Source organism: Flavobacterium sp. GSP27 (assembly GCF_003970395.1).
In the GTDB taxonomy this organism is placed as follows: domain Bacteria; phylum Bacteroidota; class Bacteroidia; order Flavobacteriales; family Flavobacteriaceae; genus Flavobacterium.
The window spans coordinates 57,672-145,220 of record NZ_RYDP01000008.1; the positions used below are offsets into that span (position 1 = coordinate 57,672).

Below are 87,549 nucleotides of genomic sequence, written 5' to 3' on the forward strand. Positions count from 1 at the left end.
TTACCGCGTTTATTGGTGGAATAGTCGAAAATTATAATTCAAATTTAATAGGAAGCGGTTCAACCGTGACTGTAGTTGAAGCGGATGAATTTGACCGTTCCTTTTTGCATTTGCATCCTAATATTGCATGTATTACCTCAATGGATGCGGATCATTTAGATATTTATGGAACCAGTGAAGCAATAGAAGCTTCTTTCATTGAATTTGCTTCTAAAATAGAAGATAAAAACAATCTTTTCATAACAAAAGAATTGCCATTAGAAGGCATCACTTGTGCAGTAAACGAAGCGGCTGTTTACAAGGCATTTAATGTTAGAGTAGGAAACGGCAGTTACGTTTTTGATGTGCAAACGCCTACCGAAATAATTAGAGATTTACATTTTGGTTTACCGGGAAGACATAATTTAATGAATGCATTAATGGCTATTGCAATGGCTAACTTATTCGGCACCCCAACCGATGTCATTGCAAAAGGCATTGCATCATTCAAAGGAATAAAAAGAAGGTTTTCGTATCAAATAAAAACGGATAGAAAAGTATATATAGATGATTATGCGCATCATCCTACAGAGATAAATGCCGTGCATCAGGCAGTCAGCGAATTGTATCCAAATCAAAAAGTATTGGCTGTTTTTCAACCTCATTTGTTTAGTAGAACCAGAGATTTTGTGGATGATTTTGCTAAAAGTTTATCCGCCTTTGATGAGGTTGTTTTATTAGATATTTATCCGGCTCGTGAATTGCCAATGGAGGGTGTTAACGCACAATGGTTGATGAGTAAAATGACTAATAACCATAAAAAAATAGTTTCTAAAGAGGATTTAATTCCAACAATTTTAGCAAGCAATGCTACTGTAATAGTAACAATTGGAGCAGGAGATATTGGAGAATTAGTACCAATCATAAAAAAAGCGATACATGAAAGTATTTAATTGGACCAATATTAGATTATTGCTCATGGTTGTGGTAGTGATTTTTCTTTTTTCGTTTACATCAGATCGAAATAAAAATAGAAAACTGTCTAAATCTGTCGTTGTTTTTGTAGGGGATAACGCTCCTTTTGTGCGGCAAGAAACGGTTGATAAATTGTTAATAGAAAATAAAAAAGAGGCATCAAGCATTCAAAAAGTTAATTTAGATTTGAATAAGTTGGAATCCACTCTCGATGCACATGCGATGATTGAAAAATCACACGTATTTGTAACCATTGACGGGGTGTTAAAAGCAGTAGTCAAACAAAAAAATCCTATTGCCAGGGTTTTTGGTGAGAAAGGTTCTTTTTACATTGATTACGAAGGGAATAGAATGCCGTTATCAACTAATTTTACAGCAAGAGTTCCGCTTGTTTCAGGGAGAATAAATAAAAACAACAACGAAGATTTAACTAGTTTACTTCGCATGATTTATGAAGATGATTTTTTGAAAAAAAACATCATTGGAGTTCAAATTATGCCAAATGGAAGCTTAAAAATGTTAAACAGAAATTTTGACTATCAAATAGATTTTGGTAAATTGATACATGTAGCGCATAAATTTAAAAATTATAAAGCTTTTTTTCAAAAAGCGGTTTTAGACAGTTCGTTGTATAAATATAAGAAAATTGACCTCCGATTTACGGAACAAGTAGTTTGCACTAAATAATAGATAATGGAAAAAGAGAATATTGCAGTAGGTCTAGATATTGGGACAACTAAAATAGTTGCCATGATAGGCAAGAAGAATGAATATGGCAAACTAGAAATTTTAGGTGTAGGAAAATCTAAAAGTTTAGGTGTAGCAAGAGGCGTGGTAAATAATATTACTCAAACCATACAGTCAATACAGCAAGCGATTCAAGAAGCCGAAAATAATTCAGGTTATAAAATAAAAGATGTAGTGGTAGGAATCGCGGGACAACACATCCGCAGTATTCAGCATACTGATTATATCAGCAGAAGCAATCCCGAAGAAGTAATTGGAGGGAATGACATTCAGCTTTTGATTGATCAAGTAAATAAATTGGCCATGTTGCCAGGGGAAGAAATCATACATGTTTTGCCGCAAGAATTTAAAATTGACGGACAATCCGAAATCAAAGAGCCTATAGGAATGTATGGCGGACGATTAGAGTCTAGTTTTCATGTTGTAGTGGGGCAAGCTTCATCGATACGTAATGTAGGCAGATGCATTCAAAGTTCCGGAATCGAATTATCAGGTTTAACATTAGAACCATTGGCTTCAGCAGATGCCGTTTTGAGTCAGGAAGAAAAAGAAGCTGGAGTTGCATTGATCGATATTGGTGGAGGAACAACAGATTTGGCTATTTTTAAAGATGGTATTATTCGTCACACAGCGGTAATTCCTTTTGGTGGTAATGTCATTACGGAAGATATCAAAGAAGGATGCTCGATTATTGAAAAACAAGCTGAATTGTTGAAAGTTAAATTTGGTTCTGCTTGGCCAGGAGAAAACAGAGACAACGAAATTGTTTCCATTCCGGGATTAAGAGGCAGAGAACCAAAAGAAATTTCGTTAAAGAATCTTTCCAAAATAATTCATGCGCGTGTTGTTGAGATCGTAGATCAAGTATTTACAGAGGTAAAAGCATACGGTCATGAAGATCCTCGCAAAAAGCTAATTGCAGGGATAGTGCTTACTGGCGGAGGTGCCCAATTGAAACACATCAAGCAATTAGTAGAATACATTACTGGGATGGATACCAGAATTGGATATCCAAATGAACATCTAGCAGGGAATTCTGACGAGGAGATTTCAAGTCCTTTGTACGCAACAGCTGTTGGGTTAGTAATGAAAAGTATTGAGAATAAATCACAGAGTGCAGTTAGAAAAGATGCTGTAGAGCAACCAAGAACATTGGCTTACAGGGCAGCCGCGGCTGAAAATCTAGTGTATGAAATTCCTGAAAAAGAGGAAGAGGAAGAGGAAGAAGGTCAGAATTCAAAAGAAAAACAGAATTCTACCGTAAACAGAATACAGAAAAATTTCTTTGATCGTTATGTTGATAAGATTAAAGACTTTCTGGATAATGCAGAATAGACAGTAAAAACATTCACAAGAATTAATAATAAATATCAAAAACCAAATAAAATGATGAGCAACTCAGAATTTGGAAGTATTTCATTTGATTTACCAAAAAACCAATCAAATGTAATCAAAGTTATTGGTGTAGGTGGAGGCGGAAGTAACGCTATCAATCACATGTTTAAACAAGGGATCAAAGGCGTAGATTTTATCGTATGTAATACGGATTCTCAAGCTTTACAGAGTAGTTCTGTGCCTAATAAAATTCAGCTAGGAGTACACTTAACCGAAGGACTTGGTGCAGGAGCAAACCCGGATGTTGGACAGCAATCAGCTATTGAAAGCATTTCCGAGATTGAAAAAATGTTGGATCGTAATACTAAAATGGTATTTATCACAGCCGGAATGGGTGGTGGTACTGGTACGGGTGCTGCACCAGTAATTGCACAATTGGCTAAAGAAAGAGACATTCTTACGGTGGGTATTGTGACTTTGCCTTTCTTGTTTGAAGGGAAAGTGCGTCAGGAACAAGCCTTAATTGGTATCGAAAAATTACGCAAACAAGTCGATTCTTTAATTGTTATCAATAATAATAAATTAAGAGAAGTATATGGAAATCTTGGTTTCAAAGCAGGGTTTTCAAAAGCAGATGAAGTTTTGGCGACAGCCTCAAGAGGTATTGCCGAAGTAATTACGCATCACTACACCCAGAATATCGATTTAAGAGATGCGAAAACAGTATTGTTTAATAGCGGAACGGCTATTATGGGATCTTCTGTTTCTTCAGGTGAAAACAGAGCGAAGGAAGCGATTATCGCCGCTTTAGATTCTCCTTTGTTGAATGACAATAAAATTACAGGTGCCAAAAACGTATTGTTGCTTATCGTTTCTGGAACTAATGAAATTACAATTGACGAAATAGGAGAGATTAATGATCACATACAAGTGGAAGCAGGCCATAACGCTAACATTATCATGGGAGTTGGTGAAGATGAATCTCTGGGAGACGCTATTGCTGTGACCATTATTGCCACAGGATTTGATATCGAACAACAAAACGAAATTGTAAATACAGAACCAAAAAAAATAATACATACACTAGGGGACGAACAGCGAAGTGTTCATAATCTAACCAACAAGACAGTTGCTGCATTTGATTTGAATATGGAATCACCATCGACTAATTCAAATGAGAGAGTTATTTTTGATTTATTAGAAGATACAGTAGCTGCTCCTGAGCCAGTGGTAACGGTGCCAGTCATTAATAACGAAGAACTAATCGTTATGTCTGAATTTATCAAAAACTTAGATGTGACTTTTGAAATTGTTTCTCCAATAACAGATATTGATTTTACAATCACATCACCTGTCGCCGAGGTTAAAGAGCTAAAGACTATTCAGCCAAAAGCAGTAGAAAGACAGGAACAAACTACATTCTCCTTTGATCTGCCACTTTTTAAAACAGCGCCTGTAGTTCCGGTAGAGGCCAGTAAAATTTTATTTGAATTGACTCCAGAAACGAGTGATATAAGAGTAAATGAAGCCGTTCAATTTGTTCCGGTAACGGAATTGACAGATAACGGAATCATTAAATATTCTCTTGAAGAATATATGGAGCCAGAAAATGATTTCATGGCAAAACCAGTAGCGAAAACTCCAGAGGTTGTAATTCCGGAGGAATTAAACATTACCATGAAACAAGTTGACAGCGCAGCGCTGGTTCCAGTTGACTTTCAAGCAATTTCGCCTACTGAAATGACTATCGAAGAATCATTGCGAATGAGAGCGGATGAAAGAAGGAAAAAATTAAAAGAATTCAATTATAAGTTTCATAACAATGTCTCTAAAATTGAAGAATATGAAAAAGAACCGGCTTACAAAAGATTAGGAATAGACATTTCAAACCATCAAGCTAATAATACGAATTCTAGAATTTCTGTAGGAACGGATAGTAATAATGATTTGCAGCTGCGTTCAAATAATTCATACTTACACGATAACGTGGATTAATGAACTCAAAATAAACTAAGTAACCCGAAAATTTAATTTGATTTTCGGGTTACTTTTTTTGTGTAATCTGAACAAGGCAATTTGTTGTTAATTCCAGTAAATTTTTTTAAATTTGTCGGGCATTAAAAAAGCGGTTGTTTCAAGTCCCGCAAAAAAAGCAGGAGCCTTTACTACCCTTTCGAACATTCAGAAAAGTAGTGGTTTTATAATGAGCATTTCAATAATCGATTTGATAAATAATCGATTAATAAATAAACACTAAATATTATGAGTTTATCAATACACATCATGGACGAAATTAAAACAGCCATGAGAGCCAAAGACACAGTTGCTCTAGAAGCCTTAAGAGCTATTAAATCTGAAATTTTACTAGCGCAAACCGCTACAGGATCAAAAGAAGAAATCTCAGAGGATGATGAAATAAAATTGCTTCAAAAATTAGTAAAAACCCGTAAGGATAGCGCTAAAATTTTTACAGAACAAAATCGTTTGGATTTGGCTGAACCAGAATTAGCACAAATAGCAGTAATAGAAAAATTCTTGCCAGCACAATTAAGCGAAGCAGAAGTAGAAGCTGTAGTAGCAAAAATCATTGCCGAAACTGGTGCCGCAGGCATTGCAGCAATGGGAAAAGTAATGGGATTGGCCGCAGCACAATTAGGTGGAACTGCTGAGGGGAAAACGATCTCTACTATAGTTAAAAAATTATTGACATAGATTTATGATTTAAGAGCAACAGTTTTATATATAGGATATAAAACTGTTGCTGAATAATCTGAAATAATATTGACTGCGTAGTTCAACTGGATAGAATATCAGATTTCGACTCTGAGGGTTGCAGGTTCGAACCCTGCCGTGGTCACTTTAATACCCTGTTTACAGTACTTAACAAACATTTTAGTTAACATTTAGTTATCCATTTTAAAAAACACTCATTTTCTGGGTGTTTTTTAAGTTTATATAAGTAACTGAAATAAATTAAAATTCCCCTCTAATATTAAAAAAAATCTAATTAATCAACTATTAATAGAATTTAATTAAATAATGTTTACACGCACGTAACAGATAATGCAATATTCAATATAATTCAATTGATTGATTTTATACACGCGTAACAGATAGGTGCAAACCTTTATTTTTACGCTTGTTTAATTTGAATTTAATTAGGTAATGCAAAAAAATCGCTCATCTCTGAACGGTTGTTTTTACATCATAAGTAAATTTTCAATTATGCCCAACGGGTAACGATATCAAATAATTTCATTTTGTCCGATTTAAGTATTTGAAAGTTCGAATGAAATTAATGAAAATTGGAACAAATCAAGGCGAATATTTCTTTGTATATTTGCAACCTCAAAAATAATTTAAATAATGATCGAAGATAAAAACCCACAACGCACAAGTATTGCTCAGTTAGGCGAATTTGGATTGATTGCCCATTTGACAAAAAACTTCAAAATCAATCAGCCTTCAACTTTAAAAGGAATTGGAGATGACGCCGCTGTTTTGGATTTCAAAGATAAAAGAGTAGTAGTTTCGACGGATTTATTGATAGAAGGTGTGCATTTTGATTTGGCATACATGCCCTTAAAACATTTGGGCTACAAAGCGGTAGTGGTCAATGTTTCTGATATTTGCGCCATGAATGCTAAACCCACGCAAATCACGGTTTCAGTAGCAGTCTCTAATCGTTTTCCTTTAGAAGCTTTGGATGAATTGTTTGCAGGAATTACGCATGCTGCAAATGAATACAATGTAGATGTTATCGGTGGAGATACGACTTCCTCCCAGAAAGGGTTAATCATCAGTATAACTGCCATTGGCGAAGCAGATGAAAATGAAATCGTGTATAGAAATGGTGCCAAACAAACAGATTTATTAGTCGTAACTGGCGATATTGGGGCTGCTTATATGGGGTTGCAAGTTTTGGAACGCGAAAAGCAAGTGTTTCAGGTGAATCCAAATTCACAACCGGATTTAGATGCGTACACATATTTAATTGAACGACAATTGAAACCGGAAGCACGCAAAGATGTTCGTACTCTATTGCACGCTTTAGAAATAAGACCAACTTCAATGATTGATATTTCAGATGGATTATCGTCTGAGATTATGCATTTGTGCAAACAATCTAAGGTAGGGTGTAATTTATACGAAGACAAACTACCAATTGATCCAACATTTATTAATGTTTGTGAAGAATTCGATATCGACAGTACCACTGTTGCCATAAACGGAGGCGAAGATTATGAATTGCTTTTCACTATTGCCATGGACGATTTTGAAAAAATCAAAGGGAATCCAAACTTTACAATCATTGGGCACATGACACAAGAAAGCGAAGGCATTCATTTAGTGACTCGTGCCAACACGAAAATAGCATTGAAAGCTCGTGGTTGGGATGCTTTGAGTGAATAGAAATCTCTTTAAAACAAATAAAAAACGACACCTATTAAGTGTCGTTTTTTATTTGATAAAATTAAAATAGCAATCCTTTGTTTTTAGCTTCCTGGACTAAATCAATATCGCTTCCATGTTCTATTTTTAATAATTCTTTTAAATTCAGTTTGCGTTGCTCAATTGCGCCAAGTGAAATTGGAATATATTGTGGAATGTCATTCAGCTTGGTTCCTTTTGATATATGAAACAAAATATCTTTATCAAATTGATCAATTTCTATTGTATTTTCCTCTGCCTGATTCAACATTTTTAAAACGGACTGGCTGTAATATTTTTCGTTTTTTATAACCTTATCGAAAGCAAAAATTAATTCATCAAAAGTTAAATCGTTTTTTATAACCAGTCCACTTGGATTTATTGTTTTGATAATGGTTTTTATCTTCAACAATTCGGTATACATGGTTAGTAATATAATTTTGCAGTTTGGCATGTATTCTAATATTAATTTTGCCAAATCCTCGCCGGAATAAATATTTTTTTCTTCATAAGGCGACATACTAATATCTAAAAAAGCAATGTCAAATGGCACAACAGCTGGATTGGTAATAATATGGTAGGCTGATTCGCAATCTTTTGCTTTAGTTATAAAAAACTCGAATTCCTCCGGATTATACCTCGTAATTGCATTTTTATATCCTTCTATTATAAAAGGATGGTCGTCAACTATTAATATTTCATTCTTTGTTTTTACTGTATCAACGGAATCATTAGCCATTTTGTATAAGTTGTAAGATTGTTTTTATTCTATTGGGGTGGTAACCGTTATAATTGTTCCTCCTTTTTTTGAGGATTGTATGTCAAAGATACCATCGCATTCTTTGGTCCGAAAAAGTATGTTTTGCAGACCAATGCCTTTTTTAGCTGTTTTTATATTAAAACCAACACCATTGTCACTAATTTTTAAAATCAAATGATCTTCTTCTTTTCTTAGTTCTATTTTAATGGTATTAGCATTAGCATATTTATTACTGTTTTGGAGTGCTTCCTGCAGAATACGGTATAAATTGATTTTTAGTGAGTTACTTACTAGTTCCCATTTTATAGCTGGATCAATACTTGAAATTAATTTTGATTTATGAGTCTTTTTTTGGTCTTCAAATAAATTATCAACTATGGCGACGAAGTTATTAATTAATTCTGATTTTTCTCTATTCAAGTCATGTGAAATTTCTCGAATATCCTGCTCAATATTTTTTAATTCTATTAAATAATTATTTCTCTTTTCCACAGCAGTCCCGTCAACAATCTTATTCAAGCTGTCCAAGTTAATTCGCACTCCAAATAGTCTGCCTAAAACGCCGTCGTGTAATTCGCGTGCTACTCTTTTCTTTTCCTTAATTCTATTTATTTCAATCGTGTTTTGTTGTGTGATCATTAAATTATAGATCTCTTCATTGGCCATTTGCTGTTGTTGCTTGAATAACAATTCTCTATTTTTTGCTTTTTGGGTTCTAATGACAAAGGAAAATAAACCAAGCATTGCTAAACCACTAAAAATATAAACTAAATTCCTGTTTTGTTGTACTAAGTCCTTATTCTCGTTTTTTATTTCCTCTGTTTCGTATTCGATACGGGTAAATTTATTACCCATTTTACGTTCTGATTTTTGTAATTTCTCGCTGACTTGAATGTATTCGTTTCCATAAACTGCAGCGTTTTGTGGCTCTATAATTGATAATTGCTTCAGCGAATTTAAAACATTACGATAATTGTTTGTTTTTTTGGATAATTCAAGGGCTTGTTTGGCAAACTGACTTGCTCGTAAAGTTTCATTCTTTGAAATGAAATATTCGGATAAATTTATTTTACTGGCTATGACACCCGCACTAAGTTGTAAACTATCTCTGGTTTTTAATGACCGAAAGAATAAATCTGGCAACCCTTCCTTTTCATTAAGCTTGAATTTAGAATACGCTAAATTATTCAATAACATGGCGTGCAATGAGGGTTTATCTTTAAACACATTTTTTTGATCTAGTCCTTTTTGAAAATATCTTTTCGCCTGCTTGTAGTCTTGCGTCTTAAGGTGGAGGTAACCAATGTTATTGTAGGAAGTCGCTTGTGGCTGATAAAAAGAGGCCATTAACTCGTCATCAATACTGGCTAAAGCTCTATTGTGATACCGCATTGCATTTTTATAATCCTCTAGTTCATTATAAATTAATCCTAATAAATTGTAAGCATCATACAAGATGTCGCTTTGGTTTGTGTTTTTTATGATTTTTAAAGCTTTAGAAGCCGCTTTTTCAGCCCCTAAAAAATCACTTTGATTAAATTGTATGTTTGCCTTTCTTATAATCGTTTTTGCCAGATTATAGTTGTCATTTAGCTCAATATATATTTTTTCTGCCTTGTCATAGTACAAAAAAGAACTATCCGGAATACCTTGAGAGTCATAATAATCTCCTAAATAATTATTCCCTTTTGCCATACTAAAAGCATCCTGCTGCATTGCAGATTTTTCAAGTACCAATCGTACCGTTCTTTTATACTCCTTCCAATTTTCTAAGTTATAATAGCGATTAGCAATTTTGAACAGGTTTACACGATATAAAGAATCATTTTCTTGGGGAGTTATGACTTGAAGTGCTTTTTTTACGTATTTTTCTCGTTGCTCAGACGGCAAATCAAAATCGTTGGACAATAAAAAATATGTAGAAAGGCTGTCTTTAGAATCTAAAGTAATTTTATTTGGAGTATTTTTTTGAGTACATCCACAAAATAAAAAAATAAAAAAAAGTGTTGTATATATAGGATGTTTCAATAGCAAAAAGTTTTACCATCAAAAATAAGAAAATAAACGTATTAGCATAAAAAAAGCTGCCAAAAATTTGACAGCTTTCTTAAATCAATATATTTACTAATATTTTGTTAGTCCATTTTCTTATTCCCCTGACTTGTTGATCCATTTCCAGCAAGATTTAGTTGTACGTTTTCAATTTTGAAAACTTCTGCTTTGTTATCATTTTTTGTTGTTGAAGTAATTTCTTCATTTGAAGTAAATGAAGTTAATACCATTACTAAAGAAAATAATCCGATTGTTAAAATTGCTTTTTTCATAATTTGGGAATTTTATATTGTTGTTTGATTTTACTTTTCTAGAACCACATTAGCGTGAAATTCTTTTGTAAATCTACACAGACAACTTAATTTTTTCCTACAAAAAAAAGGGTATATGGTAGAACCTGCCCGAATGATAGTGAATGGGTATTAAATCCGGGTGAACGGACAATTTTAGATTTCTAAATAATTTCCGTTAGCAAATTCAGAGATAATAAGGTCGATGTTTGTTTTGTAAGACTTAGAAAAAGGAAGTTTTACGGTACTGTTTTTTATGTAACACACAGAATTTCCGCTGTGAATTCTGGAAATATAGTTCCTATTTACAATATAACTGTTGTGAATCCTAATAAAGGGATATGACAATACCCCTTCAAAATGTTTCAATGTTTTAAAAGCCGTAATCATTTCCCCGTTATTTAAATGAATGTCCGTTGAATTATTATCGGCTCTAAGGTAACAGATGTCTTTTGCATCAATATAGCGATAATCCCCATATGATTTAATGCACAAAGTGAGTGACTGGCCCTGATGTACTGTTTCAGGTTGTGGCAGGAACGTTGGCTTTTCTTCAAGGATGATCGATTCATTTAAAGCAACCTCGCTTTCGACTTCCGATTTATTTAATTTTAAAATCAATTTTATTACATCGATTGGTACCAGTGGCTTTAATAAATAATCCATCACTTCATATTGTATTGCTTCAAAAGCCAACTCTTTTTTACGGGTGGTAATAATAATTTTAGGAATTATTTTTAGGTAACGGTGCAATTCATTGATCAATGCCAAAGACAAATTGCTAGTTGTATCAACAGGATCGATTTCAAGAAAAACTAATTGTGGCGTATGTTCTAAAATTAGATGTAGTCCATCAGTATAATTATTTGCGGAGGCCACAAAAGTTAGTTCTGAAAAACCATCAGCAATGCCTTTTGTTTTCAAAACACTTTCTTGATTGTCGTCAATAATAATGTACGAATAATTCATCAATTGCTTTTCCTGGAATTGTTAAGCATTACATCCGATTTCCAAAGTAAAATATACTTTGGTTTATTAAATTAGGTGGGGTGTTTTAGCAATTTAATGAAACAATAACATCAAAAAATGACTAAAATACTTGTGTTTAATATTCTAAAAATAAGCATTTAACTATTTTTTTATAGGTCTTGTTAATATGTTTTTAACAAATGTTGATACATTAAGATGAAATGCAGATTTATCCGATTAAGAACATGATTACTGTTTTAATAGACGTTTGAATTTAAATTCATTTCGTAAACACCTCTAGTTGTCAGCATAAAAACTTTCCTAAAGCGAAGCTGTTACTTGTTGTGCTGATGATTCAAAGAGTATGAATGTCGATTGATAATAACTTTGTCCGAATTAACCACCAAAAAGTAACTGTTAAAAATATTTTTTTTAAAAATTTATCTTACTTTTATTCCAAAAAACAAAAACTATGAAAAAATTATTTGTCTTAATTTGCTTAACTTCTTCTTTATTTGGTTTTAGCCAAGAAAAAGAAACAATCGATTTTCAAAGAAATGAATTAAAAGGGAATGCGCTATTTTTAGTTCTAGGAGCGGTAGAATTAACTTATGAACGACTAATTAATGAGGATACTGGATTAGGAATTTCACTCTTTTTTGTGGCTGAAGATGAATTTGACACTAACTTTAGTCTTACTCCATACTACCGCGCTTATTTTGGAAAAAAACCAGCTGCTGGATTTTTTGTAGAAGGTTTTGCAATGTTAAATTCATATATAGATCACGGCTACACAACATACTATTACGATAATGGAACGACAATAACTAATTTTGTAGCAGATGAAGTAGGAGCTGATTTCGCACTTGGTTTTGGTCTTGGATCCAAATGGATTCATAGAAAAGGATTCGTCTTTGAATTTAATGCTGGAATAGGACGCAATTTATTTAGTGATAATAGTCCAGAGATAGTAGGACGTGGCGGAATAACGTTAGGATACCGATTTTAAACAAAAAAGCTTCTCAATCGAGAAGCTTTTTTTGAATATAGACTACAAATAATTATATTTTCATCAGCCAGTTTTTCATTGAAACTTCATTTTCAATAATTGATTTCAAATCTGCAATAGCCACACGGTCTTGTTTCATCGTGTCTCTGTGACGAATAGTAACCGTTTGATCTTCGATAGTTTGATGATCTACTGTGATACAAAACGGCGTTCCAAGCGCATCTTGTCTTCTGTAGCGTCTTCCTACGGCATCTTTTTCATCATACGTCACATTAAAATCCCAACGCAAATCGTCAATGATTTTATGTGCGATTTCTGGCAATCCGTCTTTTTTTACCAATGGCAAAATTGCTGCTTTAGTTGGAGCCAGAACCGAAGGTAATTTCAAAACAGTTCTTGTGGAGCCATCTTCTAATGTTTCTTCTTTTAATGAAGTGGCAAAAACAGCCAAAAACATTCTGTCTAATCCAACTGAAGTTTCCACTACATAAGGAACGTAATTCTGATTTAATTCAGCATCAAAATATTGTAATTTTCTGCCGGAAAACTGCTCGTGTGCTTTCAAATCAAAATCAGTTCTGGAGTGAATTCCTTCTAACTCTTTGAATCCAAACGGGAAATTAAACTCAATATCAGCCGCTGCATTGGCATAATGGGCTAATTTTTCATGATCGTGAAAACGATAATTTTCTCTTCCTAAACCAAGTGATAAATGCCATTTCAAGCGGGCTTCTTTCCAGAATTCATAATGCTTCATTTCATCGCCTGGACGCACAAAAAATTGCATTTCCATTTGTTCAAACTCCCGCATACGAAAAATAAACTGTCGGGCTACGATTTCATTTCTAAACGCTTTTCCAGTTTGTGCAATTCCAAAAGGAATTTTCATTCGTCCTGATTTTTGAACATTTAGGAAATTGACAAAAATACCTTGTGCCGTTTCCGGACGCAAATATAAATCCATTGCTGTATCTGCGGATGCGCCTAATTTGGTGCCAAACATTAAGTTAAACTGACGCACTTCGGTCCAGTTTCTGGAACCCGTTTCCGGACAAGCAATCTCCAGTTCTTCGATTAATGCTTTTACATCTTCCAAATCTTCATTTCCTAAAGAACGTCCCAATCGTTCCAGAATTTCTCTCTCTTTGGATTTATACTCTATAACGCGAGGATTTGTAGTCACAAATTCCTGTTCATTGAAGGTGTCACCAAAACGCACTCTTGCCTTTTCGATTTCCTTGATTGCTTTTATGTTGAGTTTTTCAGCATAATCTTCAATCAAAACATCGGCTCTATATCTTTTTTTTGAATCTTTGTTGTCTATCAATGGATCGTTGAACGCGTCTACGTGACCCGATGCTTTCCAGGTAGTTGGGTGCATCAATATAGAGGCATCAAGACCTACAATGTTATCGTTCATTTGAACCATGGCGCGCCACCAATATTCGCGTATGTTCTTTTTTAATTCTACTCCGTTTTGTGCATAATCATAGACTGCACTTAAACCATCGTAAATTTCGCTTGACGGAAAAATAAATCCGTATTCTTTTGCATGCGAAATTACATTCTTAAATAAATCTTCTTGTTTTGCCATAATACTGCAAAAATATAAAAAGTGAACTTAAAAAAAAGGAAATTGTTAAAGATTGAAGCATTGTTTTGTCTATTTTTATAAATAAATCCCTGATTACATGTTTGAAAGCATTATTAATCTTTTTTTTCCAAAGGTCTGTTCCGGTTGCAACGCCTTTTTAATTGCGAACGAAAATGTGATTTGTACGGTTTGCAGACACGATATTCCGTTGACCAATCATCATTTGAATCCAGAGAATGATGCTTTCAAAAAATTTTACGGACGAATTCCTGTCGTGCATACTTCTGCTTTGTTTTATTTTCATAAAAAGGGAATTGTCCAAGTGCTTATTCATAATTTGAAATACAAAGGACACGAAGAAATAGGAACAATTCTTGGGGAATGGTACGCCGAAGATCTAAAGAACATTGACTCACTACAATCTGTTGATGAAATTATTCCTGTTCCATTACACCGAAAAAAGTTAAAAGAAAGAGGATACAACCAAGTTACTGCTTTTGGAAAAGCACTTTCCACTCGTTTAAATGTAGCTTACAATGACTCACTTTTGATTCGGAATGTGTATTCAAAAACGCAATCCAAGAAAAATTTACTAGGCAGAACGGAAGGAATCGAATCTATTTTTGATGTTTCCTTTACTGAAAAAAATCACAACAAACATTTCCTTTTAATTGATGATGTTATTACAACCGGAGCCACCTTAGAAGCTTGTTCCCGGGCTATACTTAAAATACCGGGTGCAAAAATCAGTATTGTTTGTATGGCGATGGCGCAGTCGTAATTTGGATATTTCGGTTCCAAAAACATGTATTTAAAACAGAATGATACCTTAAAGCACAGTCGTTTTTTAGCCCTGATTACTTCACCTAACTTTTACTCTTATAGGAGTTCAGTGAACTTTGTTTGACGTAAAAATCTTTTTTATGCGCCTTTTCGGTGGATAAAAGATTGGAACAGACGAAGTAAATAGCTTCTGAAAACAAGTATGTTACAACTCTAAAGAGCACACTATTGATTAATTTAATGAAATTATAACGAAATAGAATTTCTATTTCCAAAGTTAAATGATTAAATTTGGATAAAATATTTATAAATCATTAAACAATCATATTATGGCTTTTGAATTACCACAATTACCTTATGCGTATGACGCATTAGAACCTTATATTGATGCCCGCACGATGGAAATTCATCACTCGAAACATCACAATGCGTATACTACCAATCTTAATGCTGCTATCGCAGGAACGGATATGGAAGGAAAGACGATCGAAAATATTTTGATTAATCTTGACATGAAAAACATGCCTGCTCGTAATAACGGTGGTGGTTTTTACAATCATAATTTGTTTTGGACGGTAATGACGCCAAATGGAGGCGGACTTCCAACTGGCGATTTGTTGGCTGCAATTGAAGCTGCTTTTGGAACTTTTGAAGAATTTAAAGCATCGTTCAGCAAAGCTGGAGCAACTCAATTTGGTTCTGGATGGGCGTGGCTTTGTGTTCATAAAGGAGGTAAAGTTGAGGTTTGCGGAACTCCTAACCAAGACAATCCATTAATGCCAGGCATAGGTTGTGGCGGAACTCCAATTTTAGGAATGGATGTTTGGGAACATGCTTATTATTTGCATTATCAAAACAGAAGACCAGATTATATCGAAGCCTTTTTCAATGTAATTAACTGGACGGAAGTGGCGAGAAGATTTGCTTTAGAGAAATAAGCTCCCTAACACCCGAAGGGGGGAATTAACAAAAGAGGCTAGAAAAAAATTTTTTTTCTAGCCTCTTTTGTTTCCTGCGAAAATATTTTTTATCTCTGCTTTGATTTCCCTTTAGGGGTTAGAGGCTTTGACTTCATTCCAATAAAAAAGGTGGAATCTCTTCCACCTTTTTTGCCCCAAATTTACCATAACCTTAACCTACTAATGTTATGGTGATTCAAATTTATACTAGTTGTTACTACCCTTACAAATAAATTAGATGAATAACATGGAAAACCGATTAAAACCTTATCAGCACCAATTATTAGTATGCTCTAGCATCTTTCCCCTCATAAAAATTCATAAAAGCCCTATTAACGACTCTATTCCCTCCTGGCGTTGGATAATCACCCGTAAAATACCAATCCCCTAAATTTTTAGGACAGGCAATATGCAAATCTTCTACCGTTTGGAAAATGATTTTTACCTCGGCCTTTATCTCCGGTGAGCTTAACATTTGTGCAATTTTATCCGAAACCTCTTGCGGTTGAAAAGGCGCATATATTGCTGTTACATAATTGATAACTTCGGTGTCATTGAAGTTTTCCTGTGCTTTACATTTCACATATACCTCATCAACAATATGATACATGTTTCTTTCTTTTAGCAATTCTAAAGCGGCTTTAAAAGCTACTAATCCTTCTAGTTTTGCCATATCAATACCGTAACAATCCGGATACCGTATTTGCGGTGCAGAGGATACGACGACAATTCTTTTTGGATTCAAACGATCCATCATTTTGATGATACTCATTTTCAGGGTTGTACCTCGAACAATACTATCATCGATAATTACTAAATTATCCGTTGGCTTTATGACGCCGTACGTAACATCATACACATGGGCAACCAAATCATCACGGCTGCTGTCCTCTGTAATAAACGTTCTAAGTTTTGCGTCTTTAATCGCTACTTTCTCCGTACGAATTTTGACAGAAAGGAGTTCTTGTAATGATTCCTTAGTTAAGGTATTTCTATTTTGAAAAATATAATTGTTCTTTCTTTGATTCAGAAAATCTTGAGCTGCTTCCACCAATCCGTAGAAAGACGTCTCGGCAGTATTTGGAATATAAGAGAAAACCGTATTGTCTGTGTCTTGATCAATTGATTTTAACACCGCCGGAAGTATCAATCTTCCTAATGTTTTTCTTTCCTGATATATTTCAGCATCACTTCCTCTTGAGAAATAAATTCGTTCAAAAGAACAGGCTTTTTTTACTGTTGGAGGAAGAATCTCTTCCATGGAAACCGTACCGTTTTTCTTAATTATTAATGCAGTTCCAGGTTCTATTTCTTGAACTTTTTCGAAAGGCACATTGAAAACGGTTTGTATAACCGGTCTTTCAGAAGCAACAACAACTACTTCGTCATCTTGATAAAAATAAGCTGGACGTATCCCGGCAGGATCTCTAAAGACAAATGAATCACCGTGACCTAAAAGTCCAGCCATAGCATATCCTCCATCTAAATTTTTAGAAGAACGTCTCAAAATTTTAGCAATATCCAAGCGTTCGGCAATTACAGGAGAAGCTTCTCTTTTAGACAAACCTTCTTCTTTACAATCCTGATACAACTGCATCACTTCTTTGTCCAGAAAATGTCCGATTTTTTCCATAACCGTAACCGTATCTGCCATTTCTTTTGGATGCTGACCCAATTCTACCAAATTTTGAAAAAGTTCTTTCACATTGGTCATATTGAAATTCCCGGCCAATATCAGATTTCGATGCATCCAATTGCTTTGACGCAGAAATGGATGAACGCTTTCGATACTATTTTTTCCAAAAGTTCCATAACGCACATGACCCAAAAACAATTCGCCTAGGTAAGGAATATTCTCTTTTTGAAGCGCTACATCATCCGCATATTCAGGATGAGCTGCCATCTCTTCATTTATTCTTTCATTTATTTGTTTAAATACATCTTGAATAGGCTGCGAATGGTTTGATCGCACGCGACTTATGTATCGCTCACCAGGTTCAACATCCATTTTAATACTTGCAAAACCTGCTCCGTCTTGCCCGCGATTGTGCTGCTTTTCCATAAGGAGATACATTTTTTGTATTCCGTAAAAAGCCGTTCCGTATTTCTCTTTGTAAAATTCAAGCGGTTTGAGTAGTCTAACTAGTGCTATTCCACATTCGTGTTGTAAAGCGTCGCTCATTGTGTTGTTGTTTGTTGTTGTGTTATTCTAAAAAATGAATTGGACTGATTTATATGTGGGCAATAATCAAACCAGTTTGGTATCTCTTATATTTTTTTAACAAAAAAACCCCGTTTCCGAGGTTTCCATGTATTATAATTCTATGTCAAACTGTGTCAATGATTTAAATTGTTTTAATCTGGACACAACTTCCTCTTTATCTAAATTAACCATCCGTTCCGTTCCAAATTTCTCCACACTAAATGAGGCTAAATTAGAACCGTATATAACCGCATTTTTCATATTCTCAAAAGAGATGTTTTCACTCTGTGTTAAATATCCTGCAAAACCTCCTGCAAAAGTATCTCCTGCTCCTGTTGGATCAAAAACTTCTTCTAATGGCAGTGCTGGCGCAAAGAAAACTTCTTTATTGTGAAACAAAAGTGCTCCGTGTTCACCTTTTTTAATTACTACATATTTAGGCCCCATATTATGGATCTTAGCGGCCGCTTTCACTAAAGAATATTCTCCCGAAAGTTGTCTTGCTTCTTCGTCATTGATTGTAATCACATCAACACGTTTCATCACATCCAATAATTCAGGCAAAGCACAATCCATCCAAAAATTCATAGTGTCGAGCACCACTAATTTTGGTTTAGTTTCCATTTGGTCAATTACGCTACTTTGTACTAATGGATGTAAATTTCCTAACATTACTATATCGGCATTTTTAAAATTCTGAGGGACTTTCGGTTGAAAATCACCCAAAACATTAAGTTCCGTTGCTAATGTATCTCTTGAATTCAAATCGTTATGGTAAAGACCGCTCCAAAAAAACGTTTTTCCACCTTTTACTACTTCAAGTCCAGAAATATCAATGTTTCTTGCTGTCAATAAATCTAAATATTCTTGTGGAAAATCATCGCCAACGACAGAAACTATGGCAGATTGTAAATTAAAAAAAGAAGCCGAAAGTCCTATATAAGGTGCAGCTCCACCTAAAATTTTATCCGTTTTGCCAAAAGGCGTTTCTATAGCATCAAAAGCAACGCTTCCAACAATCAATAATTTATTCATTTATGTAGTTTCAAATTAAGGCGCAAAGATAGGGTATAACTTGTGAAGTTGCAAAGAGTCTGAGGTGTAAAATTTTGCCAAATTAAGAGGTAGTTTTAGACTAATTTACGCCATAATTATTAGAGTTGTTATCCTTATTTGAATTTATGATTTAACCAAAATATTTTTATTTAATAAGTCAATAATAGCCTCATTTTCTTGGTTCACCGCATAATCCAAAGCTGTTTTTCCAAAAATGTCTGTTTGATGCGTATTAATTTTATAGTTCAACAAAATTTCCACACATTTTTCCTGACCAAAAGTGGCAGCAAAAAATAACGCATTTGCCTTATTGTAATTTATTATGTCTGGACTTGCTTTGTGTGCCAATAACAATTCTGCTAAGGAAGAATACCCTTTAAAGCACGCACCCATCAAAGCGGAATTGCCGGAGGAATCCTGAATATCTAAATTTGCTTTTTGCGAAATCAAATACGTTGCAACCTCATAATTATTATTGTAAACCGACAGAATAAGCAAACTATAACCAGAGGAATTTAATAAATTTATATCATTCCCTTCCTGTACAAATTTTTCAATCGTTTTTAGATCATTGGTCCTTGCCGCCTCAAAAACATCTCTGTTTTGCGCATTCAAAAAACCAGAAATTAAAATCAATAAGGTGAAAATTATTTTTTTCATTTTTTTAAAATTTAAATAGTAAAGGAGCGCTACAAACGCTCCTTTATTAAGTTTCCTTACAATTATTGCATCATTAAAGATTCTAATTCTTTACGATCCATTTTAAGCTCTTTTGCTAAACGCATTCCGTATTCTCTATCCGCTTGATAAAAATGAGCAATCATCTTAGCAACAATTACTTTGTTTTTTACTTGTTTTAAAGCACCTGATAAATTAAAAATTAATGCATCTTGATCTTTCTTAGAAAAAGAACGGTACAAATCTCCCGCTTGTGTAAAATCATTTGGTTTCGAAATTTTTGACTGTGCAGTAGTTACGTTTGCAAATTCTGATTTTGAATACTTGAATTTTGCATCATCCTTTACCTCCGGTTTATTTGTTGAAGGCTGATAATTTACATCACCAGTTTGAGGGCGCAACGACATATACCCATTTTCATTGTAGGTGTTCACTCCGTTTTTAGGCATGTTTACTGGAATTTGTTGAAAATTCCCTCCTAAACGATGGCGTTGTGTATCAGTATATGAGAACAATCTCCCTTGTAATAATTTATCTTCTGAAGGCTCAATACCTGGAACTAAAATTGCTGGCGAAAAAGCGGCTTGCTCTATTTGTTGAAAATAATTTGATGGATTTTGATTCAAAGTCATCGTTCCTACTTTTATCAGTTTAGCAATTTTTTCAGGCCAAATTTTAGTAGGATCAACAGCATTAAAATCCAAAGCCAAAAAATCTTCTTTCTTCAACATTTGAACATACAAATCCCATTTTGGAAAATTTCCTTTTTCAATTTCATTGCGCAAATCCAAAGTAGCATGCTCAATTTGTGTGGATTGAATTGCATTAGCTTCGGCTTGCGATAAATTACGTACTTCTTGTTGCGGAACCCATTTGTATTTTACGTAGGTTACTTCGCCTTTCGCATTTACCCATTTGTAAGCATGTACTCCATTTCCTTCCATTTGGCGAAAATTAGCAGGGATTCCATAGTCAGAAAATACCCAAGTAAACATGTGCGTTGATTCTGGTACATTGGAAAAGAAATCGAATGCTCTGTTCGGATCTGATGCGCCATTTGTTATTGGGGACGGTTTAAAGGCATGAACCATGTCTGGAAACTTCATTGCGTCACGGATAAAGAAAACAGGCAAATTGTTTCCTACTAAATCATAATTTCCTTGTTCAGTATAAAATTTAACTGCAAAACCTCGAGGATCACGGTATGTTTCCGGGGAGCCTGCCTGATGTATTACCATTGAGAACCGAACCAATAATGGTGTTTTTTTACCCGCTTTATTTAAGAAATCTGCCATCGTAACATCCGAAAAATCAGAGGCAGCAACAAATTCTCCAAATGCACCAGTTCCGCGAGCATGAACCACTCTTTCCGGGATGCGTTCGCGGTCAAATGCAGCTAGTTTTTCAATCAAATGAATGTCTTCAAGCAGGACTTGTCCATCTTGTCCAATTGTTTTTGAATTTTGATTGTCTCCTACTGGAGCTCCGGAATTTGTTGTCAACGTTTGACCTAATGTTAGCTGAGTTATCAATATCGCTATTGATAAGACTAATGCTTTTTGTTTCATAAGATTATTTTTTTATTTAATTCATGCAAAAATATCGACAAAAATCATATTGACATAACTGAAATTTTATATCTTTGTTATAGACAATATCTATATATGAATATCCAACAATTAGAATATATAATTGCAGTAGATCGCTTAAAAAATTTCACTAAGGCCGCAGAGTATTGCAATGTAACTCAAGCAACATTGAGCGCAATGGTCAAGAAATTAGAGCAAGAGCTTGGAATAGTGATTTTTGACCGAAAGAAAAATCCAACTGAAACAACCGAAATTGGAATAGAAACTATTGAAAATGCAAAAAAAGTAGTTCTTCATAGCCAGCTTTTAAAAGACAACGCCAAAAAGAGTATTGGAAAAATTGAAGGAAAAATTAGAATTGGAATCATCCCGACAATAGCAAACTCTTTACTTCCAAAAATTTTAAAACCTATTTTAGAAAACTTTCCTGACTTAAAACTAGAAATTTCAGAACAAACAACCAACTCCATTACAAAACAGCTGAAAGAAGGGCAACTTGACATGGGAATTGTTGCGACACCTTTACATGACACTGAAATTGAAGATATCGTGTTATTTTATGAAACTTTAATGGTGTATGGCGACATTGACCCGGTACAGAACTATATTTTACCCGATGAAATTAGAAATCATAAAATCTGGCTTTTGGAAGAAGGTCATTGCCTTAGAGAACAATTTATTAAATTATGTTCTTTAAAGAAAAAAGAAAAAATGGTTGAAAATTTAAAACTTGAAGCAAGTTCTTTTGATACTTTATTGAATATGATTGACGAATTTGGCGGATTAACTTTGATTCCCGAATTATATTACAACACCCTTTCTACCGAAAGAAAAAAACAAGTCAGTTTTTTTAACGCTCCTATTCCGGTTCGTGAAATGAGTATTATTTACCACCGTCCTTATGCAAAAATCAGAACCATTGAAGCGCTAGCCAAAATCATTCACAGCACAATAAACAAAGATTTGATTTCAAATAAATATAAAAAAAGCGAATTAGCAATTACTCAAATATAATAATCACTCACAAGTACTTTCGTAAAAAGCATCTATAGAAAGTTGTTTTTGCATTGAAGCCATAACAGCTAAGGCATCACATCTTTCGTTTTGGACATGATTGTTGTGGCCTTTGATCCACTTAAAATCTACTTTGTGTTTTCTATATACAATTAAAAATCGTTTCCACAAATCAGCATTTTTCCGGTCTGCAAAACCTTTTTTTTCCCAACCCAAAACCCATTTTTTTACTACTGAATCCACCACATATTTAGAATCCGAAATCACCAAAACGGTAGTATTAGGATTTTTTAGCTTTTCTAGACCTACAATTACTGCCAACAACTCCATTCTGTTATTAGTGGTTCGACGAAAACCTTCATAGAATTCCTTTTTATAAGGTTTTCCTACCCATTCCATAACAACGCCATAGCCACCGTTACCTGGATTGCCTTTAGCAGCACCGTCTGTGTATATGTGTACGTCGTGAGAATTCAAAATTCAAAATTATGAGTTAATAATCTTTCAATCACTTCCGGAAAATACTTTTGTTCCAATTCATGAATTTTTTGGGCAACTTCTTCTGGAGTTTCGTGCCCTGATAAAATTATTTTTTTTTGAAAAAGAATATTTCCTTCGTCATAATTTTCATTAACATAATGAATGGTAATTCCGGTTTCTTTTTCATTATTTTCTACAATGGCTCGGTGAATATTCATCCCGTACATTCCTTTACCACCATATTTTGGCAACAAGGCAGGATGTATGTTTATGATCTTATCCGGATAGGATGTGATGATATTTTCAGGGAATTTCAATAAAAAACCAGCCAAAACAATCAGATCAGGCTGAATTGTATTTATTTTATGTAATACTTCCCCTTCAATAAATTGTTCTTTAGTAAAAATATTCGTTGCAACACCATGGTTTTTTGCTTTGTCAAGCACCTTGGCGATGGAGCTGTTTGCAAAGACTGCTTGAACCGTTGCAAGTTTAGATTTTGCAAAATACTTTATGATGTTTTCAGCATTAGTACCCGATCCAGAAGCAAAAACGACAATTTTTTTCATAACCTAGCTTGTTTTAATGATGCAAAAAAAGGGATAAAAAATGAAAATAAATAACATTGTGGCAGCTTTGTTAAAATAAATTTCATAATTTAGTTGTCACATTTATTAACTAAATAGTTGTTTTCAAATAAAGTTTTTTATTTTTGCCAACAAATTAAATTCTAAAATTAAAGATTATGTCAGACATTGCATCAAGAGTAAAAGCGATTATCGTAGACAAATTAGGTGTTGACGAAAACGAAGTTGTAACAGAAGCAAGCTTCACTAATGATTTAGGAGCTGACTCATTAGACACTGTTGAGCTTATTATGGAATTCGAAAAAGAATTTGACATTCAAATTCCAGATGATCAAGCAGAAAACATCGCTACTGTAGGTCAAGCAATCTCTTACATCGAGGAAGCAAAAAAATAATAAATACGCACCCGTTTACAATCTTGTAAGCGGGTGTTATTATTATTTTGAAATTAAATTCGAGATTGGATTTCAATCAAAAAGATATTTATTGTAATACCCATGGCTCTTTTTGTAAAAATACAGTAAAGAAAGCATGGGTTTTATTTGTTTAAAGATAACAAAAAATAAAGAATTTATGGTATTAAGACGAGTTGTTGTAACAGGTTTAGGTGCTCTTACTCCTATTGGAAATAACATTCAAGAATATTGGAATGGACTTATTAATGGCGTTAGTGGAGCAGCACCAATAACTTATTTTGATGCTTCAAAATTTAAAACTCAATTTGCGTGCGAATTGAAAAATTTTAATGCTGAAGATTTCTTAGACAGAAAAGAAGCCAGAAAAATGGATCGCTATGCGCAGTATGCTATGGTTGCCTCTGATGAAGCGGTTGTAGATGCCGGTTTCAATTTTGAAAAATTAGACAAAGACAGAGTAGGTGTTATCTGGGGCTCTGGAATTGGAGGATTAGAAACTTTTCAAATTGAAATGTTGAACTTTGCTGCAGGTGATGGTACTCCTAAATTTAATCCTTTCTTTATTCCAAAAATGATTTCGGATATCGCAGGAGGACATATCTCTATAAAATACGGATTCAGAGGTCCAAATTTTACCACTGTTTCTGCTTGTGCTTCTTCTACAAATGCTATTATTGATGCTTTCAACTATATAAGATTAGGTCATGCTGATGCTATGATAACCGGAGGCTCTGAAGCTGCGGTGACAATAGCAGGAATGGGAGGCTTTAATGCCATGCATGCTTTATCTACCAGAAATGACGATCCTAAAACCGCTTCAAGACCAATGGATAAAGATCGAGATGGTTTTATCTTAGGCGAAGGAGCTGGCGCATTAGTCCTAGAAGAATACGAACACGCTATTGCTCGTGGAGCAAATATTTACTGCGAAATTGGCGGTGGCGGAATGTCAGCTGATGCCTACCATATTACGGCACCGCATCCTGAAGGATTAGGCGCTAAAAATGTAATGTTAAACTGTTTGAGAGATGCCGGTTTACAAGCAACTGATGTAGATGGTGTGAATATGCACGGAACCTCTACGCCACTTGGTGACATGGCAGAATCTAAAGCAATACTTCATGTTTTTGGGGAACATGCTTACACGATGAATTTAAATTCGACTAAATCTATGACAGGCCATTTACTTGGTGCAGCCGGAGCAGTAGAAACAATTTCTTCGATACTTTCCTTAAAACATGGACTAGTGCCACCAACAATAAATCATTTCACAGATGATGAAAATATCGACGCTAAACTAAATTTTACGTTCAACAAAGCTCAGAAAAGAGAAATGAATGTAGTGATGAGTAATACTTTCGGTTTTGGAGGTCACAATGCTTGTGTACTAGTAAAAAAAATAGAAATCTAATTATAAATGCGTATAATTAGAAAAATATTTTCAAAATCCCGTTCTCCAGAAGACGGGATTTTTTTTGATTCTATTCAGAAAATTTTAGGATTTGCCCCTTTAAATCTTGATTTTTATAAAAAAGCATTCACCCATCGTTCCTCTAATCGCCTTGATATTTTAGGAAATCCAATCAATTACGAACGGTTAGAATTCTTGGGAGACGCAATGTTAAGCTCCGTTATTGCGGCTCATCTATTCAATAAAGCACCCGCTGGGGACGAAGGATATTTGACTAAAATGCGTTCTAAAATTGTGAGTAGGGAGCATTTGAACGAATTAGGGAAAGACTTAAATTTAGTGCAATACATAGAAAGCAAAGTGCCACTTCAGCATTTTGGCGAGAACATCCATGGTAATATTTTTGAGTCATTGGTGGGAGCGATTTACTTAGACCGAGGTTATGTATATTGCGAAAAATTCATTCAAAAAAGAGTAGTAGTGCCTTATGTAGATATTGCAAGACTCGAAGGAAAAGTAATCAGCTACAAAAGTCTGGTGATAGAATGGTGTCAAAAAGAAAAAAAAATATTTCATTATGATATTTTTGAGGACAATGCCATTGACGGGCAACGTCTGTTTGGTGTAAAACTTAGCATTGACAATAAAGTGATTGCTAAAGCAAGAGCCACATCAAAAAAGAAAGCAGAAGAAAAAGCATCCCAACGCGCTTATTTTGCATTTCAAGAAAAAATGGACAGAAAATAATTTAATATACATAAAACTATATCGTTTTCGTTTATAAATTAACAAAAACATCACCTTTTGAACGGTCAATACTTCGATAGAAATACTATATTTACATCTTATTTTTTCATGAAATGGCTATTCTTAAACTTGATCTGGGCGAATTTGACGAAATAGATTACTATCTTATTGCGATTCATACTTCATTAGAGGACTATCGTTTGGCATTTTTTATTAATCAAATGCTGCCTGTGAATCTTAGTAAAAGTAAAAGTGAAATTCAAATTAATATTAAAGAAGGAGAAACAGGTTTTTCCAGATTTTATTATGAAGACATCGAAAGCGGTATTTCTTGGAATTTGATTCAAAATAAAAATGAGGTCATCCAGTATAATAAAGGAAATAACCAAAATCTATTTTCTAACGTGTCCATGGAAGTTTCAACAAAAGTCTTTTTACTTCCTGAATTCAAAAAAGTAGATTATTTTTTAAAAATAGAACATCACGAAGATGCCATAAACGTGTCCCAAACGCAGCTCCTATTAAATACCATAAACAGCATATCTACTGTTTATATAGTAGATACAAATAAAATAAAATCTAAAAACAATTTAATTTTTTAATACAAATGCTTACAAACAAAAAAACTAAAATTGTAGCCACACTTGGGCCTGCATGCAGTACAAGAGAGATCATAAAAGACATGATCGAAGCTGGTGTAAATGTGTTCCGAGTAAACTTCTCGCATGCGGACTACAATGATGTAAAAGAAAAAATAAGCCTTATACGAGGTTTAAATGAAGAGTTTGGTTATACAACTGCTATTCTTGGCGATTTACAAGGGCCAAAACTTCGAGTAGGAGTTATGGAGGAAGGTGTCGTCGTACACGATGGGGATCTAATTACATTTACAACTGCCGAAGATATTCTTGGAACTGCTAAGAAAGTATTCATGAAATATCAAAACTTTCCAAATGATGTAAATCCTGGAGAAAGAATTTTGCTTGATGATGGTAAACTCATTTTCGAAATCGTGGAGACGGATAAAAAATCAGAAGTTATAGCAAGAGTAATTCAAGGTGGCGAATTGAAATCAAAAAAAGGAGTAAATTTACCTAATACAAAAATATCCCTACCGGCAATGACCGAAAAAGATATTGCAGATGCCATTTTTGCCATTGGCCAAAATGTAGATTGGATTGCCTTATCTTTCGTGAAAACACCACAAGATTTACAAGAATTACAAGAATTAATCGCCAAACATTCAGAACATAAAATTCCAATTATTGCCAAAATCGAAATGCCGGAAGCACTAGAAAACATTGACAAAATTGTTGCTTATTGTGATGGTCTGATGGTTGCCAGAGGAGATTTAGGAGTAGAACTTCCTGCTCATGAAGTACCGTTAGTTCAAAAAGAACTTATTCGCAGAGCCAAAACGGCTAGAATTCCAGTTATTGTTGCCACGCAAATGATGGAAACAATGATTACGTCTCTTACACCAACTCGTGCCGAAGTAAATGATGTTGCTAACTCCGTTATGGATGGTGCTGATGCCGTAATGCTTTCGGGAGAAACAGCAACTGGAAATTATCCGGTTCAGGTAATTCAAAAAATGACTCAAATCATTGAAGCTGTAGAAGATTCACCGCTAATCCAAGTGCCACAAAATACGCCACAGATAAAAACAAAACGATTTATCACTAAAACAATTTGTCACCACGCTGCCTCCATGGCTAATGTAATCAAAGCAAAAGCAATTTGTACTTTGACAAATAGTGGGTATACCGCATTTCAAATTTCTGCATGGAGACCAAATGCACATATTTTAGTGTTTACCTCAAATAAGAGAATCCTTACTCAGCTTAATTTATTATGGGGTGTAAAATCTTTCATGTACACTAAAGATGTAAGCACAGATGATACCGTAACGGACATAAATGAAATTGTAAAACAAAAAGGCTTTGTACAAAAAGGAGATTTCCTTATCAATTTAGCAGCAATGCCTATTAAAGAAAAGGGGATGGTAAACACCCTGAGAGTTTCTGAAATAGAATAATAAAACATTCTCATTATGTATTAAAAATCCGTCTGGTTCAATCAACAGACGGATTTTTTGTTGAAAACACGGTAAAGAATTGATTTTCAATACATAAATTACAATTGCACTTTACTTATTGGGTTATGACAGATTTGTCTCGATCTAAAATTGCTATTTTGCTTTTTATAGTTAGTTCTAAATAGTACACTGATTATGTATCTTTGTTCGCGGATTACGGGGCTCCTTATTTTTAAGTTTTGTCAGGCGCAAATAAACAACATTTGTTGCATTTGAACGAAAGGGCGGAAATGTCTTTTTTATAAAGTTACATTAATTAGCTGAATCTAGTACTTTAAACAAAAAACCTTGAAACAAATTCTCTTTAAAAATACCAACATCTCCTATTCCGATACCGGGAAGGGAACCGCTATTGTCTTACTTCACGGTTTCTTGGAAAATAAAGGCATGTGGGATTTTTATATTCCGGAGTTTGCTAAAAAAAACCGCATCATCACCATTGATTTATTGGGACATGGCGAAACGGAATGTTTGAGTTACGTGCAAACGATGGAGGATAATGCTGATGCTGTGCACGCTGTTTTATCGGAACTACGCATCCGTAAAGCCATTTTTGTAGGGCATTCTATGGGCGGTTATGTAGCTTTGGCTTTCGCCGAATTGTATCCGGACACGATAAAAGGATTGGTTTTATTAAACTCGACCGCAAGAGCCGACAGCGAGGAACGAAAAACAAATAGAGATCGGGCTATAAAAGCAGTAAAACAATCTTTTGTCAATTTCATCTCACTTTCTATTGCAAATTTATTCAGTGAAAACAACAGAGAGCGCCTTTTATCAGTAATTGAAAGCATAAAGAAGGAAGCTTTAAAAACACCCCTTCAGGGAATCGTTGCCTCACTGGAAGGAATGAAAATACGACAAGACAGAGAAGTGTTGTTGCATTTAGCACCTTTTCCAAAACTTTTGATTCTGGGCGAAAAAGACCCGGTTCTAAATTACGAAGAAACCAAAGAACAGATAGAAGGCACAGCCATGAAACTGGTGACTTTTCCGGACGGACACATGAGTCACATTGAAAACCAAGACGAATTGTTGAACGTATTATTAGCTTTTTTCAAAAGCATCTAAATCATTCCAGGTTTCAAATACCCTTTTTCCACCAATTCGCTTTTGTCTTTTAAATGGTACATTTTTCCTTCTTTCATCAACGCCAGTTTTGTGGAGACTTTTATCACATTTTCATAATTATGATCCGTGATAATAATGCCTTTTGTGCTGGACATTGCAGTGATTAATTCATTAATTTTTTCAATCATTATGGGTGATAAGCCATTGTATGGTTCGTCTAGTAAAGCAAATTTCGATGCATTATTCAGGATTAATTTAATTTCTAAATACCGTAATTCTCCGCCAGATAAATGTTTTATTTTTTTCTCTATCATCGATTGAATCATATCGTCAGCATAAAAATCCTGTAATTTATCTTTGGCAATAGCCAATTGAATAGTCTTTTTTATCGAAAATGAATTTGGAATAAAATTATCTTGAGACAAATAACTGATTTCGTTTAGCAAATCACTAGTTTTTGATTTCACGACGCCATCTACCCGGACAAATTTAAAATCAGCAGTTACAATTCCGAAAATGATTTTTAACAAGGTCGATTTCCCGGAACCATTTCTTCCTAAAACCCCAATAATATCAGCAGTTTCACATCTCAAATACACATCAGAAACTATACTTTTCCCCTCATATTGTTTTTGGATACTATCTATTTCTAAAATATTTTTAGTCATACGAATTTCAATACTACATTAATGACTAAAATCAGCATTAGCGAAAAAACAAAATTCATCAGAAAACCATAAATGAATAGATGCAATTTAGAGATTCCGTTGTTGTAATAAAACAGATATTCGTTTTTAGTATTCACTTCTTTTATCAAAAGGCTAATGAAGAAACCAAAAATAATAAGGGCGTATTTGAAGGTTTCAAATCCGCCAAAAACCCATGCTAAAGTGCTTATTGACATGTTAATTGTCAAGGTGCTTTTGTAAAATTCGAAGATATTGGCTAGTTTTCTGATTGGGAATTTTGTTTAAATTAGTTTTTCTTCAAAAGGAATGTTTTCATCTAAAATTTCGCTTAATAAAAGAACCATTTGCTCTAAATAATTACCTAATATTTCTTCATTTATAATTGCATTTATTTCGTTGATTTCTTTAAAATTAAACGCAAGAAAACCTGCTTTTAAATTCTTAAAAGAAATTATTCCTGCTTCAATTGGTTTTCCTTTAGCGTCATGCTCATACATATAAGCATACGCCAGCACCTGAATGATTTTGTCGCTTTTAATATCTTCAGTAAGTCCTTTCCATGATTTCAGTGTAACGCTTGCTTTTTCTACTTTTCCGGTTTTATAATCGATAATTCGAATGATTCCGTTGCGCTCTTCAATCCGGTCTACATTTCCTTTTATCAATACCGGAAAAGGCAAATTAGGATGATTTATAATTCGCTCGAATGTTTGTTCCAAAGCTATAATTTTTATTGCATCACCATTCTTGATACTTTCCAGTTCCACTTTCAGGAAATTGGAAACATTGCGCTTGGCGACTTCAAATGCCAGCAAATTTCTACCCTTTTTGATTTCACCTTCTTTGTACACCAATTTGAATTGTTTCAAAACCTCTGTATCTATTTGTTTGAAACAATTTAGAATATCACTTTCTGATATAAATTTATCAATGAAAGGCTCGTATAAAACTTTCAAAGTTTCGTGGATAATAGTTCCCAAGGTATTCAAGGCAATATTTTCCTCTACTTCTTCTACTTCGCTGATGCGTAAAATCTTCTGGAAATAAAACTGAATTGGATTCCGGATATAACTCGTTATCGCCGATGGAGAAAACCCTTTTTCGGCTATTTCTTTCAATCGCAGCATAACACGTTCTGATTTTGGAATCACCATAGGCTGATACGCTGTTTCGGGTAGCACGGCATTATAAATTTCGTGAGTCAGCGTATGATTTTTTTGTTTTTCGACTTCCAGTTGCGTGATGAATCTGCTTTTTTCTCCGGCATCCAATCCTTCACTCTCGGTATTATAAATTAAATAAATGTTCTTTGCTCTTTGTAATAAATGATAGAAATGATAGGTGTAAATTGCATCTTTTTCTTTGAATGTGGGCAAGCCCAATTCGCGTTTTACATCATAGGGGATAAACGAATTTTGCGATTTTCCGGCCGGGAATTTCCCTTCATTCATCGAAGTGACAATAACGGTGTCAAAATCTAATACACGGCTTTCTAAAACGCCCATAATTTGCAAACCATTGAGCGGTTCTCCTTCAAATGAAACCTCGGCCAAATCAATAACTTGTTTGTAAATGGCATAAAGAGTTTCGATTTTATCGATATGTTCGTGCTTTGAATAATAATTAATTAGTTTGTTAATGACTTTAAAAATAGCAAAAACAAAAGCTTTGGTGATTTTTTCTTCTTCGTTGTCGTTGCTTAAATTTCCTTTGATGGTTTGCAATAATTTTGAAATGGTCTCTAAAACTGGAATCGAACCCTTTTCCCATTTTTGGAATAATAAAAGAAATATTTCACTTGGAATTCCATTCAATTCCATCAATTTATGATGCGTAATAAAAGTATAATTATTTTGGTTAATGGTTTGGACTAGCGCGCTGGTTTTTGCGTATGGTTCCACCAAAGGGTGGGTTAAAATATCTAAGATATCTTTGTAGTATAAGACATAGCTTTTAGCATTTCTGGACAATGCATTTGTGTGCATTTTGAATAATTTAGCAGTCAAAATCTGCGCTGGATTGTTCTTGCTGGAATATCCCATCGTAATATTCAAAGCGCCAACACTTGAGGGTAATGAATATAAAAGCGGTACCAAAAGATTTTCTTCGCCCAGAACCACAGCAACTTTATCTAGCGTTCCATCAGTTCCTAGGCTTTGTGATTCATTGATGATATTCTCGATAATACTCCCGGCTATTTTGGCTTGACCAATTGTTTTGGGTGTGCCAATGACCTGAATGTTTTTAGTTTGAGAAAAATCATTTACAATCCATTCAAACGGATGTAATTTATAATGTTTCCAATTTTCTTTAAAACGTCTTACAAATAAACCAGCATCATGATAGGGATCATTGAGAAAGGTTTGGTCTGCGTCCCAATATATTTTGGCTTGATCAGAAGCGATGAGGTGTTGGATTATTTTTTCTTCGGCTGCATTCAATGCATTAAAACCCGCAAAGACGAATTTTTTGTCATGTAGGGAATTCGAAAAATGATTTATGTTATGCACTGCTTCACGATAGATTAATCCTTGATAGCCGATTCCCTTGTTCAGTAAATGAGTGTACAATGATTGATAATAGTTGGGCAGTAGTTTCCAAAAATCAATATATTTTTCTAATAATGCCGTTTTGTTTTCTACTTCAATTCCCCATTTTTTGATGTCTTCAATGTCTTTCAGATAGGAAAGAACATGGGATGGATCTAGTAAATAGCGGTCAATTTCATTGAAGTCCTGCAGGAGTGTTTTGGCCCAATTGGCAAATAATTCAAAGGATTGTTGATTTGCTGTCGCGGTAATAGATAAATACACTTCATAGAATTCGAATAATAATTCGATAGGATCTATAGTGCGGATACCAGCTATGTTTTGAACAAAATCCTCAACACTTATAATTTCGGGTGAAATTATGTTGGTTGCGACTTGTTTCTTTAAGGCTTCAATCAGGAATATTTTAGCTCGTTTGTTTGGTAAAACAACAATCGTATTGGAAAGAGTGTCAGCGTATTTTGCGATTAAAACCGAAGCTATTTTATCTAGAAAAGAAGTATTTGTCATTTTATAAAAATAAAAAAAACGCCTCGATAAATCGAGGCGTTTTCTAAAAATTTTTGAACAATATTATTTTTGCAATAACAATTCAGTTCTTCTGTTTTTAGCTTTACCTGCAGCAGTTTTATTTGTTTCAACTGGAGTGCTTTCGCCAAAACCAACAGTATTTAAGTTTTCAGCTTTTATTCCTCTTTCGATCATAGCTTCTTTAACGATACTAGCTCTATCTTCAGAAAGTTTTTGGTTGTATTCATCTGAACCATCGCTATCTGTATGTCCTTCAATGCTAAATTTAGCATTTGGATAATTTTTTAGGATTTCTGCCATTGCATCTAATCTAGCTGGAACATCTCCAGTTTTGAAAGTTGCTTTACCAGAATTAAAGTAAACTGCTCTAGCTTGAATTTTAAGATTGTCTAAAGCTTCAGTAGTTACTTCAGGACATCCTTTGTTGCTAGCTGGGCCAGCAATAGTAGGGCACTCATCATCTTTGTCTAGAACACCATCTCCATCAGTATCTGGCCATGGGCATCCACCGTTTTCTTTAGGACCTGCAACTGTAGGACATTTGTCATCTTTATCAGCAACACCGTCTCCATCTGTATCAGGACATCCTTTTAATTCTTTAGGACCAGCTTCATTTGGACAAGCATCATCTTTATCAGCAACACCGTCTCCATCTGTATCAGGACATCCTTTTAATTCTTTAGGACCAGCTTCATTTGGACACTCATCTTCACTGTCTTGAATTCCGTCTCCATCTGTATCAGGACATCCGTTGAATTCTTTTAAACCAGCAACTTCTGGACAAGCATCATCTTTGTCATATATTCCATCACCATCTGTATCTTTTCCACCAAATTTGAAGATAATACCAGCAGAGTGTTGAAAGAGAGATCGGTCATCGCCAAAAGATTTTTTGTATCTAGTTGCAAGTTCGAAACCAACATTTTCGGAAAGCCATAAAGTTAAACCAGCACCTGGGTTTAAAGTTCCAAAACTACTGTCTCCCAAGAATGTATATCCACCACCAATAGAAAGAGATGGGTCTATAACTTTAGATTTAATTAAATTCATGAAGCTGTATCTTATCGTAGCATCAACACCATAATACATTAAATCACCAGGATTAGTGACAAGATATCCTCTGGAGTCATGACCTACAGCACCTGGAGCAAAAGTTACAAACTTATCAATTTTGTTTACAGATCCAGTAAGACCAAAAGAGAAATTATCTCCTACGTATTTTGAGACACTTAAATACGATACAGAAGGTAGGACGTTCCAGTTTGTTTTCGCATCAAAAGGTTGCGAAAAATGACGGTCTAGCCAATTATTTCCTCCACCAGCACTAGTTCTAGTGTCTACGGCATTTGCTCCAAAAGAGATTGCCCATGGGTTGTTACTGTCTTGTGCGTGAGAACTTAAACCCATCACCATCATCGCAGCAACTAAAATTTTGTTAAGATGTTTCATACTTAATTTTTTTAATTACAATTTAGTTAATTACAAGCAAAAATAGGACGTAATTTTTAAACTACAAAATATTATGTTAAAAAAAACCTACAAACAAGGCTAAAAGTGCGAATTATATAACATTTAACTCTTTTCCTACCGCTACAAAGGCATTTATTGCCTGATCTAAATGCGCTTTTGTATGTGCCGCTGAAAGTTGTACTCTAATTCTTGCTTTATCTTTAGGAACTACTGGAAAAAAGAAGCCTATTACATAAATTCCTCTTTTTAATAATTCATTTGCCATAGTTTGAGACAATTTTGCATCATATAACATCACCGGTACTATTGCAGAATCCCCATCAATGATATCAAAACCTGCTTTTTTAATCCCATCTCTAAAATAATTAGTATTCCATTCTAGTTTGTCTCTAAGTGTTGTATCTTTTTCTAAGAGTTCAAAAACCTTAATGGAAGCTCCAACGATTGCTGGTGCTAAGGAATTTGAAAATAAATACGGTCTGGAACGTTGACGTAATATTTCGATAATTTCTTTTTTAGCGGTCGTATACCCGCCCATGGCGCCACCAAGTGCTTTTCCTAAGGTTCCTGTAATAATATCTACTCTTCCCATGACTCCTTTTAACTCAAGTGTCCCTTTTCCGGTAGCACCAATAAATCCAGCAGCATGGCATTCATCAACCATAACCATTGCGTCATATTTATCGGCCAAATCACAAATTTTATCCAACGGAGCTACAACGCCATCCATGGAGAAAACACCATCCGTAACAATTAATTTGAAACGGGTACCGGCTTCTGTAGCCTTAATCAGCTGCTTTTCCAGGTCTCCCATATTGCTATTTTCATAGCGATATCGCGTCGCTTTACACAAACGAACACCATCTATAATAGAGGCATGATTTAAACTATCCGAAATAATACAATCCTGATCTCCTAATAAGGGTTCAAAAACACCTCCGTTTGCATCAAAAGCGGCCGCATAAAGAATGGTATCTTCTGTGCCATAAAACTCAGAAATCTTTTTTTCCAAAGTTTTATGAATGTCTTGTGTCCCACAAATAAAACGCACCGATGACATTCCAAAACCATGCGTATCAAGAGCGTCTTTTGCAGCCTGAACAACTTCTGGATGGGATGACAAGCCAAGATAATTATTGGCACAAAAATTTAAAACCGTTTCTCCTGTCGAAATGGTTATTTCTGCATCTTGTGGTGAGGTGATAATGCGCTCTGATTTGAAGATTCCATTGTCTTCTATTGTTTGTAATTCTGACTGTAAATAGTCTTTAATTTTTCCGTACATTTTTTATGTTTTTAAAATTCAATTTTGCGAATAATTCATTTTTTAGGCTACAAATTTACTACATCGATTTCTTTTCCTATATAAATTAGTGCTTTTTTTACCACTTTATACCCCATTAATTCAATTGCATTTTGATATTTTTCTAATTGTAAGTGGTATTTAGGATTATGTGTTCCTGTTTTATAATCCAACAGCAACACTTCTTTATTTTTTGTCAAAACCATTCGGTCCGGTTTTATAGTCTTTCCTTCCTTTTGAATAATTGTTTGTTCATTCAGTACCTCATTCCCTTCCGAAAAATAATCGGTTAGTTCTGTATGAGTGACAATTTCCTGTATGGTACTGTAAACGGCTTCCTTTTGTTTAAAAACGATGAGTCCGTTTTCAATCGCTTTTGTTATAGCTAAATCTATATCGTTTTTCGTTTTCACAAAAGATAAAATCTCATGAATGACGTTTCCATAGGCAATGGCTTCCTGTTGTTGTGTTCCCCACATCAATGCTTCTCTTTGTGCAATTTTGATGTTTTTTGGATTCAAAATTTCCAAAACTAACGGAATTGTTTTGGAGGTATCAATGTGTTTTTTTTCTTTTGATAATTTAGCGATATCCCCAAAATCATATTCCAATTTATCGGTATCGAATTCCCCTTTACTCTCCAAATAATTAATAAAAAAAGCACACATATTATTTTTTGGAACTTCCCCTTTACTGGATAAATTCATATTTGAAATCACATACAACTGTTCCTCCGCTCTGGTCAAAGCCACATAAAGCACATTGATATTGTCTAATAATTCTTCCTGTTTCTTTTGATTGTAAATCTCAGCCGCTTCCTCTCCAAATCCTTCTACGGCACTATTGTTATCAATTAATACTTTTGACAGGCCAAAAATTCCTCCTTCAGCATTGAGCCACAATTTATCTTTTGGTTTCCTGTTGTAATCTTCCTCTGCAAATGGCATAATGACTACCGGAAACTCCAATCCTTTTGATTTATGAATCGTCATAATCCGAACGGCATTATTTCCTTCTGGTGAGGGAATACTAAATTTTTGTGCGTTTTTATCCCAGAAATTTAAAAAATCAGAAATTCCTGCTTGGTTGCGAATGTCACGTTCCAGAACTATGTCTAAAAAATATTGGACGTAGGCATTCCCCTCCCTAACCTTCCCCGAAGGGGCAGGAGCCGACACCGATAAGTTGGAGTCTTGAATTTCTTCTCGTTGAATTAATTCTTCTTTTATTCGTTTTAAAACTTCCGAAATATTCTTTATAACCTGTTCATTGGTAAATCGAATGACTTTATACCCTAATTTATTCAGGGTAACTGTTCTATTATTATCTAACTGAACCTGCTCTTCGGTAAAATGATAATCCTCATCCACTTCAACAACCAGTTTTTTCGATAAACAAACAAAATGAACAATAAAATCAGCTATCAAATGGTGTTGCCTGAATTTATAATCTTCAAATGATCTAGATTTAAACTCCATCCAAAGAATTTTCTCAGCATGTATTGATTCAATACGATGGAATTTATCCTTACGATTAACCACTTCGTCATCCTTTTCTTTGGAGAGGGCCGGGGAGAGGAACTTTGCAATAATAACCTCCACCGCTTCATACAATGATTTTTTTCTAATGTCTTGAAACGACAATGAAATATTAAAACTCACCAGCCAATTTTCGAAATCCGTTTCCTGAAACAATGCCATTCCTTTGGCAATGAAATCAGCAACAGGTAATCTGTCCTGAATATGCGTTCCTATATAGTAAAGGAAATTCGCCTTAGCTTCTAAATCAGCGTTGTTTTTCAGGTATTTTAATAAATGAATAATCAATCGTACTTCAGTAGCATTTTGAATCATTAACGTTTCCGAGGATAAAAGCGGTATTCTTTGCTCTGTCAAATAGTTCGCAATCGCAATTCCCTGATTTCGTTTCCGGGTAAGAATGACAATATCTTTGTATTCAAATCCTTTTTGAATTACTTTTTGAATCGTATTCAGCGTGGCCAAAACATATAAATCAGTTTTATCTAAAGCTTCTTCGTCTCCAGAAGCTTCCGGATTATCATTTGTTTTCTCTACTTTTGGGATAAAAGAAATATTCACATAACCTCCTGTTTTGTCATTGGTTTTTTGGTGGCTGTGATTTTCATACAACTCTTTGTAATCTAAATGAGCAAATTCACCGGACAACAATTTAAAAAATTCATTATTAAATTCGATTACCTGCGAATAACTTCGGTAATTTTTATCAAGATGTTCAAGTTTTTTATCAGGATTATTGAACGGGTTTTGATCTTTACTCAATTCAATAAACTGTTCGGCTTTTCCGCCGCGCCACCTGTAAATAGACTGTTTGGGATCGCCCACAATCATCAAGGTTCCTTTTTCTCCATAATCATCCTGTCCGGAAAGGGCATTATCAATAAGCGGAATCAGGTTTTGCCATTGCATCTCCGAAGTATCCTGAAATTCATCGATAAAAAAATGGCGGTAGCGTTCCCCCAATCGTTCGTATATAAAAGGCGCCGGCTGGTTTTGAATTTCCCTATGGATTATGGCATTAAATTCTGAAATGGAAAGTACATTTTGTTCACTTTGTATTTTGGCTAATTCATTACTTACCGTATTTAATAAGGAAAGTGGTGTAATGTTTTTCAGGAAGGCTTTATAGAAATGGATCTTTTCGAAAGCTTTGTAAACTTTGTCTAAAAATTGCAATAAATCTGGAATTATGTTTTCAATAATCGCACGATCTTTTGCCGTTTTATTTATGGCTATATCTTCCAACTTACGAAAAATTTTATTCTTCGGATTGAATTTTCCCTGTTGAATACTATTGATATGATTGGGAAAAGTTCCTCTGGAAAAAGATTTTACATCAATTCCATTGGTGTCAATTAATAACAAGGCCGCTGTTGCAAAAACAACAGTCTGTTTTTCTAAATCTTTACTGGCTTCTACTAATTTCTTTTTTATTGCAACGAACTCAGCGATGGATTTATCCTGAAACTGCGTGATTTCGTTTCTGTTATTTTCATTGAGGATCAAACGGCCTGTCTCTAGAATTTCACGGGAAATATCCCAAGATTTATCATCGTCAGTTTTTTCCATCGTGAAATCGATGAGCAGTTTTGTCAACGTTTCATCTTCACCGGCCTGAGCAATTATAGCATCTACAGCCTCAATTAATAAATTTTCAGTGTCCAGGGTGACTTCAAAAGTCATGGGCAAATTCAAATCATGCGCAAAGGCCCGAATTACCTTGTGGGTGAATTTATCAATCGTAGAAATATCAAATGCAGCGTAGTTATGAATAATATGCTTGATAATTTGCTGTGATTTAGTTTTGATTTCGAGGATCGAAAGTTCTGTATCTATTGCTAAATCCTGCATCAAGTCCTGGGCTTTGTGGCTGGGCTCGTCTTTTGCAAATTCAGAAAGACTACCCACAATTCGGCTTTTCATTTCGTGCACCGCTTTGTTGGTAAACGTAATGGCCAGTATAGTGCGATAGGCATCATTTTTTTTTGCAACAAGAATAATCTTGAGGTACTCTTTGACAAGCGCATAGGTTTTTCCGGATCCAGCTGATGCATCGTATATGGAAAATGAAGGTCTTTGCATGTTGCTATTATTATACGCTGTGAGTTATATAAATTACTACTTTTTTTATAAAAAAGAACCCTTTTTATGGTATTCAAGTACAAAAAACCAAACTGCTTGTGCTTCCTTTTCAGGGTTGTGTTTTAATGAAAAACAAAGCAAGTAACAGGGGATTTTTCTTTTGCCAAAAGTGATTAAATAAATTTTCTAATGCTCATCATAATCCCAATGTGAAGCCCTTCATGAAAATCATTGAAAGCCATTGCATCCTGAGCACTTTTTAGCGTATACCCTGTTGATGTAGGATATTCAGTGAAGTTTTTGAAGTTTTTATTTTCAAAATCAAGTTTAGTTTGATTGATAGTTTCAAATAACAAATCCTTCATTTCGGCTAATTCTTCTTGTGTTGCAATATGTTCTGGCTTAGTTCCTTTTTTATATTTTTCTACCATTTCCTCAGAAACCATCATCGGTAAACCCGATAATTTATACACTAATACTTGCTGTGTCACTATTATATGACCGATGTTCCAAATCAGGTTATTGTTGAATCCTTCCGGAATCGTGTTGAGTTGCGCTAAAGTATATCCTTTTAAAAACTGTGAAACTATTTTTCGGCTGGTTAAAGTAATGTCTAATATTTGATTCATTTTTTTATTTTTTGATAAAAATAATCATTTTCCGTGTCAAATGAATTTTCTTTGCACAAAGAAATTGCTATTTATATGGACATAATATATTATCTCGCTTCTTGCGACACCTGCAGAAAAATCATAAAATCACTTCCTAAAGAGCATGATTTTAAGTTTCACGACATCAAACAAGATCCAATTACTGTTGCTGAATTAGAACGAATGCGCGAACTTTCCGGAAGTTATGAAGCGCTTTTTAGCAAAAAAGCACAACTGTACAAATCGATGGATTTAAAAAATAAATCCTTGACCGAAGACGATTATAAAAAATACATTCTGGAACATTACACGTTTTTGAGTCGCCCTGTATTTATCATCAAAGACAAGATTTATATCGGGAATACCCAACAAAATATGTTGCAGGTAATGAAAGCCTTGGCATAATGTCCAAAAGAAATCTTGCACTAATTGGTGCCACAATTGTTTCCATAATTTACGGAGTCACGTTTACTATTGCCAAAGATGTCATGCCGTTGTATATTGATGCCTATGGTTTTATACTGTTGCGCGTAGGTGGTTCAATGATTTTGTTTTGGATCTTTTGGCTTTTTATGCCGAAGGAAAAAATTGCCTCCAATGACTTTCCCCGAATTATTGCCGCAGCTTTCTTTGGCGTAGCATTTAATATGCTTACATTTTTCAAAGGATTAAGCCTTACTTCGCCTATTAGTGCTGCAGTTATCATGGTTTCGACACCAATGATTGTGTTGACGCTTTCGGCTATTATCATGAAGGAACGCATGCAAAAACGAATGGTTTTTGGAATTATACTTGGTCTGATAGGGACTGCTTTTCTTATTCTGTACGGAAAATCCATTGGCAGCGCCACAAACGCCGGGTTGGGAAATTTTCTGGTATTGGTCAATGCTATTTCCTATGGATTTTACCTGATTATCGTCAAGAAATTAATGGATAAATACAATGCGTTTACGTTTGTAAAATGGATTTATTTATTTGGATTTATTATGGTTTTGCCTTTTGGCTGGAGTCAATTTCAAACGGTGGACTGGGCTTTGGTTCCCATGGATATTTGCTGGAAAATTGGATTTGTTGTCGTCATTTCTACATTTCTGACCTATTTGCTTAATTTGCTTTCGATGAAAGAATTAAAACCAACGACGGTTGCCGTTTTTATTTATTTGCAACCGCTATTTGCCACTATTTTTGCGATAAGCTTGGGCAAAGACGAATTGAGTTTGGTAAAAATTGGTTCGGCAGTTTTGATATTTATCGGCGTTTATTTAGTGACACAGAAAAAGAGTGTGCAGTAATCAGCTGTTAGTGTTCAGCGCCTAAATTGCAGGTTATTGTCTTTTATAACGTTCGTTGGGCTATTTATATCAACTCAAAAATTAAAATCTGATTACTAAATATGTACTTATGCCGAGTCACTGTTTACTAAAAACGGACCACTGACCACTTTTTTAGTATCTTTGACCTCTTTTAGAAAATTATATGATACAATCAATGACGGGTTTTGGTAAAGCTACTTTGCAATTACCAACCAAAAAAATCACGGTAGAAGTGAAATCTTTAAACAGTAAAGGTTTGGATTTGAATGTGAGAATGCCTTCGCTGTACCGCGAAATGGAATTGGGTTTACGCAACCAAATCGCACTTAAGCTGGAAAGAGGCAAAGTAGATTTTTCTATTTTTATCGAAACTACCGCCGAACAAACTTCTACGAAAGTAAATGTGCCCATTGTAAAAGGGTACATCAATCAGTTAAGAGAAGTGTATGCTGATGCAGATGAAACGGAACTGATGAAAATGGCGATCCGTATGCCGGACACCATGAAAATAGAACGTGATGAAATCGATGAAAACGACTGGGTACAAATCCAAACCGTTATCGAAGAAGCCTTGCAAAACATCTTGACCTTTAGAAGAGATGAAGGAATGTCTCTTGAAAAAGAATTTCAATTGCGAATTGGCAACATTAGGCAGTATATGACCGAAGCTTTGGCGCTTGATCCAGAACGTGTTCAGGCAATAAAAGACCGTTTGCAAACTGCAATTGCTGAACTTAAAGTGAATGTAGACGAAAACCGTTTTGAGCAGGAATTGATTTATTATTTGGAGAAATTAGACATCACCGAAGAAAAAGTACGTTTGACGAATCACCTGGATTATTTCTTGGAAACCATCAACGGAACGGAGGCCAACGGTAGAAAATTAGGTTTCATTACCCAAGAAATGGGACGTGAAATCAACACGATGGGTTCTAAATCCAATCACGCACAAATGCAGAAATTAGTCGTTCAGATGAAAGACGAATTGGAAAAAATAAAGGAGCAGGTATTGAACGTTCTATAATATAGATACTGAAATAAATTCAGCATAAAATGAGCACAGGAGGAAAATTAATCGTTTTTTCGGCACCATCAGGATCTGGGAAAACCACCATAGTTAGGCATTTATTAAGCAAAGAAGATTTGAATCTGGAGTTTTCTATTTCGGCAGCTTCCCGCGAACCAAGAGGCGAAGAAGTAAACGGAAAAGACTATTATTTCATGTCTACCGAAGACTTTAAAAAACACATCAAGAACGAAGACTTCTTGGAATGGGAAGAAGTGTACCGCGATAATTTCTACGGAACTTTAAAAAGTGAAGTGGAGCGCATCTGGGCAAAAGGAAAAAATGTAATTTTTGATATTGATGTCTCTGGTGGATTGCGCATCAAGCATAAATTCCCGGAAGAAACGTTAGCCGTTTTCGTGAAACCACCAAGCGTAGATGAACTAAAAAGAAGATTAAAGGAACGTTCTACCGAAAGTGATGACAAAATCAATATGCGCATCGCTAAAGCTTCTGTTGAATTGGCTACAGCGCCACAATTTGATGTGATTATAAAAAACTACGATTTAAATATTGCTTTGGAAGAAGCTTATCAATTGGTAAAGAATTATGTAAAGGATTAAAATATAACACAAAGAGGTACAAAGGAAATAATAGGCTCATACGAAAATTTTATAAACACTTTGTGAATCTTCGTGAAACAAAATATTATGAAAATAGGACTTTATTTCGGAACGTTTAACCCCATTCATATTGGACATCTTATCATTGCCAATCACATGGCCGAGCATGCTAATATAGACCAAGTATGGATGGTGGTTACGCCACACAATCCTTTGAAGAAAAAAAATACTTTGCTTGATGATTACCATCGGTTGCAAATGGTATATCTTGCTACTGAAGATTTTCCAAAAATCAAACCTTCGGATATTGAGTTTAAATTGTCACAGCCCAATTATACAATAAATACCTTAGTTCACTTGCGGGAAAAGTACCCCAATTACGAATTCTCGTTAATCATGGGCGAAGACAATCTAAGGTCGTTGTACAAATGGAAAAACTACGAAGCTATTCTGGCGCATCACGAGATTTATGTGTATCCTAGACTCGAAACCAAGGGCCAAACCGGCGAAGCTATTTCTTTGGAAGTAGAAAATCTAACTTTCAAGAATCACCCAAAAATCCACCTGATTGACGCTCCGGTTGTTGAAATATCATCTACATTTATTCGGGATAATATCAAAAAAGGGAAAAATGTACAGCCTTTATTGCCCGCTAAAGTTTGGGAATGTATTGATCACAATAACTTTTATAAGAAGTAATTACGCCAGAATTCTTTTTAATTCCAATTGAATATTCTCAAAAACAGGACTTAAATTATCATTTTTACCAGATAACACATATACTTCTGTACTTGGCATTTGCTTGCTGTTCCACATCAATTGGATTTTATTTTCTGCTATTAAACTTTTTGCGTTTATATCCCAAACAACGGCTATTCCGGTATTTTTCGAAATTATTTCAAGCATTTCATACTCGGACGGAATGATATAATTGGGAATCATCGAGGGCCTTTTTTTACTAAAAACATGCAGCCAAAACAACTTTATATGCGGAATCTGTGCATTGTGGCTGAACCACTTTTGGTCGTTTAACCACTGTTCAGTTGCAGAGAAATTCTTTATTTTGATATTAGATTTTAACTCAGAAGCATCAATGTTATTGGAACCAACAATCACTTGTTTGATTTCGCCAACCTTTTTCTGAATGGTGTCAAACGTGTCATATTGTTTGGTAACAATAGCAAAATCGAGTTTTTTAGAATCGACCAATTCAAAAAGTGTGTCGTTTTCATGGAAACTAAAATCGATAAAATCAAATTTTGAAATTAAGGCATTTCCCAAACTGATCATCAAGTGTTTCGAGATGCCAATGGATATTAATCGATTCGCATCAAACGCTTTGGCACGAAAACCATTCTCCACATTTTCCAATCGGTCCAACGCCTCGATGATTAGATTATTGAGTAACTTAGCATATTCTGTTGGCTCCACACCTTTTGACTTTCGATTAAAAAGTTTATATCCGACATGTGCTTCCAACATTGATATTTGTTGACTTACAGCGGGTTGACTGATAAATAATTCCTTGGCAGCCAACGAAAAATTACCGTTTTTATAAACGGATTTAAACGTTCTGTACCATTCGAGATTAACCATGATATAAATATATTTATCACAAACATAATTTAAATTATTTTTACTAATAGCATATTCGCACTAAATTTGTAGAAACAAAATAAGAAATGAAGAAAATTGCATTCTTTGCCATTATAGCATTAACAGTAAGTTGCATTTCAGCAACTGCACAAAATAAAAAAAGTATGAAAAAAGTATTATTTGTTGTTACGAGTCACGATAAACTAGGTAACACGGGAGAAAAAACAGGATTTTGGACAGAAGAACTTGCCGCGCCATATTATGAATTAGTAGATAAAGGAGTTGTTATTGATATTGCTACCCCGTTAGGAGGACAACCACCTATAGATCCAAAAAGTGAAGATCCATCTGCAGCAACTGAAGATACTAAACGATTTGATGCTGATACTGAATTATTGGCAAAACTGAAAAATACGCACAAATTAGCCGATGTAAAAGAATCGGATTATGATGCCGTTTTTTATCCAGGAGGTCATGGACCGTTATGGGATTTAGCCACGGATGAAAATTCAAGCGCTTTGATTGAAGCTTTTTATACGAATAATAAACCTGTCGCTTTTGTATGTCATTCACCAGCAGTCTTAAAAAACGTAAAAGTAAATGGGGATTTTTTGGTAAAAGGAAAAAAAGTAACCGGATTTTCTAATACGGAAGAGGAAGCTGTAGGCTTAACTGATGTCGTACCATTTTTATTAGAGGATGCGTTGCAAGCTAACGGGGCCAAATATTCAAAAATAGGGGATTGGCAACCGTATGCAGTAGAAGATGGCTTATTGATTACAGGTCAGAACCCGGCTTCATCTAAACTCGTTGCAGAAAAATTATTAAATCAATTGAATTTAAAAAAATAAAAACATGTTAAACTTCGAATTATACAATCCTACTAATTTAATTTTTGGAAAAGGACAAATTGAAAAACTTTCTACTTTAGTTCCACAGGGCGCAAAAATTCTTTTGGCTTATGGAGGCGGAAGTATTTTCAAAAATGGAATCCATGAACAGGTAATTAATGCTTTAAAAGGTTTTGAAATCGTCGAATTTTCGGGAATTGAGCCAAATCCACATTTTGAAACTTTGATGAAAGCAGTAGCAGTTATCAAAGAACAAAATATCGATTTTATCCTTGCTGTGGGTGGAGGTTCTGTAATTGACGGGGTAAAATTCATTTCGGCTGCTGTAAATTTTGACGGAAACCCAATTGATATTCTTCAAAAACGAGTGTTGACTAAAGATGTATCTAAAATTATTCCTTTTGGAACCGTTTTAACTTTACCGGCAACGGGAAGTGAAATGAATTCTGGCGGAGTTGTTACTATTGAATCCACACAGGAAAAATTATCATTTGGTGGTAGCGCCTTGTTTCCAAAATTTTCTATTTGCGATCCAACCGTCATTGAATCTTTACCCAAAAGACAATTGGAAAACGGAGTTGTTGATGCCTATACCCATGTTTTGGAACAATATCTAACCTATCCACATGAAGGATATCTTCAAGATAGAATTGCCGAAAGTATTTTACAGACCTTGATTCAAGTTGGTCCTGATGTTGTTGAGAATCCTAAAGATTATGCTTTGGCTTCTAACTTTATGTGGAGTTGTACGATGGCTCTAAATGGATTAATCCAGAAAGGAGTTCCTTCGGATTGGGCTACACACATGATTGGCCATGAATTAACCGCTTTGTACGGAATTGATCATGCTAGAACATTGGCGGTTGTAGGTCCAAATTTATACCGAGTGATGTTTGAAACCAAAAAAGGAAAACTGGCACAATACGGAAAGCGTATTTTCAATTTGACTGGAACCGAAGATGAAATAGCAAACGAAGCGATCAATAAAACAGTTGAGTTTTTCCATACAATGGGAATGGAGACTAAATTATCGGATTACACCAAAGACTATGATAAAACGGCTGATTTTATAGTAAACCGCTTCAAAGAAAGAGGTTGGCTGGGATTAGGAGAAAAAGAAAATATCACTTTAGAAAAAGTGAAATCAATTGTAGAAATGAGTTATTAATTCAAATAATCAGATTACCGATTGAAGTATTTTTAAATAAAAAGGCGTTCTCATTTTGTATGGGAACGCCTTTTAAAATTCAAATTATAACTAACTAATTCAATTCTGTTTTTTTGTTAAAACAGTAACTATAATAAAAGAATAACGGTATTAATGTGTTTATATTGTGTTTGAAAATCAAATGTTTTAAATTTAATTTAATATATTGTGATATTATTATTGAAAACCCCTGTGAATCCCAGATTTAAGGCGGTGCTTTTTTGGCTTGATTCATAGTTTTTAAGTACTTTTGATTAAATTCAATAAAAAATGACTGAAAACATAAAATTTGCAGTAATTGGTGGTGGTAGTTGGGCAACAGCCATAGCTAAAATGTTATGCGTAAATCTTACCGAAATTTCATGGTACATGCGCAATGATGCTGCTATAGAACACATCAAGACCTACAAACACAATCCAAATTACCTAAGTTCTGTTGAATTTGATACCCAAAAATTGAAGCTAACCAATGATATTAATGAAGCAGTAGCCTATGCGGACTACATTATCTTTGCTATTCCTTCCGCTTTTTTAGAGGGTGAATTAGAAAAATTGACTGTTTCGTTGAAAGATAAAATTATTTTTTCGGCTATAAAAGGGATTGTTCCTGAGACCAGTTTGATTGTAGGGGAACATTTCCATGTAAAATATGATATTCCTTATTATAACATTGGTGTAATCTCTGGTCCTTGTCACGCAGAAGAAGTGGCTATGGAGCGGTTATCATATCTGACAATCGCATGTGGCGATTCTGATAAAGCAAAAATTGTTGCCGATACTCTTGCTGGAAATTACATTAAGACTAAAATTACAGATGATATTATAGGAACTGAATATGCTGCGATGCTAAAGAATATTTATGCCATTGCTGCAGGAATGGCCCATGGACTGGGTTATGGAGATAATTTCCAATCCGTATTGATGAGTAATGGGATCAGGGAAATGAAAAAATTTATCAAGAAAGTTCATAAAATGAAGCGCAACATCAATGATTCTGCTTATTTAGGCGATTTACTGGTTACAGGCTATTCCGTTTTTTCGAGAAACAGAATGTTTGGTAATATGATAGGTAAAGGCTACACGGTGAAATCAGCAATGATGGAAATGAGCATGGTTGCTGAAGGATATTACGCTACTAAAAGTGCTTATAAGCTAAATCAGGCTTATGGTGCCAAAACACCTATTATTGATGCCGTTTATGAGGTTTTATACGAAGGAAAAGATGCGAAAACCATATTTAAGAAACTGACCGACAAACTGGATTAATTCTGCTATATATTTAATAATCAAAATACAATCATGTCATGAGCGAAAGATGGAAATATCAAATTAAAACTGGCGGAATTTGGGGTGTATTTATGACAGTTTTCAATGTGTTATTCGACATAAAAGAAATCCCTTTTTCAGTACAAGTCGCTACGCCTAATTTTTATATTCGAGCAGCTGCTTATATCGGTGTAGGGATTTTTGTTTTAGGTTATTTTACATGGAAATCCAAAGTTAAACAACAAAATCGCTAAATCATTTTTATGAGTAAAAGGTGGCGATTTCAGATTAAAAACGGGATGCGTTGGGGAATTATTCTTTCCCTAAGCTTGCTCGTTTTTGACTTATTCGAACGCTCTTTTGAAGATGCTTTTTTCTCCAAAAGAAACCTGTTCCGAACGCTTTATTTCGTCTTATTCGGAATATTTGTAATAGGATATTTAAATTGGAAGAAAAAAAATAAACGCGACAATAGTGCTGATTTATCTCACGATAATACCATCAATAAATAAAATAGGCACTTCTTCGACTGCTGATTCGCAGATGGATTGTGCTTTGAAAATGTATTTTTTATCGTATAGTTTGTCTCCGATAAAGAAAGTCAGCATGAATTCATTGTTGAGTGCTAAAACGCTTTTTTCAATCATTTCGATTTTCATTACTGAAACTGGCGGAACTGCTACAAAAGCGTGGCGCAAGAGGGATGTTTTTTTCATTTCACCGTTGATGGTTCCAAATGCCTTAGAAACAACCATGACGCTTTCGATTAAAAAGTCACTGTCATTTATTAAATAGGCGTACCATACTTTTTCCATGAAATCGTCGCTCCATTCTTGGACTGCAGCTAGGAATACGTTTTCTACTTCGGGGGTGATGATGTCGGATTTCATTTGATAGTTGAGTGATGATTACCGATTTTTGATTTCAGATTTAAACTTCTAAAATCAAAAATCAGTGCTCTTAAATTTTTATATACTTGATTTGAATTGTTCTAAGAAACGTACGTCATTTTCGTAGAACATACGGATGTCGCCTATTTGATACAACAACATGGCAATTCTTTCGATTCCCATTCCAAAGGCAAATCCGTTGTATTCCTCAGGATTGATGCCGCAATTTTTTAAAACGTTTGGATCCACCATTCCACAGCCCATGATCTCTAACCATCCGGTTCCTTTGGTTATTCTATAATCAGTTTCTGTTTTAAGTCCCCAATAAATATCAACCTCAGCGCTTGGCTCCGTAAAAGGAAAGTAGGAGGGACGCAGACGGATTTTTGATTTTCCGAACATCTCTTTGGTAAAATACAAAAGGGTTTGTTTTAAGTCGGCAAAAGAAACATCTTTGTCTATATACAGCCCTTCCACTTGGTGAAAAATGCAGTGAGAACGAGAGGACACGGCTTCATTACGAAAAACTCTTCCCGGAGAAATGGTCCGAATTGGCGGTTTATTTTCTTCCATGTAACGTACCTGTACCGAAGAGGTGTGTGTGCGCAACAAAATATCAGGGTTGGTTTGTATAAAAAATGTGTCTTGCATGTCGCGAGCCGGATGGTATTCCGGGAGGTTCAATGCGGTAAAATTATGCCAGTCGTCTTCGATTTCAGGACCTTCGGAAACATTGAAACCAATATTTGAAAAGATATCAATAATTTGGTTCTTCACCAATGAAATAGGATGGCGGGAACCGATAGTTATTGGTTCAGCCGAACGCGTGAGATCCCCGTAAAAGCCTTTGGTTTCTTCTTTGTTTTCTAAAGCTTCCTGAAGGGTTTTTACTTTGTCTTCGGCAGATGTTTTGAGCAGGTTGATTACTTGTCCGAATTCCTTTTTTTGATCGTTAGGCACATTTTTGAATTCCGCAAAAAGGTCTTTTAAAAGTCCTTTGCTTCCTAAGAATTTGATTCGGAACGTTTCTAGTTCTGCTGGGTTTTGCGTTGAAAAAGCATTTGCTTCGCCAATATATTCTTTTATCTTATCTATCATTTTCATTCCAATAATTAATTATGCAAATTTAGTGATTTTTGTTGATAGGGACAAGTCACGACTGGCCCGTACAATAAATAATATCAATCAATAAGTTCCTTCTCCAGGAAATAATTCACAATGGCTTCTTTCATTAAAACGGATTGTTCTCCAGCTTTTAGCGGTGGTAATTCCTCTTTTACTTTGTAATGTGGCCAACCTTCCTCGTCAAAAAATTCAAATTCATAGAATCCATAAGGCTCTAATAACCTGCAAATCGCGATATGCATTAGGTTTAGTTTTTCGTCTTTCTTGTATTCGTTATGTACTTTCCCGAGTTCTTGTACGCCAATTAGATAAATAATAGCGTCTAAATCTAAATCTTCCCCTTGAGAAAATTGATTGGAAAGTATATTTACAAGCTGTTCCCAGCGTTCTTTAAGTTGTGTGTCTCTTGACATTTTTGTTGAATTATGAATTATGAGTCATGAGTTATTAATTCATTTGTCATAAAATTATTTTTCGCAAAGATAAGAACTTGAAAATTGACTATGGTAAAGAATAATTCTTTTATATTTGCTGTTTGATCGTTGCAAATTAATTAAGTATGGGATTTTTTGATATCATTTTGGGTGTATTGCTTGCTTTTGCTTTTTACAAAGGCCTTCAAAACGGTCTTTTTGTGGAGTTAGCATCACTAATTTCACTACTGGCCGGTATTTATATTGCAGTACAATTTTCCTCCTATATGCGGGATATTTTAGTGGGATTTGTCAAATGGAATCCTAATACCATTCAAGTAGTAGCTTTTGTTCTTACGTTCATTATTGTAGTTGTTGTGGTTTCAGGTTTAGGTAAATTCCTGACAGGAGTAGCTGATTTTGCTTTTTTGGGCTGGTTGAATGCTTTGGGAGGTGGTTTTTTCAGGGTGCTGAAAACTGTTTTGATTCTGGGTATTGTTTTCGCGATTTTCGAGAAGATTAACTACAACCATCTGTTGGCCAAAAAAGAGACGCTGGATAATTCTCTTTTTTATAATCCAATCCAAAAAACAGCTGGATTCATTTATCCTTCGCTACAGGAATGGTATGGTAGTTTGAAGAAAAAGTAAGTAGTAATGCGTTTTTAGTCGCAGTTTCAACCTTAAACCACAGGGACAAAATTTAGATGATTGGTCTTTTAAATCCGTAATTGTTTTTTTAAGCTTTTTCTATTTTGTCTTTAAAGCGCTCAATGAGTTTTTCAGAGCGTTCCTTTATAAAAGTTGCATTGACCGTGACAGCCTCTAGTTGGTTTTTGTAATTGCTATTTTCATTTTAAACCCGTCCCGATCTTATAACTATTGAATCGGGACTTTTAGTATTATAGGTTTGTCAATTTCTTCAGATCAGCAATTGTAGCTGTTGGATTTTCTGCTTTAAAAACATAACTTCCGGCTACCAGTACATCAGCTCCGGCTTCTACAAGTTGTTTTGCGTTTTTGTTGGTAACACCACCATCAACTTCTATAAGTGTAGTCGCCCCTTTTTTATGGATTAAATCTTTTAATTTTTTAACTTTTACGTACGTATTTTCGATAAATGATTGTCCGCCAAAACCTGGATTTACACTCATGATGCAAACCAAATCAATGTCGTTGATTACATCTTCTAATAGGTCGATATTTGTGTGTGGATTAATGGCGACTCCAGCTTTCATTCCTTCGGCTTTGATGGCTTGCAGGGTTCTGTGAAGATGGGTACAAGCTTCGTAGTGTACGCTTAGAATATTGGCGCCCAATTCAGCAAAAGTTTTGATGTAGCGATCTGGATCTACAATCATCAAGTGAACGTCGATTGTTTTTTTTGCATGGCGGTTTATGGCTTCCAAAACGGGCATTCCGTACGAAATGTTAGGTACAAAAACACCATCCATGATGTCAATATGAAACCAATCGGCTTCACTGTCATTGATCATTTCGATATCGCGTTGCAGGTTTCCAAAATCGGCCGCAAGTACTGATGGTGCAATAAGAGTATTTTTCATTGTGTAGTTGTTTTATAGAGATGCACTGTAGTGCATCTTTACAGTTTGTGTTGTTTGTGCAAAAGTAGTTTTTTTGCAGCAATTGGTGAAAGTTTTTTTAGAAGGGACAACTCGCGAGTTGTCCGTACATTGCGCGTAAGGGATAGAGGCGGCATCCTCGTAGCGTAGCGGAGAGATACAGCCGATAGCCCGACCCGAAGTTTTTACGGAGGGTTACGCCATAGTAGTGAGAAATGAATGGTGAGAAATGAATGGTGAGAAGAATTTAGATTTTAAAAATATAACTCCTGATATCCGAGCCGAGCTAAGCGAACTGAATGGAGTTTTGCTTAAAAAAATAAAACTCCGGTAATCAGCCGGAGTTTCAATCATCAATCAAAAAACGAACAGTTAATCAGACCGTCGTTAGCTATTAGTCACAAGTTTAAAATCAAAAGTCATAATGTTGTAGAACGTTATGACTTTTGATTTTTAAAAAATTGACTGTTTTATCCTAAATAGGTTTTTAGTATTTTGCTTCTTGAAGTGTGTTTTAATCTTCGGATTGCTTTTTCCTTGATTTGACGAACACGTTCTCGAGTCAGGTCGAAAGTTTCGCCAATTTCCTCTAAGGTCATTGGGTGTTGATCACCAAGACCAAAGTACAAACGAACTACATCAGCTTCTCTCGGAGTCAATGTTTCTAGAGAACGCTCGATTTCGGTACGCAATGATTCGTGGATTAATTCTCTGTCTGGATTTGGTGATTCGCCGGAACGTAAAACGTCATAAAGGTTAGAATCTTCTCCTTCCACTAGAGGTGCATCCATTGATAAGTGACGACCAGAGTTCTTCATAGACTCTTTTACGTCATTTACGGTCATATCAAGTTCTTTTGCAATTTCCTCAGCAGAAGGTGGACGCTCGTTAGATTGCTCTAATAAAGCATACATTTTGTTGATTTTATTGATAGAACCAATTTTGTTCAAAGGCAAACGAACGATACGAGATTGTTCAGCCAATGCTTGTAAGATAGATTGACGAATCCACCAAACGGCATACGAGATGAATTTAAAACCACGTGTTTCATCAAAACGTTGTGCTGCTTTTATCAATCCTAAATTTCCTTCGTTGATCAAATCGGGAAGGGTTAATCCTTGATTTTGGTATTGTTTGGCTACAGATACTACGAAACGTAAATTGGCTTTCGTCAATTTTTCTAATGCTTTCTGGTCGCCGGCTTTAATTTTTTGTGCTAATTCTACCTCTTCGTCTGCGGTAATAAGGTCAACTTTACCAATTTCTTGTAAATACTTGTCTAATGAAGCGGTTTCACGATTGGTTACCTGCTTGGTGATTTTTAGTTGTCTCATGTTTTTTTGTCTCCTAAATTTTAAGTGTACAAATGATTATACGTATGAAGTTGCCTAAAAGTTACAATTGTTTTAAAATAAATTTATATAAAACAAAAATCCCGTTTCAAATTCATGAAACGGGATTCCCTATAAATAAACCTTTAGTAAACTAAGATCTGATTACTCTTTTCTTTCCTCGCGAGGAGGTCTTGGTAAAAGTGCTTTTCTGGACACTTTTTCTTTTCTGGTTTTTGGATCCAGTCCAAGGTATTTCACCATAAAGACATCGCCCATGTTGACCACATCCGAAACGTTTTCAGTGCGTTCCCAAGCTAACTCGGATACGTGTAATAAAACTTCGTTTCCTGGAACAGCTGTGTATTCTACAACGGCACCAAAATCTAGCATTTTGATTACTTTCACTTCGTAAGCTTCGTTCATTTGTGGTTTGAAAGTGATGGACTCAATTTTAGCCAATACCGCTTCAATTCCGGCAGGATCTGTTCCTAGAATTTCAATAACTCCTTGCTCATTTACTTCATTGATAACGATAGTAGTTCCTGTAGATTTTTGTAATTCTTGAATCACTTTTCCACCAGGTCCAATCAATGCACCAATAAAGTTGCCAGGAATTGTTCTTGTGATGATTTTTGGAGCATACGCTTTTACATCTGCTTTTGGAGCAGCTAAAACTTCTATAATTTTTCCAAGAATATGCAAACGACCTTCACGAGCTTGAGCTAAAGCTTCTTCCATGATGTTGTACGCCAATCCTTCAATTTTTATGTCCATTTGACAAGCGGTAATTCCATCTGCGGTTCCGGTTACTTTAAAATCCATGTCTCCTAAGTGATCTTCATCACCAAGAATATCAGACAATACAGCGAATCGGCCTGTTTTTTCATCAGAAATTAATCCCATTGCAATCCCGGAAACGGGTTTGGTCATTTGAATCCCGGCATCCATAAGAGCTAATGTTCCGGCACAAACGGTTGCCATTGAAGATGAACCATTTGATTCTAATACTTCAGATACAATACGAATGGTATAAGGACAATCAGCAGGAATCATGTTTTTCAAAGCACGTTGTGCTAAGTTTCCGTGACCCACTTCTCTTCTTGAAGTTCCTCTTAATGGTTTTGCTTCACCAGTAGAAAAAGGAGGGAAGTTATAATGCAAGTAGAATTTTTCTTCGCCTTGTTGTGATGGAGAGTCAATTTGGTTTGCTTCTCTGGAAGTTCCTAAAGTAGCTGTTGCCAATGCTTGAGTTTCTCCTCTTGTAAATAAAGCAGATCCGTGAACTGAAGGTAAATAATCAACTTCAGCCCAAATTGGACGAATTTGATTTGTTTTTCTACCGTCCAGACGTGTGCCTAAATCAAGGGTTACATTACGAACGGCTTCTTTACTGGATTTAGCAAAATATTTTGAAACTAAATCACCGTTTTCAGCTAATTCTTCCTCAGTAAACAATGCTTTTACTGCTTCTTTTGCTTCCGCAAATTGAGCTGTTCTTTCGTGTTTTGCTGTTCCTTGTTTTGCAATTGCATAACATTTGTCATAAGCTGCAGCATTTACTTTTTCATAAATAGCCACATCTTCTCTTTCTTGATCGTAAGTTCGTACTTCTTTTTTACCAAAAGCAGCAACTAATCGTTCTTGAGCAGCAATTTGAATTTTGATTGCCTCGTGCGCAAATTTAATCGCTTCAACCATTTCGGCTTCTGAAATTTCTTTCATTTCACCTTCTACCATTGCGATAGATTCTTTTGAAGCGCCAATCATCATGTCAATATCAGACAATTCTAATTGAGTACGACTTGGGTTGATGATGAAATGACCGTCAACTCTGGCTACACGAACTTCAGAAATTAAAGTTGAAAAAGGAATATCAGATAAAGATAAAGCTGCCGAAGCGGCTAAACCGGCTAATGCATCTGGCATTACGTTTTCATCATGCGACATCAATTGAATCATCACTTGCGTTTCTGCATGATAATCTTTTGGGAAAAGAGGACGCAATACACGATCCACTAAACGCATGGTTAATATTTCATTATCACTTGGTCTTGCTTCTCTTTTAAAGAAACCACCTGGAAAACGCCCGGCGGCAGCAAATTTTTCACGATAATCTAATGTTAAGGGCAAGAAGTCAATTCCTGGGCTTGCTTTTCTGGCAGATACAACTGTTGCCAGCAACACTGCATTTCCCATTCGTACTTCTACGGCACCGTCAGCTTGTTTGGCTAATTTTCCGGTCTCGATTGAGATGCTTCTCCCATCTCCTAAATCGATAATTTCTCTTGAAACTTTTGGAATCATAATTGTATTTTCTTGATTAAACAATGGATTTTAGTTGTGTTGTAGTTATTTTGCGTAGTTAATGCTTAAAACCCAATGAAAAACGAAACTTTTTTATTTGCAAATACAAATTGGTACTTACCTTATAATGCGGTCTTAATTCTAATCCCTTTTGTGTCAGGATTATAAAATGAACTTTGGACGCGGAAATATAAAAACAAAAAGAGGCACTCTCGCGCCTCTTTACATATTGATTATTTTCTGATATTCAATACTTTGATAATTTCACGGTATCTGTTGATTTCTGTTTTCTTCAAATAATCCAACAAAGATCGTCTTTTACCTACTAGCAAGACTAATGAACGCTCTGTATTATAATCGTGACGATTTTTTTTCAAGTGCTCCGTTAAGTGGCTAATTCTGAAAGTGAACAAAGCAATTTGAGCTTCTGATTTTCCAGTGTTTGTTTTTTCTCCGTGTTTAGCGAAGATTTCTTCTTTAATCTCTTTAGTTAAATACATTCCAATATTTGTTTAATGATTTTTATGTATGCCTTACAGCTATTGTAAGACGGGTGCAAAAGTAAAAAATAATTATGAATTATGAATTATGAATTATGAATTATTTTAAATCTTAATACAATTTTGCAATTTCCTCATTCACAAAGGCTAAGAACTTTTCGTCTTCTTTTGTAAATGGATCTATGACATGGCTGTCAATATCAATTTGTCCTATGTTTTCTCCGTTTACAAAAAGGGGTACAACGATTTCTGATTTCACGGTAAAACTACAAGCAATATAATTATCTTGCGCTGCAACGTCAGGAACTACAAAGTTTTCGTTTGAAACAGCCACTTGTCCGCAAATTCCTTTTCCAAAAGGGATTACCGTATGGTCTGTTGCTGCTCCCACATAGGGTCCTAAGTGTAATGTTTTAGACTCGTGATTTGCAAAATAAAATCCTACCCAATTATAATAGGCAACAGAGTTACTAAGCAGCTCACAAATAGACAATAGTTTTTCGTCTCTTGACAACGTTGTATTTAATGTGATTTCGGTTACTTTTGGTTGTAGTTCTTGAAATGTCATGTTTTTTTATTTTTATTTGTACAAAAGTATTTAAAGCCAGTTTTAAAAATTACATAAATTTGTTAAAAAAATAGATTTTGAAAAAATATTTTATTCTCTACAAGCCTTTTTTGATTTTTCTAGGTACTTTTTTTTTAACTTATATAGTGCTGACTTTTTTGTATCAGCGTTTTCTTAATGGTTTTGAAGAAAATCAAATAGATTCTGTTACCAGAATGGTAAGTGAAAATACAGAGCAAGTGCTGCAGTTATTTAATGATGAATCTTCAATTGAAGAGAGCACTGCATCTCCTTATATGAAGTTGTTTTATAACCAGAAATATGTAGCCCGAATTGTAGAAGGATGTAATGCAATTAGCGTAATTATTTTGTTTATTTCATTTGTCGTGGCCTTTTCTGGAAAACTACTAACGACGCTGCTTTTTATCTTTGGCGGAAGTCTGTTTATTTATGTATTGAATGTTTTGAGAATAGCTGTTTTAAGCGCACTTATTTTTTATTTTCCAAAACAGGAACCCTTCTTGCACGGAGTTCTTTTTCCTTTGTACATTTATAGTTTAGTTTTTGTATTGTGGTTAATTTGGGTTCGTAAATTTTCAAGATATGCTTCAAAAGATTCTTAATAACAAAGTTCGTGTACTGCAATTCCTTTTTTTTGTTGTATTGCTGGTGCTTGTTCGTGCTTTTGAAAATCAGTTGTTTTATGATCCTTTTCTGGATTTCTTCAAGAAAGATTTTGCGAAGTTACCGTTGCCAAGTTTCAATGCAGTCCAATTATTTTATGGGCTATTGTTTCGTTATACATTAAATACCGCTATTTCATTGGGGATTATTTATGTGCTTTTTAAAGAAATAATGATGGTGAAATTCGCCTTTGTGCTGTATTATTTTCTTTTTATGATTTTAATGGTTGCTTTTTTCTACATCATCTATTTTATTTGGGGAAACCACAATTGGATATTGTTTTATATCCGTCGGTTTCTAATTCAGCCTATTTTTTTATTATTGTTTGTTCCTGGATTTTATTATCAGAAACAAAATAAGTAGTCTTTTTTGTTTGTCTTCAATGTCGATTTAAGTGTCTGTAAATCAAATTTCTATTGCTATTAAAATAGTGAAACATTCTGACTATATAGCCTAATTTAATTCGGATAAACTTAAAAAATCACTGATCAAATCTGGTGCTAGCATTATGGCGGTTGACGCAATTTTACAGGCTATAAAAAAGCAGATGTATGAGGGTATTTCTACAAAATAAATCTACAAAATGGCTTTTTCATTATTGAAGAAAAAGCTGATTTTCATGTCACACGTTATAATTTAAGAGAAACAATTGGACTCTTAAGTACTGCAGTTTTTTTTTGAAAAATATATAGGACGAATTTTTTCGCGTAGCATTATAAATCAATAAATAATTTGACCTTACAAGGTAAATGTGTCTCGCATGAAATAGATGTGCTGGTCAAAAAAACGAAACGATCGCTATGGTCGAATGTAAGTATCATACGGGTCGAGAGGTTGCTACGGATGTGAAAGTTCCGAGGTATATTCGGTCTCGTTTTAAATCCTTTTGGATAGCGTTAAAATTCAGGAAGAAGACAGAATCTCCAAGATCCCATATATTATTGATACTTCAATGGGAATCACTGCACTGAATATTTTTTCTACTAATAAAAAATGGCACAAGTTACCGCTAGGAGAATGTGCTGAAATGAGTAAAATGTTTTCATTAGTTCCGGATTATAAGGAAGCCATGGAGGGGATTTGTAATAATTACAGTGGGGTATCACGCCGAAGGAACACGAGAAAGAAAATTGATGCAAGGGGCAAAAGGAATTAATATTCGCGGGTAATATTATCCGGTAAAAGCAAAAATTCAGAAAATAAAAGGGTTGTCAGCGCATGGAGAAAATCAGCCACTGGATGAACTCTGTATCAAAGTCCAGGAAAAATATAGTTTTGAATGTAAAGTTCCTTTGATGGGACACGAACTTGAATTGTAGATTTTAACTTGAATTTAGCTTTTGGAGTTTGATTAAATCACTACTTTTGCATGATGAAATTCAAAGGACTGGTTAGTGTTCTTCTTGCTTTTTTCCTATTGGTTTCCAATGTAGGAGTAGCATTTAATCTGCGTTATTGCGGAAATGAAATTTCGTCTATTACTCTTAAAACTCCTGTTCAAGATCAAAAATTAGAAAAAAAATGTTGTAATGTTGTTGAAAAAAAATCAAATTGTTGCGAAGACAAAGAGGTTAATTTTCAAAAGAAGACTGATAAATTAGTCCAAAAAACAGTTTCTGCCGATACAGATTTTACATTTTCAATAAAAGAATGGAATCCTTATGTCTTTTCATTTATTTCAAATTTTCAAAACAGCCAATTTACGTCGTATTGTTTCGATACAAATGCGCCACTTTTTTTTAAATTATACCACCAATATATTTTCTACGCGTAGCTTTTAATGTTTTAGTAGAACTTGAATCACACTTTAGTGATTTTACATTATTCTAACATTAAAAATCAATCATGCAAAAACAAATTTCAATATTTTTATTGTTTCTTTTATGTGCTTTTAATTCTTATTCGCAAGATACTTTGCAAGAGATAAAAATACAAGGCAGCAGCAAAAGTTTAAAAAAATCGTACAAACTAACAACTAATACTACAACACTGACAAGCAAAGAATTACTGAAAGCCGCTTGTTGCAATCTGGCAGAAAGTTTCGAAACAAATCCTTCAATTGATGTTAATTTTTCGGATGCTTTGACGGGAACGAAACAAATAAAAATGCTAGGATTGACGAGTCCTTACTTGATGATTACCGAGGAAAATATTCCTTCGGTACGTGGTGCTTCTCAAGCCTATGGGTTGTCATTTACACCAGGAACTTGGGTAGAAAGTATCCAAATTACCAAAGGTGCAGGAAGTGTTGTCAATGGCTTCGAAAGTATTTCGGGACAAATTAATACCGAATTAATAAAACCAATCAGCGATATTCCATTTTTTCTAAATGTCTATGGTTCGACAGATTCTCGATTTGAATTAAATACACATTTCAATACTAAAATTTCTGATAAATGGAGCAGTAGTTTATTTGTACACGGAAATACCAGAGTTGCAAAAAACGATATGAATGACGATGGCTTTCTTGATAATCCATTAGCAAAACAAATCAATGTTTTAAATCGTTGGCAATATACCAATGCCAAAAAAGGGTGGGTTAGTTTCATCAATTTCCGATATATGAATGATCAAAAACAAACAGGAGAATTAAATTTTGATCCGGATAGAGACAGGGGAACGACAAATTATTGGGGTTCCGAAATCAATACGGAACGTTTTGATGTTTCCGCTAAATTAGGCTATGTTTTTCCTGACATGCCATATCAAAGTATTGGTTTTCAGAATGCCTTTAACAGTCACGATCAAAACTCTTATTTTGGACTAAATCAATATAATATTGAACAAAAAAGTTATTATTCGAACCTGATTTTCAATTCGATTATTAATAATACAATGCATAAATTTTCTACAGGTCTAAACTTTACCTATGATAAATACGGTGAGTTTGTCAATGTGAATGATTACAGCAGAATTGATAACTCAGTAGGTGCTTTTTTTGAATATACGTATGATAATACGGAGAATTTTAGCGTAGTTCTAGGCGGCAGAATAGATAATCACAATCGTTTAGGGACTTTTGCTACGCCAAGATTACATGTGCGATACAATCCTTGGGAGAAAGGTGTTTTGCGATTTTCAGCAGGTAGAGGGAAACGAAGTGCTAATGTTTTTGCTGAAAACCAACAGCTTTTAGCTAGTTCAAGAACTTTTGAATTTTTAGATACCAAAGGAAAAATATACGGTTTAAATCCTGAAATTGCATGGAATTATGGATTGAGTTTTATGCAGGGTTTTTTGTTTTTTGGCAAAAGTGCTGATGTTGGTTTTGATTTCTACAGAACTGATTTTCAGAACCAAGCAATTGTTGATATAATGCAAAGTCCGCAACAGGTTTTGTTTTATAACTTGAACGGAAAATCGTATGCGAATAGTTTGCAAGTAGAATTTAATTATGAACCAATAAAGCGTTTTAATTTGAGAACAGCCTACAAATACTATGATGTTCAAACGGATTATTTATCAGGAACCTATCAAAGACCACTACAGGCAAAACATCGTTTCTTTGGAAATTTAGGATTTGAAACGCAAATATTAGAAGAAGGAAAACAATGGAAGTTTGATTATACGCTTAACTGGCTCGGAAAACAACAATTACCCAATACGTCAATCAATCCTGAAGTTGACAGGCTGCCTGAATTTTCACCTTCATTTTCTGTGATGAATATACAGGTTACACGATCTTTTTCTCCAACTTTCGAAATCTATATTGGCGGAGAAAACATTGGTAATTACAAGCAGGACAATGTTATCTTGGGTAATGAAAATCCATTTGGACCTACTTTTGACGCGTCAATAGTTTATGGTCCAGTTTTTGGACAAATGTATTATGCGGGTTTACGTTTTAAAATTAAATAGGTTAAAAAAAATTAAATGATGAAAAATATAACACTAGTAATGTTACTGATTTTTGTTGGGTTTACGGTTCAGGCTCAAGAAGGGAAAAGCAAAAATGCTAAGGTTGAATTTCATGTGAGCGGGAATTGTGACATGTGCAAAAAGAGAATTGAAAAAGTGGCATTTAGTGTTTCTGGTGTGAAATCTGCCGAATGGCATATGGATTGTGGTACTTTATATCTGATTATAAACGAACAAAAAACGAATGTTCCAACAATTCAAAAAGCGATTGCGAAAGTAGGTCACGACACAGAGGGAGCCAGGGCTTTAAAGGAAGATTATGACAGTCTTCATGCTTGTTGTCAATATGAACGAAAATAATTTTAAAGAAACGCCAAAGTGAAAACTTTGGTTTTTTTAATGCCATACTTTAATTTTTTTTGAGTAAAAATTGTAGTTGTTAACTATGAAAAACGGTTATACACATAACTAAAATCAGGATTTTTATAAACAACTTTTGGCTGTAAATAATGTAACGATAATTCTGCTACTTTAAATAGTTAATAAAACTTTAAAATAGTATCATAAATTGTGGTTGAGATATATTATCCGTACTTTCACGCACGAATAATTTTAGCATAAAACACCGTAGAATGAACGATTTTGATTGGAAGAATTTAATTGACCCACTTTTTTATATTCATTTTGATGTTAATGGAATTAAATTGGGTATTTATATAGTTTTATTTATTGTTTTTGCGGAGACGGGTCTTTTTGCAGGTTTTTTTCTGCCAGGAGATAGTTTATTGTTTTTGGCAGGAATTTACAGTCGCGAATTGATAGAGAATATTTTAGTTATCAATAACGATTTTCTAAATGTGGTTCTCTTATCCACACTTGTCGCATTGTCAGGAATTTTAGGAAACGTAGTAGGCTACTGGTTTGGTTCTAAAAGCGGGTATTATCTATACAACAAGGAAGATAGTTTTTGGTTTAAGAAAAAGTACTTGGTTCAATCAAAAGATTTTTTTGAAAAATACGGAGGTAAGGCAATTATTTTTGCTCGATTTCTTCCAATATTGAGGACTTTTGCACCAATAGTTGCCGGAATCGTTTCAATGGATAAGAAGAAGTTTATGTTTTATAATATTTTAAGTTCTTTTATTTGGTCGTTCACCCTAATTTTTGCCGGACATTATTTATATGGTTTTTTACTTGAGAATTATCAGATTGATCTAAAGGAGCATATCGAATTAATTGTATTGATTTTAGTAGGGATTACTGTTTTGCCGGTAATTTATAAGTTTAGCAAAAAAGCTAAAGTTCAAGAATAAACAAATTATAACTCATAAAAAAACCGTCCCAATTTTTTATCGGGACGGTTTTTTATTTGAAAAGAATTGAGATTACATCATCCCTGGCATGCCGCCACCCATTGGGTTTCCACCACCATTATCTTCTTTAATATCAATCAAAGCACACTCAGTAGTCAATATCATTCCGGCAACTGAAGCTGCATTCTCTAAAGCTACACGAGTTACTTTTTTAGGATCAATAATTCCTGCTTTAAGCATGTCGACATATTCGTCTGTTTTTGCGTTATAACCAAAATCACCACTACCTTCAGCGACTTTTGCAACAACTACAGACCCTTCAAGACCTGCGTTTTCAACAATAGTTCTCAATGGAGACTCCACTGCACGAGATACAATTTGAATTCCGGTTGCTTCGTCAGCATTATCTGCTTTAATAGCACTAAGTGCATTTTTAGCTCTCAGTAAAGCAACTCCACCACCAGCAACAATTCCTTCTTCAACTGCAGCACGAGTAGCGTGAAGTGCGTCATCTACTCTGTCTTTTTTCTCTTTCATTTCTACTTCAGATGCAGCACCTACATAAAGTACAGCAACTCCACCAGCTAATTTAGCCAAACGTTCTTGCAACTTTTCTTTGTCATAATCAGAAGTGGTAGCTTCCATTTGACCTTTGATTTGGTTGACACGATTTTTGATCATATCCGCATCACCTGCACCACTTACAATTGTAGTATTATCTTTATCGATAGTCACTTTCTTAGCAGTACCTAACATTTCGATAGTTGTGTTTTCTAAAGTGTATCCTCTTTCTTCTGAAATTACAGTTCCACCAGTTAAAATAGCGATGTCTTCTAACATAGCTTTTCTTCGGTCTCCAAAACCAGGCGCTTTTACAGCGGCGATTTTCAAGGCTCCACGTAATTTATTTACCACTAGTGTAGACAATGCTTCCCCATCTACGTCTTCAGCAATAATCAATAATGGTTTCCCAGATTGTGCTACAGGCTCAAGAACCGGTAATAATTCTTTTAAAGAAGAAACTTTTTTGTCATATAAAAGGATGTATGGATTTTCTAGTTCTACCTCCATTTTTTCTGAATTGGTAACAAAATAAGGAGAAAGATATCCTCTGTCAAACTGCATGCCCTCAACAACATCAACATACGTATCTGTTCCTTTAGCTTCTTCAACAGTAATAACACCTTCTTTTCCCACTTTTGCGAAAGCAGCAGCGATTAACTCCCCAATTACTTCGTCATTGTTAGCAGAAATTGAAGCGATTTGTTTGATTTTTTCAGAATCCGTACCTACTACTTTGGCTTGTTTAGCCAAATCAGCAACAATAGCGTCAACTGCTTTGTCTATCCCGCGTTTCAAATCCATAGGATTGGCTCCGGCAGCAACATTTTTCAATCCTTCTTTTACGATCGCTTGTGCCAAAACGGTTGCAGTTGTAGTTCCGTCTCCGGCTAAATCATTCGTTTTAGAGGCTACTTCTTTTACCATTTGTGCGCCCATATTTTCTAGTGGGTCTTTCAATTCAATCTCTTTTGCTACAGTTACACCATCTTTAGTAACGGTTGGTCCGCCAAAAGCTTTTCCAATAATAACATTACGACCTTTTGGCCCTAGCGTTACTTTTACTGCATTTGCCAATGCATCAACACCACGTTTTAATCCGTCACGTGCTTCTATATCAAATTTTATATCTTTTGCCATTTTAAATTTTGTTTAATGTTTATTTGAAGGGACAAGTCACGATTTGTCCGTACTTTAATTTAGATAACTGCAAGAATATCGTCTTCACGCATGATCAAATAATCTTTTCCTTCTAGTTTCAATTCAGTACCAGCATATTTTCCGTACAAAACAGAATCACCAATTTTCACTGTCATAGTGTGGTCTTTTGTTCCGTTTCCTACAGCAACAACAGTTCCTTTTTGTGGTTTTTCTTTGGCAGTATCAGGGATGAAGATTCCTGACGCCGTTTTTGTTTCAGCAGCAACGGGCTCGATAAGGACTCTGTCTGAAAGAGGTTTAATGTTTAAATCCATGATTTTATATTTTTTAGTATTCAATATTAATTAATAAAGATGAAGATTTCAGAAATTGTGCCATCTTAATCAAACTGACACATTTTCTTATAAAAAATGCCAGCTTTGACAGGCTGGCATTTAGAATATGTAGAAGTGATTTATTTTACTGGATTTGTAGCTGCTGGTGTGTTTTGAGCAGGTACTGCTACAGGAGTAGTTGTGTTTGGTGCAGCGGTTCCCATATTGTCAATGATTTTAGAATCAGTATCACTTAATGTTCCTGTAAAGCTCAAGCTTGAAAGTAATATAAGTGCGATTAATATAGTTGCTAATGTCCAAGTGCTTTTGTCTAAAAAGTCAGTTGTTTTTTGTACCCCGCCTAACATTTGAGAACCACCTATTGTAGAGGATAATCCACCACCTTTAGGGTTTTGAACCATGATTACTACGATTAATAGAAAACAAACTATAGTTATTAAAACTAAAAAAATTGAAAATGTGCTCATTGTTTAATTATTATTATGTTGTAAAATCTTAATATCCGTTATGCGGTCTGCAAAGAAACTACTTTTTTCTGGATATTTCAAAATTAATATTTCATAAGCTTGTATCGCTTTTTGATATTTTTTTTGTTCCAAGTAAACTCGGGCTAAAGTCTCGGTCATCAAGTACGAGTTATCTGGTGCATTTAGGTCTAAGGATACTGAGGAAGCAGCGCCGTGTTTTACAGGAGAAATCTTTGGACTTGTTTCTATAAATTTATTGATTAAGTCTAATTTTTTTCTTTTCTCCTCGTCCATTGGAGCAGCCGGTTTTTTAGAATCCTCATTCTCTCTTTCTATAGGTTCTGTACGAGAGAGCTGTAGCCATTCTTGGAAGGAATGTTGTTCTTTTGCCGAAAAATCCAACGGTTTTCCAAGATCCATTTTTTCTGCTATTGGTATAGAATTCGTTTGGATTGGGGCGGTTGGAGAAGCTTCCTTTATTGAGGTAAGAATGGATTGTTCTAAAGGATTTAATTTGGGTTCTTTTTTTTCTTGAAACGAAATAATTTCACTTTCAATTACCGGAATGTCAAGGATTTCAAGTGCTTTTTTAGTAAAGAGACTTTTGTGAATTGAAGTAAAAACATCGGAGGTAATAAAGTCAAATAAAATGGATCTGTCCGTTGTATAAGCAGCCGTTATTTTTAAAGCACCATTGTATTTATAACTGTTCTCATTGTACAGGCCTTTTAGGTGAAGTGCTCTGGCGCTCTGAAAATAAGGAAATTCGTTTAATACTTTTTCCAAAGCTTCTGTTTGCTTTTGATGTACAACATCAGGTTTGTTAATCAAATAAGTATAATCAGTTACATTCATTTTTCAAGTGTTCGATGTTCAGTAATCAATGTTCAACAATCAGGCTTCAAGTTTTAGTATATTGCACTGAATACTAAAAACTGCCAACTGGATATTTCTTTATTTACCATTTAGCCAGAGATTCATTAAATATATCTTGTGTTATTCTTTCAAAAATATCTTTTAAAGCAGCATTCAAGGTTGCGCCTGTCAATTGTTGTTGTGCAGGATAATCAAAGAAAAAAGTAAATGGTTTTTCAAAATCATCTGTTTCTTTTTTCTTATTGGTAAAACGAACATTCACACGAATTGTCAAACGGTTTTGAGAAGCTTGCTGGTCTGCCGTTGCTGTCATAGGGCTAATTCTGTAATCAACAATTTCTCCTTCATAGGTTAAATCTGCACCATTTTGTACCAAGTTTAAATTGGTTTGATTCTGAATCAAATCTTGAAGTTCTAGTGTAAATGTCCGGTCAATTCCGGGTTCAATTAATTCAGCATTATTCTGAAAAAAGCCCACTTGAAATGTTTCAGCATCAATTTTCCCCGTCCCTGTAAAGTTGTAAACCGAGCAGCTGTTGATGCTTATTATAAGTACGGAGAGAAGTATACGTTTTAGATATTTCATTTTATTTTTTAAAAATTGCTTCGTCGGTTCGCCAATATTCGGGTCAAATATATTCATTTTCAATTAAACACCTTCTATTTTTCGGGCTACATTACAAATCAAATTGTTTGATTTTCCGGTATAAAGTTCTTTCGGAAATTCCCAACTCATCTGCGGCGGCTTTTCGTTTTCCTTTATTTTTTTCTAATGATTTCTTAATCATTTCTATCTCCTTTTGTTCCAGACGCAAGGTTTCCTCTTCTTCGACAGTTTCGGCAAAAAGATAAGTATCATCCCTTTCTTGATAAGCGTTGTCATTGTTTTTTACAGCTATTAAAGTTGCTCTTGGTTCTTCTTCAAAATCAATTTCACTATCATTTTCCTTAGATCCATATATTTTCTTGATCAAGTTTTGATTCGTTTCCTGGACTTTAGAAACGCCATTCTGGATGAGTTCTAAGGTTAGTTTTTTTAAATCATTTAGATCGCTTTTCATATCAAAAAGTACTTTGTATAAAATTTCTCTTTCGGTACTAAAATCACTTTCGTTTTTTTGGTCTTTAATAACGGAAGGTAAATTGTTTCCTTGTACGGGTAAATAGGATTGTAATGTCACTGCGGATATCTCTCTGTTGGTTTCTAAAACGGATATTTGTTCCGCTACATTTCGCAATTGTCGGATGTTTCCGCTCCAACGAAATTTTTGCAATAATTGCACAGCACTTTCATCCAGTTTCAAAGGAGGCATTTTATATTTATGGGCAAAATCAGCGACGAATTTCCTAAACAATAAGTGAATATCCTCTTTTCGATCGCGTAAAGGGGGCAAAGTAATATCCACTGTACTTAAACGATAATAGAGGTCTTCACGGAATTTCCCTTTTTCGATAGCATCAAATAAATTGACATTTGTGGCCGCCACAATTCTGACATTTGTTTTTTGTACTTGTGAAGAACCTACTTTTATAAATTCACCATTTTCAAGAACACGCAACAAACGCACTTGGGTGGTCAAGGGTAATTCGCCCACTTCATCCAGAAAAATAGTTCCTCCGTCAGCCACTTCAAAATAACCTTCGCGAGTTCCTGTTGCTCCGGTAAAAGCGCCTTTTTCATGCCCAAAAAGCTCACTGTCAATGGTTCCTTCTGGAATGGCGCCACAGTTTACAGCTATGTATTTTCCGTGCTTTCTGTGCGAAAGCGAATGAATAATTTTGGGAATATTCTCTTTTCCAACCCCGCTTTCTCCGGCTACCAATACGGTAATGTCAGTAGGAGCAACTTGAATGGCTTTTTCTATCGCACGATTAAGCTTCGGGTCATTCCCGATAATCTCAAATCGTTGTTTTATGTTTTGAACTGATTCCATATTGTCATTGCGAGGCACGAAGCAATCTCATTTATAATTACTTAAACTCTTTTATTTCTAATGAATTAAAAATTAGCCACTAATTTTATTAATTCATTTCACTCAAACCAACCGCTTTCCCTTTCAAAGTGCCGCTTGTACAACTTTCAACTTTAACCAAAACAAAATCCCCAATTTTATAATTCTCCTTTGGGAAAACTACGGTAGTACTTTGTGAATTTCTGCCGGAAAACTCCTCAGTCGATTTTTTCGAAACTTTTTCTACTAAAACTTCTACGGTTTGTCCAATGAATTCTTCACTGCGGAACCAAGCATGTTTTTGTTGTAAATCGACAATTTCCTGCAGTCTTCTTGCTTTTGTTTCATCGGTAACATCATCTTCCATTTTTCTTCCAGCCAAAGTTCCCGGACGTTCGGAATACGAATACATATAACCAAAATTATATTTCACATATTCCATTAAACTCAAGGTGTCTTTATGGTCTTGTTCGGTTTCTGTAGGGAAACCAGCAATCATATCCTGTGAAATGGAACCATTTGGAATAATAGTCCTGATTTTGTCAATCAAAGTAATGTACTCTTCACGTGTGTGCAAACGGTTCATTTCTTTAAGAATTCTATTGCTTCCAGATTGGACAGGCAAGTGAATGTGTTTGCAAATATTAGGATGTTTTGCAATCACGTGCAGCACACTTTCATGCATATCCTGCGGATTAGAGGTTGAAAATCGAATGCGCATTTTAGGAAAACCTACGGCTACCATTTCAAGGAGTTGGTCAAAGTCTACAGCAGTTGCTTTTTGCATTTCGGTAGCGTTTTCAAAATCTTTTTTTAATCCGCCGCCGTACCAAAGAAAACTATCCACATTTTGTCCCAAAAGCGTAATTTCCTTAAAACCTTTGTCCCACAAATCCTGAATTTCCTTCATGATACTTTGTGGTTCACGGCTGCGTTCGCGTCCTCGGGTAAAAGGTACCACGCAAAACGTACACATATTATCGCAACCACGGGTGATAGAAACCAAAGCTGTGATTCCGTTGCTCATCAAACGGACAGGCGAAATATCACCATAAGTTTCATCCTTCGATAAAATCACGTTAATCGCATCACGTCCTTCTTCTACTTCTTGCAAAAGGTTCGGCAAATCTTTATAGGCATCAGGACCTACAACGAGGTCCACAATTTTTTCTTCTTCCAGAAACTGACTTTTCAAACGCTCGGCCATACAGCCCAAAACACCCACTTTCATCTTTGGATTAATGCGTTTTACGGCATTGTATTTCTCCAGACGTTTGCGAATTGTTTGCTCTGCTTTATCCCGAATAGAACAGGTATTCACCAAAACTAAATCGGCTTCTTCCAGAATTTGCGTCGTATTATATCCGTTTGAGGATAATATAGAAGCTACAATTTCACTATCCGAAAAATTCATTGCGCAACCGTAACTCTCAATAAAAAGTTTCTTCGTGTTCTCGGGTTTATTTTCTAAAACAAGACTTTCTCCCTGCTTGCTTTCTTCTATTATCTTTTCCATTGCATATTTTCAAAGTGCAAAGATAACGCAATTGAAATAAATATGACAAGATGTCAGATTAAGAATTAACACTATTTTGGGTTTTAATTTTGGAATAACGAAAACGTTCTTTTGTTTCTAAAAGAACGTTTTCGTTATCAAACCAGGTGTTGTTGTTGTAATTAGAACAATACCACACCCAATTGAATTCGGGCAATTTTAAGGGCTGGATTCCACATGGCTACTGCGGAAACAGGAAGTTTGTAATTTAGAATGTGAATGTTTTTATACGCCCTGATTCCGGTATTTACAATATCAAAATTACTGTTGGGATCATTTGTATATAAATGGGATTCTCCGTTTAAGGCAAATCCGGCTCCTAAATAGGCCTCTAAAGTGATTTTTTGATTTTTCAATAACGGATATCCTAATTCAACATAGGTGGAATATCTGTTTTTATAATCGAGGTTATTCATTAATTCACGATCATTACCGTAAAGCAGAAAATCAGCTTCTATCCGCAAAGGAAATCGGTCAGGAAATTGATAGGATGTTCTTAAGTCAAGAATGTGCGTGGTTGTTTTTCGATCGTAATTAAAAACGGCAGGGTTTTCAATATTTGTAGTATTGAATAGGTCCCATAAGGCGATTGAAAAACCATTTTTTTTGTATTGAATGTAATAATCAATTTCTTTGTACTCGCCATCAAACCCATTCCCGCCCCAAAGACCCACGGTTAGATTTCGTTTTTTGTCCAAAGCATAATGAATGTTTCCCATGGCAGTCATGCTTCCGTTGATAACCAGTCCTCTCCAGAGGTGGCTCGTTTTTAATTCTACATCAAAATCTAGTCGGTTCGTTTTTGTGTTTGCTACAGCTGCTGGAATGGTATCGGCAACAGGAGTTTCTTGGGCATATCCAGCTAGCCCTATAATAGAGATTATAGTGGTAAAAAATAATTTTCGCATGATTTTACTTTTAAAAAAGAAGGTTAGAGAAGTAACATATATAAGGTTGCGGCCAAACAGGAACCTATTATAGGGCCAACGATAGGAACCCAGGCATATCTCCAATCGCTGCTGCCTTTTATGGGTAAAATAGCGTGCATGATTCGAGGTCCCAAATCTCTTGCAGGATTTATAGCATACCCTGTGGTTCCTCCCAAGGATAATCCTATAGCCCAAACTAAAATAGCGACCGGTAAAGCGCCAACAGTTCCAAGTCCAATTGCAGCGCCAGTATCAGAACTCATGATCAGTTCTGGACCGGCAATATAGAATATCACGAAAATTAATACAAAAGTGGCGATGATTTCACTCATTAAATTGGAGGAGTAATTCCGAATCGCGGGTCCTGTGCAAAAACAAGCAAGTTTTCCGCCTTCATCTTCTGTGGCTGCAAAATGATCTTTATGGGAAAGCCAAACTAAAAAGGCTCCTAGCATAGCTCCAATGAATTGAGCCAAGATGTAGGAAGCAACCTGTGACCAGGCAAATTTTCCTATGAGTGCCAAGCCTAAGGTGACAATAGGATTTAAATGCGCACCGCTAATCGGACCGGCAACAGCAACGCCTACAAAAACGGCAAAACCCCATGCTGTACTGATGACAATCCATCCGGAATTATTTCCTTTGGTTCCTTTAAGAACTACATTGGCAACTACGCCATTACCTAATAAAATCATTAGCATGGTACCGAGAATTTCTGCAATAAATGGAGTCATAATGTATGGTTTTAATGATTAATTTTCTATCCAGTTTCCAGCTCGGCCTACCGCTTTATCCCAGTTTTTTACCAATTCAGTGACAGTGTATCTGGGCATTTCGGGTGAAAATTCACGGTCTATTGTCCATTGTTTTTGTAATTCATCTACGCTGTCCCAATATCCAATAGCTAAACCGGCTAAATAAGCTGCTCCTAGGGCTGTTGTTTCTAATGTCTTTGAGCGAATCACTTTGAAATTAAAAAGATCCGATTGAAATTGCATCAATAAATTATTTGCAACTGCTCCGCCATCCACTCGTAGTTCTGTTCCTTTTTTTTCAAAATCGGCCTCCATGGCTTTTGCTAAATCATAGACTTGATACGCTATTCCTTCAAGAGTTGCTCTCGCAATGTGCGCGTTTGTGGTTCCTCTGGTTATCCCAACTATGGCTCCTCGAGCGTATTGGTCCCAGTAAGGAGCTCCTAGACCTGTTAATGCGGGAACAAAATACACACCTCCGTTGTCCGGAACGCTGGCTGCTAGTTCTTCAATTTCATGGGCAGCATCAATCATTTTAGCACCATCTCTTAGCCATTGTACGGCCGCACCACCCACAAAAACACTGCCTTCCAATGCATAAGTTGTTTTTCCGTTAATTTTCCAGGCTATGGTTGTTAATAAATTATTTTTAGAATAAACGGGCTTTTCGCCAGTATTCATTAGCATAAAACAACCGGTTCCGTACGTGTTTTTTACCATTCCGGGATTGATACACAACTGTCCAAAAAGAGCTGCTTGTTGGTCTCCTGCAACGCCTGCTATAGGGATTTTTGTAGAAAACAGCGTGGTTGAGGTTACTCCATAGACCTCACTACTTTGTTTTATTTCTGGCAATATCGATTGCGGGATATCGAATAAATTTAATAATTCCTGGTCCCATTCTAAAGTATGAATGTTTAACATCATCGTACGACTAGCATTAGAAACATCAGTCATGAACATTTTACCTCGGGTCAATTTCCAAATAAGCCAAGTGTCGACAGTTCCAAAACACAATTTTCCTTGTTCTGCTTTTTCACGAGCCCCTTCCACATTATCTAAAATCCATTTTAATTTTGTGGCAGAAAAATAAGCGTCTAAAACCAATCCTGTTTTTTCTTTGATCATATCTCCGTGCCCTTGAGCTTTCAATGCGTCACAATATTTTGCAGTTCTCCGGTCTTGCCAAACAATGGCATTATAAATTGGAATACTGGTTTCTCTATCCCAAACAATTGTGGTTTCTCTTTGATTGGTGATGCCAATGGCGGCGATTTCTTTTCCTGAGATTCCTACTTTTGCAATAACTTCAGCGGTTACGCTCATTTGTGAGGACCAGATTTCGTTTGGATCGTGTTCTACCCATCCTGGTTTTGGGAAAATTTGTTCAAAAGATTTTTGAGACACGTTGACAATTTCTCCATCGTGGTTGAAGACAATTGCCCTGGAGGAGGTAGTTCCTTGGTCAAGGGCAAGAATTAGTTTGTTTTTCATTTTGGGTGTTTTTATGTTAATAGAGTTGTAGATTATTTTACTTGAAATTCTGTTAAAAGGAAACCGTTGGCCAGAGTTCTAAATTCAGCTGTTTGAGCTTCGGCCCAAGGGGTGTCACGGCCTAATTCTTTTGCTAATAATTGAGCAACTTTTTCAGAAGAATCAATCGCTGCTCTTGCGTCTAAAAACAAAAGTCGCACGCGTCTGGCCAATACATCTTCAATGGTTCTAGCCATTTCGAAACGAATAGCCCAAGCCACTTCTGCCATGGTATAATCATAATCAGGATGTAGTTTCTCTTTTAATAAAGGCTCGTCTTCCTGTAATTTCAGTATTTTAGGAATGTCAGTTCCATAAATGTATAAATGATTCTCTCGGTCTGTTACGGAAGTTATTTTATTGCCGTGGATAGCGATGTGTTCCGTTTTACATCCTTTTTTAGGTAAATTATGGACTTTGATGGCTTTGCCAATAACGTCTTCAGCGATTTTTCGGTACGTAGTCCATTTTCCTCCGGTGATGGTGATTAATCCGGTATCCGAAACAATTATTTTATGACTTCTGGAAACTTCTTTGGTACTTTGTCCTTTTTTTTCTGGCGCTGCCAAAGGTCTTAAGCCTGCAAATACGGATAAAACATCGCCTCTTGTTGGTTTTTTCTCTAGAAATCTTTGAGCAGTTTCTAAAACGAAATCAATTTCTTGTTCCAAGGCAATTGGCTCCAGACTCGATTTTTTAACCAAAGTATCGGTGGTTCCTACCACAATTTTATCATGCCACGGCACTGCGAATAAAACGCGTCCGTCACTTGTTTTTGGAATCATTAAAGCATGTTCGCTTGGTAAGAACGATTTGTCAAAAACCAAGTGAATCCCTTGGCTTGGAACAATATATTTCTTGTATTCCAAATCATTCATTTTCATGATTGAGTTGGTAAAAACCCCGGTAGCGTTAATAACGGCAGTTCCGTTTAATTTATATTTGGTGCCGGTTTCTTTATCTTCAAATTCTACTCCCGTAACTTGGTTTTTATCGTCTTTCAATAAATTAATCACTTTCGAATAATTCAAAAGCGTAGCTCCTTTTTCAACGGCTGTTTGCGCAATGTTGATTGCCAAACGCGAATCATCAAACTGTCCGTCTTGATATACAACGCCGCTAACCAATCCTTTTTGTGTAATGGTCGGAAGCAATTCTATTGTTTTTTTTCTGGACACATATTTAGAAGCGCCTAAGCTTAATCGTCCGGCTAACATATCGTATATGGTTAATCCTACGGTATAGAAATAACCGCCCCACCAATTATAATTTGGAATCACAAAGGATTGGTTTTTCACCAAGTGACCAGCGTTTTGTGCCATTAGGCCTCTTTCTTTTAGGGCTTCGCGTACCAAAGCAATGTCTCCTTGTTCTAAATACCGAACCCCACCATGAACTAACTTTGTGCTTCGACTGGAGGTTCCTTTGGCAAAATCAATTGATTCCAACAGTATGGTTTTGAAACCTCTGCTAGCTGCGTCTAGCGCTATTCCTAATCCGTTAGCACCACCGCCAATGATAATTACATCCCAATTTTTGGTTTGTGTAAGTTGAATTAATTGTTCTGATCTTTTCATTTTATTGTTTTTATACCGTAACACAATATTTCGTTTTACAAACATAACGAAATAAATCGAAACAAAATGAAACTATTCAAAATAACCTGTTTTATTTTTTATTTCTAAAAGAATACCTATCTTTATTTCAATATTTAAACAGTAGTATGACTATAATTAATATCAGACAGGAACTAATAATAGAGGAATTAAATCAAAAAGGGTATGTTCATGTGGTGGAGCTGTGCGAAACACACAAGGTTTCGTCCGTAACCATACGGAAGGATTTGAGTTTTTTAGAAAGCAAGAATCTGTTGCATCGTACCCATGGAGGCGCTAGTAAACAGCCCATTTATGCGTTTGAAAGAAATGTAAGTGATAAAGAATTGCTTCAGGTAGAGCAAAAGAAGCTTATCGCAAGAGCGGCTTTGAGTTACATTAATGACAATGATTACATCATTATGGGCTCCGGGACTACGATTCATAATTTATCTAAAGTGATGGGGGGCTTTCAAAAATTAACTGTACTGACTCCTTCGCTTAAAGTTTCTTTAGAGCTCTGCAAACATTCGGAAATTGATACCATTCAACTGGGTGGTGATATTAGAAAAGCATCAACTTCAGTTGTGGGTGCTATTGCTGAAGGAATTTTGAGCCAGTTTTCCTGTAATAAATTATTTATTGGAACTGATGGGCTTCATTTAGAGTTTGGTTTAAGTACTTCAAATGCTATGGAAGCTCATTTGAATCAAGCGATGATTGATGTAGCCGAAAAAGTAATTGTTTTGGCCGATTCAACTAAAATGAATGTCAGGGGTTTTGGTAAAATCTGCAATGTAGAAAAAATTGATGTTTTAATTACCGATGAAGGTATCGATATCGAAACTAAAACGAAACTGGAAGAAATGGGGTTGAATGTCGTTGTTGTGTAAAAGGGCTTCTTTTAAGTTTTAAGTAACAATCATTGTATAATGGGGTGTTTTAAAATTAGAGAAAATGATGGAACAAGTTGATTTTAAGATACTATTGGCTATGTTTTTTGTTTTGACTTGACGACTTTTAAACTTTTCACATACTTAATTGCAGTTGGATTTTAGGAAATAGATCATAAAAAGGCAGTATTTTTAATAAAACCGCAGTGATTTATTTTTTTTAAAGTATAGGATTCAAATCATTCAAAACTTGCAACTGAATGATTAAATTGACTTTTAAAATTTAAAAAACTTAAAATTTAAAAAAATCTTCTACTTTTGCCGACATAAACAATCGGAATATGGCAAAGAATTTAGTTATAGTGGAATCACCTGCAAAGGCAAAAACAATCGAAAAATTTCTAGGAGCAGATTTTCAGGTCGAGTCAAGTTATGGGCACATTGCTGACTTGCCGTCTAAGGAAATTGGTGTTGATGTAGAAAATGGCTTCAAACCCAAATACGAAGTTTCTGCTGATAAAAAAGCATTGGTTACTAAATTAAAAGGACTTGCTAAAAAAGCTGAAATGGTATGGTTAGCAAGTGATGAGGATCGCGAGGGAGAAGCTATTTCTTGGCATTTAGCCGAAGAATTAAAATTAGACGCGACCAAAACCAAGCGGATTGTTTTTCATGAAATCACTAAAACTGCAATTCTAAAAGCCATTGATAATCCACGAGAAATTGATTATAACTTAGTCAATGCGCAGCAAGCGCGTCGTGTATTAGATCGATTGGTAGGTTATGAATTATCTCCTGTACTTTGGAGAAAAATAAAGGGAGGGCTTTCGGCAGGCCGTGTGCAATCAGTATCAGTTCGTTTGATAGTGGAACGGGAACGGGAAATTCAAAACTTTAATGCTGTAGCTACGTATTCTGTTGTGGCAGAATTTACTAATGAAACCGGTAAAATATTCAAAGCCAAACTGCCTAAAAATTTCAATACTAAAAAAGAAGCCGAAGATTTTTTAAATAGAAATATAGGTTCTACATATAAGGTAGCCGATTTGGAGACTAAACCTACCAAAAAAACACCAACAGGTCCGTTTACCACATCAACATTGCAACAAGAAGCCGCTCGTAAATTGTATTTGCCGGTAGGAATTACCATGCAACTGGCGCAACGCCTGTATGAAGCCGGACTGATCACGTATATGAGAACGGATAGCGTGAATTTATCTAAAGATGCGATGGAAGCGGCTCAGGCTGAAATTATTAAATCCTACGGAAAAGAGTTCTCTAAACCTCGAACTTTTGTCAATAAAAGTAAGGGAGCACAGGAAGCACACGAGGCAATTCGTCCTACGGATATGTCCCGTCATACGGTAAATATAGACAAAGATCAAGCGCGTTTGTATGACTTGATCTGGAAAAGAACCTTGGCTTCGCAAATGAGTGATGCACAATTAGAACGTACTAACGTGAAAATTGAAGCGAATAATCATGGTGAAATATTCACGGCTTCCGGAGAGGTTTTGCTTTTTGAAGGTTTCTTGAAAGTATACCTTGAAGGGCATGATGACGATGAAGAAGAGCAGGAAGGCATGTTGCCGGCAATGAAAGTCAATGAAAAATTACAAAACAATTACATCTCAGCAACCGAAAGATATTCTAGAGCGCCTGCAAGATATACCGAAGCTTCATTGGTAAAAAAATTAGAAGAGTTAGGAATTGGTCGTCCGTCTACCTATGCGCCAACAATTTCTACGATTATCAACAGGAATTATGTAGAAAAAGGAAATCTGGACGGGCAAGAAAGAAATTACGTGCAATTGATGTTGCAATCCGGAAAAGTAGCAGCGAAGGTGCTGAAAGAAAACACCGGATCTGATAAAGGAAAATTAGTTCCTACAGATATTGGAACAATTGTTACGGATTTCTTGGTAAAGAATTTCGGAAATATTTTGGATTATAATTTCACTGCAAAAGTCGAAGAGGATTTTGATGAAATAGCGGAAGGAAATATTGAGTGGACTAAAATGATGCAGGAGTTCTACGATAAATTTCACCCTATAGTGAAAGATGTAGAGGCCAATGCAGATCGTGAAAGCGGGGAGAGAATTCTTGGAACCGATCCAAAAACAGGAAAGCCGGTTTCGGTTCGTTTAGGAAAATTTGGACCAATGGCTCAAATTGGTGCCGCTGATGATGATGAAAAAAAGTTCGCCAGTTTGATGAATGATCAAAATATTGGGAACATCACTTTAGAGGAAACGCTGAATCTATTTTTATTACCAAAAAATCTTGGAGAATATAAAGGCGAAGAAGTTGAGGTAAGTAATGGTCGTTACGGCCCTTATATTCGTCATGGTGCGGCTTTTGTTTCTTTGCCAAAAGGAGAAAATCCACTGGATGTTGATTTTGAAAGGGCTCAGGAATTAATCGATGAAAAGGCTATTGCCGATGCTCCAATTGCCGTTTATAAAGGCGAAGGTGTTCAAAAAGGCGTTGGTCGTTTTGGTCCCTTTATCAAATGGGATGGCTTGTTTATTAATGTAAGTAAGAAATATAATTTTGATGATTTGTCTCAAGTTGATATAGAAGCATTGATTGAAGATAAATTGCAAAAAAATATCGATAAAGTATTGCATAATTGGGAGGATGAAGGTATTCTGGTCGAGAAAGCCCGCTGGGGTCGCTCTGTAATCACCAAAGGAAAACTCAAAATTGAATTGAGTAAAGACGTAGATGCTGCCAAATTAACATTGGCGGAAGTCCAAGAAATGATTGCCAAAAAAACGCCTGCTAAAAAAGTAGCCGCCAAAAAAGCACCAGCAAAGAAAGCAGCTGTCAAAAAAACAGCCGTTAAGAAACCTGTCGCAAAAAAGTAATTAGTCACTAATTCCGGTTTCATCGCTCTTTGTTAAGAGTTGTGATTAAGGGAAAAAAATATAAAAATGGAATTTGATTTTCTAAAGCCCGTTGATGATGAAATCCTGGAATATATAAATGGATTGACTTCACAGCAACTGGGCGGTAAAATTGTGTTGCATACCCAGGAACAATTCCCTGATTTAAACAAGATTAAAATTGCCGTACTAGGTGTTTTAGAAAACCGAGGCAATGCCAATGCGGTGTCCACTGTTGATTTACTCTCGGTTAGGAAAGAATTATATGGATTATTTCCTGGAAACTGGGATGCATCTATTGCTGATTTAGGTGACATTCTTGCTGGAAACTCTACGGAAGATACCTACTTTGCCTTAAAAAAAGTAACAGCAAGTTTAATAAAAAAGAAGATTATTCCTATTGTTATTGGGGGTTCTCAGGATCTGACCTATGCTTTGTACAGAGCGTATGATGATTTAGAACAGATGGTGAATTTAGTTGCTATCGATAATAAGTTTGATTTTGGAAAAGAGAATGAACAGGCCTCGGCCACTTCTTATTTGACAAAAATAATTATAGACGAGCCGAACAATCTCTTTAATTATTGTAACATAGGCTATCAAACGTATTTTAATTCGCAAGAAGAAATAGATTTGATAGAGAAATTGTTTTTTGATGCCTATCGATTAGGGGAGGTTTCGAATAATATAGCTATATCTGAACCTGTTTTCAGAGATGCAGATGTGGTCAGTATTGATTTAAATGCTGTGAAATCATCTGATTCTGGCAATTTTAGTTCATTTGCACCCAATGGTTTTAACGGGAAAGAAATATGCGCGCTGTCACGATATGCAGGAATAAGTGATAAAGTTTCCGCATTGGGGATCTTTAATCACAATAATTCCGCACAAGAATCAGTGATCATAGCACAAATAATTTGGTATTTCATAGAAGGCTTTCATTATCGCTCGCATGAGTATCCTTTTGGAAGTAAAGAAAACTACTTGAAATATATAGTTCCCATGGAAGAAGAGGATCTTGTTTTTTATAAAAGTGATAAAACAGACCGATGGTGGATCGAAATTCCATTTATTTCAAATGTTAATAATAAATTAAAAAGAAACACGTTATTACCATGTTCTTATGAAGAATATTTAATGGCTTGTAATCAGGAATTGCCCGAAAGATGGTGGAAAGCGCAGAGGAAAAACATCATTTAGGATAATTTTATGCTTATTTATTCTTTTTTTATAAAATAGAGTTTGTTTAGTTTAAAAAAATTGTTTTTTTAAAAAATAATAAATAGGTTTACACCCTTAAAAATAATGAATATATAACCAAATTTATATGAAGAAGTTCATTGCATTTACGTCAATTTTGACCCTTTTAATTGGCTGTGGTAAATCAAGCGACAGAGGAGAACTAGTTGGTATTAATGGAGGGAAATGGCATCCGGAAAAACCTCTTGGAATGGCATTAATCCCAGGTGGCGCTTTTATAATGGGTAAGTCAGATGCTGATTTAGCCAATGTAGAGGACGCTCCAACAAAAACAGTTACGGTTCGCTCCTTTTATATGGATGAAACGGAAATTACCAATAGTGAATACCGTCAGTTTGTAGAGTGGGTAAAAGACTCTACAATGAGGGTGAGATTAGCGATTATGGCTGATATGAGCGGGCAAACTGCTGATGCAGGTGCTGCTAAAGGTAAAAATGCTGGAAGCATTGGTGACTATGCTTTTAATGACTCAGATCCTGAAAAAATGACGGCTTATGATAAATATATGTATGATAATTATTACAGTGTAGGTACTGCTGACGATCCTTATGCAGGCAGAAAATTAAACAAAAAAGTAAAACTAATTAAAGATACTAAGCTGTATCCAGATGCTGAATATACTGAAGTGATGGATTCTATGTACTTACCGATAGAAGCTTCGTATAATGGACTAAGAACTATTGACGTAAATAAATTGAAATTCCGTTATTCTTGGATGGATATTCAGGCTGCTGCCAAAGCAAAAGACGGAAGACGAAAAGACTATATCAAAACCGAAGAAATAAATGTATATCCCGATACTAGCGTTTGGATTAAAGATTTTGCCTATTCCTACAATGAGCCAATGCATAATGATTATTTTTGGCACAAAGCCTACGGAGATTATCCTGTGGTAGGGGTCAAGTGGACTCAAGCGAAAGCATTTTGCGCCTGGAGAACATTATATAAAAACAGCCATATCAAATCAAAAAAGAAAGGACAAGACTTAATCAATTCTTTTCGATTGCCAACCGAAGCAGAATGGGAATATTCAGCCAGAGGAGGTTTAGAATCTGCTACTTATCCTTGGGGAGGGCCATATACTAAAAACGACAGAGGTTGTTTCTTGGCAAATTTCAAACCCAACAGGGGCGATTATGCAGCAGATGAAGCCTTGTATACTGTTGAAGCAAAATCGTATGAACCAAATGGTTATAATTTGTATAATATGGCAGGAAATGTTTCGGAATGGACCGATTCTTCTTATGATCCAAATGCGTATGAGTATGTATCGTCAATGAATCCAAATGTTCAGGATACTTCAAATAAACGCAAAGTACTGCGCGGTGGTTCATGGAAAGATGTTGCTTATTTCCTACAGGTAGGTACAAGAGATTATGAATATGCTGATTCAGCCAGGAGTTATATAGGTTTTAGAACCGTTCAGGATTACATGGGAGTTCAAACTACCGGAATCGGAAAAAAGAGATAATTAAAACAAACCAAATCTATTCATTTTTTAAAAACACTATTATGGCATTATTAAGTAAGAAAGCAATGAATTTCGCATACGGCATGGGAGCTGCTGTTGTAATCATAGGCGCACTATTCAAAATCACCCATATTGAATTTGGTTTTATTACAGGAAATTTAATGCTAACTATAGGTCTTGTTGTAGAAGCAGCCATTTTTGCGCTTTCTGCCTTTGAACCGGTTGATAATGATTTGGATTGGACTTTAGTATATCCGGAATTAGCTAACGGTCAGGCTAAACCAGCAACTAAAAAAGTAGAAACACCATCTGATGCACAAGGATTGTTGTCTCAAAAATTAGATATGATGTTAAAAGATGCCAAAATTGATGGGGAATTAATGGCTAGTTTAGGTAATAGCATCAAAAATTTCGAATCAGCAGCAAAGGGAATTGCCCCAACAATAGATTCTATTACATCTACTAAAAAATACAGCGAGGAGTTGACTTTGGCTGCAGCCCAAATGGAGTCATTGAACAGTCTGTATAAAATACAACTACAAAGCGCCTCCAGAAATGTACAAATTAATGAAGAAGTTGCTGAAAACAACCTAAAATTAAAAGATCAAATGCAGTCATTGACTTCAAACCTATCCTCTTTGAATAATGTATATGGTGGAATGCTTTCTGCAATGAATAATAAAGGATAATTAGTTTCAAACTATAAAAAAATATTAAACTAATTATTTAGAAAATATGGCAGGAGGAAAACTAACCCCTAGACAGAAGATGATTAACCTAATGTATTTGGTTTTCATCGCAATGTTAGCATTAAATATGTCCAAAGAAGTGTTGTCTGCTTTTGGATTAATGAATGAAAAATTTGAAGGGTCAAACGCTTCAGCCCAACAATCAAACGCTCAAATGTTAGCTGGATTAGATGCGAAAGCAGCGGAAGCAGGTGGCGAATTTGCTGCAGCGGCCATAACAGCTCATAAAGTAGAAGTGATAACAAAAAATTTTTACGATTATATTGGACAAATAAAAGCGGAAGTTTTAGTAGGAACCGAAGTGGATCCGGAGACGGGTAAACTACCGTATGAGGCTATGGACAAAGGAGATAATATAGATAATTTATGGTTCAGTCCCGCAGGTTACTCCGCTAAAGGAAAAGAAGTTATTTCAACAGTTGAAAAGTATAAATCGGACATGAAGTTGGCTTTGGGTGATAATAAAAAATTAGCGCCAATTTTATCTGAAGTTCAAGCTAAGTTTAGTTTGGCAGATGTTAAGAATAAAGACGGTATAGTGATACCTTATTTAGATTATCATTTTAAAGGCTTTCCAGCAGTTGCTTCTTTAGCTAAACTATCTGCTTGGCAGAATGATGTTAAAAAAGCAGAATCAGATGTGTACAGTACGGCATTAGGTAAAGCGGCGGTTGCAGCGGCATCTTACAGTAATTATCAAGCTATCGTTGTATTGGATAAAAATGCTTATTTCCAGGGCGAACAGGTTACAGGTAAAGTAGTTTTGGGACGTTATGACGAGAATACCAAACCAACAAGTGTTACTGGTGCTAGGTTAGATCCGGCTACGGGACAAGCTAAGATTGCTTTAACAGCTGGTGGTGTAGGTGAACAAAATATTGCAGGACAATTTACGTTTGTAGAGGATGGTAAAACAATCCCTTTAACATTCGCTGGAAAATATGTTGTTGTGCCAAGACCTAATTCTGCAACAATTTCAGCAGATAAGATGAATGTCGTTTATAGAGGCGTATCCAATCCTATGACTATTTCCTTTGCAGGTATTCCGGATAATGCTGTTAATGCTTCTGCTCCAGGTTTATCAAAGGTAGGCAACGGTAAATACGTTATGAATCCTGGTGGTGGTAATGAAGTTATTGTCAGCGTATCAGGAAAAATGTCTGACGGAAAAGTGGCTACTGATAAAAAAGTTTTCAGAATCAAAGGTATTCCGGGGCCAGCTGGAACTATTAGGGGAGAAACAGGTGTTGTAAAAGGACCAAAATCAAATCTTGAAATTGCAACTATTGGAGCTAAATTGGAAGATTTTGATTTTGAAGTTGGTTTAAATGTAGTTGGTTTTAATTTAAAAGTTACCGGACAGCCGACAGTAGTTGTATCAGGAAACAGATTAAATGCGCAATGTAAGGCCGTATTATCAAAAGCAGGAAGAGGTGATCAAGTGACCATTTCTGAGATTAAAACCAAACTTGTTGGTGCAGGAAGCTACTTATTGCCAAGAACAGCTCCAGTAATTTTTGAAATACAATAATTAGTACGTTTTTATATAAACCTACTTCAATATCTTATAATGATACTATGATGAATGTAAGAAATTTTTTAATCGCTATAGTCTGTTCCACAGGAAGTCTTGCTTCGGTTGCACAATCTAATTTGCTTAATGCAAAAACTCCTGACGAGATAGGTCTAAAATCTGATGCACAATTAATTTCAGATAACGATAGGCCTTTGTCCTATGGATATGTGCATGATAGAGATGTTTTAATGGGAAAAACAACCTGGGAAATAATCGATTTAAACGAAAAGATTAATTTTTCATTGTATTTTCCTGTAGATACTGCAAATATTGGTTCGGATAGGCGTTCGTTATACGATGTGCTGACTAAAGCCATAAAAAGTGGTGAATTAACAGAAGTGTATACAGATAGTTATTTTAACACTAAAAAATCATTTAAAGACATCCAAGCTTCATTAACTCGAATAGATACTACAGACGCCGGTAGAGAACAAATAAATGCAGGGAATCAAATATCAGAAGAGTATATTCTGAGACAGGATCTTTCTGCTCAGGACGTAACACAGTATAAAATTAAGGGGTATTGGTATTTTGATAAAAGGCAGAGTGAATTAAAGTATCGTTTATTGGGTATTTGTCCAGTGACTCCGGATGTTTATACGATGAATAGTGATCAAAAAGATTATATTGAGTTGTTTTGGGTGTTTTTTCCAGCAGCAAGAGATGTGTTGCATGATGCCAAAGCATTCAATGATAAAAATTCAGCGATGCCGATTTCATTTGATCAAATCTTAAATTCAAGACGTTTTAATAGTTTTATTTACAAAGAAGAAAATGTTTATGGAGACAGATCCATTGAAGAGTATATGAAAGATAATGCCCAGAATCAGTTGTTAGAATCCGATCGAGTGAAAGAGAAAATTCGCAATTTCGAATCTGATATGTGGAATTATTAATTTCAGTTTTTTTACTATAAACGCAAAACTCTTACTGTGATGGTAAGAGTTTTGTGTTTTAATGTATTTACTTTGTCTTTAGTTTAAATTATATTTCTTCAAATGATTGATTATTTAATAATTGGTTCAGGTTTAGCGGGTATTTCATTTGCAGAGGTTGCGCTGCGAAATGATAAAAGTATTTTATTACTGGATAATAATTCTCAAAATTCTTCAAGAATCGCGGGGGGGTTGTATAACCCTGTTATTTTAAAACGATTCAGTGAGGTTTGGCAGGCACAAGAGCAATTAGTCTTGATGAATGAATTTTATGCGCTGTTGGAAAAAAAATTAGAATGTACCGTAGATTTTAAGAGACCTATTTTGAGAAAATTTTTCTCCGTAGAAGAACAGAATAATTGGTTTATAGCTTCGGATAAAATAAATCTTTCGCCATTTTTATCCACAAAATTGATTTTTGAGAAATTTTCTGGAATTGATTCTCCCTTTGGATACGGTGAGGTTTTGCAGACGGGTTATGTTGATACCGCATTGTTGTTGCGTAAATACAGAGACTATCTTATCCATAATAAGATGTTTCAGGAGGAGTCTTTTGATTATGAGGCGCTTCAGGTTGACTCAAATGGTATTCGGTACAAAGACATTCAAGCGAAACATATTGTTTTTGCCGAAGGCTTTGGAATGCATGGAAATCCTTATTTTAAACATTTGCCATTAGACGGTACAAAAGGTGAGCTTTTTGTCATTAGAGCACCTAATTTGCGTTTAGATGTGATCGTCAATACAAGTGTCTTTATTTTGCCTCTTGGAAATGATTTGTTCAAGGTAGGAGCCACTTACAATTGGAAAGATAAAACAGATTTACCTACTCCAGAAGGAAAAACGGAATTAGTGGAAAGAATAAAAGAGATTATTACTTGTGATTTTGAAATTGTGGCTCATTTTGCCGGAGTTCGCCCCACGGTAAAAGATAGAAGACCACTCGTAGGAACACATCAAAATTATAATTCAGTACATATTTTGAATGGTTTGGGCACACGAGGAGTTATGTTAGGTCCTGCAATGGCAAAAGCTTTATTTGACACTATTGAAAATAAAATTCCTTTAGACACTGTAATTGACATCAATCGATTTGTATCTAAAGGAAAAAAATAGTGTTATTTTTTATTTAATTTGTGATCATACGAAACAAACATGTTGATGTAAATATTCCTTGCCCATCGCAAAACAAAAGGGAATAAAATAACCAGTGATACTATTATTGCAAGGAATGCAACTTTTAGACTGGATTCGAAGAGAACAAAAGAGATGACAAAAGCAGCAATTCCTATTGCTACATTTAATCCGTAACTAACGTACATAGCGCCATAAAAAAAAGAAGGTTCAATTTGATATCTTAAACCACAATGACTGCAATTTTCGTGCATTTTCAATATTTTGTTTAGATGTAACGGATTTTTATCTAAATACATACTCTCATTCTGACATTTAGGACAAGTTCCTGTTAAAATGCTATATAATTTGGATCCTTTTTTTAACATTTGCAAAAAATTTAATTTTTCCTTTTTTGGAGTTACAAATTTACGCATTCAAAAAGGAATAAAATCACAATACATGCTTAATATACACAATTTATCCGTTTCATTTGGTGGTTCCTATTTGTTTGAAGAAGTTACCTTTCGATTGGGTGCCGGAGACCGCGTGGGTCTTGTAGGAAAGAACGGAGCGGGGAAATCGACCATGCTTAAAATGTTAGCAAAAGATTTTGCTCCAGATTCAGGTGTTATTTCTCAAGAGAAAGACCTTCGTATGGGATTCTTGCGTCAGGATATTGACTTTGAACAAGGAAGAACGGTTCTGGAAGAAGCATATGAAGCGTTTACAGAGATTAAAATTGTAGAGAAAAAGCTCGAAGAAATCAATCACTTATTGGTTACCAGAACGGATTATGAAAGTGATGAATACAGTCAAATCATTGAAGACTTATCGGATTACACCCATCGTTTTGAATTATTGGGCGGTTATAATTATGTGGGGGACACGGAGAAAATTTTACTTGGTTTAGGATTTAAAAGAGATGTTTTTGATAATCAAACCGAAACTTTTTCCGGTGGATGGAGAATGCGTATCGAATTAGCCAAGTTATTATTGCAGGCCAATGATGTTTTGCTGCTGGATGAGCCCACGAATCACTTGGATATTGAGAGTATCATTTGGTTGGAAAGTTTTCTTCGCAATTATCCCGGTGTGGTGGTAATTGTTTCGCACGATAAAATGTTTTTAGATAATGTGACAAACAGAACAATCGAAATTTCCCTTGGTAAAGCCTATGATTTCAATAAACCATATTCTCAATATTTAGAATTGCGTCATGAGATTCGTGAAAAACAATTGGCTACGCAAAAAAATCAAGCAAAAAAAATAGAAGAAACAGAGAAATTAATCGAAAAATTTCGTGCCAAAGCCTCTAAAGCCTCCATGGCACAATCGATGATTAAAAAACTTGACAAAATAGAACGTATTGAAGTAGATGAAGATGACAATTCCGTTATGAATATTACTTTTCCAGTTTCGAAAGAACCGGGACGAGTAGTTATAGAAGCTGAAAATGTGACCAAAAGCTACGGGGACAAAACGATTTTGAAAGATATCAATCTATTAGTGGAGCGTGGAAGTAAAATAGCCTTCGTAGGGCAAAACGGGCAAGGAAAATCAACTTTTATTAAGGCTATTGTTGACGAATTCGAGTATAAAGGAAATATCAAGTTAGGACATAATGTACAATTGGGGTATTTTGCACAAAATCAGGCTGAATATCTGGATGGCGAAATCACTTTGTTGCAAACGATGGAAGATGCGGCGGCAGATACGAACCGAATGAAAGTACGCGATATGCTGGGTTCTTTCTTGTTTCGTGGTGACGATGTAGATAAAAAGGTAAAAGTCCTTTCCGGAGGCGAAAGAAACCGTTTGGCGTTGTGTAAATTATTGTTGCAACCTATTAATGTTTTATTGATGGATGAGCCTACTAATCACTTGGACATCAAATCGAAGAATGTGTTAAAAGCCGCTCTTCAAAAATTTGGCGGTACTTTATTACTGGTTTCTCACGATAGGGATTTCTTGCAGGGCATGTCAAATTTAGTATATGAATTTAAAGACCAAAAAATAAAAGAATATTTAGGGGATATCAACTATTTTTTAGAACAACGCAATATGGAAAACATGCGTGAAGTAGAAAAAAAAGAGGCTCAGAAAGTAGCATCACCTAAAGAAAGCAATAAAGCATCATACGAAGATCAGAAAAAAGGAAAAGCATTACAAAACAAGTTAAGCAAGATCGAAAGCCAAATCAAGCAATTAGAAAAAGACATTCAGCAAGATGATAAAATGCTGGCTTCTAATTATGATAAACATATTGAGGATGCTAAGTTTTTTATGGCGTACAATAAGAAAAAGGCTGAGTTAGACAAATTTCTTTTAGATTGGGAAGCTGTTCAGGAAGAAATTGATACTGTGTAAAAAAGAAGAGTTCCGGTTTTGGAGGGCACTGAAAAAGTCTTTTTAAAAATTAATTGTTAATAAAAAGGAGTAGAAAACTATAGTTTTTTGCTCCTTT

82 protein-coding genes and 1 tRNA gene (1 of these 83 cut by a window edge) are annotated in these 87,549 nt (G+C 35.2%); 44 read left to right on the forward strand and 39 right to left on the reverse strand.

Annotated elements, in window-relative coordinates:
• The 7 genes from murC to thiL form a co-directional block, all read left to right on the forward strand.
• Positions 1-932 carry the 3' portion of a UDP-N-acetylmuramate--L-alanine ligase gene (gene murC / locus EKM05_RS08775; RefSeq protein WP_126554663.1) on the forward strand. 418 nt of this gene lie to the left of the window's left edge, so only the last 932 of its 1,350 coding nucleotides appear in the window; the start codon falls outside the window, past its left edge; its stop codon occupies positions 930-932.
• Positions 919-1,641, forward strand: a complete 723-nt coding sequence (locus EKM05_RS08780) for a cell division protein FtsQ/DivIB (RefSeq protein ID WP_126554664.1) — start codon at positions 919-921, stop codon at positions 1,639-1,641. The genes murC and EKM05_RS08780 overlap by 14 nt, the downstream gene beginning before the upstream one ends.
• Before the next feature lie 6 nt (positions 1,642-1,647).
• Entirely contained in the window at positions 1,648-3,036 is a 1,389-nt protein-coding gene (gene ftsA / locus EKM05_RS08785) for a cell division protein FtsA (protein ID WP_126554666.1), read from the forward strand.
• A 51-nt stretch (positions 3,037-3,087) separates the two neighbouring features.
• On the forward strand, positions 3,088-5,031 hold the full coding sequence (gene ftsZ, locus EKM05_RS08790) for a cell division protein FtsZ (protein WP_126461740.1): 1,944 nt from the start codon (positions 3,088-3,090) through the stop codon (positions 5,029-5,031).
• Positions 5,032-5,298: 267 nt separating this feature from the next.
• Positions 5,299-5,748 (forward strand): GatB/YqeY domain-containing protein, encoded by a 450-nt coding sequence (locus EKM05_RS08795; RefSeq protein WP_126461743.1) that lies wholly within the window; start codon positions 5,299-5,301, stop codon positions 5,746-5,748.
• Positions 5,749-5,819: 71 nt separating this feature from the next.
• A tRNA-Arg gene (locus tag EKM05_RS08800) sits at positions 5,820-5,893 on the forward strand.
• A 509-nt stretch (positions 5,894-6,402) separates the two neighbouring features.
• Positions 6,403-7,449 carry a thiamine-phosphate kinase gene (gene thiL, locus EKM05_RS08805; protein ID WP_126461746.1) on the forward strand — a complete coding sequence of 349 codons (1,047 nt, stop codon included), beginning with the start codon at positions 6,403-6,405 and terminating at the stop codon, positions 7,447-7,449.
• A gap of 61 nt (positions 7,450-7,510) precedes the next feature.
• On the opposite strand, the gene EKM05_RS08810 is transcribed toward thiL, so the two are convergent.
• The 4 genes from EKM05_RS08810 to EKM05_RS08825 all read right to left on the reverse strand — a co-directional run bounded on the left by EKM05_RS08810 (position 7,511) and on the right by EKM05_RS08825 (position 11,538).
• Entirely contained in the window at positions 7,511-8,206 is a 696-nt protein-coding gene (locus EKM05_RS08810; protein ID WP_126554668.1) for a response regulator, read from the reverse strand.
• A gap of 24 nt (positions 8,207-8,230) precedes the next feature.
• Positions 8,231-10,255 carry a tetratricopeptide repeat protein gene (locus EKM05_RS08815; protein ID WP_233590896.1) on the reverse strand — a complete coding sequence of 675 codons (2,025 nt, stop codon included), beginning with the start codon at positions 10,253-10,255 and terminating at the stop codon, positions 8,231-8,233.
• A gap of 107 nt (positions 10,256-10,362) precedes the next feature.
• Positions 10,363-10,551, reverse strand: a complete 189-nt coding sequence (locus EKM05_RS08820; protein WP_126461753.1) for a hypothetical protein — start codon at positions 10,549-10,551, stop codon at positions 10,363-10,365.
• Positions 10,552-10,725: 174 nt separating this feature from the next.
• Positions 10,726-11,538, reverse strand: coding sequence for a LytTR family DNA-binding domain-containing protein (locus EKM05_RS08825; RefSeq protein ID WP_126461756.1), 813 nt, complete (start codon positions 11,536-11,538; stop codon positions 10,726-10,728).
• A 472-nt stretch (positions 11,539-12,010) separates the two neighbouring features.
• On the opposite strand from EKM05_RS08825, the gene EKM05_RS08830 reads away from it, so the two are divergent.
• The gene (locus EKM05_RS08830; protein WP_126461759.1) at positions 12,011-12,547 is read left to right on the forward strand and encodes a DUF3575 domain-containing protein; all 537 of its coding nucleotides are present in this window, start codon (positions 12,011-12,013) and stop codon (positions 12,545-12,547) included.
• 52 nt (positions 12,548-12,599) lie between these two features.
• Here the strand turns inward: EKM05_RS08830 and EKM05_RS08835 are convergent, their stop codons facing one another.
• A complete protein-coding gene (locus tag EKM05_RS08835) occupies positions 12,600-14,141 on the reverse strand; it encodes a glycine--tRNA ligase (RefSeq protein WP_126461762.1) in 1,542 nt (513 codons plus the stop codon).
• A 97-nt stretch (positions 14,142-14,238) separates the two neighbouring features.
• Here EKM05_RS08835 and EKM05_RS08840 point away from each other — a divergent pair, with 97 nt between their 5' ends.
• Both EKM05_RS08840 and EKM05_RS08845 read left to right on the forward strand, forming a co-directional pair.
• Positions 14,239-14,922, forward strand: coding sequence for a ComF family protein (locus tag EKM05_RS08840; RefSeq protein ID WP_126554670.1), 684 nt, complete (start codon positions 14,239-14,241; stop codon positions 14,920-14,922).
• Positions 14,923-15,253: 331 nt separating this feature from the next.
• On the forward strand, positions 15,254-15,862 hold the full coding sequence (locus EKM05_RS08845) for a superoxide dismutase (RefSeq protein WP_126461769.1): 609 nt from the start codon (positions 15,254-15,256) through the stop codon (positions 15,860-15,862).
• 304 nt (positions 15,863-16,166) lie between these two features.
• Here the strand turns inward: EKM05_RS08845 and EKM05_RS08850 are convergent, their stop codons facing one another.
• The 4 genes from EKM05_RS08850 to EKM05_RS08865 all read right to left on the reverse strand — a co-directional run bounded on the left by EKM05_RS08850 (position 16,167) and on the right by EKM05_RS08865 (position 21,388).
• Positions 16,167-18,065 carry an amidophosphoribosyltransferase gene (locus EKM05_RS08850; protein WP_126554672.1) on the reverse strand — a complete coding sequence of 633 codons (1,899 nt, stop codon included), beginning with the start codon at positions 18,063-18,065 and terminating at the stop codon, positions 16,167-16,169.
• A gap of 132 nt (positions 18,066-18,197) precedes the next feature.
• Entirely contained in the window at positions 18,198-19,121 is a 924-nt protein-coding gene (locus tag EKM05_RS08855) for a PfkB family carbohydrate kinase (RefSeq protein WP_126461778.1), read from the reverse strand.
• Positions 19,122-19,265: 144 nt separating this feature from the next.
• Complete coding sequence (locus tag EKM05_RS08860; protein ID WP_126461781.1) at positions 19,266-19,802, reverse strand: ankyrin repeat domain-containing protein; 537 nt, start codon at positions 19,800-19,802, stop codon at positions 19,266-19,268.
• A gap of 62 nt (positions 19,803-19,864) precedes the next feature.
• Entirely contained in the window at positions 19,865-21,388 is a 1,524-nt protein-coding gene (locus tag EKM05_RS08865; protein WP_126554674.1) for a catalase, read from the reverse strand.
• 96 nt (positions 21,389-21,484) lie between these two features.
• Between EKM05_RS08865 and EKM05_RS08870 the strand changes: the two genes are divergently transcribed.
• A complete protein-coding gene (locus EKM05_RS08870) occupies positions 21,485-22,423 on the forward strand; it encodes a hydrogen peroxide-inducible genes activator (protein WP_126452727.1) in 939 nt (312 codons plus the stop codon).
• A gap of 3 nt (positions 22,424-22,426) precedes the next feature.
• On the opposite strand, the gene rnhA is transcribed toward EKM05_RS08870, so the two are convergent.
• Together rnhA and EKM05_RS08880 are read right to left on the reverse strand one after the other, a co-directional pair.
• The gene (gene rnhA / locus EKM05_RS08875) at positions 22,427-22,900 is read right to left on the reverse strand and encodes a ribonuclease HI (RefSeq protein WP_126461787.1); all 474 of its coding nucleotides are present in this window, start codon (positions 22,898-22,900) and stop codon (positions 22,427-22,429) included.
• Complete coding sequence (locus EKM05_RS08880) at positions 22,897-23,472, reverse strand: phosphoribosylglycinamide formyltransferase (protein WP_126554676.1); 576 nt, start codon at positions 23,470-23,472, stop codon at positions 22,897-22,899. Before EKM05_RS08880 ends, rnhA begins: the two co-directional genes overlap by 4 nt.
• 176 nt (positions 23,473-23,648) lie before the next feature.
• Here EKM05_RS08880 and EKM05_RS08885 point away from each other — a divergent pair, with 176 nt between their 5' ends.
• The 6 genes from EKM05_RS08885 (at position 23,649) to EKM05_RS08910 (ending at position 29,233) form a co-directional block, all read left to right on the forward strand.
• On the forward strand, positions 23,649-23,885 hold the full coding sequence (locus EKM05_RS08885) for an acyl carrier protein (protein ID WP_007137004.1): 237 nt from the start codon (positions 23,649-23,651) through the stop codon (positions 23,883-23,885).
• Between the two features lie 178 nt (positions 23,886-24,063).
• Complete coding sequence (fabF, locus tag EKM05_RS08890; protein WP_126554678.1) at positions 24,064-25,317, forward strand: beta-ketoacyl-ACP synthase II; 1,254 nt, start codon at positions 24,064-24,066, stop codon at positions 25,315-25,317.
• 6 nt (positions 25,318-25,323) lie between these two features.
• Positions 25,324-26,064 (forward strand): ribonuclease III family protein, encoded by a 741-nt coding sequence (locus EKM05_RS08895; RefSeq protein WP_126461796.1) that lies wholly within the window; start codon positions 25,324-25,326, stop codon positions 26,062-26,064.
• Positions 26,065-26,177: 113 nt separating this feature from the next.
• On the forward strand, positions 26,178-26,666 hold the full coding sequence (locus EKM05_RS08900) for an IPExxxVDY family protein (RefSeq protein ID WP_126461799.1): 489 nt from the start codon (positions 26,178-26,180) through the stop codon (positions 26,664-26,666).
• A 5-nt stretch (positions 26,667-26,671) separates the two neighbouring features.
• Positions 26,672-28,102, forward strand: coding sequence for a pyruvate kinase (gene pyk, locus EKM05_RS08905; protein WP_126452737.1), 1,431 nt, complete (start codon positions 26,672-26,674; stop codon positions 28,100-28,102).
• Positions 28,103-28,450: 348 nt separating this feature from the next.
• The gene (locus EKM05_RS08910; protein WP_126554680.1) at positions 28,451-29,233 is read left to right on the forward strand and encodes an alpha/beta fold hydrolase; all 783 of its coding nucleotides are present in this window, start codon (positions 28,451-28,453) and stop codon (positions 29,231-29,233) included.
• Here the strand turns inward: EKM05_RS08910 and EKM05_RS08915 are convergent.
• The 7 genes from EKM05_RS08915 to EKM05_RS08945 form a co-directional block, all read right to left on the reverse strand.
• Positions 29,230-29,901: an ATP-binding cassette domain-containing protein gene (locus tag EKM05_RS08915; protein WP_126554682.1), complete on the reverse strand. Its 672-nt coding sequence runs from the start codon at positions 29,899-29,901 to the stop codon at positions 29,230-29,232. The two genes, EKM05_RS08910 and EKM05_RS08915, sit on opposite strands and share 4 nt — an antisense overlap.
• Complete coding sequence (locus EKM05_RS08920) at positions 29,898-30,137, reverse strand: hypothetical protein (protein WP_126554684.1); 240 nt, start codon at positions 30,135-30,137, stop codon at positions 29,898-29,900. The genes EKM05_RS08915 and EKM05_RS08920 overlap by 4 nt, the downstream gene beginning before the upstream one ends.
• Positions 30,138-30,203: 66 nt before the next feature.
• Positions 30,204-32,981, reverse strand: coding sequence for a PD-(D/E)XK nuclease family protein (locus EKM05_RS08925; RefSeq protein WP_126554686.1), 2,778 nt, complete (start codon positions 32,979-32,981; stop codon positions 30,204-30,206).
• A 63-nt stretch (positions 32,982-33,044) separates the two neighbouring features.
• Positions 33,045-34,451, reverse strand: coding sequence for an OmpA family protein (locus EKM05_RS08930; RefSeq protein WP_126554688.1), 1,407 nt, complete (start codon positions 34,449-34,451; stop codon positions 33,045-33,047).
• Between the two features lie 112 nt (positions 34,452-34,563).
• On the reverse strand, positions 34,564-35,757 hold the full coding sequence (gene kbl / locus EKM05_RS08935; protein WP_126554690.1) for a glycine C-acetyltransferase: 1,194 nt from the start codon (positions 35,755-35,757) through the stop codon (positions 34,564-34,566).
• Between the two features lie 47 nt (positions 35,758-35,804).
• The gene (locus tag EKM05_RS08940; protein ID WP_126554692.1) at positions 35,805-39,395 is read right to left on the reverse strand and encodes an exodeoxyribonuclease V subunit beta; all 3,591 of its coding nucleotides are present in this window, start codon (positions 39,393-39,395) and stop codon (positions 35,805-35,807) included.
• Positions 39,396-39,568: 173 nt separating this feature from the next.
• Positions 39,569-40,024, reverse strand: coding sequence for a DinB family protein (locus EKM05_RS08945; RefSeq protein WP_126554694.1), 456 nt, complete (start codon positions 40,022-40,024; stop codon positions 39,569-39,571).
• A gap of 75 nt (positions 40,025-40,099) precedes the next feature.
• Between EKM05_RS08945 and EKM05_RS08950 the strand changes: the two genes are divergently transcribed.
• From EKM05_RS08950 to nadD, 5 genes are all read left to right on the forward strand, one after another.
• Positions 40,100-40,450: an arsenate reductase family protein gene (locus tag EKM05_RS08950; RefSeq protein WP_126452753.1), complete on the forward strand. Its 351-nt coding sequence runs from the start codon at positions 40,100-40,102 to the stop codon at positions 40,448-40,450.
• Positions 40,450-41,337, forward strand: a complete 888-nt coding sequence (locus EKM05_RS08955; protein ID WP_126554696.1) for a DMT family transporter — start codon at positions 40,450-40,452, stop codon at positions 41,335-41,337. Before EKM05_RS08950 ends, EKM05_RS08955 begins: the two co-directional genes overlap by 1 nt.
• Before the next feature lie 184 nt (positions 41,338-41,521).
• Positions 41,522-42,382 carry a YicC/YloC family endoribonuclease gene (locus EKM05_RS08960; RefSeq protein ID WP_126554698.1) on the forward strand — a complete coding sequence of 287 codons (861 nt, stop codon included), beginning with the start codon at positions 41,522-41,524 and terminating at the stop codon, positions 42,380-42,382.
• 29 nt (positions 42,383-42,411) lie between these two features.
• On the forward strand, positions 42,412-42,987 hold the full coding sequence (gene gmk / locus EKM05_RS08965) for a guanylate kinase (protein WP_126554700.1): 576 nt from the start codon (positions 42,412-42,414) through the stop codon (positions 42,985-42,987).
• 87 nt (positions 42,988-43,074) lie between these two features.
• Entirely contained in the window at positions 43,075-43,686 is a 612-nt protein-coding gene (gene nadD, locus EKM05_RS08970; protein WP_126554702.1) for a nicotinate (nicotinamide) nucleotide adenylyltransferase, read from the forward strand.
• On the opposite strand, the gene EKM05_RS08975 is transcribed toward nadD, so the two are convergent.
• Positions 43,687-44,583, reverse strand: a complete 897-nt coding sequence (locus EKM05_RS08975; RefSeq protein ID WP_126554707.1) for a LysR family transcriptional regulator — start codon at positions 44,581-44,583, stop codon at positions 43,687-43,689. It lies immediately after the preceding gene.
• Positions 44,584-44,669: 86 nt separating this feature from the next.
• On the opposite strand from EKM05_RS08975, the gene EKM05_RS08980 reads away from it, so the two are divergent.
• From EKM05_RS08980 to EKM05_RS09000, 5 genes are all read left to right on the forward strand, one after another.
• The gene (locus tag EKM05_RS08980; protein ID WP_199745222.1) at positions 44,670-45,434 is read left to right on the forward strand and encodes a type 1 glutamine amidotransferase domain-containing protein; all 765 of its coding nucleotides are present in this window, start codon (positions 44,670-44,672) and stop codon (positions 45,432-45,434) included.
• 4 nt (positions 45,435-45,438) lie between these two features.
• Positions 45,439-46,602 carry an iron-containing alcohol dehydrogenase gene (locus EKM05_RS08985; RefSeq protein ID WP_126554709.1) on the forward strand — a complete coding sequence of 388 codons (1,164 nt, stop codon included), beginning with the start codon at positions 45,439-45,441 and terminating at the stop codon, positions 46,600-46,602.
• 309 nt (positions 46,603-46,911) lie between these two features.
• Complete coding sequence (locus tag EKM05_RS08990; RefSeq protein ID WP_126461840.1) at positions 46,912-47,907, forward strand: NAD(P)H-dependent glycerol-3-phosphate dehydrogenase; 996 nt, start codon at positions 46,912-46,914, stop codon at positions 47,905-47,907.
• 38 nt (positions 47,908-47,945) lie between these two features.
• Positions 47,946-48,161 carry a hypothetical protein gene (locus tag EKM05_RS08995; RefSeq protein WP_126461843.1) on the forward strand — a complete coding sequence of 72 codons (216 nt, stop codon included), beginning with the start codon at positions 47,946-47,948 and terminating at the stop codon, positions 48,159-48,161.
• Positions 48,162-48,170: 9 nt separating this feature from the next.
• Positions 48,171-48,419 carry a hypothetical protein gene (locus tag EKM05_RS09000; protein ID WP_126461846.1) on the forward strand — a complete coding sequence of 83 codons (249 nt, stop codon included), beginning with the start codon at positions 48,171-48,173 and terminating at the stop codon, positions 48,417-48,419.
• Here EKM05_RS09000 and EKM05_RS09005 read toward each other — a convergent pair.
• The 3 genes from EKM05_RS09005 to EKM05_RS09015 form a co-directional block, all read right to left on the reverse strand.
• A complete protein-coding gene (locus EKM05_RS09005) occupies positions 48,390-48,797 on the reverse strand; it encodes a hypothetical protein (protein ID WP_126461849.1) in 408 nt (135 codons plus the stop codon). The genes EKM05_RS09000 and EKM05_RS09005 overlap by 30 nt on opposite strands.
• 78 nt (positions 48,798-48,875) lie before the next feature.
• Entirely contained in the window at positions 48,876-49,895 is a 1,020-nt protein-coding gene (pheS, locus tag EKM05_RS09010) for a phenylalanine--tRNA ligase subunit alpha (protein ID WP_126554712.1), read from the reverse strand.
• A gap of 83 nt (positions 49,896-49,978) precedes the next feature.
• Positions 49,979-50,335 carry a hypothetical protein gene (locus EKM05_RS09015; RefSeq protein WP_126461854.1) on the reverse strand — a complete coding sequence of 119 codons (357 nt, stop codon included), beginning with the start codon at positions 50,333-50,335 and terminating at the stop codon, positions 49,979-49,981.
• Positions 50,336-50,481: 146 nt separating this feature from the next.
• On the opposite strand from EKM05_RS09015, the gene EKM05_RS09020 reads away from it, so the two are divergent.
• Positions 50,482-50,985, forward strand: a complete 504-nt coding sequence (locus EKM05_RS09020) for a CvpA family protein (RefSeq protein WP_126554714.1) — start codon at positions 50,482-50,484, stop codon at positions 50,983-50,985.
• Positions 50,986-51,236: 251 nt separating this feature from the next.
• Here EKM05_RS09020 and rpe read toward each other — a convergent pair whose 3' ends face one another.
• From rpe to EKM05_RS09045, 5 genes are all read right to left on the reverse strand, one after another.
• The gene (rpe, locus tag EKM05_RS09025) at positions 51,237-51,899 is read right to left on the reverse strand and encodes a ribulose-phosphate 3-epimerase (protein ID WP_126554716.1); all 663 of its coding nucleotides are present in this window, start codon (positions 51,897-51,899) and stop codon (positions 51,237-51,239) included.
• 488 nt (positions 51,900-52,387) lie between these two features.
• Positions 52,388-53,251: an RNA polymerase sigma factor RpoD/SigA gene (locus EKM05_RS09030; protein ID WP_007137700.1), complete on the reverse strand. Its 864-nt coding sequence runs from the start codon at positions 53,249-53,251 to the stop codon at positions 52,388-52,390.
• Between the two features lie 162 nt (positions 53,252-53,413).
• On the reverse strand, positions 53,414-55,555 hold the full coding sequence (locus EKM05_RS09035; protein ID WP_126452801.1) for a polyribonucleotide nucleotidyltransferase: 2,142 nt from the start codon (positions 55,553-55,555) through the stop codon (positions 53,414-53,416).
• A 233-nt stretch (positions 55,556-55,788) separates the two neighbouring features.
• Positions 55,789-56,055 (reverse strand): 30S ribosomal protein S15, encoded by a 267-nt coding sequence (rpsO, locus tag EKM05_RS09040; protein WP_066079886.1) that lies wholly within the window; start codon positions 56,053-56,055, stop codon positions 55,789-55,791.
• A gap of 112 nt (positions 56,056-56,167) precedes the next feature.
• A complete protein-coding gene (locus tag EKM05_RS09045) occupies positions 56,168-56,623 on the reverse strand; it encodes a GAF domain-containing protein (protein ID WP_126461863.1) in 456 nt (151 codons plus the stop codon).
• Between the two features lie 77 nt (positions 56,624-56,700).
• Here EKM05_RS09045 and xrtF point away from each other — a divergent pair, with 77 nt between their 5' ends.
• The 7 genes from xrtF to EKM05_RS09080 all read left to right on the forward strand — a co-directional run bounded on the left by xrtF (position 56,701) and on the right by EKM05_RS09080 (position 62,478).
• Complete coding sequence (xrtF, locus tag EKM05_RS09050) at positions 56,701-57,246, forward strand: exosortase family protein XrtF (RefSeq protein ID WP_126461866.1); 546 nt, start codon at positions 56,701-56,703, stop codon at positions 57,244-57,246.
• Positions 57,227-57,670 (forward strand): exosortase F system-associated protein, encoded by a 444-nt coding sequence (locus EKM05_RS09055; protein ID WP_126461877.1) that lies wholly within the window; start codon positions 57,227-57,229, stop codon positions 57,668-57,670. The genes xrtF and EKM05_RS09055 overlap by 20 nt, the downstream gene beginning before the upstream one ends.
• Positions 57,671-58,193: 523 nt before the next feature.
• On the forward strand, positions 58,194-58,463 hold the full coding sequence (locus EKM05_RS09060) for a hypothetical protein (RefSeq protein ID WP_126554718.1): 270 nt from the start codon (positions 58,194-58,196) through the stop codon (positions 58,461-58,463).
• A gap of 213 nt (positions 58,464-58,676) precedes the next feature.
• Positions 58,677-59,081, forward strand: coding sequence for a hypothetical protein (locus EKM05_RS09065; protein WP_126554720.1), 405 nt, complete (start codon positions 58,677-58,679; stop codon positions 59,079-59,081).
• A gap of 71 nt (positions 59,082-59,152) precedes the next feature.
• Positions 59,153-61,165, forward strand: coding sequence for a TonB-dependent siderophore receptor (locus EKM05_RS09070; RefSeq protein WP_126554722.1), 2,013 nt, complete (start codon positions 59,153-59,155; stop codon positions 61,163-61,165).
• Positions 61,166-61,180: 15 nt separating this feature from the next.
• Positions 61,181-61,525 (forward strand): heavy-metal-associated domain-containing protein, encoded by a 345-nt coding sequence (locus EKM05_RS09075; protein WP_199734634.1) that lies wholly within the window; start codon positions 61,181-61,183, stop codon positions 61,523-61,525.
• Positions 61,526-61,797: 272 nt separating this feature from the next.
• Complete coding sequence (locus EKM05_RS09080) at positions 61,798-62,478, forward strand: DedA family protein (protein ID WP_126461885.1); 681 nt, start codon at positions 61,798-61,800, stop codon at positions 62,476-62,478.
• Positions 62,479-62,550: 72 nt separating this feature from the next.
• Here EKM05_RS09080 and groL read toward each other — a convergent pair whose 3' ends face one another.
• The 11 genes from groL to EKM05_RS09135 all read right to left on the reverse strand — a co-directional run bounded on the left by groL (position 62,551) and on the right by EKM05_RS09135 (position 74,179).
• Positions 62,551-64,179, reverse strand: coding sequence for a chaperonin GroEL (gene groL, locus EKM05_RS09085; protein ID WP_126452813.1), 1,629 nt, complete (start codon positions 64,177-64,179; stop codon positions 62,551-62,553).
• Positions 64,180-64,238: 59 nt separating this feature from the next.
• Positions 64,239-64,514 (reverse strand): co-chaperone GroES, encoded by a 276-nt coding sequence (gene groES / locus EKM05_RS09090; protein WP_126554724.1) that lies wholly within the window; start codon positions 64,512-64,514, stop codon positions 64,239-64,241.
• A 140-nt stretch (positions 64,515-64,654) separates the two neighbouring features.
• Positions 64,655-65,002, reverse strand: a complete 348-nt coding sequence (gene secG / locus EKM05_RS09095) for a preprotein translocase subunit SecG (protein WP_126554726.1) — start codon at positions 65,000-65,002, stop codon at positions 64,655-64,657.
• A gap of 3 nt (positions 65,003-65,005) precedes the next feature.
• Positions 65,006-65,857 (reverse strand): tetratricopeptide repeat protein, encoded by an 852-nt coding sequence (locus EKM05_RS09100; RefSeq protein ID WP_126554728.1) that lies wholly within the window; start codon positions 65,855-65,857, stop codon positions 65,006-65,008.
• A gap of 103 nt (positions 65,858-65,960) precedes the next feature.
• Positions 65,961-66,464, reverse strand: coding sequence for an LptE family protein (locus EKM05_RS09105; protein ID WP_126461894.1), 504 nt, complete (start codon positions 66,462-66,464; stop codon positions 65,961-65,963).
• A gap of 91 nt (positions 66,465-66,555) precedes the next feature.
• On the reverse strand, positions 66,556-67,812 hold the full coding sequence (locus tag EKM05_RS09110) for a sigma-54-dependent Fis family transcriptional regulator (RefSeq protein ID WP_126452823.1): 1,257 nt from the start codon (positions 67,810-67,812) through the stop codon (positions 66,556-66,558).
• Positions 67,813-67,900: 88 nt separating this feature from the next.
• On the reverse strand, positions 67,901-69,346 hold the full coding sequence (gene miaB / locus EKM05_RS09115; RefSeq protein ID WP_126554730.1) for a tRNA (N6-isopentenyl adenosine(37)-C2)-methylthiotransferase MiaB: 1,446 nt from the start codon (positions 69,344-69,346) through the stop codon (positions 67,901-67,903).
• A 161-nt stretch (positions 69,347-69,507) separates the two neighbouring features.
• Entirely contained in the window at positions 69,508-70,293 is a 786-nt protein-coding gene (locus EKM05_RS09120) for a hypothetical protein (protein WP_126461903.1), read from the reverse strand.
• Between the two features lie 23 nt (positions 70,294-70,316).
• Positions 70,317-71,048: an MIP/aquaporin family protein gene (locus EKM05_RS09125; RefSeq protein ID WP_126554732.1), complete on the reverse strand. Its 732-nt coding sequence runs from the start codon at positions 71,046-71,048 to the stop codon at positions 70,317-70,319.
• Positions 71,049-71,066: 18 nt separating this feature from the next.
• A complete protein-coding gene (gene glpK / locus EKM05_RS09130; protein ID WP_126554734.1) occupies positions 71,067-72,563 on the reverse strand; it encodes a glycerol kinase GlpK in 1,497 nt (498 codons plus the stop codon).
• A 32-nt stretch (positions 72,564-72,595) separates the two neighbouring features.
• Positions 72,596-74,179: a glycerol-3-phosphate dehydrogenase/oxidase gene (locus EKM05_RS09135; protein ID WP_126554736.1), complete on the reverse strand. Its 1,584-nt coding sequence runs from the start codon at positions 74,177-74,179 to the stop codon at positions 72,596-72,598.
• A 146-nt stretch (positions 74,180-74,325) separates the two neighbouring features.
• Here EKM05_RS09135 and EKM05_RS09140 point away from each other — a divergent pair, with 146 nt between their 5' ends.
• The 8 genes from EKM05_RS09140 (at position 74,326) to EKM05_RS09175 (ending at position 85,085) form a co-directional block, all read left to right on the forward strand.
• Positions 74,326-75,090, forward strand: coding sequence for a DeoR/GlpR family DNA-binding transcription regulator (locus EKM05_RS09140; protein WP_126461915.1), 765 nt, complete (start codon positions 74,326-74,328; stop codon positions 75,088-75,090).
• A 341-nt stretch (positions 75,091-75,431) separates the two neighbouring features.
• Positions 75,432-77,960, forward strand: coding sequence for a type I DNA topoisomerase (gene topA / locus EKM05_RS09145; protein WP_126554738.1), 2,529 nt, complete (start codon positions 75,432-75,434; stop codon positions 77,958-77,960).
• A 66-nt stretch (positions 77,961-78,026) separates the two neighbouring features.
• Positions 78,027-79,178, forward strand: coding sequence for a formimidoylglutamase (locus EKM05_RS09150; RefSeq protein ID WP_126461921.1), 1,152 nt, complete (start codon positions 78,027-78,029; stop codon positions 79,176-79,178).
• Positions 79,179-79,305: 127 nt separating this feature from the next.
• Complete coding sequence (gene gldK, locus EKM05_RS09155) at positions 79,306-80,709, forward strand: gliding motility lipoprotein GldK (protein ID WP_126554740.1); 1,404 nt, start codon at positions 79,306-79,308, stop codon at positions 80,707-80,709.
• 41 nt (positions 80,710-80,750) lie between these two features.
• Entirely contained in the window at positions 80,751-81,398 is a 648-nt protein-coding gene (gldL, locus tag EKM05_RS09160; RefSeq protein ID WP_126461927.1) for a gliding motility protein GldL, read from the forward strand.
• A gap of 46 nt (positions 81,399-81,444) precedes the next feature.
• Positions 81,445-82,989, forward strand: coding sequence for a gliding motility protein GldM (gldM, locus tag EKM05_RS09165; protein WP_126554742.1), 1,545 nt, complete (start codon positions 81,445-81,447; stop codon positions 82,987-82,989).
• 50 nt (positions 82,990-83,039) lie between these two features.
• A complete protein-coding gene (gene gldN / locus EKM05_RS09170; protein WP_126462161.1) occupies positions 83,040-83,930 on the forward strand; it encodes a gliding motility protein GldN in 891 nt (296 codons plus the stop codon).
• A 102-nt stretch (positions 83,931-84,032) separates the two neighbouring features.
• Positions 84,033-85,085 (forward strand): FAD-binding oxidoreductase, encoded by a 1,053-nt coding sequence (locus EKM05_RS09175; RefSeq protein ID WP_126554744.1) that lies wholly within the window; start codon positions 84,033-84,035, stop codon positions 85,083-85,085.
• A gap of 2 nt (positions 85,086-85,087) precedes the next feature.
• Here the strand turns inward: EKM05_RS09175 and EKM05_RS09180 are convergent, their stop codons facing one another.
• Positions 85,088-85,471, reverse strand: coding sequence for a DUF983 domain-containing protein (locus EKM05_RS09180; RefSeq protein WP_126461936.1), 384 nt, complete (start codon positions 85,469-85,471; stop codon positions 85,088-85,090).
• 73 nt (positions 85,472-85,544) lie between these two features.
• Here EKM05_RS09180 and EKM05_RS09185 point away from each other — a divergent pair, with 73 nt between their 5' ends.
• Positions 85,545-87,452, forward strand: coding sequence for an ABC-F family ATP-binding cassette domain-containing protein (locus tag EKM05_RS09185; protein ID WP_126461939.1), 1,908 nt, complete (start codon positions 85,545-85,547; stop codon positions 87,450-87,452).
• The last annotated feature ends 97 nt before the right edge of the window (positions 87,453-87,549 follow it).

What these genes read in the sequence shown, in the direction of transcription:
- groES (WP_126554724.1), bottom strand. Translation starts at nt 64,514, where the DNA reads ATGGATTTAAACATTAAACCTCTTTCAGACAGAGTCCTTATCGAGCCC.
- rpsO (WP_066079886.1), bottom strand. Translation starts at nt 56,055, where the DNA reads ATGTATTTAACTAAAGAGATTAAAGAAGAAATCTTCGCTAAACACGGA.
- EKM05_RS09055 (WP_126461877.1), top strand. Translation starts at nt 57,227, where the DNA reads ATGCTTCAAAAGATTCTTAATAACAAAGTTCGTGTACTGCAATTCCTT.
- EKM05_RS08945 (WP_126554694.1), bottom strand. Translation starts at nt 40,024, where the DNA reads ATGAATCAAATATTAGACATTACTTTAACCAGCCGAAAAATAGTTTCA.
- glpK (WP_126554734.1), bottom strand. Translation starts at nt 72,563, where the DNA reads ATGAAAAACAAACTAATTCTTGCCCTTGACCAAGGAACTACCTCCTCC.
- kbl (WP_126554690.1), bottom strand. Translation starts at nt 35,757, where the DNA reads ATGTACGGAAAAATTAAAGACTATTTACAGTCAGAATTACAAACAATA.
- EKM05_RS08915 (WP_126554682.1), bottom strand. Translation starts at nt 29,901, where the DNA reads ATGACTAAAAATATTTTAGAAATAGATAGTATCCAAAAACAATATGAG.
- EKM05_RS08835 (WP_126461762.1), bottom strand. Translation starts at nt 14,141, where the DNA reads ATGGCAAAACAAGAAGATTTATTTAAGAATGTAATTTCGCATGCAAAA.
- EKM05_RS09110 (WP_126452823.1), bottom strand. Translation starts at nt 67,812, where the DNA reads ATGGAATCAGTTCAAAACATAAAACAACGATTTGAGATTATCGGGAAT.
- gldK (WP_126554740.1), top strand. Translation starts at nt 79,306, where the DNA reads ATGAAGAAGTTCATTGCATTTACGTCAATTTTGACCCTTTTAATTGGC.
- EKM05_RS08820 (WP_126461753.1), bottom strand. Translation starts at nt 10,551, where the DNA reads ATGAAAAAAGCAATTTTAACAATCGGATTATTTTCTTTAGTAATGGTA.
- ftsZ (WP_126461740.1), top strand. Translation starts at nt 3,088, where the DNA reads ATGATGAGCAACTCAGAATTTGGAAGTATTTCATTTGATTTACCAAAA.
- EKM05_RS09185 (WP_126461939.1), top strand. Translation starts at nt 85,545, where the DNA reads ATGCTTAATATACACAATTTATCCGTTTCATTTGGTGGTTCCTATTTG.
- EKM05_RS08840 (WP_126554670.1), top strand. Translation starts at nt 14,239, where the DNA reads ATGTTTGAAAGCATTATTAATCTTTTTTTTCCAAAGGTCTGTTCCGGT.
- EKM05_RS09135 (WP_126554736.1), bottom strand. Translation starts at nt 74,179, where the DNA reads ATGAAAAGATCAGAACAATTAATTCAACTTACACAAACCAAAAATTGG.
- miaB (WP_126554730.1), bottom strand. Translation starts at nt 69,346, where the DNA reads ATGGAAAAGATAATAGAAGAAAGCAAGCAGGGAGAAAGTCTTGTTTTA.
- pyk (WP_126452737.1), top strand. Translation starts at nt 26,672, where the DNA reads ATGCTTACAAACAAAAAAACTAAAATTGTAGCCACACTTGGGCCTGCA.
- EKM05_RS08975 (WP_126554707.1), bottom strand. Translation starts at nt 44,583, where the DNA reads ATGGTTAATCTCGAATGGTACAGAACGTTTAAATCCGTTTATAAAAAC.
- EKM05_RS08955 (WP_126554696.1), top strand. Translation starts at nt 40,450, where the DNA reads ATGTCCAAAAGAAATCTTGCACTAATTGGTGCCACAATTGTTTCCATA.
- EKM05_RS09020 (WP_126554714.1), top strand. Translation starts at nt 50,482, where the DNA reads ATGGGATTTTTTGATATCATTTTGGGTGTATTGCTTGCTTTTGCTTTT.
- ftsA (WP_126554666.1), top strand. Translation starts at nt 1,648, where the DNA reads ATGGAAAAAGAGAATATTGCAGTAGGTCTAGATATTGGGACAACTAAA.
- rpe (WP_126554716.1), bottom strand. Translation starts at nt 51,899, where the DNA reads ATGAAAAATACTCTTATTGCACCATCAGTACTTGCGGCCGATTTTGGA.
- EKM05_RS08925 (WP_126554686.1), bottom strand. Translation starts at nt 32,981, where the DNA reads ATGACAAATACTTCTTTTCTAGATAAAATAGCTTCGGTTTTAATCGCA.
- EKM05_RS09015 (WP_126461854.1), bottom strand. Translation starts at nt 50,335, where the DNA reads ATGTCAAGAGACACACAACTTAAAGAACGCTGGGAACAGCTTGTAAAT.
- EKM05_RS09035 (WP_126452801.1), bottom strand. Translation starts at nt 55,555, where the DNA reads ATGATTCCAAAAGTTTCAAGAGAAATTATCGATTTAGGAGATGGGAGA.
- EKM05_RS08795 (WP_126461743.1), top strand. Translation starts at nt 5,299, where the DNA reads ATGAGTTTATCAATACACATCATGGACGAAATTAAAACAGCCATGAGA.
- EKM05_RS08780 (WP_126554664.1), top strand. Translation starts at nt 919, where the DNA reads ATGAAAGTATTTAATTGGACCAATATTAGATTATTGCTCATGGTTGTG.
- EKM05_RS08930 (WP_126554688.1), bottom strand. Translation starts at nt 34,451, where the DNA reads ATGAAACATCTTAACAAAATTTTAGTTGCTGCGATGATGGTGATGGGT.
- EKM05_RS08950 (WP_126452753.1), top strand. Translation starts at nt 40,100, where the DNA reads ATGGACATAATATATTATCTCGCTTCTTGCGACACCTGCAGAAAAATC.
- EKM05_RS08845 (WP_126461769.1), top strand. Translation starts at nt 15,254, where the DNA reads ATGGCTTTTGAATTACCACAATTACCTTATGCGTATGACGCATTAGAA.
- EKM05_RS08885 (WP_007137004.1), top strand. Translation starts at nt 23,649, where the DNA reads ATGTCAGACATTGCATCAAGAGTAAAAGCGATTATCGTAGACAAATTA.
- EKM05_RS08830 (WP_126461759.1), top strand. Translation starts at nt 12,011, where the DNA reads ATGAAAAAATTATTTGTCTTAATTTGCTTAACTTCTTCTTTATTTGGT.
- EKM05_RS08880 (WP_126554676.1), bottom strand. Translation starts at nt 23,472, where the DNA reads ATGAAAAAAATTGTCGTTTTTGCTTCTGGATCGGGTACTAATGCTGAA.
- nadD (WP_126554702.1), top strand. Translation starts at nt 43,075, where the DNA reads ATGAAAATAGGACTTTATTTCGGAACGTTTAACCCCATTCATATTGGA.
- EKM05_RS08900 (WP_126461799.1), top strand. Translation starts at nt 26,178, where the DNA reads ATGGCTATTCTTAAACTTGATCTGGGCGAATTTGACGAAATAGATTAC.
- EKM05_RS08960 (WP_126554698.1), top strand. Translation starts at nt 41,522, where the DNA reads ATGATACAATCAATGACGGGTTTTGGTAAAGCTACTTTGCAATTACCA.
- EKM05_RS09125 (WP_126554732.1), bottom strand. Translation starts at nt 71,048, where the DNA reads ATGACTCCATTTATTGCAGAAATTCTCGGTACCATGCTAATGATTTTA.
- fabF (WP_126554678.1), top strand. Translation starts at nt 24,064, where the DNA reads ATGGTATTAAGACGAGTTGTTGTAACAGGTTTAGGTGCTCTTACTCCT.
- EKM05_RS09075 (WP_199734634.1), top strand. Translation starts at nt 61,181, where the DNA reads ATGATGAAAAATATAACACTAGTAATGTTACTGATTTTTGTTGGGTTT.
- EKM05_RS08980 (WP_199745222.1), top strand. Translation starts at nt 44,670, where the DNA reads ATGAAGAAAATTGCATTCTTTGCCATTATAGCATTAACAGTAAGTTGC.
- EKM05_RS09120 (WP_126461903.1), bottom strand. Translation starts at nt 70,293, where the DNA reads ATGCGAAAATTATTTTTTACCACTATAATCTCTATTATAGGGCTAGCT.
- EKM05_RS08995 (WP_126461843.1), top strand. Translation starts at nt 47,946, where the DNA reads ATGAGCGAAAGATGGAAATATCAAATTAAAACTGGCGGAATTTGGGGT.
- EKM05_RS09045 (WP_126461863.1), bottom strand. Translation starts at nt 56,623, where the DNA reads ATGACATTTCAAGAACTACAACCAAAAGTAACCGAAATCACATTAAAT.
- EKM05_RS09100 (WP_126554728.1), bottom strand. Translation starts at nt 65,857, where the DNA reads ATGAATGTAACTGATTATACTTATTTGATTAACAAACCTGATGTTGTA.
- EKM05_RS09030 (WP_007137700.1), bottom strand. Translation starts at nt 53,251, where the DNA reads ATGAGACAACTAAAAATCACCAAGCAGGTAACCAATCGTGAAACCGCT.
- thiL (WP_126461746.1), top strand. Translation starts at nt 6,403, where the DNA reads ATGATCGAAGATAAAAACCCACAACGCACAAGTATTGCTCAGTTAGGC.
- EKM05_RS09140 (WP_126461915.1), top strand. Translation starts at nt 74,326, where the DNA reads ATGACTATAATTAATATCAGACAGGAACTAATAATAGAGGAATTAAAT.
- gldL (WP_126461927.1), top strand. Translation starts at nt 80,751, where the DNA reads ATGGCATTATTAAGTAAGAAAGCAATGAATTTCGCATACGGCATGGGA.
- EKM05_RS08860 (WP_126461781.1), bottom strand. Translation starts at nt 19,802, where the DNA reads ATGAAAAAAATAATTTTCACCTTATTGATTTTAATTTCTGGTTTTTTG.
- topA (WP_126554738.1), top strand. Translation starts at nt 75,432, where the DNA reads ATGGCAAAGAATTTAGTTATAGTGGAATCACCTGCAAAGGCAAAAACA.
- EKM05_RS08855 (WP_126461778.1), bottom strand. Translation starts at nt 19,121, where the DNA reads ATGAATAAATTATTGATTGTTGGAAGCGTTGCTTTTGATGCTATAGAA.
- EKM05_RS08920 (WP_126554684.1), bottom strand. Translation starts at nt 30,137, where the DNA reads ATGTCAATAAGCACTTTAGCATGGGTTTTTGGCGGATTTGAAACCTTC.
- EKM05_RS08990 (WP_126461840.1), top strand. Translation starts at nt 46,912, where the DNA reads ATGACTGAAAACATAAAATTTGCAGTAATTGGTGGTGGTAGTTGGGCA.
- EKM05_RS09000 (WP_126461846.1), top strand. Translation starts at nt 48,171, where the DNA reads ATGAGTAAAAGGTGGCGATTTCAGATTAAAAACGGGATGCGTTGGGGA.
- EKM05_RS09005 (WP_126461849.1), bottom strand. Translation starts at nt 48,797, where the DNA reads ATGAAATCCGACATCATCACCCCCGAAGTAGAAAACGTATTCCTAGCT.
- gmk (WP_126554700.1), top strand. Translation starts at nt 42,412, where the DNA reads ATGAGCACAGGAGGAAAATTAATCGTTTTTTCGGCACCATCAGGATCT.
- EKM05_RS08985 (WP_126554709.1), top strand. Translation starts at nt 45,439, where the DNA reads ATGTTAAACTTCGAATTATACAATCCTACTAATTTAATTTTTGGAAAA.
- EKM05_RS08825 (WP_126461756.1), bottom strand. Translation starts at nt 11,538, where the DNA reads ATGAATTATTCGTACATTATTATTGACGACAATCAAGAAAGTGTTTTG.
- EKM05_RS08810 (WP_126554668.1), bottom strand. Translation starts at nt 8,206, where the DNA reads ATGGCTAATGATTCCGTTGATACAGTAAAAACAAAGAATGAAATATTA.
- EKM05_RS09065 (WP_126554720.1), top strand. Translation starts at nt 58,677, where the DNA reads ATGATGAAATTCAAAGGACTGGTTAGTGTTCTTCTTGCTTTTTTCCTA.
- EKM05_RS09070 (WP_126554722.1), top strand. Translation starts at nt 59,153, where the DNA reads ATGCAAAAACAAATTTCAATATTTTTATTGTTTCTTTTATGTGCTTTT.
- EKM05_RS09105 (WP_126461894.1), bottom strand. Translation starts at nt 66,464, where the DNA reads ATGAAATATCTAAAACGTATACTTCTCTCCGTACTTATAATAAGCATC.
- EKM05_RS08870 (WP_126452727.1), top strand. Translation starts at nt 21,485, where the DNA reads ATGAATATCCAACAATTAGAATATATAATTGCAGTAGATCGCTTAAAA.
- EKM05_RS09175 (WP_126554744.1), top strand. Translation starts at nt 84,033, where the DNA reads ATGATTGATTATTTAATAATTGGTTCAGGTTTAGCGGGTATTTCATTT.
- EKM05_RS08895 (WP_126461796.1), top strand. Translation starts at nt 25,324, where the DNA reads ATGCGTATAATTAGAAAAATATTTTCAAAATCCCGTTCTCCAGAAGAC.
- EKM05_RS08865 (WP_126554674.1), bottom strand. Translation starts at nt 21,388, where the DNA reads ATGAAACAAAAAGCATTAGTCTTATCAATAGCGATATTGATAACTCAG.
- EKM05_RS09180 (WP_126461936.1), bottom strand. Translation starts at nt 85,471, where the DNA reads ATGTTAAAAAAAGGATCCAAATTATATAGCATTTTAACAGGAACTTGT.
- pheS (WP_126554712.1), bottom strand. Translation starts at nt 49,895, where the DNA reads ATGATAGATAAGATAAAAGAATATATTGGCGAAGCAAATGCTTTTTCA.
- secG (WP_126554726.1), bottom strand. Translation starts at nt 65,002, where the DNA reads ATGAGCACATTTTCAATTTTTTTAGTTTTAATAACTATAGTTTGTTTT.
- gldN (WP_126462161.1), top strand. Translation starts at nt 83,040, where the DNA reads ATGAATGTAAGAAATTTTTTAATCGCTATAGTCTGTTCCACAGGAAGT.
- EKM05_RS09150 (WP_126461921.1), top strand. Translation starts at nt 78,027, where the DNA reads ATGGAATTTGATTTTCTAAAGCCCGTTGATGATGAAATCCTGGAATAT.
- EKM05_RS08850 (WP_126554672.1), bottom strand. Translation starts at nt 18,065, where the DNA reads ATGAGCGACGCTTTACAACACGAATGTGGAATAGCACTAGTTAGACTA.
- EKM05_RS09080 (WP_126461885.1), top strand. Translation starts at nt 61,798, where the DNA reads ATGAACGATTTTGATTGGAAGAATTTAATTGACCCACTTTTTTATATT.
- gldM (WP_126554742.1), top strand. Translation starts at nt 81,445, where the DNA reads ATGGCAGGAGGAAAACTAACCCCTAGACAGAAGATGATTAACCTAATG.
- EKM05_RS08940 (WP_126554692.1), bottom strand. Translation starts at nt 39,395, where the DNA reads ATGCAAAGACCTTCATTTTCCATATACGATGCATCAGCTGGATCCGGA.
- groL (WP_126452813.1), bottom strand. Translation starts at nt 64,179, where the DNA reads ATGGCAAAAGATATAAAATTTGATATAGAAGCACGTGACGGATTAAAA.